The sequence below is a fragment of the Achromobacter sp. Root83 genome (assembly GCF_001428845.1).
In the GTDB taxonomy this organism is placed as follows: Bacteria; Pseudomonadota; Gammaproteobacteria; order Burkholderiales; family Burkholderiaceae_B; genus Achromobacter.
Genome location: NZ_LMIU01000024.1, coordinates 221,364 through 334,784 on the forward strand (window position 1 = coordinate 221,364; position 113,421 = coordinate 334,784).

Here is a 113,421-nt window from a genome sequence, read left to right on the forward strand (position 1 = left end):
CTCCGCTCAATGCCCTGCGCGCCTTCGATGCCGCCGCCCGCCATCAGTCCATGAAGGCGGCGGCGCAAGAGCTGTGCGTCACGCCGGGCGCGGTCAGCCAGTTGATCAAGACGCTGGAGCAGCACCTGGGCGTGCCGCTCTTCGTGCGCGTGAACCGCGGCATCCTGTTGACCGATGCCGGCAGGAACTACCTGCCGCCCATCCGCAATGCGTTTCGCCAGATACTGGACGCCTCGGCCCGCGTCGCGGCGCCGCCGGCAAGCCGCGTGCTTACCGTCGGCGCCACCGCTTTCTTCGCATCGGCCTGGCTGATTCCGCGCCTGAACGACTTTCACGCGCGCCACCCCGACATCGATCTGCAGATCGTCACCAGCAATGCCTTGACGGATTTCACGCGCGACGGCGTGGACATCGCGATCCGGCACGGGCTGGGCCGCTACCCGGGCTTGCAGAGCGAACACCTGTTGACGGTGGAAGTCGTGCCGGTCGCGTCGGCCGGCCTGGTGGACTCGCTGGGCATGCCCGGCGGCGCGTGGGACCTGCTGCGTTGGCCGCGCGTGCACGACGAAGGCCGCAAGGGCTGGAGGCTCTGGTTCGCGGCACAGGGCGTGGACGACGCGGGCATGCCCAGAGGGCCTGCCTTCGACGATGGCAATCTGCTGCTGAAGGCGGTCGCGGCCGGGCAGGGCATGGGCCTGCTGCCGGCGGCGATGGTTGAAGACGAGCTTGCGGCGGGGCGGCTGGTCAGGCTGGCCGACGATGCCTGGCTGGAGGAGTTCGGCTATTACCTGGTGTGGCCGGGACAGGGCCCGATGAAGGACAAGGCCCGGGCGTTCCGCGACTGGCTGCGGGAGCGCGGCGCCTGAACCGGCGCCTGGCGTACCGGCAGCCCTTAGCCGGCCACCATCAACGCCGCGGCCTTGCGCGCCAGTTCCGCCACCCCGAAGCTGGTCGCCAGCGCATGGCCTTCCAGTTCCGTCAACGGCACCCATCGGGCATCCCGCGCATCGTCGCCCGCCACCGGTTCGCCGGATTGCCAGCGGCACAGCACCGCGATCAGAATGAAGTGGCGTCGCAGCACGCCCGTGGCGTCGCGATCGAACACGTCGACGGCATCGAACACGTGCAGCGGTTCGGCAAGCACGGCGGTTTCTTCCCGCAGTTCCCGCGCGGTCGCGGCCAGGATGGGCTCGCCCGCATCGATCTTGCCGCCGGGAAAGGCCCAGCGGTCTTCGTCCGGCGGGTTGGCGCGGCGCACCAGCAGCACGTGGCCATCGCGGATGACGGCGGCGATGGTGGCGGCAATGGGGCGTGTCGGATCGGGATCGGTCATGGAGGCTCCGGCTTCAATCCCGCAGTGTAGAGCGCGGGCGGAAATCGCTTTCCGCCCGCGCCGTGGCGCCTACTTCTTCACCAGCGGGCAGGTGGACTTGGACAGCGGCATGAAGGCCTGGTCCCCCGGCAGCGTGGCCACCAGCTTGTAGTAGTCCCAGGGCCGCTTGGATTCGGCCGGCTTTTTCACTTCGAACAGATACATGTCGTGCACCATGCGGCCGTCCTCGCGAATGCGGCCGTTGGCGGCGAAGAAGTCGTTGATGGGCATGGACTTCATCTGCTTCATCACCGCGGCGGGCTCGTCGGTGCCGGCCGCCTGCACCGCCTTCAGGTAGTGCATCACCGACGAATACGTGCCCGCCTGGCTCATGTTGGGCATCTTCTTCAGCTTGTCGTAGTAGCGCTGGGACCAGGCCCGGGTCTGGTCGTTCATGTCCCAGTAGAAGGCTTCGGTCAGCGTCAGGCCCGCGGCGGCGTCCAGGCCGATGGCATGGATGTCGTTGATGTACAGGAGCAGGCCGGCCATCTTCTGGCCGCCCTTGGTCAGGCCGAACTCGCTGGCCGCCTTGATGGCGTTGACGGTGTCGCCGCCGGCATTCGCCAGGCCCACGATCTGCGCCTTGCTGGCCTGCGCCTGCAGCAGGTAGGACGCGAAGTCGCTGGAGCCCAGCGGGTGGCGCGATGCGCCCACCACGGTGCCGCCGTTGGCCTTCACGACATCGGTGGCCGACGCCTGCAGGGTATGGCCGAAGGCGTAGTCGGCCGTCAGGAAGTACCAGCTCTTGCCGCCTTGCTCCACGGTGGCGCGCGCGGTGGTGTTGGCCAGCGACCAGGTGTCATAGGTGTAGTGCACGGAGTACGGCGAGCACAGGTCGTTGGTGATGCGTTCCGTGCCGGGGCCGCTGAAGACCACGATCTTCTTCTTCTCGCGCGCCACCTCCAGCACGGCCAGCGCGGGCGCGGAGCCCGCCACGTCCATGATGGCGTCCACCTTCTGGGTGTCGTACCACTCGCGCGCCTTGGCGGCGGCGATGTCGGCCTTGTTCTGGTGGTCCATCACCATCAGGTCCACCTTCTTGCCCAGCACCGTGCCGCCAAAATCGGCGATCGCCATTTCGGCGGCGGTGGCGCTGCCCTTGCCGGTGACGTCGGCGTAGATGCCGCTCATGTCCAGGATCAGGCCCAGGCGGACGACGTCGTCGGAGACCGCTGCGGGCTGCGCCTGCGCGACGGCCGGTGCCGTGGCCATTGCAATGGCCATTGCCGAAGCGATGGCCGTGGCGGTGAACAAGCGGGAAAGCGTGCTGCGGCACTGCATTGAAATCCGGGGCGTGTTGGCGTAAGCCATGGTTGTCTCCTCTGGTGCCGGATCTGTGGGAACCTGCTGGCGCTTTTGTGGCGTATCGCCGCGCTCTGGGTGGGGTCTGGCCGCGATGGTCGGTGGGGCGGTGGTCGGGCTCCTGGTTCGGCGGCGGGCGGGCCGTCTGGGTTGAAGAGGGTCAGCGTTGGGTCAGCAGGTCGAATTCCATCCGGACTTTCCGGAACGGAAACTCCAGCCGCGCGAAATACACCACGCGGCCATCGATGCAGGCATAGCGGCGCAGTTCGGCCACGGGGGACGACACGGGAATCTGCAGGGATTCCGCCGACTCCTGGCCGGCTTCGATCACGTTGAGTACCTGGCGCGCCTCGGTGATGCGCGCGCCGTAGAACTGGTCCAGCACCGGCGCCACGGTGCTTTTCTGGATGCGCGCCCGGTGCTTGCGGAACAGGCCGCTGTCCAGGAAGACCTCGCTATAACAGAAGGGCCCCGCATCCGTGGTGTGGACGCGGCGCAGGTATTGGAAGCTGCCGCCGCGGTCGGCGCCGCAAGGCATGCCCAGCGTGTCGGGCAGCGGGGAGTCGGCGCTGGACTCCACCAGCGACACCGTGCCGAGCTGGTTGCTCAGTTCGACGGTTTCGGCCCAGGTCTTGGGGATGAGCAGCGTGGGCGTCTCGGGCAACGCGGCATTGACGAAGGTGCCCGACCCGCGCGAACGCCGGATCAGGCCGTCTTCTTCGAGCAGCCCGAAGGCCTGGCGTATGGTCGCCCGCGAAATGCCGTAGGTCTCCATCAGCGAGTCCAGCGGCGGGATCTGCTGCCCTGGCCGCCACGTGCGGTTCTGGATATGGCTGCGAAACAGCGCGGCCGCTTGCAGATAGAGCGGCTGGGGGCTGCGCGAAAAGAGCTTGCGGGCGGGCATGATCAGGGCGAGGGCGGGGATGAAGAATCCGAGAGCATAGCGTCAGCCATCTCGCGCAGCCGGTGCTTCTGGATCTTGACCGAGTTGGCGCTTTCCACCGAAGGAAAGGCATCGAGCACGGTGAAGCCCGCCGGCGCCTTGAAACCGGCCATGGCGGCCTTGCAGGCGCGGGTCCAGCCCGCCGGATCCGCTTGGGCGCCCTCGTGCAGCAGCACGAAGGCGTAGGGCACGATTTTGCCCTTGCTGGTTGCGCCCACCACCTGGCAGGCGCGCACGCCGGGCAGCGTTTCGACGACCTGTTCGATCTCGACGGGATTGACCAGGAAACCCGACAGCCGCAGCGAGTCTCCCATGCGGGTCTGGAACACGAACTGGCGCGGGGTCAGCGTGTAGCCCAGGTCGCCGGTCTTGAAATAGCCGTCGGCGGTGACGGCGCCTTGGGTGGCCTCGGGATTGTCCAGATAGCCCAGCATCAGGCTGGGCGACAGGATCTCGATTTCTCCGGACTGGCCGTGCGGCAGCACCTGGCCGGTTTCGGGATCCCGGGCGCGCACCCGGGCCTCGGGATAGATCAGCGTGCCGCCGGGCTGATGGCGGGCCGACACGTCGCCCTCGGCCGGATCGCGGGGCTGGCCGGCCACGAGCGCGATCAACTCGCTGGACCCGTACAGGCCGGTCAGCGGCACGCCGGCCTGGCGGGCAAGGTCCAGCATGTTGTCCAGCGCCGGCGTGAAGCTGGCGAATCCGAACAGCCGCGCCGAGGCGAAGTGCGCGGGCGGCGCGGCCTGCATCATGCCCACCAGGGCCTCGTTGTTGGCGTAGGTATGCGTCACCGCGTGGCGGGCGATGGCGTCGGCGGACTGCGCCGCATCGAACACGGGCGCGCACACCAGGGGCACACCGCCCGCCAGCGCGCCGGCCAGCGTGGCAAAGCCGAAGGCGCCGCAGAATGGCGCGCTGGCCAGCACGCAACTGTTGCCGTCGTAGCCGAACGCCCGGGCCACCGCCGCGCCGTGATGCAGCAAGGTCTGCTGGTCATGCAGCACGAATTTGGGCTTGGACGTGGTGCCGGACGTGGTGAAGCACAGCACGCCTGCGTTGCCTTGCGCGGCCGGCGCCGGGTCGGCGCAGGCCAGCAGATCGGCATAGCGGTGCACCGGTTTGCCGTGCAGGAACGGAATAGGGGCTTCGCCGGGGCCGGTCAGGGCGACTGCGCCCTGCAGACGGGCAAGCGCCGCGGGCGCTACGCCATCCAGAATGCCCTGGAAGTCGATGCCCTTGAAGCCCGGCCAGTACACCAGCCAGTCCGCCCCGCCGCGCCCCAGGATGTCTGCCACTTCCAGTGCGCGAAAGCGCGTGTTGACCGCCAGCACCAGCGCGCCCAGGTGGGCGCAGGCCAGAAAGGACTCCAGCCAGGCCGTGCAATTGGGCAGCCAGACAGCGACGCGGTGGCCGGGGCGCACGCCGATGCGGGCCAGGCCCGCCGCCAGCGCGCGGCTTTGCGCGCGCAGCTCGGCGACGCTGATCCGCCGGTCCTGGTCGAACAGCGCGGCCGCGTCCGGCTGGCGGGCGGCAAGCAGATCCAGGTGTTCGGAGAAGGTCGAATACGGCAGGCTCATGGCTTACACCGTGGCGATGGGCGTCACGGGCGACCCCACCGCGCCCGGCATGCGCAAGGGCGGGGCGGTCAGCAGGAAGCGGTTGCGTCCCTGCGCGTGCAGCCAATCGGCCAGGTCCTTCAGATACCAGAGTTCGGCAAGCGGCACGCCCAGCTTGAACAGGCAGTGATGATGCAGCGGCAGGATCGAATGGCCGGGGCCGGACGTGCGCGCGGGGTAGGACTCCACCGCGTAGTTGTCGGCGCAGATCGCCGCGATGCCGGAATCCGTGATCCAGTCCAGCAGCGCTTGGTCGGACCCGTCCAGCACGGCGCCCGTTTGTTCCAATTCGTGCGGATCCGGGTGGCCGTTCATCTCCACGACGGCTTCGGCGAAACCCGTGCGCAGGACCAGCATGTCGCCTGATTCCACCACGGCGTTCTGTTCGCGCATGGCGGCTTGCAGACGGTCGTGGCTGACCAGCGTGCGGCCCGGGCCGAACGCGCGCGCCAGGTCCACCAGCACACCGCGCCCCTGCATGCCTTTTTCGGCGTAGCGGCTGACGCTGAGCTTGCGCGCATACGAGCCGCCAGGCGGGCAGCAGGCTTCCGGGGACGTGTCCGGGTCGGCGCCGCCGAACACATCGACGCCGGCGGCGTAGCCGTTGTAATAGACGCGGCGGGCCTCGCCGTCGCCCTGGATGTCGAACATCGCGCCCACATGGGACAGGCCGTCCCACTGCGTGGAGTACTGCATGGACAGTGTTACCTGGTCATCGGACAGGACGTCGACGGCCTCGGGCTGCAATTGCGACATCGCGAAGTTCAGGTAGGGCGTGCCTTCGCGGAAGGTGGGCTTGAGCGTGGGGGCATGACGGCGCGGATTCAGCACATTGCCACCGGGCAGGTCCAGCGGCAGCGACAGGCAGAACACCTTGCCCGCGCGGACCTCGCGCACGGCCTGCAGCACCTTCTCTTCGGTCAGCAGGTTCAGGCGGCCCAGTTCGTCGTCGGGGCCGAAGTCGCCCCAGGTCGATCCTTCGGGGCGGTGCGTCCAGCGTTTCATCTGCTTGTCTCCTATCCGTTTTCTATGTTCTTATGAATATAGTACGTATTTACGTACTTTAAAAAGAAATCCGCAATCAGCGGATTCGAGAGGAGACAAAACCATGACGCAATTGCTGCATCCGCGCGCCGTATGGCGCCACCTGGCTGTTGCCGCGCTGGCTGTTCTGGCGCTGCCCGCCGCCCACGCCGCGGGCTACCCCGACCATCCCGTCACCGTCGTCGTCCCGTATCCCCCCGGCGGTGGCGCGGACCTGTTCGGCCGCGCGATCGCCAATGCGCTGCAGCCGGGCCTGAAGCAGACCGTGCTGGTGGAAAACAAGCCCGGCGCGGGCGGCAACATCGGCATGGCCTACGTGGCCCGCGCGAAGGCCGACGGCTACACCCTGGGCCTCGGCACGATCGGCACGCAGACGATCAACCAGTTCCTCTACAGCAACATGGCGTTCGACCCCGAGCGCGACCTGGTGCCGATCGCGCTGGTGTCCACCACGCCCAACGTCATCGCGGTCAGCGCCAAGTCGCCCTACAAGACGGTGGCGGACATCATCAAGGCCGCCAAGCAATCGCCGGACAAGAAGCTGACTTACGCCTCGCCCGGCATCGGGTCCTCGGTGCACCTGACCGGCGCCTATTTCGAAGCCATGGCCGGCGTGACCATGCTGCACGTGCCGTTCAAGGGCACGTCGGCCTCCTTGCCCGCCGTGGCGGGCGGCCAGGTCGATCTGCTGTTCGACAACCTGCCGGGTTCGCTGGCGCAGATCAAGGACGGCAATCTGGTGCGCGGCGTGGCCGTGACTTCCGGCGCGCGCGATCCGTCCGTGCCGGACCTGCCCACCGTCGCGGAGTCCGGCCTGCCGGGCTTCGACGTCACCGCCTGGTTCGCGCTGTACGCGCCTCGCGGCACGCCGCAGCCGGTCGTCGACCAACTGATCGCCGCCGCCCGCAGCGGCCTGCAAACCCAGGCCATCGCCACCAATTTCGCCACCATGGGCGCCAAGCCCGGTACGCTGTTCGGCGCCGACCTGGCCGCCTTCGAATCCGCGGAGCGCAAGAAGTGGGGCGGTCTCATCAAAGACAAAGGAATCTCCGCGCAATGAACACACCCATCGCTCTTGTCACCGGCGGCAGCCGGGGAATCGGCCGCGCCATCGTGGCGCGCCTGCTCGACGACGGCTATCAGGTCGTCAACTTCAGCCGCACCGCGCCGGACCAGATCCTGCGCGGCGAGACCTTCCGTTCGGTGGACCTGGGCGATGGGGCGGCCACCGTCGCGGCGGCGCGCGAGATCGCGGCCGAGCGTCCCGTGCTGAATCTGGTGAACAACGCGGGCATGATCCAGGTCGCCAACATCGAGGACGTCACGCAGGAAGACCTTGCGCGCACGATGGCCCTGAACATCACCGCGCCCATCCTGCTGATGCAGGCGCTCTTGCCCGGCATGCGGGCGGCGGGCTATGGTCGCGTCGTGAACATAGGCAGCCGCGCGGCCCTGGGCAAGGGCGGCCGGTCGGTCTATGGCGCCTCCAAGGCCGGGCTGGCCGGCATGACCCGGACCTGGGCGCTGGAGCTGGCGGGTGACGGCATCACGGTGAACACCGTGGCGCCGGGGCCGGTCGCGACCGAACTGTTCAATCAATCCAACCCGCCGGGCGAGCCCAGGACGGTGGCGCTGGAAGCCTCGATCCCGGTGGGCCGGGTCGGGCGTCCCGAAGAGGTGGCGCACACCGTGGCGATGTTCATGGACCCGCGCGCGGGCTTCATGACGGGGCAGGTGCTGTACGTGTGCGGCGGGATGTCGGTGGGGCTGGCGGGTTAGATGCTGGGCGCAGGCGTTTCCAAGGGAGCATCGTCATGCATGTGAATTTTGTCTTGTTCGAAGGGCTGACCCAGTTGGATATGACCGGGCCGTACGAGGTTCTGGCGAACGCGCCGGGCTTCACCATCGATTTTGTCGCAAAAACGCTGGAGCCGGTGCGGTGCGATCGCGGACTGCGATTCGTGCCGACGCAGACGCTGGATTCGGCCCCGCCTTGCGATCTGCTGGTGGTGCCCGGCGGCCCGGGAACGGATGACGCCATCGTCGATCCGGATTGGGTGGCGTTCACCCGCCGGCAGGGGCTGGGCGCGCAGTATCTGTTCGGCATCTGCACGGGGTCGCTGCTGCTGGGCGCGGCGGGATTGCTGCGCGGCAAGCGGGCGTCCAGCCATTGGCGGGCGCGCGAGCTGCTATCCCGCTTTGGGGCGACGCCCAGCGACGAGCGCATGTGCGTGGACGGCAATACCTATACGGCGGGAGGCGTCACGTCGGGCATCGACATGGGGCTGAAGGTGGTGGCGGCGCTGTGCGGGGAAGACGTCGCCAAGCTGATCCAGTTGCAGATCGAATACGACCCCAAGCCGCCCTTCGCGGGCGGCACGCCCAAGACGTCGGAGCCGGCCGTGGTGGAGCGCTACCTGGCGCTGTCCCAGGCCCGTTTCGAGCGCCGGGGCAAGGCCGTGGATCGCGCCGCCGCCGCCATGCCTTGATGACGCCACGCCCTTACTTGGCCAGATGGTCCAGCGGCAGCGGGCTCCGCGGCTTGACCGTCTGGATGGCGAAGTTGCTGCGGATGTCCTTGACCCCGGGCAGCTTCAGCAGGGTGCGCAGCAGGAAGTGCTCGTACCCGCGCAGGTCCGGCACCACCACCTGCAGCAGGAAGTCGGATTCGCCGGACACCAGATGGGCGGCGACGACTTCAGGCAGGGCGCTGACCTCGTGCCGGAACTGTTCGGCGTCCCGTTCGTGGTGGCGTTCGACCTTGACGCCCACGAACACGGTTAGCCCCAGGCCGACCTCATGCGGGTCGAGCCGCGCTTCATAGCCCTGGATGACCCCGGCTTCTTCCATCATCCGCACCCGCCGCAGGCAGGGCGAGGGCGACAGGCCGATCTGTTCGGCCAGCTCCACATTGGTCAGGCGCCCGTTCTTCTGCAGGGCTTCCAGAATGCGGCGGTCGTAGGCATCCAATTCGTGCTTTGGCATGAAGTCAAAAAAGTGGTCAGGTCGTTGGTGAAATATGCCAATAATGATAGATAGATTGGCATGAATAGCAAGCACATGCCAGCCCGAACTTCCTAGAATGACGCCATTGAAAGCTTGCGCGGGAGCGCGGTCATGACCGATATGGCGTTGTTTCTGGGAGCGTTGCTGATTGTCTACGTGGTGCCCGGGCCGGACATGATCCTGCTGCTGGAAACCGGCCTGCTGCGCGGCCGGGGGCAGGCGCTGGCCGTGGCAGCCGGACTCGCCATCGCGCGGGCGGCGCACGTCACCCTGGCGGCGCTGGGGCTGGCGGCGCTGTTCAAGACCCACCCGTGGGCATTCGACGCCGCGCGCACGGTGGGCGGCTGTTATCTGGTGTGGCTGGGCGTGCGCCTGTTGCGCGCGGGCCCGCTGTCCTATGCGCCGGTGGCCGGCGCTGCGCCCCGCCATGAGGGTTGGGGCCCGGCGCTGCTGACCGGCGTGCTGACCAATGTGCTCAATCCCAAGGCCTTGCTGTTCTGCTCGGTGCTGCTGCCGCAGTTCGTGTCGCCGGCGCAGGGGCCCATCGGCCGGCAGTTCGCGGTGCTGGGCGTCATCCTGGTGGGACTGGGCCTGACGTTCGACGTGCTGTGCGCGCTGGCGGGCGGGGCGGTGGGGCGCTGGATGACGGCCAGCCCCCGCGCGCAGAAGGTGCAGAGCATCGTGTTCGGCACCGCCCTGATCGCTTTTGGTCTGCGCCTGACCTTCGCCCAGCGCCCCGCCTGAGTCACTTGCCGAAGGCGTACGACGCCGCGTCTTCCTCATCGGTCTTCGCGGGCGGCGGCGTGGCGCCGTCCTCCAGCAGCTCCGCCTGGGTCAGTCCCCTGGTCAGTTCCAGGGCCTGGCGTTCGAACAGGCGGCGGTACAGTCCGCCCTTCAAGCGGATCAACGCGTCGTGGCTGCCTTCTTCGATGACGCGGCCGTGGTCCATCACCAGCAGGCGGTCCAACGCGCGCACCGTGGACAGGCGGTGCGCCACCACCAGCGTGGTGCGGCCTTCCATCAGGCGGTCCATCGCGCGCTGGATCAGCACCTCGCTTTCGCTGTCCAGGCTGGACGTGGCTTCGTCCAGGATCAGGATGGGCGCGTCCGCCAGGAACGCCCGCGCGATCGCCACGCGTTGGCGTTCGCCGCCGGACAGCTTCACGCCGCGTTCGCCCACCAGCGTCTCGTAGCCCTTGGGCAGCGACATGATGAAGTCATGCGCGCTGGCCAGCCGGGCCGCCTGCTCGATCTCGGCCTGCGTGGCGCCGGGCCGGGCGTAGGCGATGTTCTCGGCCAGGGTCCGGTGAAACAGCACGGGCTCTTGCTGCACGATGGCGATCTGGCTGCGCAGGGACGCCTGCTTCACCTGGGCGATGTCCTGCCCGTCGATGGTGATGCGGCCGCCGTTCACGTCGTACAGGCGCTGGATCAGCTTGATGAACGTGGTCTTGCCGGATCCCGAGTGGCCCACCAGCCCGACGCGTTCGCCCGGCGCGATGCGCACCGAGAACTGTTCATACAGCGCCGTGTTGTGCGAACCATAGCGGAACGTCACGTCCTCGAAGCGGATCTCGCCGGCCGTCACCGTGATGGCGCCCGCGCCGGACCTGTCTTCCACGCCCAGCGGCTGCTTTTCCAGCGACACCAGTTCTTCCATGTCGTTGACCGAGCGCTGCAGGTTGCGGATATGCATGCCCACGTCGCGCAGATAGCCTTGCAGCACGAAGAACATCGCCAGCGTGAACGTGATGTCGCCCACGCTGGCCTGGTTGCGCGACCACAGCAACAGCGATGCGCCCAGGATGGCGGCCTGCATGGCCACCAGCATCGCGCCCTGGATGCCGCCGTTGAAGGTGGCGCGGACCCAGGTGCGGCGCGTGCGGCGGCGCCATTTGTCGATCACGCGGTCCAGCCGCGCTTCTTCGCGCGTTTCGGCGCCAAAGGCCTTGACCACCGCGTTGCAGCTCACGGCGTCGGCCAGCGCGCCGCCCATGCGCGTGTCCCAGGCATTGCCCAGCCGCGCCGCGGGCGCGACATAGCCCAGCGACAGCGCCGCCGTGACGGCGATGTACAGCACCGAGCCCAGGCCCACCACCAGCCCCATCAAGGGCCAGTGCGCGCCCAGCAAGGCGGTGGCGCCCACCAGCATCACGACGGACGGGAGCAGCGCTACCAGCAGCGTGTCGTTCAACAGGTCCACCGCCCACATGCCGCGCGTGATCTTGCGCACGGTGGAGCCGGCGAAACTGTTGGCATGCCAATCCGTGGAAAAGCGCTGCACGCGGTAGAAGGCATTGGAGGCGATGCCATTCATCATCTTCAAGGTGAACGTGATGATGTTCTGGAACACGGCCTGGCGCAGCAGGGTGCCGCCCACGCCCAGCGCCACCAGCAGCCAGAAGGCCGTGATGGCGGCGTTCCAGGCGAGCTGGTCGCCCGCGGCGCCGGACGCCACGGCGTCGACCAGACGGCCGGCGTACATCGGGGTCAGCACATCCGCCACCGCCGACAGCAGCGCCAGCGCCACGATGACCACGATGCGCAGCGGTTGCCGGCCCCAATAGCGGAAGGTAAAGCCCAGGACGTCCTTGAAGGCCTGTCCTCGAAAGTCGATTTTTTTTCTAGCCATTGCGATGGCCTGGCGGCACAAGACACGCCAGGATGTCCTTGTGAGGAAAGAAGGGAAAACAAGCCGTGTGCCTGTCAGGCACCAGCGATTGCGTTCAGGGGTTCAGGCGGGCGCGGAGGACCAGTCGCCAGATAGAAAGCTGGCGATGGGTCCGCGCGGGCGACGACTTAATGGCGTCGCGGAGACACGCGCGGGATGGCGTTGAGCATGGGATACATCATCATGCGCCTCCCTATCGGTGGGTGAGGAAATGAAGCGGGGAAATGGAGCGGGGAAATGAAATGGGCACAGGCCCGAATTGCTGATTCTATAGAAGTGATGTAGCGGAATCAACGGCCGGTGCGAGGCGGACCGCGCGTCCTGTCGGTTTTTTTCAACGCGGCCCGGCCTGGCGCGGCCCGGCCTGACGCGGCCCGGCCCGATGACACGCGCACGCGGCGCGTGCGCGTCATTCTCAATGTACGCCGCCGGACAGATACGCCGCGCCGCTGGCCGCGTAGCCGCCTTGATGGCTGGCCAGGCGCGCATAGGCGCCTTGCCTGCGCAAGAGCTGATCGTGCGTGCCGGCTTCCGCCAGCGTTCCGCGGTCCAGCACCAGGATCAGGTCCGCGTCGCGGATGGTGGACAGGCGATGCGCGATGACCAGCGTGGTCCGGTGGCGCATCAGCACGTCCAGCGCGCCGCGCACCTGCATTTCAGACAAGGTGTCCAGGTGCGAGGTGGCTTCGTCCAGGATCAGCACGGGCGCATTCTTCAGGAAGGCCCGCGCAATAGAGATGCGCTGGCGCTGGCCGCCCGAAAGCTGCATGCCGCGTTCGCCCACGCGCGTCGCCAGCCCGTCGGGCAGGCTCTTCACGAAGTCCGCCAGCGCCGCCTGTTCCAGCGCGCGCGCCAGGTCCTCGCGGCTGGCCTCGGGGCGCGCGAGCCGGATGTTGCCTTCCAGCGTATCGTTGAACAGATAGGTGTCCTGTGTCACCAGCGCCACCCGTTCGCGCAATCCGTCGAGCCGGAGCTGGCGCACGTCCACGCCGTCCAGCTTCACCGCGCCCTGGCGCGGATCCCAGAAGCGCAGAAGCAGGCTGGCCACGGTGCTCTTGCCCGCGCCGGAGGCGCCCACGATCGCCACGGTGGCGCCGGCGGGGGCCGTGAAGGTGAGGTCGCGCAAGGTGTCTTCGTTCTTGCCCGGATACGCGAAGCTGACGTGCTCGAACGCCAGCGACAGGCCGTGCGCGGCGACCGGCGCGGGAAGCGGGCCGTCCGCGACGGGCTCGGGCTCGTTGGCGACGACGTGCAGGCGGCGCGTGGCGGCAATGGTGTCCGCCAGTTGCCGGCTGACCTGCGAGATCTCCGACACCGGAAGAAAGGTGGCCAGCGCGATCAGCACCAGCAGCGGCAGCATGCTGGCCGACAGTGCGCCGGCCTGGACCTGCAGGGCGCCGACGACCGCCACGGCCAGGCCGCCCAGGCCCATGGCGACCTCGAACCAGGCGGTCTGACGCGACAGGTCGCGCAGGATATCCAGGCGCCGCTCGCGGTAGCGGCTGGCCACCTTCATGAACTGGTCGCGGCGGCGGCCGGTGGCCTGGAAGGCGGTCAGGTCGGCCAGGCCCTGGATGGTGTCGGTGGTGTGGGCGCTCATTTCTCCCAGCGCCTCGCGCGCCTTGTCGCCCAGGGTGTCGATCTTGCGGCGGCCGCGCAGCGGCGACACCAGCGCGTAGGCCAGGAAGGGCAGCAGCGCCAGCGCGACCGGCCAACTGTAGAAGCCCAGGAACCCCAGCACGGACAGCGGCACCAGCACCGATACGATGGCCGGCGCGATGGTGTGCGCATAGAAGTACTCCACCATCTCCACGTCCTGCGTGGCCAGCGCGACCAGGTCGCCGGAACGCCGCTGCAGCAGGTAGGCCGGAGCCAGGCGTTCGAGCTTGTCATAGAGCTTGACGCGCATGTCGGCCAGCAACTGGTAGGCCATGGCGTGCGCCAGCCAGGACTCCAGCCAATGGAACAGCGCGGCCAGCGGCGCCGCGATCAGAAGGCCCGCGACCAGCGCCGATATGTCGCGGCCGTCGCGGATGGCGGCGACGATCAGCGCGCTGAACACACCCACGCCGATGAAGGCGGCCACGCGCGCCACACCGAGCAGGATGGTGGCGGCAAGGGTGCCGCGCCACGGGCGCACCACCGACAGCAGGGTGCCCAGCGTGGCGCGCCAGCCGACCTGGCCGGCGTCGGCGTCCAGCGGACGCAGGGTCGGACCTGGGCCGCCGCTGTCGTCCGCCGCGGCGGCCGGCGCATTCGCCGCCGCGACGGCGCCCTGGGACGGCGGCACGGCAAGCGGTGCGCCCGCCGACGGGTTCCGGTGCGCCGCGGCCTGCTCGTGCATCAGGCGGTAATACAGTCCGTGCTGGCGCATCAGTTCCGCATGAGCACCGGCTTCGGCCACGCGTCCCTGATCCAGCACCAGGATGCGATCGGCGCCGATCACGCTGGCCAGGCGGTGGGCCAGGATCAGCGTCGTGCGGCCGGCCATCAGGCGGTCCAGCGCCTGCTGGATCAGCGCCTCGTTCTCGGTGTCCACCGACGACAGCGCTTCGTCCAGGATCAGGATGGGCGCATCGCGCAACAGGGCGCGGGCGATCGCCACGCGCTGGCGCTGGCCCCCGGAAAGCTGCAGCCCGCGTTCGCCGATGCGCGTGGCGTAGCCGTCCGGCAGCGCCATGATGAAGTCGTCGATATTCGCGGCGCGGGCGGCGGCGCGCACCTGCTCGTGGGTGGCATCGGGCCGGCCCAGCCGCAGGTTGTCGTCGATGGTGCCGTGGAACAGCGTGATGTCCTGGCTGACCAGCGCGATGTGCGAGAGCAGCGTCTGCGTGTCGAGCATGTTCACGTCGCGGCCGCCGACACGGATGACGCCGGCCTGCGGCACGCATTCGCGCAGCAGCAGGCGGACGATGGTGGATTTGCCCGCGCCGCTGGGGCCGACCACGCCGACCCGTTCGCCGGCCGCGATGCTGAAGGCCAGGCCGCGATGGGCGGGGCGCTCGGGCGTGTATGAAAAGGCGACGCCGTCGAAGTCGATGGTGGGCGACAGGCGGGCCTGGGCCGCGCTGCTGTTGTCCGGGCCACCTATGCCCGTGCCGCTTGCACCTGCGTCGGGCGCGGGGGTCAGCGGCCGGGCATCCATCAGGGCATGGATGCTGGCGGCGGCCGATTGGCCCAGCATGCCCCGGTGCAGCACCGAGCGCAGGTCGCGCAGCGGCCGGAAGATCTCGGTGCCGGCCATCAGCACGATCAGCAGCGCCTCTACGCTCATGTCGCCCGCGGCCACGCGCCAGGCGCCCAGGGTCAGCGCCAGCGCCGCGCCCAGGGCTACGCCCAGGTCGCTGACGCCGCGCGTCAGCAGGCTGACCGACAGCACCCAGAAGGTGTTGTCCGACAGGCTGCGCGCGCGGGCCGCCAGCCGTTCGCCCCAGGCCTTGCCCTGGCCATAGGACTTCAGCGTGGGCAGGCCTTGCACGGCGTCCAGGAAATCTTCGCCGAAATCATTGAGCGACCGCGTGCGCGCCAGGCTGGCGCGCCGGTCCAGCATGTGTACCGCCATCGGGCCGAAGAGCGCGAACAGGGCCGCGGCCAGGAAGACCAGCGCGGTCGGCACGTCCCAGAACGCGATCACGGCGAAGATCGCGAATGGCGCGGCCGCGGCGATCGCCACTTGCGGCAGGTACTGGCCGAAAAAGGTCTGCAATTGCTCGACGCCGTCCACCACCGTCAGCATGATGCCGCCGCTGCGCTGGTTGGCGAACCACGCGGGCCCCAGCGCCACGATGCGGTCATACAGTCTGGCGCGCAGCGTGTGCTGGATCGCGGCCGACGTGCGGTTCGCCTGCACGGTGCGCCAATGGTCGAAGAACGCTCGCAGCAGCACCATCGCGGCCACGCACAGCGCGGGCACGATCCAGTCCCGCCACGGCGCGCCGTCGAACACGCGGGCCAGCAGTTGGCCCAGAAAGACATAACGGGCGATGCCGGCCGCCAGGGCCAGCAAGCCCAGGAAGATGCCGCCCGCCATGCCGCCGCGCATGCCCAGCGTCAGCCGCCAGAGCCGTGAATCGAAATACATAGCAATTACTCCATCCAGAGGCTGCATGGTCACTGATACCGCGCCCACGCGAAAGCGATACTTTTTCAATCATGGGTTGAGATAAACTCAACCCATGGCCGACCTGCCCAACCGAACTCCGCCGCTCGCCGCCTTGCGCGCCTTTGAAGCCGTTGCCCGTCTGGGCAGCCTGAGCCGTGCCGCCGTGGAATTGAACGTCACCAAGAGCGCGGTAAGCCATCAGTTGCGCGCGCTGGAGGCCGACCTGGGCGTTTCGCTGCTGCGCCGGGGCGGCACGGTTCGGCGCGCCGAAACCACCGAAGCGGGCGCCGGGCTGCTGGCGTCCGTACAACAGGCCTTGACCCTATTGGAGGCAGCGTGCCGCAATGCGCGGGCCAGTGCGCGGGGCAGGCGCCGCTACACCCTGAACGTGTCCGCCAATCCGTCGCTGGCCGCCCTGTGGCTCGCGCCGCGCATTGGCCGGTTCATCGAACTGCATCCCGACATCGACATCCAGGTCTACCTGCATGCCAGCCAGGACCCGGCCTGGAAGAGTCAGAACATCGACCTGGCCTTCCTGCACGTGCGGGCGAAGGGACCGCACAACGCGGAGCCCGGCGACATCCCGCTCATGACCGAGACCGTCGTGCCGGTGTGCAGTCCCGCGCTGGTCGATCCGGCCGACCGCAACGATCCCCGCGTCTTCCTGCGCCACCGCTGGCTCGAGGAAAAGCACATCGACAGTCCCGAGACGGATTGGCGGACCTGGAGTCCGCGCCTGGGCCTGGCCGCAGCCGATTGGCAGGATCCGCTGGTGTTGAGCGGCCTGAGCACGGTCGCGGCCGCCGCGGCGGCGGGGGTGGGCATCGCGCTGGGACGCGCGCCGCTGGTGGACGAAGAGCTGGCCAGCGGCAGGCTCGTGGCGCTGATGCCTCAATTGCGCATGCCGGGGTCCTGGGGCTATGTCATGCGCATCCAGGCCAACCGGCCCATGGACGCGTCGCTGCCCGCGCTGGTGGAGTTCCTGGCCGAAGAGGGGCGCGGCACGGGCGCGTGGCAGGCCCAGGGCGCCGCCGCCGCTGGCGGACCGGGTATCGAAGAAACCAATGGGATTTCAAGGACGCCATGAAAACATTGCCGCGCGGAACCGCGCCAGCCTTTGCGCGGGTGCTTCCGCTGTTGTTGACCGCGTTGTTCGCCGCGTTCGTCGCCCCGGCCCAGGCCCAGCCGCCGGCGCCTGCCGGCGCGCAGGCCAGCGAAGAGGCCGAGGCCCGGGCCCAGGGCGTGGCGCCGCCCGGCATGCCGTGCCAGGATTTTCTTCAGGCCCTGGGCAGGAAGCCGGACGGTGTCGAATACCTGGGATGCGAACGCCACGACGACCTGCAAGCCAGTCCCATGATCGCCCGCTACCAAGTGAGCGGCGTCCACGCGGCGGCGGCCGAAGCCTACCTGGGCAAGACCTTCGGCATGCCGCCGCTGGAATATGCCTGCTGCGGCTGGGGCTCAAGGCCGCATTCGTGGCGGGACGGGCCGGCGGGCCTGCAATACGGGCTGGGCATGGGAACCGAGGCGCGGCGCCATCCTCGCACGGATTGGGACCGGATTCCCAGCTTCGGCATCACGGTCACCCTGTACACCCAGATCATCTAGCAGGCATGCCGCCCGCCTAGTCGCTGGCCAGTTCCATGCTGCGCGTCACTTCTTCCTGCACGCGTTCCCAGATGGCCCGCTTCAATTCCACGAAGCGGGGCGACAGTTGCACGTCCGCGCTGCGCGGATGCGGCAGATCGTTCTGGATGTCCTGCACGATGCGCCCGGGCTTGGATCCCATGACCGCCATGCGGGTCGACAAGGTCAGCGCCTCGTCGATCGAGTGCGTGATGAAGACGATCGTCTTGCCGCTCTGCTCGTAGATCGACAGCAACTGTTCCTGCAGCACCTGGCGCGTCATCGCGTCCAGCGCGGCGAACGGTTCGTCGAACAGCATCACGTCCGGATCGTTGGCCAGTACGCGGGCAATCGACACGCGCTGCTTCATGCCGCCGGACAGCGCGTGGGGGTACTTGTCCGCCGCCTGCTTCAATCCCACCATGTCGATGAACTTGCGGGCGATCGGCGCGCGTTCCTGCCGCGACATGCCGCGCATCTTCAGGCCGAACTCCACGTTTTCCTGCACGGTCCGCCACGGGAACAGGGCGTACTGCTGGAACACCATGCCACAGGCGGCCGTCACGTCCGTGACCTGCCTGCCGTTGATCGAGACCGTGCCGGTGTTGGGCGTGATGAATCCCGCCATCAGATTCAGCAAGGTCGACTTGCCGCAGCCGGACGCGCCCAGCAGCACCAGGAATTCGCCGCGCCGGACCTCGAGGTTGACCTTGTCCAGCACGGGGACGTCGCCGTAAGCCTTGGAGACGTCCGCAAGCCGGATCATCGTATCGTTCATCGTTGCCATGCCAGCACCCATCGTTCAAGAAGCCGCAAACACAGATCGGTCACCAGCACGGTGAAACTGATCAGGACCATGCCCAGCACCACGGTATCGGTCTGGAAGAACTCCTTGCCGTTCATGATCATGAAGCCCAGGCCTTCCTTGGACGCCACCAGTTCGGCCGAGATCACGCAGGTCCACGACAGGCCCAGAATGATCTTCATGCCGGACAGGATCTGCGGCAGGCAGCCCGGAAACAGCACCTCGCGCATCACCTGCCAGCGGTTGGCGCCCAGGTTGCGCGCCGCGCGCACCAGCACCGGATCGATGCTGCGCGAGGCCTCCATCACGTACAGCAAGGCGGGCACGAAGGACCCCATGAACACGATGCTGTATTTCTGCGTTTCGGTGATGCCGAACCACAGCAGCGACAGCGGGATCCAGCTCATGGAGGGCAGTGGCCGCAGGAACGAGATGATGGGATCGAACACGGCGCGGGCCACCTTCGACGTGCCCAGCAGGATGCCCAGCGGAATGGCGACGATCACGGCGGCCAGAAAGCCCACCATGACCCGGCGCGTGGAAGCCAGCACGTTGTAGAACAGCGTGCCCTGATCGGACATGGACAGGGCGCGCGACAAAACCTGGGAGGGCGCGGGCAGGAAAATGGGATCGACCGCGCCGGCGCGGCACAGGCCTTCCCACAGCAGCAGAAAGCACAGAAGCGAAAACACGCTGATCCAGAGCAGGCGTGTTTCCCTTGAAGACGGACGCGTGGACATGAGCAGGCTGTCCCGGGCTTACAGGTACGAGGCCTGGACCCAGTCCTTGACGGCGGGCGCGCGGTCGATCTGCTTGAGCGACACCAGCATTTCGGCAAGTTTCTGCATGCCGTTGACGAAGTTGCCCGGGTCCACCATCAGCGCCTTCTGGTCCTCGGCCGAGTACCACTGCGTCTGCTTGATGACGGCAAGCTGGTCCGGCTTGGACAGGCCCGTCAGTTCCAGCAGCACGCCCGCGGCCTCGTCGGGCTGTCCGCTCAGCAGGGCGTTGGCCTGGAATATCGCCTGCAGGAACTTGCGCACGGCCTCCGGATTGTCCTTGCCCAGCCTGGCGTGCGTCAGCAGCACATCGGGGCCGGGCGTGATGGCGTACTGCTTGTAGAGCGAGAACGCCGTGTCGTCCAGCAGGACGCGGGTGCCGGGAACGGCCTTGATGCGGTCGAACGCCGGGGTCCAGGCCACGGCCGCGTCGACCTGGCCTCCCTGGTAGGCCGACAGCAGATTGGTGGCGGGCAGGTTGATGATGGAGACGTCGCGGTCTGGATTCATGCCCGCCTGGCGCAGCACGTCCAGCAGCAGCACGTGGGCGCTCGACGCGTAGGTCACGCCGATCTTCTTGCCCTTCAGGTCGGCCACCGACTTGACGTCGTCGCGCACCAGCACACCCTCGGCGCGGCCGAAGTTGTTGGGGGTGGCGATGACCTGGAACTGGCGCGCGCCGGCCGCCATCAGCGCCAGCGACGACACCACGCCGGTGCCGGCCAGGTCTATGTTGCCGGCCATCACCGCGCTCATGCGGTCGGAGGATGTGGCGAAGCTCTGCCACTTGATGTCCAGGCCCTGCTTGGCGAAGAGGCCCGTCTTCATGGCGATGTAGGCCGAGTAGTGGCCCAGCCAGGCCGAGCCGCCATAGGTGTACGACGCGTTGGCGGCACGGCCTATCATCGGAAAGCCCAGGGCGCTTGCGCCCGCGACGGCAGCGGTGCGCACCAGCATGGCGCGGCGATTCATGTTCATATTTTTCCCCTACTTGAATGTAGATTGACCGATAGATTCCATGTCGCCGGCACTCTGGGGTGCGGCAGACAAGACTTTCGCCCGAGCGCCTGGCGGCGGCATGAATATAAGGAGCGGCGATGGTCAACATCAGCGGCGCTTAAGAGCCGCGCTTCAGGCAGGGGGGACGGAATGGGCCGCGTCAGGGGTGCGGCCCATCCCCCGCCTGGTCTCTTCAGATGCCCTGTCCGCCGGACACTTCGATGCGCTGGGCGTTGACCCAGCGGTTGTCCTCGGACAGCAGGCTGGCGATCATCGGCCCGATGTCGTCGGCCACGCCGACGCGGCCCAGCGCGGTCATGGCCGCGAAGTGCTGGTTGAATTCCGGCGTGTCGCGCACGGCGCCGCCAAGGAAATCGGTCTCGATCGCCCCGGGCGCCACGGCGTTGACGGCGATTCTGCGGTGTCCGAGCTCTTTGGCCAGATAGACCGTCAGCACCTCGATGGCGCCCTTGGCCGCGGCATAGGCCGACCAGCCCGGCGCCGATACCCGCGTCAGGCCGGTGGACAGGTTCACGATGCGGCCGCCGTCGGCCAGCAGCGGCAACAGGCTCTGCGTCAGGAAGAACACCCCCTTGAAATGCACGTTGACCAGCTTGTCGAACGCCGCTTCCGTCATGTCGGCGATCGGCGCCACATCGCCATGCCCCGCGTTGTTGACGAGATGATCAAAGGTGCCGCGCTGCCAGGTTTGGCCAAGTGCGGCCTTCAGCCGATCGACGAAGTCCGGAAAGGCGGCGACGTCGCCCGCATCGAGTTGCAGCGCGACGGCCTTGCGGCCAAGCCGCGTGATTTCGCCGACGGCTTCCCTGGCTTGCGCTTCGCGGCTCTGGTAAGTGAGGATGACGTCATGGCCCTTGCCCGCGATGGCAAGGGCGGTATTGCGGCCCAGGCCTCGGCTCGAACCCGTGACGAGAGAAATCTTGCTCATGGAGCGGCTCCTTGATGACGGTGGATGAGGCGTCCATTCTGTGGCGTGGGCGGCGGATCGCCTTTGCCTGAACGGTGGAGTTGTTGGCCTGATCCTCCGAAGTGCTGTTCCCGCTGTTCCCGCCCGCCCGGAAGCCATTACGATTGCTCCGTGGAAAACCATCGCGATCCCTACGTATGAATGACACATTGCTGGCGGCCGTCAGCCGCTGCGCCCAGGCGCATGCCAACCCGGGCGGCGTGGCACAAACCTCCATTCCCGGCCTGGTTGTCATTCGAGCGACCCGGCCCAGCGGCCTGGATCATGCGATCTCGCGGCCGCTTGTGTGCCTTGTGCTGCAAGGGGGCAAGCGCGTGGCGCTGGGGGCGCAAACCTTCAATTTCACGGCCGGCGATTCGCTGCTGATCACGGCGGATGTGCCCACGGTCAGCCAGATCACGCGCGCCAGTTCGGCATTGCCCTATTTCTCGCTGGTCCTGGAGCTGGATCTGGCGGTGATCGCGGAACTGGCCCTGGAAATGAAGCCGGGACCGGTCGACCCCGGCCAGCCGGTGCGGATGGAACAGACCGACACCGAGGTTGCCGATGCAGCCCTTCGGCTGCTGCGCTTGACCGAACGCCCCGCGGCGCTGCCCGTGCTGCAGGCGCAGCTCGTCCGCGAAATGCACTATTGGCTGCTGGCCGGCCGGCACGGCCAGGCAATCCGCCAGCTAGGCTGGCCGGGGGGGAGGGCCGAACGGGTCGCCCGCGCCGTGGCGCTGCTGCGGGCCGATTTTGCACAATCGCTGCCGATGGAACGCCTGGCCGCGGTCGCGGGAATGAGCCCATCCTCGTTCTATCAGCACTTCCGGTCGGCGACCTCGCTGTCGCCGCTGCAGTTCCAGAAGCAATTGCGCCTGATCGAGGCCCGCCGGCTCATGACCGCGGAAGGCTCGTCGGCCAGCAGCGCCGCGTTTGCGGTGGGCTATGAAAGCGTCCAGCAATTCACCCGGGAATACCGGCGGATGTTCGGCCTGCCGCCGGGCAAGGACACCGATGCGGTAAAGAGCGCCGTCAGCGCGCTTTCCTGAATGGCGCTCGCGGCGCGCTTTTATTAAATATTCGCGCCGCTTATATTGCGGCGGCTCCGAAATGCCGGGTCCACACTCGCGGCAATTGTCCTTGGAGCCTAGTCGTGAAAAGTTATGACGTGATCGTGGTGGGTGCCGGCGTGATCGGCAGTTCGGTGGCCTTTCACCTGGCCGAGCTGGGTGCGAAGAATGTGCTGGTGCTGGACCGGGAAACCATCGGCGCGGGCACCACGTCGCAGTCTTCCGGCATCCTGCGCACGCACTATTCCGTGCGCGAGAACGTGGACCTGGCCCAGCGTTCCTGGAGCGTGTTCAACAATTTCGCCAGCTATCTGGGCGACGAGGAGGCCTCCTGCGGCCTGGTCAAATGCGGCTATCTCATCACCGCGGCCGACAACGACAAGCTGGAGCCCCTGCGCGGCGCGCTGGCGCAGCAGCAGGCCCAAGGCATCGCGCTGGAGCTGCTGGACGCCGCGCAGGCGCGCGACCTGCTGCCCATCGCGTCCTTCGACAACGCCGCCCTGATCGGCTATGAACCCGAGGCCGGCTTCGCCGACGCCTACCTGGTGGCCACCAGCTTTGCGCGCGGCGCCCGCCGCCGCGGCGTCACCATCCGCGAAAACGTCAACGTCCAGCGCCTGCTGGTGGAAAACGGCCGCGTGACCGGCGTGTCCACCTCCGAAGGCGACTACGCCAGCCCGCTGGTCATCAGCACCCAGAACATCTGGACGCGGGAACTGGCCGGCTGGACCGGCGTCGCCATGCCCGTGGTGCCCGAGCGCCACGCCGTGCTGGCGCTGGAATGCGCCGCCGCTCCCTATACCTATTCGATGCCCGTCTTCAAGGACCTGGCCTCGCCCGGCATGCTGTATTGCCGCAGCTATGGCGGCAACCAGATGCTGGTGAGCGAAGGCGTCGTCGGTGAAATGCTGCAGAAGAGCGACGCCGAGCAGGGCGATATCCCGCTGGACTACGTGGCCGAGGTCGGCGCGCAGGTCGCCGAGCGCTTCCCGGCCTACGAGACCGCGGGCCTGGCCTCGTCCTGGACCGGGGTGTACGACGTGACGCCCGACTGGAACCCCGTGCTGGGGCGCGTGGCCGGCGTCGACGGGCTGATCGTGGGATTCGGGTTCTCGGGCCACGGCTTCAAGCTGTCGCCGACCGTGGGCCGCGTGCTGGCGCAGGAGGCGCTGGGGCTGGCGACCGACGTGTCGCTCAAGCCCTATGAGCTGGGCCGTTTCCAGCGCGGCGCGCTGCTGACCGGGAAGTACGGCCTTGGCGCGGTGTCCTGATCCTGGCGCTGTGCAACGCGCAAGCTGGCTGGCGCTGCCGCCCGAGCCCTGGAAGAACGGCGGGGGCGTCACGCGGACGCTGGCGGCGGATGCCGCGGGGCGCTGGCGCGTCAGCATCGCCGACATCGACCGCGACGGGCCGTACTCCCGGTTTCCCGGCTATGACCGCGTGTCGGTCGTGCTGTCGGGCCAGGGCGTGGCGCTGCGCGGGGAGGGCGTGGCGGTGTCGTTGCGGCCCCGCGTGCCCGCGCTGTTCGCCGGCGACGAGGTGCTGCGGTCCCGCCTGGCGGGCGGGCCGGTGCGCGTGCTGAATCTTTTTGTCCAGCGCGGCCTGGCGCGGGCCCGCGTCGCTTGCCTGGGCGCGGAGGGCGATGCCCGTGTCGCCGGTTCATTGGCGGATGCGGCGGGCGAGTGTATTGCCACGCGCCTGGTCGTGGCCGTGGAGGCGTGCCGTTTTCGCGGCGCGCCGCCGGGCAACGAGTGGGAGCTGGCGGCGGGCGAATTCGCGCTGGGGCCGGGCGACGGCGATGCGTTGGACGGCCCCGAAGGCCTATCGCGGTCCGGCGCGTTCCTTGCGGCATCGATGCACGGTTTCGCGGTAAGCCTGGACATCGCCGTGCAGGCGCCGGGCTTGCGCTGATCGATCTACACCCGTCCATGCGCCGCGCAGGCGTTGGACGGCTTTGATTCCTTTTAATCAGGAGCATTTCCATGAAGGTGATCGCCGCGGTCAAGCGCGTGGTTGACTACAACGTCAAGGTGCGCGTCAAGGCCGACCAGAGCGGCGTGGACATCGGCAACGTCAAGATGTCCATGAATCCATTCGACGAGATCGCCGTCGAGGCGGCCGTGCGCTTGAAAGAGCAGGGCGCCGCCGCCGAAGTGGTGGCGGTGTCCTGCGGCACGGCGCAGTCGCAGGAGACGCTGCGCACCGCGCTGGCCATCGGCGCCGACCGTGGCGTGCTGGTGCAGACGGACGCCGCGCTGCAGCCGCTGGCGGTCGCCAAGCTGCTGCGCGCCGTGGTGCAAAAGGAGGTGCCCGCGCTGGTCATCCTGGGCAAGCAGGCCATCGACGACGACGCCTGCCAGACCGGCCAGATGCTGGCGGCCCTGCTGGGCTGGCCGCAGGCCACCAACGCCAGCGCCATCGAGATCGGCGCCGGCACGGCGCGCGTCACCCGCGAGGTGGACGGCGGCCTGGAAGTGGTGGAACTGACGCTGCCCGCCGTGGTCACGGCCGACCTGCGCCTGAACGAGCCGCGCTACGTCACCTTGCCCAACATCATGAAGGCCAAGAAGAAGCCCGTGGATATCGAGACGCCGGAAGGCCTGGGCGTGGACCCCGTGTCCCGCCTGGAGACGCTGCGGGTGGAAGAGCCGGCGGCGCGCGCGGCCGGCGTGAAGGTCGCCGACGTGGCCGCGCTGGTCGACAAACTGAAGAACGAAGCCAAGGTGATCTGATGACAGTCCTAGTTATTGCCGAACACGACAATCAGGCGCTCAACGGCGCCACGCTCAACGCCATCGCGGCCGCCGCGACGCTCGGCATGCCGGTACACGTGCTGGTGGCGGGCGGCCAGGCGCAGGCCGCGGCCGCGGCGGCGGCGCGCGTCGCGGGCGTGGAGCAGGTGCTGCTGGCGCAGGCGCCGCAGTTGGCCGACGGGCTGGCGGAGAACCTGGCGGCGCAGGCCGTGGCGGTGTCCGCCGGCTATACGCATCTGTTCGTGGCCGCCACCGCCCACGGCAAGAGCGTGGCGCCGCGCATCGCGGCGCTTCTGGATGTGGAACAGGTGTCGGACGTGATCGACGTGCTGGCGCCCGACACATTCAAGCGCCCCATCTATGCGGGCAACGCGATCGCCACCGTGAAAAGCGGCTATCCGGTGGTGGTGGCGACGATACGTCCGACGGCCTTCGATGCCGTGGCCGCCGAGGGTGGCAGCGCGCGGATCGAAACGGTCGAGGCGGTGGCGGGCGCGGGCCTGTCGCGTTTCGTCAGCCGCGAAATCGCGGTGTCCGAACGCCCCGAACTGGGCGGCGCGCGCGCGGTGGTGTCGGGCGGCCGCGGGCTGGGCAGCGCGGATAACTTCAAACTGCTGGACCCGCTGGCCGCAAAGCTGGGCGCGGCGCTCGGCGCCTCGCGCGCCGCGGTGGACGCGGGCTACGCGCCGAACGACTGGCAGGTCGGCCAGACCGGCAAGATCGTCGCGCCAGCGCTGTACGTGGCGGTCGGGATCTCGGGCGCCATCCAGCATCTGGCCGGCATGAAGGATTCGAAGGTCATCGTCGCCATCAACAAGGACGGCGACGCGCCGATCTTCGGCGTGGCGGACTACGGCCTGGTCGGCGATCTGTTCGAGGCCGTGCCGGCCTTGACGGCCGCGCTGCCCTGATACCGGCCGCTTCAGCGCCGCAGGCTGCGCCAGAGCGTGGCGGGCGGCAGCCCCAGGGCCGGGGCGAGATCCTTCTGGATCAGGCGTTCCATCGCCATCAGGATCACGTCGCGCGCCTCGGCGGGCAGCTTGCCCACTTCCTGCTGGCGCGCGGCCAGGTACAGCGTGCGCGACAGGGCGGGGTCGTCGCCGCGCGCGGCGCCCAGGTAGGGCGCCAGCGGCAGCACCCGCAATTGCTCCAGGAAATGCCGCGACTGCCAGATGCACAAGGGCGTGCTGATGCCGAACCCCAGCCCGGCCGTGACCAGGCTGAGCAACGGGTCGGTATTGTCGAACTCGTAGGTGCGTTCGATCATCACGCCATGCGATTCGACCAGCCGGTCGATCTCGGCGCCGATGAAGGAGCGCGCGCTGTAGCGGATGAACTGGTTGCGCTTGCCCAGCTCTTTCAGCGAGTCGATCCTGTCCATGCTCATGGAGCGCGGAACGATGAGTACATAGGGTTCGCTGAACAGGCTGTACTTGCGGATGGTGGGCTTGCCGGCCGACGCGCTGGTGGTGACCACCAGGTCCAGTTGCCGGTCTTCGAGCTGTTTGTCCAGCACCGGCGTGATGCCCGACCATAACCGGATCTGGCGCGACGCGCCGGACAGGCCATGGATCAGCGTCGGGCCCAGCGTGCCCGCGAACGAGTCCACGCAGCCGAACCGGACGATATTGCGCTTGGCCCGGCTAAGGTTGCGCACGCTTTCCGTCATGTCGCCGGCCTGCGCCAGCAAACGCGCGGCATGTTCGAACAGCAGTTCACCGGCGGGCGTGGGCCGCGCCGGCCGGGTGCTGCGGTCCAGCAGCTCGGTCGACATGGCGGCCTCGAGCTGCTTGATCCGCTGCGACACCGCCGCCTGCGAAAAACCCAGCAGGCGCGCCGCGCCGGATACCGACGCGGCCTCCACCACCGCCACCCAGGTCAGCAGCAGGCTCCATTCGGGATAGTTTTCCGTGGCGCTGAACGAAAAGCGGTTCATGGCGGGGCTGCGTCCTGGATCCGGCGGCGGCCGGCGATCAGCGCAGGCGCGCGGTGGCCTGGCGCAGGGCGGCGGCCACCATGCCCTCGACCTCGGGAATGACCTTGCCGGCCAGGTCGGGACGATAGGCATACGGATGCGTTTCGTCCATGTAGGTGGACTGGCACATCTCAAGCTGGATGGCGTGGATGTTGTCGGCCGGCGCGCCATAGTGGCGCGTGATGTAGCCGCCCTTGAAGCGGCCGTTGACCGCCCAGGTGTAGTCCGCGCAACCGTCCAGCCGGGCCTGCACGGCCGCCAGGATGTCGGGCGCGCACGCGGCGCCGTCGGACGTGCCGATGTTCAGGTCGGGCAGCTTGCCCTCGAACAGGCGCGGCAGCACGCTGGCGATGGAATGCGCTTCCCACAGCAGCACGGTGCCGTGTTCGGCCTTGATGCGGTCGATCTCTTCGCGCAGCTTGGCGTGATAGGGCTGCCAGTACGTCTGCAGGCGATGCGCGCGCTCGGCGTCCGTCAGCACGGCGTCGTTCGCGTAGAGCGCGTCGCCGCGGAAGGTCTGCGCCGGGCACAGGCCGGTCTTGGTCTGGCCGGGGTAGAGGCTTTCGTCGTTGGGCGGACGGTTCAGGTCGACCACGTAACGCGAGTAGCGCGCGCCGACCACGGATGCGCCCAGCGCTTCGGCAAACTTGTACAGCGTGTCCAGATGCCAGTCCGTGTCGCCGGACTGCAGGCCCAGCGGCGTCATCTGCGCGCGCTGGGCATCGGGAATCTGGCTGCCGAGATGGGGAATGGAGATCAGCAGCGGGGCGGTGCCGCGGCTGAAGTGATAGATGTCGCTCAAGGGAAAACTCCGGGTGGCAAAGGCGGTGCGCCGCGGACGGGCGGCGCGCCGTCTGTATGCTAGGCAGCGCAGCCCCTCGCGGGTATTGCATCAGTTTAGTGGATATTGATGATCCAGCAGACTGATGCTAAATCCGGCGCGCTTCGCGTCGGGGTGGCCGTCGCGCCTAGTGTTTTCCCCAGGGCGGCCAGGTATTTGCATCTCAGTACTAACCACTAGCCCGCGCGTGTCTGCCCCCGGCGCACGCCCGCCTGCGGCCCCACTCTATAACCCACAGGAATAGCGCAAGCACCCGAAGGACTTTGACGCCATGGTGTCCCGCTTCTAGTCTGCCGTCACGCTGTATCTCTGACTGCAAACTACGAATGCCGCAAGTGCGCGGCGCACAAGGGAAGTCATGAACCGTCCTGTACACCTTGCCATCGCGGCCGCGCTGCTGGCGGCCTGTAGCGCTGGTTTTTCGGCGGACGCCGCCGCGCAGGAGCGTCCCATGCTGCGCATCAGCTCGGGCGCCGCCGACAACGCCACGCTGGATCCGCACCGCGCGACGTCCACGGCCGATAAGGGCGTGGCGGCGCAGATGTTCAATGCGCTGGTGCGCTTTCCGGCAGGCAGCGCCGACCCGAAGGCGCTGGAGGCGGACCTGGCCGAGCGCTGGGAAGCCTCCGCGGACAGCAAGACATGGACCTTCCACCTGCGCCATGGCGTGCAGTTCCATGGCGGCTACGGCGAGCTGAAGGCCGAGGACGTGGTCTATTCCCTGCAGCGCGCGGGCGACCCGAACCGGTCCAGCTTCGCCGCGACATTCGCCATCATCGACAAGGTGGAAGCGGTGGACGGCTACACCGTGCGCATCGCCTTGAAGTACCCCGACGCGGCCTTCCTGGGCCGGGTGTCCAACTATCATGGCGGCAACATCGTCAGCAAGAAGGCCGCCGAGAAGCTGGGCGACAAGTTCGGCGCCGGCCCCATCGGCACCGGCCCGTTCGCCTTCGGCGAACACGTCACCCAGCAATACGTGAAACTGCTGGCCAACGACGCGTACTTCCGCGGCAAGCCCAAGCTGGGCGGCATCATGTACCGCATGATCCCGTCCGACAGCGCGCGGGAACTGGCCTTCACGTCCAGCGAGATCGACGTGATGCAGGGCAAGCGCGAGCAGCGCTGGGTGGAACGTTCGGCCAAGCGCGGCATGAAGGTCGACATTTTCGAGCCCGCCGAATTCCGCACCCTGCACATCAACCGCAACATCAAGCCGCTGGACAACCTGAAGGTGCGCCAGGCCGTGGCCGCCGCCATCAATGTCGACGAGATCGTGCGCTACGCGGGCAAGGACGTGGCCGACAAGGGCTGCTCGGTGGTGCCCAACGGCTATCTGGGGCAGGACTGCGGCGCCGGCGCCTACGCCTACGACGTGGACCGCGCCAAGAAGCTGCTGGCCGAAGCGGGCTTTCCCAACGGCGTCGAGATCAAGTCGATCGTGTCGAACATCTCGGCCCAGCAGCCCATCATGGAGATCGTGCAGGCCCAACTGGCCAAGGCCGGCATCAAGCTCAACATGGAAGTGGTGGACCACGCCACCTACCAGGCCAAGAGCCGCCAGGACCTGAGCGGGCTGGTGTTCTACGGCGCGGCGCGCTTTCCCAACGCCGATACCTATCTGACCGAGTTCTACGATTCGGCCGCCGCCATCGGCGCGCCGGCGGCGATGTCGAATTTCTCGCACTGCTCGGTGGCGGACGACACCATCCGGCAGGCGCGCGTCGAACCGGACGCGCAGAAGCAGTTGGCCCTGTGGAAGCAGGCGCAGGCCAGCATCCACGACGACGTCTGTGCCGTGCCGCTGTTCGGCCTGAAGCAGGTGTGGGCGCATGGCGACCGCGTGAACTACGGCTATGTGCTGAACGGCGCGCTGAATCTGCAGCCGCCCATCACCGAACAGACCTCGGTGTCGGCGCCCTAGGCCCCGCAGGCTGTCCGCCGGCCGTGATGCGGCCGCTCACTGGCCCTTGAGCAATTCCCGGGAGACCTGCGCGGCGACCGCGCGGGCCTCATCGACAAAGTCCTGGACCAGCGCCGCGTTGCGCGAGGCATGCACGCGGCACAACTGGAAGTGGAATTGCAGTTCCGGATCGAACCGCCGCAGCACCATGCGGCTTTGCAACCCTTCGGCGAACAACGGATGAATCAAGGAAACCCCCAGCCCCGCCGCGACGAATTCGCAGGCCGTGGGCGCCGTATTGGTATCCAGCACCACGTTCAACTGCGCGCCCGCCTGGTCGAACGCCTGCCGCACCAGTTCGTGCGTCTGGCTGTCGGCGCCGAAGGACACGAACGGCAGGCCGCTCAGGTCGCGCGGCCTCACGACGCGCTTGCGCGTGAGTTCGTGATTGAGCGGCATGGCGCAGAAGAGCGGGTAGGGGAACAGCGGCTCGCGGTCGATGTAGGGATTGTCGACGCGGCTGCCCACCAGCGCCACGTCGATGTGACGGGTGGCCAGCCAGTCCGCCAGGAACAGCGATCCGCGGCTCTGGATGGACACGCGCACATCGGGATGAAGCTTCAGGAACTGCATGGTCACGCGCCGGATGAACGGGCCGGACAGCGCCGGCAGCACGCCCACGTTCAGGGTGCGCTGCTCGTCGCGCCGGATCGATTCGACGGCCTGTTCCACCTGGCGCAGGCCGCTGAACACCCGGTCGATCTCCTCGTACAGGCGCATGCCCTGCAAGGAGGGCGCCAGCTTGCCGCGCACGCGGTCGAACAGGGACAGGCCCGTGTCGGCTTCCAGATGGGCCAGCAGCTTGCTCACCGCGGGCTGCGAAACGCCCAGCGCAATGGCCGCCTGGCTGACCGTGCCCTGCTCGACCACCGCCTTGAATGCCTCGATCTGCCGCAGATTCAATGTGTCATTCATGCCATAACCCGGGTTGTTGAAAATCAACATGCCAGTCGCGAAGGTTATAGCGCAGCCTGCGCTCGCACAAGGAGGTTCCGCCGTGGCGCAGGACTATGACGTCATCGTGGCGGGCGCCGGCATGGTGGGCGCCGCGATTGCCTACGGGCTGGCGGGGCAGGGCCGCCGGGTGCTGATGCTGGATGGCGCCGACACGGATTTCCGCGCGGCCAAGGCCAACTTCGGGCTGGTGTGGCTGCAGGGCAAGGGCCACGGCCATCCGGCCTATCAGCGCCTGTCGAATCTGGCGGTGCGGGCCTGGCCGGAATTCTCGCGGCGGTTGCAGGCCGACAGCGGCGTGGCGCTGGCCTACGAACGCCAGGGCGGCCTGCACTTCTGCATGAGCGACGCCGAGCTCTCGGCGCGCGCCGCGCGCCTGGACGCCTGGCATGCGCAGGCGCCCGAGCTGGCGCCCTGTACCCGCATGCTGGATCGCGGCGAGCTGCTACGCCGCTTCCCGGCCATGCGCCTGGGCGATGGCGTGGCGGGGGCGAGCCTGGGCGAGATGGACGGTCACGTCAATCCGCTGCGGCTGCTGGCCGCGCTGCAAACCGCGTTTCTGCGGCAAGGCGGAACGCTGCTCAACCGCCATGCCGTCACCGCCATCGACGCCTTGCCTGGCGGCGGTTTCGTGGTCGGCGCCGGGGCGTATGCGGCGCGCGCCGAACGCGTGGTCATCGCCGCCGGCCTGGGTTCCGCCGCGCTGGGCGCGATGGTCGGGCTGGAGGTGCCGCTGCGGCCCCAGCGCGGGCAGATCCTGGTCACCGAAAGGCTGGCCCCGATGCTGCCCTTGCCCGCCAGCGGCATCCGCCAGACCGGCGAGGGCACCGTCATGGTGGGCCTGACGCAGGAAGAGGTCGGCTATGACCTGGGCACGACTTCCAACGCCGCCGTGCGCATGACGCGCAACGCCTTGCGCATCCTGCCGGACCTGGCGCGCGCGCGGCTGGTGCGGCAGTGGTCCTGCCTGCGGATCATGACGCCCGACGGCTGCCCCATCTATGCAAGTTCTCCTTTGCACCCCGGCGCGGATATCGCGCTTTGCCATTCCGGCGTGACGCTGGCCTCGTACCATGCCGGGCCCTATGCCCGCGCACTGGCCGGCGGCGCGCCGCCCGACACCCTGGATGCCTTTCACCATGAGCGCTTCAATGTTCCGAAAGCTGCATGAGTCCGGCGCGCCCGCGCTGACGCTCACTATCGACGGCGAGTCCGTCCGCGCCGAAGCCGGCGAAACCGTGGCGGCCGTGCTGCTGCGCCAGCCCAAGCCGGCCAGCCGGACCACGCCGGTGCATGAAAGCCCGCGCGCGCCTTACTGCATGATGGGCGTGTGCTTCGACTGCCTGGCCATCGTGGATGGCGTGGCCTCTACCCAGACCTGCCTGACCACGGTGCGCGAAGGGATGCGCGTGGAACGCCAGATGGGCCGCCGGAGCGTGATGCCATGAAGCGCGAATTCGATGTCGTGGTGATCGGCGCGGGCCCCGCCGGCATGAGCGCGGCCATCGGCCTGCGCGGCCAGGGCCTGTCGGTGCTGGTCGTGGACGAGCAGCCCGCGCCGGGCGGCCAGATCTGGCGCGCGGTCGAGGCCGTGGCGGCCACGCCCACCGGCAAGCTGCTGGGCGCGGAGTACCGCGCGGGGGCGGAGCTGGCCGGACGCTTTCGCGAATGCGGCGCGTCTTATCAGCCGCAGACCCAGGTCTGGCAGATCGAGCCCGGCTGGCATGTCTACATGACGCGCGACGGCCAGGCCGAGGCGGTGCGCGCCAAGCACGTCGTGCTGGCGCTGGGCGCGCAGGAACGGCCCGCGCCATTCCCGGGCTGGACCCTGCCGGGCGTATTGACCGTGGGCGCGGCGCAGATCCTGCTGAAGACCTCGCGCCAGGTGCCGTCCGAACCGGTGTGGGTGGCGGGCAGCGGCCCCTTGCCGCTGCTGTACATGGCGCAGCTCTTGCGCGCGGGCGGCAAGATCGCGGGCTGGCTGGACACCTCGCCGCCGGGCGGCTGGCGCCGGGCCCTGCCTTGGGCCGGGGCGGCGCTGGCGGGATGGGGCGACGTATCCAAGGGGCTGGCGTGGCTGCGGGAGATCAAGGCCGCGGGCGTCAAACGGGTACGCGGCGTGACGAGCGTGCGCGCGCTGGGCGACGGCCGCTTGCAGGAAGTCGAATACACGGCGGGCGGCAGCACCGCGCGCGCGCCGGCCCGCGTGCTGCTGTCGCACGAAGGCGTGGTGCCGTCCATCCACATGACCCGCGCGCTGGAATGCGATCACACCTGGAACCCGCGGCAGGCCTGCCTGGCGCCGGACCTGGACGAATGGGGCCAGACCAGCCGGCAGGGCGTGTACGTGGCGGGCGACGGCGCCGGGATCGGCGGCGCGCAAGCCGCCTGCGTGCGCGGCGAGCTAGTCGCGGTCGGCATCGCCCGGCGCGCCGGGCTTCTCACGCAACATGCGGCGGCGGCGCTGGCCGCGCCGCTGCGCGAAAAACTGGCCGGGCTGCTGCGCCTGCGTCCCATGCTGGATGCCCTGTATCCGCCGCGCGAGGGCATCTTTTCGCCGCCGGACGACACCATCGTCTGCCGCTGCGAGGAACTGACGGCGGGCGACATCCGCAAGGCGGCCGCCATCGGCCAGCCCGGCCCCAACCAGATCAAATCGTATACGCGCGCCGGCATGGGGCCGTGCCAGGGCCGCCAGTGCGGCTACACGGTGGCGCATATCCTCGCCGCCGAACAAAAGCGTCCGGTGGCGGAAGTGGGCTTCTACCGCATCCGTCCGCCGCTCAAGCCCCTGACCCTGGGCGAACTGGCGTCGCTGGACATCGAGGAAGAAAAGACATGAGCGGGCGCAGTTGCGATGTGATCGTGATCGGCGGCGGACTGCATGGCCTGTCGGCGGCGTTGCAGGTGGCGCGCCAGGGCAAGCGGGTCGTGGTGATCGAACGCCATTGGGTCGGCCGGCACGCGTCGGGCGCCACGGCGGCGGGCGTGCGCACGCTGAACCGCGACCTGGGCGAACTGGACCTGTCGCTGGAAGCCATGGACATGTGGCATGACATGCGCTCGCTGGTGGGCGACGACTGCGGTTTTCATGCGAACGGGCAGATCTGCGTGGCCGAGACGCCGGCCGCGCTGGCCGCGCTGGAAGCCCGCGTGAGCGGCCTGCGCGCCAGCGGCTACACGCATGAGGAACTGATCGGCCCGGACGAGCTGCGGCGCCTGCTGCCGGAACTGAGCCACCACTGCCTGGGCGCGTCGATCGCGCGGCGCGACGGCGCGGCCGACCCCCACCGCGCCTTGCGCGCGTTCCGCCACAGCGCCGAGGCCGCGGGCGTGACCATCGTCGAGCACTGCGGCGTCAACGGGCTGGAACGCGCGGGCCAGGACTGGCGCGCGCTGACCGACGCGGGCGCCTGGACCGCGCCCTTTGTGATCAACGCGGCCGGCGCCTGGTCCGCGCGCATCGCGGCCATGGTGGGCGACGATATTCCGCTGGCGACCAAGTCATCGATGATGATGGTCAGCGAACGGTTGCGCCCGTTCATCAAGCCGGTCGTCGCCATCATGGGCCGGTCGCTGTCGTTCAAGCAATCGGACCAGGGCACGCTGGTGATCGGAGGCGGCCTGCAGGGCATCCCCGACCTGGACCGCGAGACTTCGACGGCCCGCATGCGCGTGCTGGCCAAGGGCGCGCACGCGGCCACCGACCTGTTCCCGGCCGTGCGCGACATACGCATCGTGCGGGTGTGGGCCGGCCTGGAGGCCAAGACGGACGACATGCTGCCTGTCGTCGGCCCGTCGCCCAATGCGCCGGGCGTGTTCCATGCGTTCGGGTTCTCGGGCCATGGCTTCGAACTGGTGCCCGTGGTGGGCGCGGCGCTGACGGACCTGGTGATGCGCGGAGAGACCCGCCGCGCCATCGAAAATCTGCAGGCGCGGCGGCTGATGCGGCCCGCTGGCGCGGCAACGCCCGGCGAGCCATCGTCCGCGGCGGCGTCCGCCAACGCGGCAACGGCCGCCGACCCCTCTCCACCGGAGCAATCGTCATGACGCGCTATGCCATCAAGCGCCTGCTGCTGGCCATTCCCACCTTGCTCGCCATGCTGACCGCGGTGTTCATCCTGGTGCGCCTGGTGCCGGGCGATCCCGCCGCCGTCATGCTGGGCGACCAGGCCAGCGCCGAGGCGCTGGCTGCGCTGCGCCTGCGCCTGGGGCTGGACCTGCCGACCCACGTGCAGTATCTGCGCTTTCTGGGCGACATGCTGACCGGTGACTTCGGCGTGTCCATGGCCAGCGGCCGGACCGTGCTGCAGGAAGTGGCGCTGGTGCTGCCCTGGACCCTGCAACTGACGGCCGCCGCCATCGTGATCGGCGTGGTGTTCGGGCTGCCCATGGGCATCTGGGCGGCGCTGCGGCGCAATGCCTGGCCCGACTACCTGGGCCGGCTGCTGTCCCTGACGGGCCTGTCGTTCCCGGCATTCGTGTCGGCCATCCTGATGCTGCTGGTGTTCGCGATCCAGCTCCGCTGGTTCCCGGTGATCGGCGCCACCGGATCGGGCGACTGGGCAACGCAGTTGCGCAGCCTTGCGCTGCCCGCCTTCAATCTGGGGCTGATCATGATGGCCTATGTCATGCGGGTCACGCGTTCGTCGATGCTGGGGGTGATGGGAGAAGACTACGTGCGCACGGCGCGCGCCAAGGGCGTGCGGCCGCTGCGGCTGATCCTGCGCCACGGCCTGCGCAATGCGCTGATTCCGATCGTGACCGTGGTGGGCCTGTACTTCGGCACGCTGATCGGCAACTCGGTGCTGACCGAGATCGTCTTCAACCGGCCCGGCCTGGGCAAGCTGATCCTGGGCGCGCTCAACAGCCGCGACTACACGCTGCTGCAGGGGCTGATGGTGGTGTTCGCGTCGTGTGTGATCGTCGTCAATCTGCTGACCGACCTGGCGTATGGGCTGGTCGATCCTAGGGTGAAATACAAATGAGCGCCGTCGCCGCCGTATCTTCCGTCCGCCCCAACGCCTTGTGGCAGGCCCTGTCCCGGAACCGCCTGTCCTGGATCGGCATCGGCCTGCTGATGCTGATCGTGCTGGCCGCCGTGCTGGCGCCCTGGCTGGCCCCGCACGATCCGCTGCAGCAGAACATCGCCTACCGCCTGGAGCCGCCGTCCGCGGAGTTCTGGCTGGGCACCGACAGCTATGGACGCGACGTGCTGTCGCGCCTGATCTACGGCGCCCGCGTGTCCCTGCTGGTGGGCTTCGTCGCCATCCTGATCGCCATGTGCATCGGGTCGGCGCTGGGTATCCTGGCGGGCTACGTGGGCGGACTGCTCGACCAGCTCATCATGGGCCTGGTCGACGTGCTGCTGTCCTTTCCCACGCTGCTGCTGGGGCTGATGGTGGCCGCCATGCTGGGCGCCAGCCTGGAAAACCTGATCATCGCGATCGCCATCACCGAGATCGCGCCCTTTGTGCGGGTGGCGCGCGCGCCCACCATCGCCCTGAAGCAGCGCGACTTCGTGGAAGCGGGCAGGGCGCTGGGATATGGCCCGATGCGCCTGATGGGCGTGCATATCCTGCCGAACATGGTGTCGGACGTGGTGGTGCTGGGATCGCTGTGGATGGCGTCCGCCATCCGCACCGAGGCCTCGCTGAGCTTCATCGGCCTGGGCGTGCCGCCGCCGGCCGCGACCTGGGGCAGCATGATCCGCGAAGGCTTCGAGAACATCCTGGACGCCTGGTGGCTGACGGTGTTTCCCAGCGTCGCCATCCTGCTGACGGTGCTGGCGCTGAATCTGCTGGGCGACGCCTTGCGCGACGCCATCGATCCCAAGCTGCGATCGGAGCGCTCATGAATCCCCAACCGAACTCCCAATCCCCCGTGCTGGAACTGCGCGGCCTGCGCACCGAGTTCCGTATCGGCGGCGCCTGGCACGCCGCGGTGCGCGACGTCTCGCTCCAGGTGGCGCGCAACGAGACGCTGGCCGTCGTCGGCGAATCCGGCAGCGGCAAGAGCGTGACCGCGCTATCCGTATTGCGCCTGCTGCCAGAGGCCGGCGCCCGCCACGGCGGCGGGCAGATTCTGCTGGATGGTGTCGACCTGGCGCCGCTGTCCGAAAAGCAGATGATGAAGCTGCGCGGCGAGTCCATCGCGATGATTTTCCAGGAGCCCATGACCTCGCTGAATCCCACCATGACCGTGGGCGACCAGATCGCCGAGGCCATCCGCCAGCATCGCCGGCTGTCGTGGAGCGAGGCCCGCCGGCTGGCGCTGGAGGTGCTGGAGGAGGTGAAGATCCCCGCGGCGGCCCGGCGCTTCGATGACTATCCGCATCAGTTCTCGGGCGGTATGCGCCAGCGCGTCATGATCGCGATGGCGCTGGCCTGCAAGCCCCGCGTGCTGCTGGCCGACGAGCCCACGACCGCGCTGGACGTCACCATCCAGGCGCAGATCCTCAGCCTGCTGTCGGAACTGAAGGCCGCGCATGGCATGGCGGTGCTCTTCATCACGCACAATCTGGGCGTGGTGGCGCAGATCGCGGACCGCGTGGCGGTCATGTATGCGGGCGAAGTGGTCGAAACCGCGGACGTGGAGACGCTGTTCGCGCGGCCCGCGCACCCATACACCGAGGCGCTGTTGCGCGCGATGCCACGCGTGGACGCCGACACCGCCGTGCTGGAATCCATTCCCGGCGGCGTGCCGGCCATTACCGCGATGCCCCCGGGCTGCGCCTTCGCGCCGCGCTGCGGGCTGAAAGAGGCGCGTTGCGAGACGGCGCGGCCCGCGCTGGCCAGGATAGGCGAGTCGCATCAGGTGCGCTGCGTGGTGCGCGCCGAACCCCAAGGGGACAAGGCATGAGCGACCTTCTGCAAGTCCGCAACCTGGTCAAGCGCTTTGAGAGCGGCGGCGGCTGGCTGGGCGGAGAAAAACAGATCGTGCGGGCCGTGAACGACGTGTCGTTCAGCGTGGCGCGCGGGCAATCGCTGGGGCTGGTGGGGGAATCCGGCTGCGGCAAGTCCACCGTGGCGCGGACGCTCCTGCGCCTGATCGAACCGGACGAGGGCAGCATTCTTTTCGACGGCCAGGACCTCCGGCGGGCGGGCGCCGGCGCCCTGCGCGCGCTGCGACGGCGCATCCAGATCGTGTTCCAGGATCCCTACGCGTCGCTCAACCCGCGCCGCACGGTGCGCCAGGCGCTGGCCGAGCCGCTTTTCGTGCACAAGCAGGGCGATGCGCGCCAGATCGCCGCCAAGGTGGAGCAGGCCATCACCGAGGTCGGCCTGCCGCTGTCCGCGCTGGACCGCTATCCGCATGAGTTCTCGGGCGGGCAGCGCCAGCGCATCGGCATCGCGCGCGCGCTGGTGCTGGATCCGGAACTGATCGTGGCCGATGAGCCGGTGTCGGCGCTGGACGTGTCGGTGCAGGCGCAGATCCTGCAACTGATGGACCGCCTGAAGCGCGACCGCGGCCTGTCATTCGTCTTCGTCTCCCACGACCTGGGCGTGGTGCGGCACTTCTGCGATACGGTCTGCGTCATGTACCTGGGCCGGATCATCGAACGCGGCCCGACCGCGCGGGTGCTGGACCAGCCGCTGCATCCGTACAGCCGCGTGCTGCGCGATTCATCGCCGGTGCCGGACCCGCAAGCGCGCATCCGGCTGTCGAAGATCGAAGGGGAAATCCCGGCGCCGACGCATCTGCCGCCCGGCTGCACCTTCCACCCGCGCTGCGCGCGGGCGCAAGCGGATTGCAGGGCAAGCGTGCCGCCGCTGGCGGACAGGGACGGCGGACGATCGGCGGCCTGCTTTCACCCCTTGGCCGCGGAAGCGTTGGCGCCGGCGTAGCGCCAAGCGGCCCTACGCGATGCGGCGGTTGCTGCTGTCGCGCACCACCAGGGCCGGCGCGAGGCGCTGGCCCTGCGGTTGGCCGCCAGCGATTTTCTGCAGCAGCAGTTCCAGCCCCAGCCGTCCCATCTGATGCATGGGCGAGCGGATGGTTGTCAGGCCGATGGGCAGGGCGCCCGCCAGCGGCGTGTCGTTGTAGCCCACGATGGCGACGTCGCGCCCCGCCTCCAGTCCCTGGTCGCGCGCCGCGCCCATCACGCCGACGGCCAGGAAGTCGTTGACGGCAAAGATGGCGGTAGGGCGGTCGGCGCCTTGCAGCAGCCGCGCGCCCACCGCGCGGCCGGCATCCGTGTCAAAGGGGCTTTCGATGCGCCACTGCGGCGGAACGTCCACGCCATACCGCGCGCAATAAGCGAAGAATCCTTCGGAGCGGTCGCGGCCGGTGCTGGCGAACGGCTCGCCCACCATCACGGCGATGCGCCGATGGCCCATGTCCAGCAGATGCTCTGCCGCCAGCCGGCCGCCCTCCAGGTCGTCGCACGTCACGGCGCAATGCGTGTCCGCATGCCGGCTGACCAGCACGAAAGGCACGTCGCGCCGCGCCAGTTCGGCCAACAGCGGGTTGGGCGGTGCGTCGGCCGCCCCGCTGTGGGCGTCGCCAAGGATCAGGCCATCCACGCGCCGCGCCAGCGCCATCTCGATGAGCTTGCGCTGCTTTTCGGGCACGTCCTGCGTGTTGGACACGAAGGTCAGGTAGCCGTGTTCGGCCGCGGCTTCGTCGATGCCTTCGTAGATGGTGGCCAGCACCATGTCGGACAGGCGGGGCACCAGCACGCCGATCGTGCGGCTGCGGCGCGTCTTCAGGCTGGCGGCATGAGGGTTAGTCTGATACTGCAATTCGGCGGCTAGCGCCCGGATGCGTTTCACGGTGTCCGGCGCCGCGGCGCCACGCGCATCGTCTGCGGAACCGTTGAGGACCCGGGACACGGTGGAAACGTTCAAACCGAGCTGCCGCGCCAGGCTTTGCAGGGTGACTGGGCGCGATTTATTCATGGGGCTGGAGGATACACGCGGAAATAGCGCGGCAGGGCATATCCAGGCAACCTAGGGTTTACACCGAATCGATTTTTGCGTTCGAACCCCTTAGCATTGCGCAACCCAAACGTTTGGGTAAACCGACTGGATCGAAACGCAATGACAACTGAAAGCCAGAATTCCCGGTTCCGGTACCGGATCTTCACCATGGTCGTGCTGCTGGCGCTGATCAACTACATCGACCGCGGCGCCATGTCCTATGCCGCCGCCCACATCACCGGCGAATACGGCCTGGACCGAGGCGAATGGGGTTCGGTGCTGGGTTACTTCGGCTACGGCTACATGGTCGGCGCGCTGTTCGGCGGCATGCTGTCCGACCGCTACGGTCCGCGCAAGGTCTGGATCGTGGCCGGCGTCACGTGGTCGCTGTTCGAGATCGCCACCGCCTGGGCGGGCGATTTCGGCCTGGCTTTCCTGGGCGGGTCCGCGCTGGCGGGCTTTGCCACCATCCGCATCCTGTTCGGCGCGGCCGAAGGGCCGGCATACTCCATCATCAACAAGACCATCGCCAACTGGGCCACCACCCGCGAGCGCGGTTTCGTGGTCGGGTTCGGCCTGTTGAGCACGCCGCTGGGCGCTTTGCTGACGGCGCCGGTGGCCGTGGGCCTGCTGACGCTCACCGATAGCTGGCGCGCCATGTTCTTCGTCCTGGGCGGCGCGGGCCTGGTCGTGCTGGTGTTCTTCATGCGGATCTTCACCGACCGCCCGGAGACCAACCCCCGCGTTTCTCCCCAGGAACTGGCCGAGATCCAGGCTTCGCGCGCCCTGGCGGCCACGGCGGCCGACGCACCCGGCGCGCCCGTGCTGCCCTGGTGGAGCTTTTTCCGCAGCAAGACGCTGGTGCTGAACACGCTGGGCTACTTCTCGTTCATGTACGTGAACTTCCTGCTGCTGACCTGGACGCCCAAGTACCTGCAGGACAACTTCGGCTACAGCCTGTCGTCGCTCTGGTACATGGGCATGATCCCGTGGATCGGCGCCTGCTTCACGGTGCTGCTTGGCGGCCGCATCTCGGACTTGCTGTTCAAGCGCACGGGCAGCCTGAAGATCGCCCGGAGCTGGTTCGCCGCCGCGTGCCTGCTGGCCACCACGCTGTGCTTCCTGCTGGTCTCGCAGGCGCAGTCGGTGTTCGCCGTGATCGCCCTGATGACGCTTGCCAACGCGTTGAACGCCTTGCCCAACTCGGTCTACTGGGCCGTGGTGATCGACACCGCGCCTTCCAGCCGCGTCGGCACCTTCAGCGGCCTGATGCACTTCTTTGCCAACATCGCGTCCATCCTGGCGCCCACGCTGACCGGCTACCTGACCGCGCGCCACGGCTATTCGGTGATGTTCATCGCCGCGTCGGTCGCCACCGCGGTCGGCATGTTCGCTATGCTTCAGGTGCGTCCTGGCGTCGGGCCCCGCGTGCCCGCCCGCCCGGCGCTGCAACCTGGAGCCGCCAAATGACCGAACGCAGTACGTCCGTTCCCCCGCTGGCCGTGGAGCCCGGATTCTTCCGTGGCCGCGGCATCCCAGAATTGCAGCAGGCCATGGCCGAAGGGGGCCTTACCGCGCAGGATCTGGTGCGCCACGCGGGCGCCGCCATCGAACGGCTCGACCCGCAACTCAACGCCTTCGTCCATGTCGATATCGACGCCGCGCTGGCCACGGCGCGCGAGCGCGACGCCGAACGCGCGCAAGGCAAGGTCAGAGGCCCCTTGCATGGCATTCCGGTCGCCATCAAGGACAACGTGGATACGGCCGACATGCCCACCACCATGGGCGCGGCGCACTTTCTGGGGCACCGGCCGCGGGCGGATGCGCACTGCGTGGCGTTGCTGCGTGAAGCCGGCGCCATCGTCGTCGGCAAGACTCTCACCCACGAATTCGCGTACGGCCCCACCGGCGACCGCAGCGTGCAGGGCGCGGCCCGCAACCCGTGGCGCACCAGCCAGATCACGGGCGGGTCCAGCGCGGGCAGCGCGGCCGCGGTGGCGTCGGGCATGGTGCCGGTTGCGCTGGGCACCGACACCGGCGGCTCCGTGCGCGTGCCGTCCGCGCTGTGCGGCCTGGTCGGCTTCAAGCCCACGCATGGCCGCGTGTCGGATGCGGGCGTGTTCCCGCTGTCCCCCACGCTGGAAGATCCCGGCGTGCTGGCCAATTGCGTCGAAGACGCGCAGCTGTTCATGCAGGCTCTGAGCGGGGGAGCCATCGCCATGGCCAGCGCGGGGGGCTCCACGGGCGGCACGACGGGCAACTCGACGAGCAACTCGACGAGCAACTCGACGGGCGGCTCGGAGGGCCCGCGCGTGGCCTGGGTGCCCAACGCCCCATTCGCCATCAACGACCCCGCCGTTACGGCGTGCGTGCGCGCAGCGGCGCAACGCCTGGCCGGCGGCCCGCTGCGCGAGGCGCCGGAAGTAACGCGCCACGCCCGCGCGTTGCAGACCGCGCTGGGCGCCATCCAGCGCGCCGAAGCCTACGAGGTGCACGCCGAGCGCGTCGAAGACCAGCCTGAAAAATTCGACCCGGAAGTGCTGGAACGCCTGCGGGCGTCGCGCGGCGTGCAAGGGTGGGAATATGTGCGCGCCCTGAAGGAAAGGGCGCGCCTGCAAGCCGAATTCGCGCGGCTGTTCCAGGACGTCGATGTCCTGGCCTTGCCAACCGTCGCCATCACCGCGCCCGCATTGCAGCAGCGCAGCGTGGCCGGACCGGGCAGCGCCGGTGTCCGCGAGACCCTGCTGGGCCTGACCAACCCATGGAACGTGCTGGGTCTGCCGGCGATCAGCCTGCCGGCCGGATGGGTGAACGGCCTGCCGGTGGGGCTGCAGCTCGTGGCCGCGGCGGGCGCCGACGAAGCCCTGCTGGCGCTGGCCGCCAGCCGCTGGCAGGCGCCCCGCGAATGACGGGTCTGCCGACCCGTCCACCGGCGGACAGGCGGGCCCTGGCGCGCAGGCGCTGCGGCCGGCGCGAAGGACGCGAAAGCTGGGTAAGGTAGAGTAGATTGCGCGCCCGGCCGGTACGCCGGGCGGGCACGCACCATACCCGCGCCTGCCGCAACGACTTTTAGTGAGCCGCCATGACCGACGAATTGATCCAATTCGGCAAGCTGATCAGCCTGGGGCTGGCGCTGATGCTGCCGCTGGCCAATCCTCTGACCTCCATGACGCTGCTGTTGTCGCTGGGCCAGCAGATTCCCTACAAGGAACGCCAACGCCAGGTGACGCAGGCGGCGTTTTACGTAGTCGGCATCATGGTGGTGACGTACTACGCGGGGGCGTTGCTCATGCACACCTTCGGCATATCCATTCCGGGGCTGCGCATCGCGGGCGGGCTGATCGTGGTCAGCATCGGGTTCAGCATGCTGTTTCCAACGGATCAGCCCCGCGCGCTCGAAGCGGAGGCGGCGGCCGACGCCCAGGATCGCCTGATTCCCAACATCGCCTTCGTGCCACTGGCGCTGCCCGGCACGGCGGGGCCGGGAACGATCGCGATGATCATCAGCGGCGCGGCGTCGATGGATACGGCCATCAAGCCGGACTACGCGCCCTGGGTGGTTGCCTTGACCCCGATCGTCGTGTTCTCGCTACTGGGCCTGCTGTTCTGGATCTGCCTGCATTGGGCTGGCCGCATCGTGGCGGTGATCGGCAAAAGCGGCGTCGAGGCCATCTCGCGCGTGATGGGCTTCCTGCTGGTGTGCATGGGCGTGCAGTTCGTCATCAACGGCGTGCTGGAAATCATCAGCAAGTATCCCGCTGTCTGACCGCTACGCCCCGTAGGCGTGCAGCAGCATGTCGACGCCATAGCGGCAGGTGGCCAGATGCTCGGCCGGCGGGCCGCCTGCATAGCCGCCGATCAGCCGCGCGTGGAATGCGATGCCGTTGATCAGGTTGCCCAGCGTCAACGCCGCCTGGCGCAGGTCGTCGATCTTGAGTTCGCCGCGTTCGCAGGCCTGCCGCAGGCATTGCTCCAGCGGTCCGTGCACCTGCGTGTCCACCGCCTGCTGCAGCGACGCGGCCAGCAACGGCATGCGATGGCATTCCGCCACCAGCAGGCGGTGCAGGGCGACGGATTTGGGCTGGACGGCATAGGTCAGCAGTCGCACGGCCAGGTCATGCAGGGCGGGACCGACCGGCTGCCTGGGACAGGTGCCCGCGAACACCACCGCCCGCATATTGTCCAGTTCGTGCTGCAGCACCGCGGCCAGCAGGCCTTCCTTGTTGCCGAACAATTGATAGGCGGTGGCCGCCGAACCGCCCGCTTCCCGGACGATGCGGTGGATGGAGGTTTGCGCGTAACCGCGTTCCAGCAGCGACCGCGTGGCCGCTTCGATCAGGCGCAGCCGCCGGGCCTCGCCCTTGTTCGTCAGGGCGCGCGGCGTCGATTCGATGGGATCGTTCACCTGGGCTCTCCGTTCTTGCTCTTATTGCGGGTTTTTCAATTCAGACAATGTAGCCCGCCGCAGAACTGTAATGTAGAGTACATTACATGATTGACTATTCTGTTTTTGAATACTAAGCGCCGGGCCACCCAAGCCTTGAGCCCCGCGTTTGGTTTTTGCGTAAGACGCTATGACCGACTACCGGATTCAGCCGCGCATCGGGGCGACCCCCGACTCCCCGCTGGCGCCTTCCCTGGCATATCCGCCCGCATTCCTTTGCGCCCCGCCCCGGATGTCCTTGCCATGCGGCAAGCATGTGGCCCACCGCCGCGCTGGCGCGCCGAAGAGGGCGCCATGACGTCCGGACTGCTCACGATTCTGATTTCCCTGGCGGCAGGGGGGCTGTGCATGGCCCTGGTGCGGCAGCCTGGCGTGCTGCTGTATGACTGGTTCGCAACGCGGGCCCGCAAACCGGCGCCCGCCGTCAAGGCATCGCCCGCCATCAAGGCATCGTCCGCAATCAAGGCATCTTCCGGCGGCAAACAGCACGAGCCCGCCACGCTGGCCGGCTGAATCCCGGCGCTTGACGCGCGGCATCAGCGGGCGTTCAGCGGCCCGGTCTTTCCAGCCCCAGGTGGCCGCGCAAGGTGCTGTGCTGGTATTCCGTGCGGAACAGTCCGCGCCGTTGCAGCACGGGAATCACCTGTTCCACGAAGTCGTCGATGCCGCCCGGCAGCGACGGCGGCATCAGGTTGAAGCCGTCCGCGCCTTCGTTCTTGAACCAATGCTCCATCTGATCGGCGATCTGCTCGGGCGTGCCGACCATTGTGCAATGCCCGCCGCCCGCCGCCAGCCGGCCCAGTAGCTGGCGCACCGTGGGCTGCTCGGTTTCGATGATGCGCAGAATGGTCGCGTACCGGCCCTTGGGGCCCGTGAACGCGGCCAAGGGCGGCAAGGAAGGCACGGGCGCGTCCAGCTCCCAGCCGGAGCAGTCCTGCAGCACAAAGGTGCCCAACTGGCGCAGCGATGCGTCGCTGGGCAGCAGTTCGTCCAGTTCGCGTTGCTTGGCGCGGGCTTCCGCGACCGTTGAGCCTACGTAGGTGACAAGCCCGGGCATGATGGGGACGAATGCGTCCCGCCCCGCGGCACGCACGCGCTGCTTGATGTCGCGATAGTAGGACTGCGCCGCGGGCAGGTCGTAGGCCACCGCGTAGATAGCCTCGGCGCGCCGCGCCGCCAGGTCGCGGCCCTGGTCCGAAGCGCCGGCCTGGAACAGCACGGGATGGCCTTGCGGGGGCCGCGGCACCGTCAGCGGGCCGTCCACCAGAAAGTGTTCGCCATGGTGGCCGATCTTGTGCAAGCGGTCCGGCACGCCGTAGAACCCCTTGCGGTCCACGGCCAGCGCGTTGTCTTCCCACGAGTCGAACAGCCGCAGCGCGACATCCACGAACTCCTCGGCGCGGGCGTAGCGCCATTCGTGCCCGGGCATGGCCTCGTAGCCATGGTTGCGCGCCTCGGCGTCGAACATTGACGTCACCACGTTCCAGCCCATGCGCCCGCCCGAGATATGGTCCAGCGACGCGACCATGCGCGCGGCATGAAAGGGGGTGAAGAAGGTGCTGGATACGGTGCTGATCAGGCCGATATGGGTGGTGGCGCGCGCGATCGCGGCCATGGTGGTCAGCGGTTCCAGATACCAGCGCGGCCCGTCGCCGATGTTGTCCATGGATTGGCCGTCGGCAAAGAAGATGGCGTCGAGCTTGCCGCGTTCGGCGGTGCGGGCCAGGCTTTCGTAGTAGCCGATGTCGCCCAGGCGCTCGGCGGCCGAGTCCGGATGGCGCCAGGCGGCGCGGTGGTGGCCGCAGCCGAAAATGAACAGGTTCAGGTGCATCATGGCGATCAGCGCTCCGCGCGGACGATCGGGCCGCATGAGGGGGCGAGGGGGGCTACAGGCATGTCGGGCTCGTCGGTTCCATCATCAGGCACGCCAACGGGTGCCGCAAGCGGGCGAACTTAGCATAAAACCCGGGGGCGGATCCGCGGCGGCGCTCCCGCGCGCGTTGACATTGCCGCGCCGCTCTCCTAATCTTGCGCCTATTCCTGGGGGAGCCCTGCATGGGCTGAGATTCCGCGTCGCCGCGGTAACCCTTTGAACCTGATCCGGGTAATGCCGGCGAAGGGAAGGACAACGCCTGTCTCGCGCGCCCTCCCTAGACTTTCATCCATCTTGCGGCCTCCGGCTATCGGCGGGCCGCTGCGTTGCGCGCGCGGCCGCAGGCCAGCCGCGGGAGGACCGATCTTCATGCTGACCCAATCCACCGCCCTGATGTGGCTGCTGCTGTTTTCCGGCGGTTTCGCCGTGGCCAGCGTGCTGTACACGCGGCGCAAGCGGAGCACGCTGGAGGACTACATCGTGGCGCGCAACAGCCAGGGTTCCTTCGGCACCATCCTGACCCTGATGGCGTCCACGCTCGGCGCCTGGATCCTGTTCTCGCCCGCGCAGGCGGCAACCTGGGGCGGCCTGGCCGCGGTGATCGGCTATGCGCTCGGATCGATGTCGCCGCGCCTGGTCATGATCCCGCTGGGACGGCGCATGCGCGAACTGATTCCGCATGGCCACACGCTGACGGAATTCCTGATGGCGCGCTACGGCAGGCCCATGTACGGGCTTGCGCTCTTCATCATGCTGTTTTACCTGTTCATTGCCTTGTCGGCGGAAGTGACGGCCATCTCCAAACTGGTCGCGATGCTGGCGCCCGTGCCCCTGTGGGCCACCGCGGCCATCGTGATGGGTACAACCTTGCTCTACACCACCTACGGCGGGCTGCGCTCGTCGATCTTCACCGACCAGGTGCAGATGATGGTGATCGTGCCCCTGCTGGTGGTGCTGTGCGTCGTCGGCTGGCAGTCGGCGGGGGGCGCGTTGCCCACCATCGAAGCGCTGCGGGCCAAGGCCCCGCAGCTTCTGGACGTGACCGACCCGGTGGGCGTGAAGGCAGGGCTGACGTTCTTTGTGGCGATCCTGCTGACCGGCATCTTTCACCAGGGCAACTGGCAGCGCATCTATGCCGCGCGCGACGCGCGCACGATGCGCAACGGCTTCCTGCTGGGCGGCGTGCTGGTGGCGCCGTTCATTTTCCTGATGGGCCTCTTTGGCCTGGCTTTCGTGGGCCTCGCGCCGGAAGGCGATAGTTCCATCGCGCTGTTCAGCGTCATCATGCCCCATGCGCCCGCGTGGTTCGTCATCGCCCTGATCCCGTTGGGACTGTCGCTGGTCATGAGCACGGCGGACACGGCGATCAGCGCCGTATCCAGCCTGATCGCGGTCGACCTGCGCCGTCTGATGCCCAACGCGGGGGCCTTGACCATGAAGCGGCTGGCGCGCTGGCTGGTGCTGCTGATGGCGATTCCCGTCATGATCGTGGCGTCGCAAGGCTACAGCGTGCTGTACCTGTTCCTGCTGGCGGACCTGCTTTGCTCGGCGGCGGCCTTCCCGGTGTTCTATGGCCTGTTCAGCCGCAAGCACGACGGCTTCACCGCCACCGCCTCGACGGTCGCGGGGCTGGTGGCCGGCCTGTTCTTCTTCCCCGCGCCGGGCGACAAGCCCACCTACCTGCTTGAATCGTTCCTGCTGGCGGCTTTGGTGCCGGTCGCGACAACCGTGCTGATCCGCTGCCTGAGGCGCCGCCGCAAGGAATTCGATTTCTCGACCCTGAGCGCCGCCGTGCGCAGGCTGGACCGCGAGACGGTTTGATCGCCTATCAAGGGTAGACGATGGTCACCGTCGCTTCCGCCTGCACGCGGCCTGCCGTGAGTTGGCTATTGGAAACGCCAGCCTTCATGACGTACTGCGCGGTGAACGGCGCGGTAATGCTGGCGCCTTCGATATTGCCGGCCGAAAGCTCGACGTAATTCAGGCCTGACGATGCATCGGTCGGGGCCGGGCCGAACGTCATGGGCGTGGATTGACCGTCAAAATAAAGACGGATTCCGACTTGGTTCACGCTGGGGCTAGCGGGGTTTTGACCCAATGTCTGGGTGGTGTTGCCCTGATTTGAATTGTCCGTGAAGTAAATGCGGAATTTCGCATCCTTGTCGCATTGCGTGGCGCTGATGGAAAATGGCTTTTCGCCCACCATGCCGGCTTCTCGCGGCGAATGGTCATAAGCGACCCTGCTGACGCTGACGGGATTGAGCCCGACGCTTTGATTCAATGTTGCAGTGGAAAACGTGCAGGTGGGGGCGGGAGGCGGAGGAATGACGGGAGGGGGGCCTCCCGGCAGATTGACGGCCGGATACACGATGGTTCTTAGGTTGCAGTCCCCGCCTTCAGGGTCGGAATTGAAGTAGATTCCGATGCTTGTCATGCCATCGAGGCTACCCAACGTACCGCCTTTGTAGGCCGCGGCATTGATAACGACGATTTCAAATATCAAGGCGATTCTTACAATTCGGGGCACTCGCGGCGTGGTGACTGGAATCCGCGCCAGTGTCGCCCCGCTTCCAGAGATGAATCCTCCTCCGCTTACCCCATACACCTGGCCATCATAGGACCAACGCGCAACGGTGACGCGTATCCCGGCGCCAGGAATGGATGTCAGCAATGCCGCCTTGTGTTCTTGATTGTACGAATGGTTGTTGGGAAACGAACCCTGCAAATTCAAACTGTCCGAGCTTGTGACCGTGAACGTCAGGTTAAGCGTTCCCTCTTGCCTGGCGACGGCATCGCCGTTTTTGATAGGCCCCGATGGCACTATCGGCGCCCAAGGCACGGATGAACTCCATACGGCCGGAAACGCACCCGAACAATCTCTGACCGCGGCGTTCGCGGTCACGGAAATCGCGATCGGAATCAGCGCCGCAAGACATAAAAACGCGCCGCGCAGCAGCCGGCGCCGGGCTGGGCTTTCCGGCGGCATGCGCGTTTCCGCGTGACGGTGGGGATGGGCGCTCATTTTTCCGATTCCATTCCGCACTGCAGCCCGAGGCGCAAGTAGTTTTCGTTTTCTTGCTTCGGCGGCAGCAAGTAGGCAGCGGAACACTGGCGCTCGTCCCAACGCATGGTCAAGTTTCCGCTGTCCTTGGCCAACAGCACGAGCGCCCGGCCAGTGGGATCGGAGATGCCCAACCGATCTCCGGACTCGTTCTCCAGTACCGTGCCAAAAGGCAGGGGCGCGCCCGTGTCGGTCGCCAGTTGGAATTGGACCCGTCTGCCGGTCACGCCGCGGAACACCACGAGCGGGACCGCGCCTCGTCGCGGGACCACTTGCTGCATGCCATTTTCAAGCTCGATTTCACTTCCGCGTTCGCGCGTATCCAGCCCAATCCAGTTTGTCTTGTAGGGCGTCGCATAAGGCATGACGGCATAGCCGTTGTAGCCGGTGGATGCGCCTGCATAATTGTCCAGTTTGATGCCCGGTACGGGTGGATCGATCTGGATCAACGCAAACGTCTCTCCCAGGGGCTGGCCCACGTTGACGCCGCCGGCGTGCGCCACCAGGGAGCCGTAGGCGCTGAAATTGGCAGACTGATAACCAGGGCTGAAACTGAGCCCGCCTCCCACATTCGCGACCGAAGTGTTCGCGTTGAGCGCGGCCGATCCGAAATTCCTGCCCGTGTTGTCGCGGCCTGCCTGCAGCGAATACGCCAGGTCGCGGTCGTCGCCGATATTTCCGTACAGGCCGGTTTGTGCCGTGTATCTGCCATTGCCCTGGTGGGTGGCGCTGACCATGGCGCGGGGGGCGGTGGGCGTGGTCCCTAGCGGGAACGACATATTGAACGACACGAGCGTGCTGTTCTGCCGGATGTTGCTATTGCCAAACCATGTGCCGGTATCCAGATTCCGCGCGTGAGACACGCCCAAGCTGTACGAGACCTTCCCGATATAGCCGCTATAGCCCGCCGTCACGCTCTGGGAATTACTGCCGTTCCAATATCGCTGATCGCTTCCGGTAAGGAAGAGATTTCCGTACCTTGCGTTCGCGCCCAGTTGTTGGCTAAGGGAGAGATCGACACGCGAACGCGGCTGCGAATAGGGGGGCATGCCGCTCAATTCCTGGACGTGGTCGGTCAGGCTGCGATAAGCCGGCTGCAGGGCGCGGGTGGCGCTGATGCTCACGTTGGTGGCGGACCCCTCCAGGAATTTGCCGTATCGGAGCCGCACTACTTTGCCGGAGCTGTTCGCGCCATTGACCCGGCTTGACGCATGGGTAAGATCGGCGGACAGGGCGCCCATGCTGGAATTTATACCGGCGCCCACTGTCAGCGCCGAGTAGCCGCGTGCCGACTCAAAACCGCCGACCACGGTAAGGTTATTGGTCAGCCCGTACAAGAGTGAACCGCTGGCGAACGCCGGGGTCCGAAGCCCGGCATATCCGCTTCTGAACTGCCCCATCGCCAGGCTGTGCAACAAACGGCCTTCGCGCACCATCAGCGGAGGGCTGGAAAAGGCTTGGCGGCTGACTCGGCGGCGTCCATCGGCTTCGATGATCGTGATGTCCAGGTCGCTGTTCGAGCCGGACGGAGACAGATCCGAGATTTCAAATGGGCCCGGCGCCACGTTGGCCGTATAGATCAAAAAATTGTTCTGCCGAATCTCCACGGTGGCATTGGTTTCGGCGATGCCTCGGACCACCGGTGCGTAGCCCCGCTCGCTATCCGGGCGCATTCCCTCGTCGGACACCAGTTGTATGCCGCGGAATCGAACGCTGTCGTGGATCGGCGAAAGGGTATAGGTGTCGCCTGCCCAAAATTGGCTCTTCAGCACGGTGATATCGTGTTGCGCATAAGTGTTGTTGCTGGTGAACGACGTGGCATAGCGGCTGCCGTTATTCAGGTTCGACTCATTCCGAAAGCGCCACCCGCCAATGTTCACGCCATTCCTGAGCCCCAGATTGGAATACCTGGTATTCAGGCTGGCGCCTCGGTCGTAGCGCGTGTTGAAGCTGTAGTTGACGAATCCGACCGGTATTCCAGCATCCCACGCCGACGGGTCCACATAGCCTCGCTGTCCTCGGCTCATCGACGCGTGCGGCACGCTCAAATCCAGGCGCAAGCGTTGGGGGTCATAGTTGGCCGTCGCCTGATCGATCAGCGCCGGCAGGGAATAACACGGTTGCGCGGCGGGGTGCATGTTTGGGTACACGTGGGGCGGACCGTGCAGGTTTTCCCCCGGTTTGATCTTCGCCATGTCGACGCCCGCCAGTTCCAGCAGATCCAGAGGCAAACAGGGTTCCACGTCTCCGCTGGGGTTCATTACCAACTCGACGTCGTGTCGGCCCGCGAGGTGTTGATTGACATAGATATCCGAGCGATAGGATCCCGGCATGGCGCTGTTGTCGCCTAATAGCGACTGCACATCCAGCGTTTTGCCGCCGCCCTGCAAAAGACCCAGGTTGTATCTCGTTGTTTTCGGCTTTGGTATTGCGGCGATAAGCGGGCGGGCGGATGCGGCGTCGGGTTCCCCGGCGTCGCCGTCCGCGGAAAGCGCCATGCCGCTCAATGACAGGCCGTAGCAGGCGCAAAATAAGCGGACAGGCTTGAGCTTGACGAACGTACGCATGTCATCGCCTCTGGCGCTGCATCAGGAGCTACCCCTGGTCATGGGCATGACGATGGCCTCGGCAGGAGAGTGTTTCCTCCGGCCCGTGGCTCAGGGGGTAGACTTCGCTTCACGTGTCAGCGCCTGGGCGCGCACGGCCGCGCTGGCGTTGAGTTGCGCGGCGTACCCGTCCTTGCCGCCGTAATCATTGATGCTCTCGAATCGCAACGTCGCCTGCTCCGCCGGATCGAACCTGGCGACAGGGAAATAAAGCGTTTGCCCCGGAGCAACCATCGACGAGTGCTTCACCGCCTCGGTCCTTCCCAGAATCCGCAACGTGATCCCACTGATCGAAACGTGATACACGCCGGGATTCCTGACCTGCAGCGCGGGGTTGCCGTTGTTCTTCTCCAGTTTCCATTGCAGCGCCGAAGGAGCTTGCAGCGGATCGCCGGTCAGTCCGGATGGCCGAAAGAAGACTTTGATACGTTGGCGGATCGAGATCTGCAGGGCATTGTCCAGATCGGACATCTCCGGGATTTCCTGCACGTTCAGCCAAAACACGGACTCCCTGTCGGCGGGCATGGTGTCCCCGCCGGCGTGGATTATTCTTAATAATTGTTGTTGGTTGGCCGACATTTTTGCCAAAGGCGGCGTGACGACGAACGGGACTTCGTTGGCGCCACTGGCGTCAAGCGCATCGACCCAGGACTGAACCAATATATTTCCCCCGGAATTGCGCACGGTGATATTGGCTTCTTTATATTTTCCGTCGAATACAACCCGGGTGCGATTCAAGGAAATGGCGGCATCAGCATGGGTGTGCAGCATAGCGGTTGCCGCAAACAGGGCGGCGATTGTTCTGCGCAGAGTCATGACCTCTTTCCCCCGACATATAAGTGCCTCCACCGGACGCGGGACAGCCCTTTCTGGTATCCGGTGGATTTGAGGTGTTCACTTATTCGTACATCAGCGTGTAATTCACCGTTGCATTTGCGCTTCCGGGATCCACTGCCGCAGGGGATACGCCGACTTGGGTCGTGTAATAGGCCAGGAACTGCAAACTTGTCTTGCCCGAACTGTCCAGGTTGGCGACAAAAGTCCTGTCGGTGGGCGAAGTCAGGTCCAAGGGCGTGTTCTGCCCGGGGCGCGTCAAGGTGATCTGCGCGCCCTGGGCAAGGCCATCCAGGCCGGCGCCTTTGCCGCTGGTTATGCCTGCCGTGAGCTCAAGGGTGACACTGGTGCCGGCCGCGCATTGCAGCGTCAGATCGACGGTGACCGGCCGGGTTGGAAGATTGGTTGTGCTCGTGGCCGGGGCGGCTTCACTTCCCAGTGCCATCTTCGAAACGGTGCCCATGTTGTAATTAAAGACGCCCTTGCTGGTCATGCCGGGGCCCGTCACTTCGCACGCGTCGTTGCTGATATCTCCGGTGAAATGAATGACGCCCCTCGCGCCTTCCGTCGGCGCCGCCAGCGCACCCGTCGTCAGCATCAGACCTGAAAGAAATGCGATTTTCAAAGAGATTGGTTTCATGTTTATTCGCTATTGATTGAGTATGAAACGAATAACAGAAATGACATTCCCGATTCCCGGTGCAGTGCTCCGTTATTCTCGGTATGCAATTGATACGTGCATGCAGGGGAGTTTGTGTCTATTCGTATGCGCGAAGAATAGTAAAATTCTTAAAAATGGCGCGCATGCGGGTGACGCGTTACAGGGACGCGTTGTATAGGACTGAGTGAAGGGGAAGTGGCGAGCAAGGGCGCGATGGCGATGCGTTGTAAGCGGCTAGTGCTGCTTTCCGCAAAGGTGGAGCAATCTATTTTGGTCAGTTTGTCCGATATTTGTAGTCAAATTTCGGACAGATTTGCCTCAAGTCCGAAAAAGATATACAAATATCGGACAAAGGTGCCCCATGAACGATGTCAAAACGCAGATCGTGACTTATATGGACGCGGGCGGCTCCGGCCAAGTATGCGGACCGGCCGACTTCGCCCATCTTGGCAGCCGTGACGCTGTAGACAAGGCGCTGCAACGCCTTGCCGCCGCTGGGCAGTTGCGCCGCATCGACCGCGGACTGTATGACCGCCCCAAGATCAACAGCCTGACCAAGAAGCCGGTAGCGCCGGACTATCGTGCGGTCGTGGATGCGATCGCACGCCGCGATCAATTGCGTTTGCTGGTCGATGGCATGACGGCCGCTAACGACCTCGGGCTGACCGATGCGGTGCCCGCGCACGTCACGATTCATACGGATGCGCGTCGACGCGCGATTCAGCTCGACAAGTTGGTGATCCAGTTCAAGCTGACGGCCCCGAGCCGTTTGTATTGGGCCGGCCGGCCGGCCATGCGTGTCGTACAGGCGCTGCACTGGCTCAAGGACACGTTACCCACGAATAGGCCCAACATCCTCAAGCGGTTATCTGCGTTGCTGGACGACCCAGCTCAGGGAGACGCCATCCGCCAGGACCTGTTGGCGGGTTTCAACACGTTGCCCGCATGGATGCAGGGCATAGTCCGCGAATTGCCGGGCTGCGCCCTACAAACTGGAGAGACCGAGCCATCAGTGGATGTCTCTTCTACCAAGCGCCATCCACGCGACGAGACCTTGGCATGAATCCGAATTTCCGCACGGTCATCCAGGCGAGTGATGATGAGCGCCGCGGCCTGTTCTTGACAACGACTACCCGCCTGGGGACAGCGATTCAGAATGTCGAAAAAGACTTCTGGGTGTGTTGGGTTCTGGATGCGTTGTTTAATGGTCTTCCTCCTGGTGGGCCGCGATTGTTGTTCAAAGGGGGAACGTCGCTATCCAAGTCTTTTGGATTAATTTCGCGGTTTTCCGAGGACATAGACGTTACGGTATTTCGCCAAGATATCGGCGAACCGATTGAAACCTCGGAACTTGACGCTTTGAGCGGCAAGCAGCGGCGCATTCGTCTTGATCGCATTCGTGCCGCCTGTCACAGGTACATTGCTGAGGTCATGGCGGTGCAACTGAAAGAGATCGCGGCGGGGGTCATCCCTGTCGACGGCTTCCGTGTGGAATTGGACCCTGACGATCCCGACCAGCAGACGCTACTGTTTTGGTATCCCGCTGTGGCGGCTGCACCAGGTGACTACATACGTTCCGCCGTGAAGATCGAGGCAGGTGCCAAGTCCGCGCTGGACCCGCACGAAGCGGCCACCGTCATCCCCTATGTCGCCGATGATCTATCCGATCTCGACATGGCCGTGCGCAATGTCACGACTGTTAAACCCGAGCGTACTTTCTGGGACAAGATCATCATCTTGCACGGACTGCGCCAGTGGCATGATCGACGGGGGAAACTACGCCAGGGCGGGCAGCGTGTCTCGCGGCACTATTACGACGTCTACCGTCTATTGCAGCATTCTGACGTAGCGGCTTGGTTGGCCAACCAAGGCCTGGCACAGGACTGCGCGCAACACGCTAGGTTGTTTTTCGGTAGCGCCGACCTGGGGCTGGACACGGCGGAGAGCGGTTCTTTCACCTTGGCGCCGTCGCCGCCTATGAGCGAAGCGCTCGTGCGCGATTACGTGGCGATGGGAGGAATGATCTTCGGATCGCTGCCCGAGATGAATGAGGTATTACACGCCATTGATGCGTTGGAACACCGGCTCAATGTGCTGAGAGCGTGATTTGGGTTTTGCGGGGAGTGGGGCCCACAACTTGAAGCCCCACGGGTTACCGAAAATCGCTGGTCAGATGCTGTGCTGTGGAGATAGCACTAGCCGCTATGCCAATGAATCAAGCCCATAGAAACAAAAAAGCCTTGGAACACGTTGTGTCCCAAGGCTTTTCCGTCTGGAATTTTGGTGGAGCGGAGGAGGATCGAACTCCCGACCTTCGCATTGCGAACGCGACGCTCTCCCAGCTGAGCTACCGCCCCAAATCAAGCAAGATCAAGAATATACAGGAATCGTCCTAGCCTGCGCAACACGTCCAAAAAACTAAGTTGATCAGGCGAATTCCAGGGTGGCGATGACCGGGGCGTGGTCCGAGGGCTGTTCGTTGCGGCGCGGTTCCTTGTCGATGGTGCAGGCCACGCAGCGTTTGACCAGCGGGGCCGACAAGAGCACATGGTCGATGCGCAGGCCGGCGTTGCGACGGAACGCGAACTGGCGGTAATCCCACCAGCTAAAGGATTTTTCGGGCTGCTCGAACAGGCGGAAGGAATCGGTCAGCCCCAGCTCCAGCAGATCGCGCAGCGCCTGGCGCTCGGGTTCCGACACCAGCACCTGGCCTTCCCACTTTTCGGGGTTGTGCACGTCCTCGTCGGCGGGCGCGACGTTGTAGTCGCCCAGCACGGCCAGCCGGGGGAATTGCTTGATCTCGTCGGCAAGCCAACGGCGCATGGCTTCAAACCATTCCAGCTTGTAGGCGTACTTGTCCGACCCCACGGACTGGCCGTTGGGGCAATACGCGCAGACGACGCGCACGTCGCCCTCGGGGCTGGGGAAGGTCAGCGCCAGCACGCGCTGCTGGGGATCTTCGTAGCCGGGAATGTTGCGCACCATCGACGTGCCGGGCACGCGCGAAATGATGGCTACCCCGTTATAGGTTTTCTGGCCGGCCCAGACGGCGTGATAGCCGGCTTCGGTGAAGGCGGCTTCGGGGAACTTGTCGTCGGTGAGCTTGAGCTCCTGGATGCACAGCACGTCGACAGGATTGGCGGCCAGCCAGTCCAGGACCTGCTGCAGGCGTACGTTCAGGGAGTTCACGTTCCAGGTGGCGAGTTTCATGTTCTTGATAGACCGTTTATGAATGCGGTTCTCGGGGCTGCTGCCTTCCGGCGCTCCGGCCTGGCTACGCATCTGGCGACGCATTCGGGGCGGGGTTGGCGCTGCGCCGGGAATAAGGCCAGATGATACCGTGGCCAAGAAGCGCCCGCCGCCCGCACCCAACAGCATGGCGGGCCAGGGGCTTCTCAGCCCTTGACCAGCCCGCCGTCGACGATCAGGTTCTGGCCCGTCACGGCGCGCGACCACGGGCAGGCGAAGAACAGCACCGCGTCGGCGAATTGCGCCGGCGTGGTGACTTCGCGCAGCGGGGTGCCGGCGGCGATCATGTCGAAGACGGCGTCCGGCGTGGCGGCCGACGCGTCCGTGGTGCGCAGCAGGCCGCCCGACACCATGTTGACGGTGATGCCGTCCGCGCCCAGTTCATGCGACAGGGTGCGGGTGAAGGCTAGCAGCGCGGCCTTGGCGGCGGTGTAGTCGTGGTAGGGCACCACGGGGTTCTGAACCAGGTTCGTGCCTACGTTGATGATGCGTCCGCCGCCGGCGGCGCGCATGCCGGGCAGGACGGCCTGCGTGGTGTTGAGCGCGGCGCGCACGCTGCCTTCGAGTTGCGCGTTCATGTGCGCCCAGCTCAGCGTGTCGGCGTGGGGACGCGCGTCGCCGTTGAACTGGAAGGCGGGCAGGGCGTTGTTGACGACGGTGCTGACCGGCAGCCCGAAGTGCTGGCTGGCCTGTGCGACCATCGCGGCGACGGCGGTGGCGTCGCGCACGTCGGCCTGTATGGCCAGCGCACGGTCCGGCGCCGTGGCCGCCAGAGCTTGCGCGCGGTCGGCGCTGTTCAGGTAGTTGATGACGACCTTGGCGCCTTCACGCAGGAAGGCTTGCGCGATAGCGGCGCCCAGGCCGCGGCTGGCGCCGGTGACGATGACGAGTTGCTGGTCCAGATTCAGTTGGGGGCGTTGCGATGACATGAATTGACGGCTTCCTGCTCAATGTTCCGAGCCGCTGTTGAGCATGCGGCTGCGGGCTTTTTCAATATGGGCGCGCATGACATTGCGCGCGCCCTCGGCGTCCTGATCGCGGATCAGGCCATAGATATGGCGGTGTTCGTCGATGGCGGCGCGGGTGCGCTTCCAGGGTTCGCTGTGCACCAGGTGGCGCATGACGTTCACCGCGTGGCTGACGTCGTACTCCAGCGACTTCAGCACCTGCACGAAGCGCTGGTTGCTGGTGGCGGCGGCGATGGCGCGGTGAAACCCGTAGTCGTGATGGTGCGCGATGGCGCCGGACGCGTCGGCCTCTTCGTAGCCGGTCAGCATGCGGTCCATTTCGTGCAGATCGTCGGGGGGGCGGCGCAGGGCGGCCAGGTAGGCGCATTCGGGTTCGATCACCATGCGCAGTTCCAGGCCTTCGAGGATGTGGCCGACCCGGCGCGCCGGGTCCACGGCGGGCATGCCGCCCATCAGGTCCGGCTTGGCCCGCACATAGGTGCCGGATCCGCGGATCGAATCCACCAGCTGATCTTCGCGCAACCGGTCCAGCGCCTGGCGGACCACGGGCCGCGACACTTCGAACAGCGCGGCCAGTTCCAGTTCCGTCGGCAGCTTGTTGCCGGGCGCGATCTTGCCGGTGGCGATCGCATAGAACAGGCTTTCGTAGACACGTTCGGCAAAGCGCTCGGCGCGCACATAGCCCAGGCCGGACGCCACTTCGGCCAGCACGTCCAGTTCCGGACGGGGGCGGCTGGCGGCCGCCAGCAGCGATTCAAGCTGCGGGTCACGCACATTGCTCATCGGCTGCTCCTGGTCGATGGGGACGGGCTTGTCATTCCGCATGACAAACCCGCGGGGCGGCAAGCCCCTGAATTACTAGGGATAACCCGATCATCCAGAAAAATATCCTGAAGCTTGGGATAAAAGCTGTCAATCCAATTGACAAGTTCCGGGGGGCTCCCGTACCTTGGCATCAAACCACAAAGCCCGCGCACGACGCGCTGGCGGCGCAACCGGCCCAGCCGCCGGAGGCGTCTGGAGACCCGCAAATTCCCCCCAACCGGCCGTCCGGCCGCTACTTTACTCCGCGCATCGTGACTCAGAAGAACTTTATCGCCAACCAATGGGTGGCCGCCGCCACCGGTGAAACCATTCCCGTCCTGAACCCGTCCGATGGCAAGCCGTTCGAAGCCATTGCGCGCTCGGGCCAGGCCGATGTGGACCGCGCCGTGCAGGCCGCCCGCCAGGCGTTCGAGGGCGAGTGGGGCCAGATGGCGCCCGCGGTTCGCAGCCGACTGCTCATGAAGATCGCCTTCGCCCTGCTGGACCGCCAGGAAGAGCTGGCGCAACTGGAATCGGCCGACGCGGGCAAGCCAATCAAGCAGGCCCGCGCCGACGCCGCCGCCGTGGCGCGCTATTTCGAGTTCTACGCCGGCGCGGTGGACAAGCTGCACGGCGAGACCATTCCCTATACGCCGGGCTTTACCGTGCTGACGGTGCGTGAGGCGCATGGCGTCACCGGCCACATCGTGCCCTGGAACTACCCCTTGCAGATCTTCGGCCGCAGCGTCGGCGCGGCGCTGGCGGCGGGCAATGCCTGCGTGGTCAAGCCCGCCGAAGACGCCTGCCTGTCGCTTTTGAAGCTGGCCGAGATCGCCGCCGAAGTGGGCCTGCCCGCCGGCGCCCTGAACATCGTCACGGGCTACGGCCATGAAGCGGGCGCCGCGCTGTCCGCGCATCCCGGCATCGACCATATTTCGTTCACCGGTTCGCCGCAGACGGGCAAGATGGTGGCCCACGCCGCCGCCGAAAACCACGTGCCCGTCACGCTGGAACTGGGCGGCAAGTCGCCGCAGATCGTGTTCGATGACGCCGACCTGGACGCCGCGATGCCGGTGCTGCTGGGCGCCATCATCCAGAACGCCGGCCAGACGTGCTCGGCCGGCAGCCGCGTGCTGATCCAGCGCGGCGTGTACGAGACCGTGCTCAGGCGCCTGTCCGACGCGTTCGCGGCTACGGTTACTGGCCCCGCCGCCGCCGACCTGGACGTCGGTCCCCTGATCAACGCCCGCCAGCATGACCGCGTGCGCGGCTTCCTGGCGGAAGCGGAAGCGCAAGGCATGAAAGTCGCCGCGCGCGGCAAGCTCAAGGACGGCACGCCGGATTCGGGCTTCTACCAGCCGCCCGTGCTGTTCCGCGACGTGCCGCCCGACAGCCGTCTGGCGCAGGAAGAAGTGTTTGGCCCGGTGCTGGCCGCCATGGTGTTCGACACCGAGGAAGAGGCGCTGCAAATCGCCAACGGCACGCTGTACGGCCTGGTGGCCGGCGTGTGGACGCGCGACGGCGGCCGCCAGATGCGCCTGGCCCGCAAGCTGCGCGCAGGCCAGGTGTTCGTCAACAACTACGGTGCGGGCGGCGGCGTGGAGCTGCCGTTTGGCGGTTCGCGCCAGTCGGGCTACGGCCGCGAAAAGGGCTTCGAGGCCCTGTACGGCTTCACCAGCCTGAAGACCATCGCGATCAAGCATTGAGGCGCGCCGGGGCGGCCCGGCCGCCCGGCGCGGCGCGGCGGTCCCTGGCAAAATATCGGTTAACGTTGATGTTTTGCTTTTGGGGCCTGCCGCCCCGCATTCAGGATCCGTATGTTCACCGGTATTGTTCAAGGCACCGCGACAATCGCGAAGATCGCGGATCGCGAAGGCCTGCGCACCTTCACGCTGGATTTCCCCCCTGGTTTCTGCGTTGACCTGGCCATCGGCGCCAGCGTGTCGACCGACGGCGTCTGCCTGACCGTCACCGAAATCCTGTCGGAAAATCAGGCTACCTTCGATGTCATGCAGCAAAGCCTGGCCATCACCACCCTGGGCAGCTACGCCGAAGGCGACCGCGCCAACGTGGAACGCGCGGCCAGGGACGGCGCCGAGATCGGCGGGCATCCCCTGTCGGGCCACGTGGACTTCACGTCGGAAGTGCTCATGGTGAAGTCGTCGGACACCAACCGCCTGATGCGCTTCAGCATCCCCGAGGCCTTTCGCAAGTATGTGTTCGCCAAGGGCTACATCGCCATCAACGGCGCCAGCCTGACGGTATCGGAGGTCAACCGCGCCGAGGGCTGGTTCGAGGTCTGGCTGATTCCCGAAACGCGCCGCATGACCGTCTTCGAGGACAAGCAGGCGGGCGATTCCGTCAATATCGAGATCGAACGCAGCACCCAGGTGATGGTCGATACGGTGCGCGAAACCGTCCAGGAAAGCCTGGGCAGGCTGCAGCCCCTGCTGGAGGCGATACTCAAGGAAAAGGGACTGACGCTGGAAGACTTTGTCAGTCCGCAGGGCAAGCTGAAGTAGGCATTGCCGCCGCGCTCAGCGCGCCGCGAAGGCCCGCCCCAGCGGCCGCATGCGGATCCCCGGCTGCAGACGGGTCCAGGGCAGGTCGGCGGGATCGGCCTGCATGGGCCCCGGCGCCTTGGCCACCAGCACCTCGTGCGCGATGGGCTGGAAGTCCGCGCGGAAATGCACCGAACTCTTCACCACCAGTATCGACATTTCCTCGGGCTGCACGCCGCCCACGCGGAACAGGTTGCGGTCCAGCATCTGCGCCTTGCTGGCGCTGACCACGATCCGCACGCCGCCGATCCTCAGGCCCGCGACGGCGCCCAGGTCCACATCCATGCCGTGCATCATCGGCCCATCGAAGCGCAGCTTGCCGGGCGACAGCGTTTCGACGATGAACTCGCCATCGAAGGCGGCATCGCCCGCCACGCCGGACTGCCCGCCCAGGCTCAGCCGCACCGTGGCGCCCACCCCCGCGGCCGTGGCCTGGCGCACCGCCTCGGGATCATAGAAGAGGCCCAGCGCCGCATTTTGCGCGTCGGCGGCCACCAGCGCGCGCAGCATGCCCGTGGTGTTGGCGTCGCCGCCCGCGCCGGGATTGTCCTGCGTGTCGGCGATGACCACCGGGCGCGAGGCGCCGGTTGCCAGGGCCTGCGCGCGGCGCACGGCCTCGGCGGGTTCCAGGAAGTCAGGCGACCATTCCGGCTCCAGCTCCAGCACGCGGGTATGTAGCGATTCGGTCACCCGTTCGACGGCGGCGGCGTCCGTGCCGTAGGCCCACACGACGGGTCCGCACTCCGGAAAATCCGCCGCCGGGAATCCCGGCGCGAACGAGATGGACGCGACGCCCGGCGTCTGCTCCAGGCGCGCGAGCATGTCGTAGACGCCATGCGACGGCTGCAGCATGGTGCACATGCCGTTGATCGGAATGAGAAAGGGCAGCCTGCGTTCGCGCCGGACCCATTGCCCGCCCGCCTGGATGCGGGCCAGCAGCAGGCGCGCGGCCTGCACGCCGGTGTCGGCCATGTCCACATGCGGATACGTCCGGAACGCGACCAGGCCGTCTGCTTCCCGCAGCATTTGACCGGTGACGTTGGCGTGCAGATCCAGGCTGGCGACGACCGGCACGTCCGGCCCCGCGATCTGGCGCACGCGGGCAAGCAGTTCGCCCTCGCCATCGTCCAGGTGTTCGGTGACCATCGCGCGGTGCAGGTCCAGATAGATGGCGTCGTAGCCGCCGGCCCGCGCCGCGTCGAGGATTTCGCCGGCGATGCGCTCGTAGGCGTCGCGGGTCACGTGGGCCGACGGGCTGGCGCCCGCCCAGATTACCGTGTCAACGGTATGGCCCTGTTCCATCACGGCGTTGATGAAGCCTCCGGCCGGGATGTTGACCTCGCGCAGCGCCAGCATGTCCTTGCCGCGCACCATGGCGGGAAAGCCCTCGCCGCGGACGAAGTTCTCGTAGCCCGCCTTGGACGGGGCGAAGGTGTTGGTTTCATGCTGGAAACCAGCGACCAGAATATGCATGATTTTTTCCTGTGGGGCGGAATGCGGACGCAGGGGCGCGGATCGGAGAGGCTTGGACCGTGCCGCCCAGGATACCGTGTATGCGACGCGCCGAGGCCCCCGCGCCAGCGCATGCGCACTCAGGGACAACGCGGATTGCGTCTTCCTCCCGGCATACAATGAAGCCACCTTCGGAGGTACCTATGTCGGCGATATCCGATATCAAAATTCGCCCCCTCGAGCGTGGCGATCTGCACTTCGTGCACAAGATCAACAATAACGACGTCATCATGCGTTACTGGTTCGAAGAGCCCTACGAGGCCTACGACGAACTGGTCGCCCTGTATGACCGCCACTTGCACGACCAGAACGAGCGGCGCTTCATCATCGAACACGACACCGGCCAGCCCGCCGGCCTGGTCGAGCTGGTCGAGATCGACTACATCCACCGCCGCGCCGAATTCCAGATCATCATCGCGCCCAGCTACCAGGGCCGCGGCTACGCCAAGGCGGCGACGCGGATCGCCGTGGGCTATGCGTTCCGGGTGCTGAACCTGCACAAGGTCTACCTGGTGGTCGACAAGGACAATACCGCCGCCGTGCACGTGTACGAACGCTGCGGCTTTCAGATAGAAGGGCTGCTGAAGGAAGAATTCTTTTCCAACGGCGCCTATCGCGACGCCTACCGCATGGCCCTGCTGCAACACGAGCACTTGCGCGATGTCGGGCCGGGCGCGCCGGACGCGCCCGTGCTGCGCGACTGGCCGCAGGAAGAACAGACGGGCTGAGGCCGCCCGCCGTGTCCGGCGGCGCGGGCGAGGATCAGGGCTTGAAGAACGCCGTGGGCGTCATCAGCCGGTTCTCCTGGCTGATCAGGTAGCCCGCGTCCGCGCTCTTGGCAAGGTAGCCCGCCCAGGCAGGATCCTGCTGCAGCGCGCGGCGCTTGGCGTCGCGGTCGGCGGCGCTGTCATAGACCCAGATGTGCATGTAGCTGTTGACGTTGCCCGTCTCGGTCTGCATGTAGGCCAGGGGCTTGCCCAGGTGGCGGCTTTGCACCTCATAGCCATGCTCGGCATAGAGCGCCAGGTGCTTCTTGATGGTGCCGGCGCGGCAGGTGTAGGTTCGTACGTCGTAAAGCATGGTGCATCCTTGATATGGGTGTTGCGGAAATTCGTCGGGGCCCGAACGCGGCCCCTGTCAGGGGCTCGGGCGCTAATCGGCGGTGGCGCCGGACTGCTTCACCAGCGTGCTCCAGCGCGCCACTTCCTGGTTCACGTACTGCTGGAAGGCGGCGTGGCCGTCGCCGACCGGATCGGCGCCCAGTCCCTTCAGCTTGTCCTGCACGGCGGGATCGGCCACGCCCTGGGTGATCGCCTGGGACAGCTTTTCCACCACGGGCGCCGGCGTGGCGGCGGGCACGAACAGGCCGAACCACGAACGCGCGTTCATGGCGGGGTAGGGCGTTTCGGAAAATGCCGGCACGTTGGGCAGGGACGCGTGGCGCTGCGTGCCGGTCACGGCGATGGGCGTCAAGCGGCCGGCCTGCACCTGCGACAGCACCTCGGGCAGGTTGGCGAACATGATCTGCACCTGGCCGCCCATGAGATCGTTCAAGGCTTGCGAGCCGCCCTTGTATGGCACGTGCGTCATCTCCGCGCCGGCCAGCGAATTGAACTGGGCGCCCGCCAGGTGCGATGCGGTGCCGGTGCCGCCCGATGCATAGTTCACGCGGTTGCCGTTGGCCTTCGCGTAGGCGGCCAGTTCTTCCGGCGTCTTGGCCGGCACCGACGGGTTCACCACCAGCAGCAGGGGCACGGACGCCAGGTTCGACAGGCCCGCGAAGTCGCGTGTCAGGCTGTAGTCCAGCTTGTGATAGAGCGTGGCGTTGATGGCATGGCTGGACGTGGCCATCAGCAAGGTATAGCCGTCCGGCTCGGATCGCGCCGCCATCACGGCGCCGATATTGCCATTGGCGCCTGCCTTGTTTTCCACCACCACCGGCTGGCCCAGGCGGGTGGACATGGATTGCGCCACGGTGCGCGCGATCACGTCGGTGGCACCGCCCGCGGCGAAGGGCACGATGATGCGCAGGGGCCGATCGGGGTAGTCGGCGGCGGCGGCGGACGCGGCCGCGCCCACGGATGCCACGGCCAGTGCCGCGGCCGCCGTCAGCCGTCGCAGGGGAAGCAGGGGATTGTTCATGTCTCTCTCCAGTGTTGGATATTTTTATGGGGGCGCCGGGCGCCATCCTTCGGGACGGCGCGCGGCAATCCGCTCCCGGGCTTCAGGATGCGGCAAGGCGCGCTTTGTCGCGCAGGCTTGTCAGGGTGGCCCGCGGCGTAATCACCTCGGGGTCTAGGCTGAGTTCGATCAGATAGGGCGAGCCGCTGTCCAGCGCACGCGCCAGGGCGGGCTCGAAGTCGTCGTGCCGGGCCACGCGTTCGGCGGGCACGCCGAACGATTCCGCATAGGCCACGAAGTCGGGGTTGCAGAGGTCCGTGCCGATGGTCCTGCCGGGGTAGTTCACTTCCTGGTGCATGCGGATCGTGCCGTACATGCCGTTGTTGAACACGATGAAGACGACGGCCAGGCGATGCTGTTTGACGGTGGCCAGTTCTTGCGAGGTCATCAGGAAGCAGCCGTCGCCGGCCAGGCAGACCACCTGGCGGTCGGGATGGCGCAGCTTGGCCGCGATGGCGGCAGGCACGCCGTAGCCCATGGCGCCGCTGGTGGGCGCAAGCTGGGTGCGAGGATGGCTGAATCGGTAGTAGCGATGCGCCCAGGCGCTGTAGTTGCCGGCGCCGTTGGTCAGGATGGCACGCGGATCCAGGCGCTCGCGCAAGGCGGTGATGACGCGCGCGGGGTCCATGCGCAGCTCGGTCGCGGGCGGCTCCGTGTAGCGCAGGTAGCTCTGGCGCAGCCCGTCCAGCCAGCCGCGCCAGGGGATGGCATTCAGCGGTCCGAGTCCGGCGGCCTGATCGGCAAAGGCGTTCAGGTCCGACTGTATTTTCAGCGCGGGCTGGTACACGCGGCCCAGCTCTTCGGGGCTGGCCAGCACATGGATCAAGGTCTGCCTGGGCACGGGAGACTGCAGCAGCGTATAGCCGCCGGTCACCATTTCGCCCAGGCGCGCGCCCACCGCCAGGATCACGTCGGCGCGGCGCACGGCGTCGGCCAGTTCGGGGTTCACGCCGATGCCCACTTCGCCCACGTACTGCGAATGATGGTTGTCGAACAGATCCTGGCGGCGGAACGAACACGCCACCGGCAGGCCGTTCAGGCTGGCGTAGCGGGTCAGGTTGTCCAGGCCCGCGTCGGTCCAGCCCGAGCCGCCCACGATCATCAGCGGCCGCTGCGCGCCGGCCAGCAAGGCGCGCATGCTGGCCAGCGCCTCGGGCGCGGGGTGGGCGTGTGGAACCTGTATCGTGCCGCAAGACTGCGCAAAGGCCGATTCGGTCAGCATGTCCTCGGGCAGCGCCAGCACGACGGGACCCGGCCGGCCCGACATCGCCACCGAGAAGGCGCGGTTCATGTATTCGGTGACGCGCGCCGCGCTGTCGATCTGCGCCACCCATTTGGTGAACTGCCCGAACATGCGGCGGTAGTCGATTTCCTGAAACGCTTCGCGCTCGACCATGTCGCTGCCGACCTGGCCCACCAGCACGATGAGCGGCGTGGAATCCTGAAACGCCGTCTGCACGCCGATGCTGGCATTGGTTGCGCCGGGGCCGCGCGTGACCATGCAGATGCCGGGCCGGCCCGTCAGCTTGCCGTGCGCCTCGGCCATGAAGGCGGCCGCGCCCTCGTGGCGGCAGGACACCAGGCGTATCCGGTCCTGTTCGGCGTACAGCGCGTCCAGCACATCCAGATAGCTTTCTCCGGGAACACCGAAAACGGTGTCCACGCCGTGTTCCAGCAGCGCGCGCACCACATGCTGGCCGCCCGTCATCAAGGTTGGGGTGTCGTTCATCGCAGTTTCAATCAGGCCGCAAGGCGGCGGGGGTTGAGTTCGGATGAACTTTACGCAGCCCGGCGGCGGGCGCGTTAGGACAGATCGGAGCTTGTGTTGTACTTTTTCGCGGATCTGCCCGGCGCGGCCGTCATTCGATCGGGCGGTAGTGCTTCTTGCGGAAATCGCCCGGCGTGCAGCCGGTGCGCTTCTTGAAGAAGCGCGCGAAGTAGGCCGGATCCTCGAAATTGAGCTGAAACGCGATTTCGGCGATGCCCATGGCCGTATTGCTGAGCAAGCGCTTGGCTTCGAGCGCGATGCGCTCCTGCACCAACTGGCTGGCGGTGCGCCCGACGCTGCGCTTGACCGCCTCGTTGAGCTGGCGTTCGCTTACGCACAGCGCATCGGCGTACTGGCGGACGGCCCCGAAATCCAGATAGTGTTCCTCGATCAGCATGGTGAACCGCTTGGCCAGCGAATAACTGGGGCCGGCGGCGGCTTCGCGCTCGTCGGCCGGATAGAGCCGGCGCAGCTGCGTCAGCAGAATCAGCAGATAGGAGCGCACCACGTCGAAACGCCCGGTCTGGCGGTCGCGGGTTTCGCGTTCGATTTCATCCAGCAGCGGCAGCATGCCGTCATGCTGCTCACGCGTGAGATACAGGGCGGGCGAGCCTCCCGCCACATGGAAGAAGGGAAATTTGGCGATGTCGTCCGCCCGCGGGAACATGTGGGCGAAGAAGTCCGTGCTGATGTTCAACACATAGCCGCGCGGCTTGACCGAGGATGTCCAGGCGTGGATCTGGCCGGGCGACAGAAAGAAAACCGAGTGGTCGCGCACTTCGTGTTGCTCGAAGTCCAGCATGTGCGTGCCGTGCGCTTCGCTCATCCAGAGCAGATGGTAGTAGTTGTGCCGGTGCAGAAAACCGCGCGGGATGTCGTCGCGGTCTTCCAGGCGCACAAGATCGAAGTAGAACGAACCCTCGCCCGAAAAATCCGAGGATTCAAAGGTGGGAAACGGTTCGGGGTAGGGCGAATTCGTGCCTGCGGACAAGCGGGAGTCTCCTTGACCGCGCGCGTGGCGGCTCTATTTTTCGCCATCATAAAGGCAAACGCCGCCGACCCCGCAAGCCCGGGCCGGCCGTGTCAGTGGCCAGCCGGCGCGGCCCGCAGCAGCCGCAAGCCGTTGGCCACCACCAGCAGGCTGGCCCCCACGTCGGCAAACACCGCCATCCACAGGGTCGCGTTGCCCGTCATGGCCAGGGCCAGGAACACGGCCTTGATGCCCAGGGCCAGCGCGATGTTCTGGATCAGCACGCGGTGCGTGGCGCGCGACAGGCGCAGGAAGGTGCCGATCTTGCGCAGGTCGTCGTCCATCAGGGCCACGTCGGCCGTTTCGATGGCCGTGCCCGTGCCGGCCGCGCCCATGGCAAAGCCGATGTCGGCGCGGGCAAGCGCGGGCGCGTCGTTGATGCCGTCGCCCACCATGCCGACGCGGACGTCCGGCGCCAGCTTGCTCTCGATAGCCGCCAGCTTGTCTTCCGGCAACAGGTCGCCACGGGCTTCGTCGATGCCGACCTGTTGCGCGATGGCCTGGGCAGTGTGCGTGTTGTCGCCCGTCAGCATCAGCGTGCGCACGCCCAGCGTGTGCAGGTCCGCGATGGCCGCGGCGCTGCTGGGCTTGACCGTATCGGCCACCGCGGCCAGCGCCAGCACGCGGCTGCCGTCGGTCAGGGCGATGGCGCTCTTGCCTTGGCGCTCCCATTCGTCCAGGCGGGCTTCCAGCCTGTCGCTGGCGACGCCCAGCTCGCGCATCAGGCGGCGGTTGCCGAGCTGATAGGTCACGCCGTCGACCTGCCCGCTGACGCCGCGGCCGGGCAGGGCGGTGAAGGCCTGCACGTCAAGCAGTTCGTGGCCGGCCGCGCGCGCCGCGTTGGCCACGGCGAGCGATACGGGATGGTCGGAGCGGGCCGCCAGGCTGGCCGCGATCAGCGCGGCGGGGTGGCTGAGCTGTTCCGGCGCATCCCAATCCTGCAGGTCGGTCTGGACGGGCTTGCCGTGCGTGAGCGTGCCGGTCTTGTCCAGCGCCAGCCATTTCAGGTTGCGGCCTTCTTCCAGGTAGACGCCGCCCTTGACCAGGATGCCGCGGCGCGATGCCGCGGTCAGGCCGCTGACGATGCTGACCGGCGTGGAAATCACCAGGGCGCAGGGGCAGGCGATGATCAGCAGCGCCAGCGCGCGGTAGATGGCGTCGAACCAGGGCTGGTTCCACAGCAGCGGCGGCACGACGGCCACCAGCAGCGCGACGCCCACCACGGCGGGCGTGTAGATGCGCGAGAAGCGGTCGATGAAGCGCTGGGTCGGCGCGCGCGCGCCTTGCGCCTGCTCCACGGCGTGGATGATGCGCGCCAGCGTGGTGTTGCCGGCCGCCGCGGTGACGCGGTATTCAAAGGAACCGGCCGCGTTTACGGTGGCCGCGAAAACGGGATCGTCCTGGCCCTTTTCGACGGGCAGGCTTTCGCCGGTGATGGGGGACTGGTCCACGGCGGAACTGCCGCTCACGACGATGCCGTCGGCGGCGATCCGTTCGCCGGGCCGCACGCGCACGATGTCGCCCGCCTGCAGGCTGGCGGCGGGCACTTCCATCCAGTTGCCGTCGGCCTGGCGGACGGTGGCGGTTTCCGGCGCCAGGTCCAGCAGGCCGCGCACGGCGTTGCGCGCGCGGTCCAGCGAACGGGCTTCGATCAGCTCGGCCACGTTGAACAGGAACATCACCATGGCGGCTTCGGGCCATTGGCCGATCAGCACCGCGCCCGTGACGGCGATGCTCATCAGGGCGTTGATGTTCAGGTTGCCGTTGCGTATCGCGATCCAGCCCTTGCGATAGGTGCTGACGCCGCAAGCCAGGATGGCCGCCACGGCCAGCGCGGCGGTCAAGGCCAGCGGCGCCTGCGCGAAATGCGAGATTTCGGACAGCGCGGCCAGCACGCCCGCGCCGCCGATCAGCCACCAGTTCACGGTCTTGGCCGCCGGGGCGGGCGTGCCCGGGGCGCCGTCGGCCAGCGGTTCCGGTGTCATGTCCAGCGACTTGATCGCGGCGATGATGCGGTCCAGCGCGCCCTCGGCGTGCACCACCGTCAGGACCCGCTGCATCAGGTTGAAGTCCAGCGCATGCACGCCGTCCACCCCGTCCAGCTTCTTGCGGATCAGTGTTTCTTCGGTGGGGCAGTCCATCTGGCCGATGCGCAGGCGCGCCAGCACCTGGCCGGGGCCGGCCGCCAGCGTCGCGGCGCCCGCGCCGGATACGCCGAGGTCTTGCGCGGCGTGGTCGTGGCCGCAGCAGGCCGTGCCGCCGTGGGCTACCGGTTCCTGCGCATGTCCGCCGCCGCAGCAGGCGCCGCCCTGTTCGGCGGTGCGATGTTCATGTTGTTTGACCGTAGGTAAAGACATCGTCCCACACCTTCAAATAAGCTGATGTGGCAATTGAACACCTTGGAGTTACTATAGGGTCAACCCCCCTCAATCATTCGGATTCGATCCGGGAGACAACGATGCGTATCGGCGAATTGGCGACGGCGGCCGGCACCACGGTCGAAACCGTCAGGTATTACGAAAAGGAAGGGCTGCTTCCCGCACCGGACCGGGGGCTGAACAACTACCGCAGCTACGGGCAGCCTCACCTGGAGCGGCTGCGCCTGATCCGCAATTGCAGGGCGCTGGATATGACGCAGGACGAGATCCGCGCCATCCTGTCCCTGGCGGACAATCACCAGACGGGTTGCGGCCCCATCAACGAACTGTTCGACGAACATATCGCGCACGTCGACGCCCGCATCGCGGAACTCACGCAGTTGAAGGCCCAGCTTGGAGAATTGCGCCAGCGCTGCCTGTCCGCCAGGCCCGACACGGAAGACTGCGGCATCCTGCATGGCCTGAGCGAAATGCAGGTTGAAGAGCGCCAGGAGCGGCACACGCACCTGGGCTGAAAGCCCGGCCAAGCCAGCCTACTAGGGAAACCCCGATCCGTTTACAACGGATCGGTGGATTGTTTTGCCTCATCTTGGCATGTAAGATGTCCAACATCCAACAAATGACGGAAGGCGCCGGTTTTCATCGGTCACCGTTCCGGTCAAGAAGATGCGAGGCAGACAAGCATGGAATCAAAACCTCTGAGCCGGTTCACGGTTCTGGACCTGACCCGAGTGCGTTCCGGGCCGGCCGCGGTGCGCCAGTTCGCGGATTGGGGCGCCACGGTCATCAAGATCGAGGAACCCGGCGACGAGCAGGACGACAAGCCCGGCGGTTCCGCGCAGTTCGCCGATTACCAGAACACGCACCGCAATAAGCGCAGCGTGACGCTGAACCTGAAGCATCCCCAGGGGCGGGCGCTGTTTCTGGACCTGGTGCGCCAGGCCGATGTGGTGGTTGAAAACTATCGCCCCAACGTGAAGTTCAAGCTGGGCATCGACTACGAGTCACTGCGCAAGGTCAATCCGCGCATCGTCTATGCCAGCGTATCGGGCTTCGGGCAGGATGGCCCCTACGCCACTCGTCCGGGCCTGGACCAGATCGCGCAGGGAATCGGCGGTTTGATGTCCGTGACCGGCGAGCCCGGCCGCGGCCCGATGCGGGCAGGGATTCCCATCGCCGACCTGACCTCGGGCCTGTTCTGCGCAATCGGCATCTTCATTGCGCTGCTGGAACGCGAAGTCTCGGGTCAGGGGCAGTGGGTCCAGACGTCGCTGCTGCAGTCGCAGGTTTGGATGATGGATTTCCAGGCGATGCGCTGGCTGATGAACGGCGAGGTCCCGGGTCAGAGCGGCAACGATCATCCCACCAGCAGCCCCACGGGCGTGTTTCCCACCCGGGACGGCTATATGAATATCGCCGCCATGGGCAACGACATCTATGCGCGCCTGTGCCGGGTGCTTGAGATCCCCGGTCTGATCGAAGACGAACGATTCCTGACGGTGCCGCTACGCGCGCGCAATCGCGCCGCGCTGAACGCCGCCATCGGCGAACGCACCGCGACGCGCAATACGGCTGAGTGGATTGCGCTGATGAACGAACAGGGCGTGCCTTGCGGCCCGATCCTGGGCATGGACCAGACTTTCGAGGACCCACAGGTGCGGCACCTGAATCTCAGCCGCCAGATCCAGCATCCCGGCCTGGGGCCGATTTCGGTGGTGGGGCAGCCGATGATCCTGAGCCGGACCGGGCCGGGCGAGATGGCGCCCGCGCCGGAGCGGGGCGAGCACAACGGCGACGTGTACGGCGGCATGCTCGGTCTGGCGCCGGCCGACCTGCGGCAGCTGGCCCAGGACGGCGTGATCTGACGCGAGAAGGCTAATATCGCCGCCATGGCCGCCGGAAACAGGGCGGCCCCGACGGAGCCCGCCCCATGATGAACGCCACTTCCACCGCCACCGACCAGGTTTTTTCCAGCCTGGGACGTCCTGACAATCTGCCCGACGAGATCGCGGCGCAGATTCGCCAGAAGATCGTCTCGGGCGAGTTCGAGCCGGGCCAGCGCCTGCCCACGGAATTCGAACTGGCCCAGATGTTCGCGGTCAGCCGGAATGTCGTGCGCGAAGCGATCGCCCGCCTGAAGCTGTCGGGGTACGTGGACACCCGGCGCGGCGTGGGCACCTTCGTGGCGCTGGACATGGGCACGCGCAATTTCGAGATTGCGCCCGAGGACCTGCTGCAGCCCGAGCCGCTGGCGCATATTTTCTGGCTGCGGGTCGAACTGGAGTCGGGCGCGGCCGCGCAAGCGGCGCTGCATCGCAAGCCCGAGCAGATCGAGACCCTGCGACAGGCCCTGTTGAAGGTCGACGCCGCCGGCAATGACTGGCAGGCGGGCGCCGACCATGCGCTCGACTTCCACATGGCGGTGGGCGAGGCGACCAACAATCCTTATTTTGTCCGGTTGCTCGCGCACCTGCGGCACGTGTTCCGCGGCGCCGTGCGCACGCTGCGCTACACCAGCGCCGGCACTGAACGCGTGGCTGAGATCGAGCGCGAGCACCACCTGATTTTCGATGCGATCGCCGCGGGCGACAGCGATGCGGCGCGACAGGCCATGCGCACGCACCTGACCAACGGCATTCAAAGACACCAGACAGTCATACAAGGAAAGCAACCGTGAACATCCAACGCATCCTGCAGGGCGAGATCACCGATCACATCGTGGCTGAAAAGCGCGGCGCGGCGGGTTGGCTGACATTCAACGATCCGCAGCGGCACAACGCCGTTTCGTATGCGATGTGGGAAGCCATTCCGGTCGTGCTGAAGGCGTTCGGACAGGATCCGGAGATCCGCGCGGTGGTGCTGCAGGGAGCGGGTGGCAAGGCGTTCGTCAGCGGCGCGAACATTTCGCAGTTCGATACCTTGCGTAGCGGCGAAGAGGCGGTCCAGGCCTACGAGGTCGTCGCCGAGGCGGCGCAGTTGGCGCTCTACGACTACGACAAGCCGACACTGGCGTACATCCAGGGCTATTGCATCGGTGGCGGCTTGAACATTGCCTTGTGCTGCGATATCCGGCTGGCGTCGGAAGGCAGTTCGTTCGCGATCCCCGCGGGCAAGCTGGGGCTGGGCTATCGGTTGACCGCGATCCGCAACCTGGTCACGGCGGTCGGCCCGGCCAATGCACTGGAGATCTTCCTGACGGCAGCGCGCTATACGGCGCAAGAGGCCAAGGACCTGGGCCTGCTCAGCAAGGTGGCGCCCGCCGAGGAATTGCCCGCGGTGCTGGACAAGATGCTGTCCCAGATCCAGGCCAATGCGCCGCTGACGTTGCGCGCCGGTAAACGGATGATCCGTCAGATGCAGCAGCTCGGGCCCGAGGTCGACGTGGAAGGCATGCGCCGTCTGGTCATGGAGTGTTTCGAAAGCAACGACTATCGCGAAGGCCGCAAGGCGTTCGCGGAGAAAAGAGCGCCGGTTTTCACCGGCACCTGATTCCGGCGCCAGGCCGGATTCCCCACGCAGGTTCCAGGACCGCGCTTTCCCGGCGCGGCCCGGGGACGGCTGCGTCTTGAATCCGGCTTCGTTCCGGTTCCCCCGGCATCCGCCCCGATTCCCCGGAAGGCGAAGCCACAGATCGCGCAGGCAAGCGCGGCGACGAGGAGACAGATATGAAAACGACTACCCTGAAATTGGCGCTGGCCGGACTGGCATGGGCATGCGCTACGGCGCCGGCTCATGCCCAGGGCGGCTACCCCAGCCAGCCGATCCGCATCATCGTGGGCTACTCCGCGGGCGGGACGACCGACATCCTGGCGCGGGCGCTCGGCGAACAGCTCAGCAAGGAGCTCAAGCAGCCCATCATCATCGAGAACAAGGCCGGCGCCGCTGGCAATATCGCCGCGGCCGCGGTGCAGCAGGCCGCGCCCGACGGCTACACCCTGTTCATGGCCACCGTGTCCAGCCATGGCATCAATCCGGCCGTGTACAGGAAGTCGCTGGGATACGATCCCGTGGGCGGCTTCACGCCGGTCAGCATGATCGCGTCGATTCCGCTGGTGCTGGTTGCAAATCCCAAGCTTCCCGTCAAGTCCGTGGCTGACCTGGTCGAGCTGGCGCGCGCCAAGCCGGGCGACCTGAACTACTCGTCCAGCGGCAACGGTTCTCCGGTTCACGTCGCGGGCGCCATGTTCGCCTCGGAAGCGCACGTGACGATTCAGCACGTGCCGTATCGCGGCGGCGCGCTGGCCAATTCCTCGGTCATGAGCGGCGAAACGCAGTTCAGCTTCGCGACCCTGCCGGCGGCGCTGCCTCAGGTCAAGGCCGGCAGCCTGCGTGCCCTTGCCGTCACCACGCGCGAGCGTTCGACCGAACTGCCGGATGTGCCCACCGTCGCCGAAACGACCTCGTTCAAGGGCTACGAGATCAACACGTGGAACGCGCTGATGGCACCCAAGGGCACGCCAGACGCCGTCGTTGATGTGCTGAACAAGGCAGTCGCCCGGGCCCTGGCCATGCCGGCCCTGCAAACCCGCTTCAAGGGCGAAGGCGCGACCCCCGGCGCAAGCAGCCCGGCGGAGCTGGGCCAGTTCGTCAACGCGGAACTGGCGCGGTGGGCGACGGTCATCAAGGAAGTGAACATCCAGATTGAATGACCTCTGGCCCCGCGTGGAGATGGCGCGGGCGGGGAAGGGACTTGGCGTACTATGAGAATCTGTTTCTTTCCCATTTGCGCCTGAATCAATGACCGTATCCCAGACCGCCACGCCCTTGCATGCCCTGAACACGCGCCGTTCCTTCAAATTCCTGCGGGCGCCGGCGCCCAAGCCCGACGAACTCGAACAGATCCTGCAGGCCGCCATGTCGGCCCCCGATCACGGCGCTCTGCGGCCATGGCGTTTCGTCGTGATCCAGGGCGAGGCCATCGGCAAGCTGGCGGACGTGGCGCTGGACGCCGTCAAGCGCAGCGGCGATCCGCGCATGACGCCGGAAAAGGAAAAATCGGTGCGCGAATGGATGGCCGGCGTGCCGCTGTTCATCGCCGTGGCGCAGAAGATCGCGCATGGCAACACCAAGATTCCGGAGCAGGAGCAGTTGCTGGCCACCGGCTGCGCCACCATGAACATGCTGAACGCCGTCCACATGCTGGGCTACGCCGCGTTCTGGAGCACGGGCATGGGCACCTACGCCGAAGACGTGCAGAACGCGCTGGGCCTGGACTCGCTGGATTACCGCTTCCTGGGCTTCCTGGCGGTGGGCACGCCGGCTTGCGCGGTGCCCCCGGCCAAGCGGCCGGACTACCGCGAATTCGTCACGGAGTGGACCGGGCCGGTCTGAGCCGGCTGGCGGTTGGCCATCGCGCTTGCGCGCCAGGCAATAAATGACAATAATTCTTATTGTTAATTAGCTTGGCGCCTTGTTATGTCCTCATCCGCGCAGCCCACGGAGCACGCCGCTGCCGAGCTGTATGAAACCCATCACTCCTGGCTGCAGACGTGGCTGCGGCGCAGGCTGGGGTGCCGCGAAGACGCCGCCGATCTTGCGCACGATACCTTCGTGCGGATCCTGTCGGGCCGCCAGGCCGAAGCGATCCGCGAGCCCCGGGCGTTCCTGACCACCCTGGCGCAGCGCGCGCTGTTCACCTTCTGGCGCCGGCGCGACCTGGAACGCGCCTATCTCGACAGCCTGCAGTCGCTGCCGCAGGCCAGCGCGCCCAGCGAAGAGAGCCGCGCGCTGGTGGTCGAGGCGCTGATGCATATCGACAGCGTCCTGCACCGCCTGCCGCGCAAGGCGCGCCAGGCTTTCCTGCACAGCCAGATCGATGAACTCAGCTACGCCGAGATCGCCGCCCGCATCGGCGTTTCCGCCATCACGGTGCGACGCTACATGAAGCAGGCCATCACGCTGTGCGTGGCGTCACGGCTGGCGCCATGAGGGCGCCCGTGCTGCCGGCCGAACTGGAATCGGCCGTGGACTGGATGGTGCTGCTGTCTTCGGGCAGCGTCGCCGTGGCGGACCGGGTCCGTTTTGAAAGCTGGCGCCAGTCCGATCCGCGCCATGCCGCCGCCTGGGAGACCGTGAACGCCGCCGTCACGGGATCTTTCGACGCCCTGGGCCAAGGCGGACAACGGCGCGCCGCGGGGGCGGTGCTGCAGGCGCCGCCGGCCCGGCGCCGCGCGTTGCGCAACATGCTGATGCTGGCGCTCACCGCCAGCGGCCTGGCGGCCCTTGCCGACCGCCAGACGCCGTTGCGCACGCTGACGGCCGACCTGCGCACGGGCACCGCCGAGCGCCGCATCTATACCTTGCCGGACGGCAGCGAATTGACACTGAATGCGCGATCCGCCGTGGATCTGGACTTCAGTGCCGGGGCGCGCCGGGTTCGCCTGCGCAGCGGCGGCGTGTACGCGCGCGTGGCGCCCGACGCCAGCCGGCCCTTCATGGTCGTGAGCGCCGACGGCGAGGTGCAGGCGCTTGGCACGGTCTTCAGCGTGGCCCGAGAGGGCGCCTCCAGCGTGGCCAGCGTGATCGAGCACAGCGTCGAGGTGCGCGCGGGCGGGCAGCGCAGGATCTTGCGGGCGGGCGAGGGCGTACGCTTTGGGCCGGACGGACTCGGCCAGCCGGATGCGCTGCTGGCGGATGCCGCCGCCTGGCAAAGCGGGATGCTGGTCGTCCATGACGAACCCCTGGGCGCCGTGGTGGACGCGTTGCGGCCCTATCGGCGCGGGTTCATCAGGATCACCCCTGCCGCCGCCCGGCTGCGCGTGCTGGGCGCGTTTCCGCTGGACGACACGGACCGGACGCTGGAATCGCTGCGCCAGACGCTGCCCATCGAGGTCAGTGCGCCAGGCGGCTGGATGGTCAACATCGACCTGCGCGCGGACGCCACCGAAAAAAGATGATCACTTTTTCCGGCCTCGCTGGACATACCTCCTGAAACGCCAAACTGTTTGCAGGAGATTCCATGTTCCATCGTTATCCGGCCGCGCCGCTGGCGGCCGCGCTGATCGTCGCCCTGACCGCGCCCGCGGTCCAGGCCCAAAGCGAGACCCAGACCCCGGCCCCGGCCCCGGCTTCGGCACCGACTGCCACCCGCTACGATCTACCGTCCGCGGCGCTGGGCGACACCTTGACCCGCATCGCCCGCCAGAGCGGGCGCCCGGTGTCGGTGGATCCCGCGCTGGTTGCGGGACGCACGGCGCCGGCCGTGTCGGGCGCCTACACCGCCGAGGAGGCCGTGCGCCAGGCGCTGGCGGGCAGCGGGCTGGAGCTGGCGGTGACGGCCAACGGCACCCTGAGCGCGCGGCGCGTAACCGGGAACACGACGATGCTGGAGCCCGTGCGCGTGACCGGTGCGATCGAATCGCCCACCGGCCATGTCGAGGGCTATGTCGCGCAGCGCGCGATGTCGGGCATGAAGACCGACACGGCCCTGATCGAGACGCCGCAATCGGTGTCGGTCGTCACCAGCGACCAGATGCGCGCGGTGAAGGCCGCGTCGCTGGCCGACGCACTGGGCTATACCCCCGGTGTTTCCTCGCAGTCGCCGGCGTTCAGCCGGATGGTCGACGACCTGATGCTGCGCGGATTCAACGTGGCCGCCGGCAACTCCGGGCAGTTGCGCGACGGCCTGAAGTTGCAATCCAGTGTCTACGATGGCGGGCAGGAACCGTACGGCCTGGAGCGGGTGGAAGTGCTGCGCGGCGCATCGTCCGTGCTGTATGGACAACTGAGCCCCGGCGGCGTGGTGAACACCGTGAGCAAACGGCCCACCGCCGACACGCTGCGCGAGTTGAACCTGGAAGCAGGCAGCTACAACCGCCGGCAGGTGTCGGGCGACTTCGCCGGCGCGCTGACGGAGGACGGCGCGTGGACCTACCGGTTGACGGGCCTGGCCCGCAATGCCGACAACTGGGTGGACCACGTGCCGGACGACCGGACCTATCTGGCGCCGGCGTTGACGTGGCAGCCGTCGGCGGCCACATCGCTGACGCTGCTGGCAACGTACCAGCGCATCCGCACCAAGTTCGCCGCGCCCATGCCCGCCGCCAATACGTTGAATGGCCAGATTCCGCGCGACCTGTTCATCGGTGAGCCGGATTTCGACCGCTACGACACCGACACCTACACCGTGGGCTATGCCTTCGAACACGCCTTCAATGACCGCGTGAAACTGCGCCAGAGCGCCCGCTATTTCACGGCCGACGGCACCTGGGACTACCTGTCGTTCGGCGCCCTGCAGCCCAATGGCCGCACGCTGCGCCGCGGCGTCGTCAGCCGCAGCGAGCATTCCTATGGCGTGGCGACCGACACCTCGCTGGAGCTGAAGCTTGACGGCGGCCCCTTGCAGCACACCGTGCTGGCGGGCCTTGACTACTACCGCAGCGGCTACGATTCCCACCGCCATTCCGGCACGGTGGCTCCGCTGGCCGACATCTACAACCCGGTCTACGGCGCCGTGCCGGTCCTGAACACCGCGGCCGACTACGGCATCAACACGCGGGCCAGCGCGCTGGGACTCTACGTGCAGGACCAGATCAAGATCCAGGACAAGTGGGTGGTGGTGCTGGGCGGACGCCAGGATTGGGCCGATACCGACCAGAAGAACTACGCCAACGGCGCCACCACCCGGCTGCGCGATACGGCCACGACCGGCCGCGTGGGGCTGCTCTACCTGGCCGACAACGGCCTGGCGCCTTACGTCAGCGCCAGCCAGTCATTCGCGCCCACCGTCGGCGTGGACCGCGCCGGCAATGCCTTCAAACCCACCAAGGGCACCCAGTACGAACTGGGCCTGCGCTACGAACCGCCCGGCGGCAACATGCTGTACAGCGCGGCGGTCTACGACCTGTCGCAGACCAATGCGCTGACGAGCGACCCCGCCGACGCCACGTATTCGGTGCAGACGGGCAAGGCGCGCTCACGCGGCCTGGAACTGGAGGCCAAGGCCCGCCTGGGCGCGCTGAACCTGACCGCCAGCTACGCGTACACCGATGCGCGCACCACGCGCAGCAACACGCCGGCCCTGGTGGACCAGCGCATCGCGCTGGTGCCCCTGCACAGCGCGTCGGTGTGGGCGGACTACAACCTGACGGCGGCGGGCGTGAGCGGCCTGACCGTGGGTGCGGGGGTGCGCTATGCCAGTTCGACCAATCTGCCGGGCTACCCCGCCAACGTACCGGGCCAGTTCCTCGTGGACGCCATGGCCGCCTATGACTTCGGCGCGCTGGACCCGTCCATGGCCGGACTGTCGCTGACGCTGAACGCGCGCAACCTGTTCAATCGCGGCTACCTGGCTTGCGCCGGCAGCACTGGCTGCCGTTACGGCGATCCGCGCACCTTGTACGCGACGCTGAGCTATCGCTGGTAGAACGCGGCGGCCCGGCCTGCGCAACGCAGGAAAACCCGTAGTGCAACACGGGCCCGCAAGTCTGCGGGCCCCGCTCATTCGCCCTGTCCCCTGTGCTAATCTCGTCAACGGCCCACGCACAGATATCCCCGTGCGAAGGCCGACGACGGCAGCGCCCGAGGTCACACGCCTTTGGCAACGCCCTGGTAGGAAGAAAACGCATGACACGATCAAGCGTGGAGACAATACATGAGCCAATATGGGCCGCTGAAGTTGCACGTCCCCGAGCCGACAGGGCGACCGGGATGCAAGACCGACTTTTCCTATCTGCATCTTTCGCCGCCCGGCGAGGTGCCCAAACCCCCCATTGATGTTGCCGCCGTCGATACCGGCCCGCTGGCCTACAGCCTGGTCCGGGTGATCGACGACGACGGCCGCGCGGTCGGGCCCTGGGCGCCAGAGATCAGCAACGAGCTGCTGCGGGCCGGCATGCGGGCCATGCTGAAGACGCGCATCTTCGACGGGCGCATGCTGACCGCCCAGCGCAAGAAGAAGATCTCGTTCTACATGCAGAGCCTGGGCGAAGAGGCCATCGGCACGGCGCATGCGCTGGCGCTGGAACAGGGCGACATGTGTTTCCCGACCTATCGCCAGCAGAGCCTCTTGCTGTCGCGCGACGTGTCGCTGGTGACCATGATGTGCCAGCTCATGTCCAATGAACGCGATCCGCTCAAGGGCCGCCAGCTTCCGGTCATGTACTCCGACCGGCCCAACGGCTTCTTCACCATTTCGGGCAACCTGGCCACGCAGTTCATCCAGGCAGTGGGCTGGGCCATGGCGTCGGCCATCAAGGGCGATACCCGCATCGCGTCGGCCTGGATCGGCGACGGCGCTACCGCGGAAGCGGATTTCCACACGGCGCTGACCTTCGCGCATGTGTATCGCGCGCCGGTCATCCTGAACGTGGTCAACAACCAGTGGGCCATCTCCACCTTCCAGGCGATCGCCGGCGGCGAAGGCGCGACCTTCGCGGGCCGGGGCGTGGGCTGCGGCATCGCGTCGCTGCGCGTGGACGGCAATGATTTCCTGGCGGTCTATTCGGCGTCATGCTGGGCCGCCGAGCGCGCCCGCCGCAATCTGGGGCCGACGCTGATCGAGTGGGTGACATACCGCGCCGGTCCGCATTCCACCTCGGACGATCCCTCGAAGTACCGCCCCGGCGACGACTGGAGCCACTTCCCGCTGGGCGATCCGATAGAACGCTTCAAGAAGCACCTGATCCTGTTGGGCATCTGGTCCGATGCCGAGCACGACGCCGTCCGCGCCGAGCTCGACGCCGAGATCCTGGCGGCCCAAAAGGAAGCGGAAAGCTACGGCACCCTGGTGGACGGACACGTCCCCAGCGCCGCCAGCATTTTTGAAGACGTCTACAAGGACATGCCGGAGCACCTGCGCCGGCAGCGCCAGCAGCTCGGAGTCTGACGATGGCAATCGATAACAACGCTGGTCCGGCCTCGGCGCCGATGACCATGATTCAGGCTTTGCGCTCGGCCATGGATGTAATGCTGGAGCGCGACAACAACGTGGTGGTGTTCGGACAGGACGTCGGCTACTTCGGCGGCGTCTTCCGCTGCACCGAAGGCCTGCAGGCCAAGTTCGGCAGTTCACGCGTGTTCGACACGCCGATCTCCGAGGGCGGCATCGTCGGCGTGGCGGTGGGCATGGGCGCCTACGGGTTGCGGCCCGTGTGCGAGATCCAGTTCGCCGACTATTTCTATCCCGCCTCCGACCAGATCGTGTCCGAGGCGGCGCGCCTGCGCTACCGGTCCGTGGGCGAATTCATCGCGCCCATGACAATCCGCATGCCTTGCGGCGGCGGCATCTACGGCGGGCAGACGCACAGCCAGAGCCCCGAGGCGATGTTCACGCAGGTCTGCGGGCTGCGCACGGTGATGCCGTCCAACCCCTACGACGCCAAGGGGCTGCTGATCGCCGCCATCGAAAACGACGATCCGGTGATCTTCCTGGAACCCAAGCGGCTCTACAACGGCCCGTTCGACGGCCATCACGACCGTCCGGTGACGCCCTGGACCGGGCGCCCCGGCAGCATCGTGCCCACCGGCTATTACACGGTGCCGCTGGAATCGGCCGCCATCGTGCGGCCGGGTTCCGAACTGACGGTGCTGACCTACGGCACCACGGTGCATGTGTCGCTGACCGCGGCCGAAGAGGCCGGCATCGACGCCGAGATCATCGACCTGCGCAGCCTGTGGCCGCTGGATCTGGATGCCATCGTCAATTCGGTGAAGAAGACCGGACGCTGCGTGGTGGTCCACGAGGCCACGCGCACCTGCGGCTTCGGCGCCGAACTGATTTCGCTGGTGCAGGAACACTGCTTCCATCATCTGGAGGCGCCCGTGGAGCGCGTGACCGGTTGGGATACTCCCTATCCGCACGCGCAGGAATGGGCGTACTTCCCTGGCCCGCGCAGGGTCGGCGAAGCCTTCAAACGCGCGATGGAGGTGTGAGATGGGGATTCATATCATCAAGATGCCCGACATCGGTGAAGGCATTGCGGAAGTTGAACTGGTGGGCTGGCACGTTAAGGTGGGCGATACCGTCGCCGAGGATCAGCCGCTGGCCGATGTGATGACGGACAAGGCCACGGTCGAGATCCCGTCGCCGGTGGTCGGCAAGGTGATCTCGTTGGGCGGGGACGTCGGCCAGGTGATGGCCGTGGGCGGCGAACTGATCCGCCTGGAAGTCGAGGGCGAGGGCAATGTGAAGGCGGGGGCGGCTGCACCGGCAGCCGGAGCATTGGCCGCTGGGACTTCGGCCGCGGGAGCATCGGCCGTCGCGGGGTCGCCCGCCGCGGGATCGCCCGCCGCGCAGAAGCCCGGGGCTGCCGGGGTTTCCGCGTCCGCGTCCGTCAAATCCGAGAAGGACGCGGCCGCGGGCCGGATCGCGGCTTCCGTGCCGCCGGGCGGCGCGGGGGCGCAAGCCCACGCCAAATCCCCGGCGGCGCGTGCGGCCGGCGGCGCGCCTGCCGTGGCGCGCCAGCCCGGCGAGAAGCCGCTGGCGTCGCCCGCCGTGCGCAAGCGCGCCTGGGACCTGGGGGTTGAATTGCGTTACGTGCAGGGCAGCGGTCCGGCCGGACGCGTCATGCACGAAGACCTGGACGCTTATCTGCAATCGCAAGGCTCGGGCGTGGCCGCGCGCGCGGGCGCTGCCTACGCCGAACGCAACGATGAGGACGCCGTGCCCGTCATCGGCCTGCGCAGAAAGATCGCGCAGAAAATGGCGGAATCCAAGCGCCGCATTCCGCACTTCAGCTACGTCGAGGAAATCGACGTGACCGAACTCGAAGACCTGCGCGTCCAGCTCAACGCCAGGTGGGGCGAGTCGCGCGGCAAGCTGACGCTGCTGCCGCTGCTGGCGCGCGCCATGGTGGTGGCGCTGCGCGACTTTCCGCAGATCAATGCGCGCTATGACGACGAGGCTGGCGTGGTGACACGCTATGGCGCCGTGCACATCGGCATCGCCACGCAAAGCGACGGCGGCCTGATGGTACCGGTGTTGCGTCATGCCGAGGCACGCGACCTCTGGTCCATCGCGGCCGAGATCGGGCGGCTGGCGCAGGCGGTGCGCGCGGGCAGCGCGGGGCGCGACGAGCTGTCCGGCTCCACCATCACCATCACCAGCCTGGGCCCGCTGGGCGGCGTCGTGACCACACCGGTGATCAATCATCCCGAGGTCGGCATCGTGGGCGTGAACCGCATCGTCGAGCGGCCCGCCATCCGCAATGGCGCCGTGGTGGCGCGCAAACTGATGAACCTGTCGTCGTCCTTCGACCACCGCGTGGTGGACGGCATGGACGCTGCGCGCTTCATCCAGGCGGTGCGCGCCCTGCTGGAACAACCCGCGCTGCTTTTCGTGGAGTAAGCATGAGCCAGATCACAAAGACTACGACCTTGCTGGTGATCGGCGGCGGCCCCGGCGGCTACGTGGCCGCCATCCGCGCTGGGCAACTGGGCGTGCCGGCCATCCTGGTCGAAGGCGCCCAACTGGGCGGCACCTGCCTGAACATCGGCTGCATTCCGTCCAAGGCCCTGATCCACGCGGCCGAGGAGTTCGACAAGGCGCGGCACTACGCGGACAAGTCCGCGCTGGGCATTGCCGTGGACGCGCCCCGCATCGATATCGCCCAAACCGTGGCCTGGAAGGACGGCATCGTCGGCAAGCTGACGGGCGGCGTGGGCGCGCTGCTCAAGAAGAACGGCGTGGAGGTGGTGCAGGGCTGGGCCACGCTGCTGGACGGCAAGACCGTCGAAGTGGAAACCACCGACGCGGGCCGGGTCCGCATCCAGTGCGAGCACCTGCTGCTGGCGGCCGGCTCCGAGCCCACGCCGCTTGTGTCCATGCCCTTTGGCGGGATGGTGGTGTCGTCCACCGAAGCGCTGTCGCCCGCCAGCATCCCGAAGCAGCTCGTGGTGGTCGGCGGCGGGTACATCGGCCTGGAGCTGGGCACCGTGTACCGCAAGCTGGGCGCGGAAGTGGCCGTGGTGGAAGCGCAGGACCGCATTCTGCCCACCTACGACGCCGAACTCACCAAGCCCGTGGCCGCCGCCCTGGCCAGAATGGGCGTGGCGCTGCACCTGGGCCGCAAGGTGCTGGGCCTGAACGGCGCGGGCGATGCCGTACGGGTGCAGGATGCCAGCGGCGCCGAGACCCTGCTGCCGGCCGACCGCGTGCTGATCTCTGTGGGGCGCCGTCCGCGCACGCAGGGCTGGGGGCTGGAAAGCCTGCAGCTCGATCGCCAGGGCAACGCGCTGCGCATCGACGACCAGTGCCGCACGTCCATGCGCGATGTCTGGGCCATCGGCGACATCGCCGGGGAACCCATGCTGGCGCATCGCGCGATGGCGCAGGGCGAGATGGTGGCCGAACTGGTGGCGGGCAAGCGCCGCCATTTCCAGCCGGCCTCCATTCCCGCCGTGTGCTTCACCGACCCCGAGGTCGTGGTGGCGGGGCTGTCGCCCGTCGACGCCGAAAGCGCGGGACTGGATTGCCTGACGGCGTCCTTCCCCTTCGCCGCGAACGGCCGCGCCATGACGCTGGAATCCACCGACGGGTTCGTGCGCGTCGTGGCCCGCCGCGACAACCATCTGATCGTCGGCTGGCAGGCGGTGGGGCGGGGCGTCTCGGAGCTGTCCACGGCGTTCGGCCAGTCGCTGGAGATGGGCGCCACGCTGGAAGACGTGGCCGGCACCATCCACGCGCATCCCACCTTGGGCGAGGCCGTGCAGGAAGCGGCGCTCAAGGCGCTGGGGCACGCGCTGCATATCTGATCCGGCCGGGATCGCTTCCAGCCGCTAGAGCGCCGCGCCTCCGGTTCGCCGGGGCGCGGCGCGATGTCGTTCAGGCAGGGCGTTTGCGCAACAGGTACTTTTGCTCGCCGTCCATCACCAGCACGTCTTGCTGGTTGCGCACTTCGCTGCCCATGACGAGGACGCCCGTGCTGCGCCCAGGTGTCAGCGCCGTCACGCGCAGCGACGCATACAAGGTATCGCCCACATAAACCGGCTTCAGAAACCGGCTGCTCTGCTCCAGGAAGGCCTTGAGCGAATCTTCCACCATGTGCGGGAACAGGCCGGCGCCGGCCGCGGTCTGGATGGCGACCTGAAATCCGTGCGCCAGCATGTGCGGCATGCCATGGGCGCGGCAATATTCCACGTCGTAGTGCACCGGGTGGTTGTCGCCGCTGGCCAGTTGAAAGGCGGCGAACAACGCATCGGTCATGGTGCGGGACGGCAGATTGAAAATCTCGCCAATCTGGAAGTCTTCGAAATAGCGCTGCGCGCACAGTTGATGCTTGATCATGCAAGGGTCCTGTTGTTGATGGGGTGGCGATGGGTCAAATCCGGTCCGCGTGGCCAGACTTCAGTTCGCGCTCATGTTGGTGGCCTTGGCGACTTTGCTCCACTTCGCCAGTTCACTGTCCAGGAAGCTGGCCAGCGCCGCGGGCGAGGGGGCCGTTTCCAGTACCAGCCCCATGTCATAGGCTCGGCGTTTCAGCCCGTCGTCCTGAAGCGCGGCCCGCAGGGATGACGTGAGCTTCTCGATCACCGGGGCAGGCGTGCCGGCCGGCGCGAACACGGCGTTCCAGGTGTAGGCCTCGTAGCCCGGAATGGCTTCGGCGATGGCGGGGGCGTCCGGGGTCTGCGGCAAGCGCTGCCCCATCGACGTCGCCAGCAAGCGGACCGTGCCGGCATGCACCTGGGCCAGGCCGGTGGGTGCGCTGTCGATCATGAAATCCAGATGCCCGCCGATCACGTCGGCCATCGCGGGAGCGCTGCCGCGATACGGCACGTGCATGGCTCGTGTCCCGGCCAGATAGTTGACCAGCTCGGCGGCCAGGTGCGGCGCGCTGCCGATGCCGGCCGAACCATAGTTGACCTTGCCCGGATGCGATTTCAGGTAGGCCAGGAATTCCGGCAAGGTCTTTGCCGCAATGGACTTGTTGACGACGAGCACCAATGGCGCCTTGGCGGCCAGGCCTACGGGCGCGAAATCTTCGACGGTGCGATAGGGCAGGGTCGCGTGAATGCTGGGATTGACCGCATGCGCCACCGTGGTGAGCAGCAGCGTATAGCCGTCGGCCGGCGCCTTGGCGACCACTTCCGTACCCACCATCGTGCCCGCGCCGGTACGGTTTTCCACGATGAACGTGGCGCCAGTCTGGCGGGCCCAGCTTTCGGCCAGCGCGCGCGCGAAGGTGTCCGTGGGACCGCCGGCCGCATACGGCACGACCAATTTCACCGGCCGTTCCGGGTAGGCTGGCTGGGCCCCGGCCAACGGCGCGGCGGCCAGCAGGCCCAGCGCGGCGGTCAGCTTGCGGGCCAGCGCGGCCCAGGAAAATCGTGGGTTCATGTGTTGTCTCCGTTCCTTGTTTTTTCCCGCCGGATGCCGTCAGGCTGTGTCGGCGCGTTGCGGGCGGCTTGGGGTTTGTTCCCTGGCATCGGCAAAATATAAAGACGATGATCCGGGGCGAACAGTCGAATGTTTCTTGCCCGACTTAGAACCTTTCTAACAATGGCTTGCCCTGGCCGTATGGCGGGGTCTGCGAGGTGATTGCATTGCGCTACGAATTGACCGACCTGCGTGTTTTCATGGCCATCGCCGAGGCCAAGAGTCTGACGGGCGGCGCGTCCGACCTGCATCTGACCGCGCCATCCGCCAGCTACCGCCTGAAGAATCTGGAGCAGGCGATGGGCGTTCCGCTGTTCGTGCGCACGCAGAAGGGCATGTCGCTGACACCGGCGGGCATGACCGTGCTGCGCTACGCCCAGACCATTCTTGGCAATGTCGAGCGCCTGCAGGGCGAGATGCGGCGCCATACCGACGGCATCGAGGGGCACATCCGCGTTTTCGCCAACAGCAGCACCATGAGCAGCCTGCCGGCCGCGTTGAGCCGGTTTCTGGCGGCCTATCCCAACGTCAACGTCGATCTTGAGGAACGCCTCAGCGCCGAAACGGTCAAGGCGGTGCTGGACGGGCATGCGGACGTGGGATTGGTGGCAGGGGCCATCGAGATGCGCGGACTGGAGTTCATCACCTATGGCAAGGACGAACTGTTGTTCATCATTCCGCCGCGCCACCCGCTGGGCCTGCATCGGCGCGTATCGCTGGAGGCCGCGCTGGCGCACGATGTCGTGGCGATCGGCCGCAAGAGCAGCAATTTTCTGTATCTGCAGCAGATGGCCGAGCAACTGGGTATCAAGCCGCGCGTTCGCGTGCATGCACCCAATTTCGACGCGGTATTGCGTTGCGTCCAGGAGGGCGCGGGCATATCCCTGGTGCCGCGCTCGGTGGCCGCTGTCGCCCTTGCCCAGGGCAAGGTCGAGTGCGTGGAAATCGAGGAAGCCTGGGCGGTGCGTGAGCAGCGCGTGGTGATGCGCGGCATGGAAGCGCTGCCGGTGTATGCGCGCGACTTCGTCGGCTACGTTACGCAGCTGACGCCGGTGGAACACAGCGATTAGAGAATCTTGAAGCGCGATTAAAAATTATCGACTGGCCGTGCCGGGCTGGCATTCCTATAATTTTTTTCCATGGCCGGCCGCCTGATTGGCCCGCCGCCACCTCCGACTGACAGGACGATATGACCGCAGCATTGAAACCCCTGGACGGCATCACCGTCGTCGCGCTTGAACATGCCGTTGCCGCGCCCTTCGCCAGCCGCCAGTTGGCGGATCTGGGCGCTCGCGTGATCAAGATCGAGCGTCCTGGCGTGGGCGACTTCGCGCGGGGCTACGACGGCACGGTGCATGGCTTGTCTTCATTTTTCGTGTGGGCCAACCGGGGCAAGGAAAGCCTGTGCCTGGATCTGGAACGTCCCGACGAGCGCGCCGCGTTACAGCGGCTGCTGGGGCAGGCCGACGTCTTCATCCAGAACCTGGCCCCTGGAGCGGCGCAGCGCAAGGGGCTGGACTTCTCCACCTTGCATGCGCAGTTCCCCAAACTGATCGTGTGCGATATCTCGGGCTATGGCGACAGCGGCCCATTTCATCGGAAGAAGGCCTACGACCTGCTGATCCAGGCCGCGGCCGGCTTGATCTCGGTGACCGGCACGCCTGACGCGCCGGCGCGTACCGGCATATCCATTGCCGATATCTCGGCTGGCATGTATGCGTATTCGGGCATTCTGACGGCGCTGCTGCAGCGCGGGCGCACGGGCGCCGGCTTGCGCGTTGAGGTCACCATGCTGGAGGCGCTGACCGAATGGATGGCCTATCCATTGAACTTTGCGCACTATGGCGGTTCGCCGCCAGCCCGCAACGGGGTGGCGCATCCGGCCATCGCGCCTTACGGCCAGTATCAGGCAGGGGATGGCAAAGACGTCATTTTCGGGCTGCAGAACGAACGCGAATGGGTGCGCTTCTGCGTCGACGTGTTGCGGGATCCGGCCGTCGCGAACGACGAGCGGTTTTCATCCAACGTCCTGCGCGTCACCAATCGTCAGGCGCTAGATGCGCGAATAGCGGCGTGCTTTGCGTCGCTCACGCGGGAAGAGGTCCTGTGCAGGCTGGACGAAGGTGGCATCGCCAATTCCGCGCTGAATTCCATGCACGACGTCTGGGAACATCCCCAACTGGCCGCGCGCGGCCGCTGGCGCGATGTGACTACGCCTGCGGGACCGATCCGGGCGCTGCTGCCGCCCGCCACGCTATCGGGTACGGAAGCGGCAATGGGCGATGTGCCGGCGCTGGGCCAGCACACCGGGGCGATCCTGGCCGAATTGGGCTTCGATTTGCCCGTGTGAGGCCTGGCTACTGGCTCCCGTCGATATACGGCCGTGCCTGCAGGATCAGGATGCTGTCTCCCTGCACGGCCCATTCAATGTCCTGGTCCACATTCCCCAGGCGCTGCTTGACCTGCCGCCCCACGGCGGCCAGGCGCGCGACCAGCGCGTCGTTCAGCACCTGCCGCGCGCCTTCGATGGGCACTTCCCGCACGCCGCCGGCGGCGTCCGCCACCAGTTGCGTGTCCTCGGCGGAGCGGCTCAGCACCTGCACGGCCTTGGACCAGCTTGAGTACATGAGCTGCTCGGCCTGCCGCTTGCCTTCCACCACCTTGATGCCCAGGCCGCGCTTGGCCGATAGGTACGTCACGTAGCGGCGGGAGGCGTCGAAGGGATCGCGCGTGATCATGACGCCCGAACTGTCCGACGCGGCGGCAAGCTGCACCAGCACGCCCATGACGACGCCTTCCTGACCGATGCCGGCGGCGCGGCGCGCTTCATAGGCTTCGAAGTTGTAGACCGAGGCCCATACCGTCCGCACGGCCCGCGCCAGCGCATCGGCCTGCGTCACGTTGGGCACGGTGGTGTACAGCCCCGCGCCGCTGAAGCCCGGCAGGTCTTCGGAATTGGACGAACTGCGCACGAAGACGCCGCGGCTACCTAGCTGCTTTTGCCAGCGATCGGTCCACGCGCTTGCCTGGGCCGGGCCGGCGGGCGCCTGGATGATGGCCTGGCGCAGCGCGGCCAGTTCGGCGCGGCGCACGTTGGCGTCGCCGGCGAAGTCGGGCCGCTGCTCCAGCGCCGCCACACGCTCTGGCACCCGCAGTTGCCGCATGAACGCCGCGTAATGAGCAAACGGAATGCAAAAGCCATCCGGCACGCTGGCCGTTGGGGGAAGCACGGCTTTCAGGGCGCCCAGGTTGGCCGCCTTCACGCCGCAATGGCGGCTGTCGCGCGCCGTCATGCCGGACAACGGTTTGATGTCGCGTACGCTCAAGTCGGGCTTGGGCAGCGCCGCATTGGCCGGCTTGACGGCGGGCGCGGCGGGTTGGGCGATGCGTTGCACCTGATACCCGTTGCTGGACACCGTCAGCTCGACCCATTGGCCGTCGTGCTCACGCAGCGCCTCGACGGCGTCGCGCACGTAGGCGTTGGGAATGCGCCAGCCCTTGGCCAGCAGGTTCACATGCGACAGCAGGGTGGACGGCCGCTGCGTGATCAGCCCGGCCACGGGCGGCAGCGCCACGGGCACTTCGTCCAGCACCAGGATGTCGGTGGGCGACAGGTCGGGCGTGTCGTCCACCGATTTGACGATGCGCAGCCGCCCCTGCGCGCGCCCGGTGTTCAGCGGAAGAAAGGTCTGCTCGCGCAGCAGCGCCTCTTGCGTCACGAAGCTCAGCCCCACGCCTTGCGCGGTCTGCTCCTGCCGGGTGGAATTGCTTTTGAAGCGCACGGGGGAGTAGAAGGTGGCGCCGAGTCTTTCCCCGGTCAAGGCCAGCAGTTCCGGCGTCAGCAGGTCGCCCTCCCAGAATTCATAGGTGTAGCCGGGCAGGTCGCGCTGCCAGCTCAGCGTGCCGAACAACAGGCGCCGGTTGGGGTCCTTGTATTGCGCGATGAGCGCGGCCTTGTCCCCGGACAGCAGGCGCCGCTCGCGCGCAAAGGTCTCGTGCAGCGCGTAGCGGGGCGTGTGCACGAAATAGATGCGGTTGGCGCGCTGCCGGTCGATCACGAACAGCACATGCGGGATCTCCAGCGGCGTACCAGCGTTGTAGAAGCGCGCGAGTTGCCGGAATTCGTCCTCGGTGCGGACCTGGTTCAGGAAGGCCGGACCGCCCCAGCGCGCGTCTTCTTCCTTGCGCGCTTCCCGTTCATCGGGCCGCAGCGGGCGGGCGTTTTCATAGGGAGACGGCTTGCGGGCAGTTTGCGCCTGGACGGCGGGGCTGACCACGGCGCTCAGCAGGCAGATCGTGCCCAGGACGGCCAGGAACACGCGAGGCGGAGCGGACGGCTTGAGCGGCGCGCACGAGGGATGCATGGGACCGGGAAGGCTGCGGGAAAGCCGCAATCATATCGGACGTTATTGGGGACTGGCCCCGGAACGCCGGATGTGCGGCGGGCGGCTCGCGCCTCGGCCTGGGCGTTTTGGCGTAAGCGGCCCGTCATGCCGATGGCACGAACCTTGCCGCCGGATGCAACAAGGCCCCCGGGGAGGGGGCCTTGCGCGGACATCTTCAATCCAGCCGGAATCAGCCTTCGGCCGTTTCCGCCAGGACGCGGCGGGCCTCTTCGGCCACGCGCTCGGGGGCGGTGCCGCCCACGTGCTTGCGCGCGGCGACCGAGCCTTCCAGGGTCAGGACCTGGTGCACGTCTTCACCGATGCTGGCGTGATAGGCCTTCAGGTCGCTGGTGGACAGGTCAGCCAGGTCGCAGCCGCGCTGTTCGCAGTCGCGCACGGCGTGGGCCACCACTTCGTGGGCGTCGCGGAAGGGCACGCCCTTCTTGACCAGGTAGTCGGCCAGGTCGGTGGCGGTGGCGAAGCCCTGCAGGGCGGCGGCGCGCATGTTGTCCGCCTTCACCTTGATGCCGCCGGCCATGTCCGCGAAGATCGTCAGCGTGTCGCGCACCGTGTCCACGGTGTCGAACAGGCCTTCCTTGTCTTCCTGGTTGTCCTTGTTGTAGGCCAGGGGCTGGCCTTTCATCAGGGTCAGCAGGGCGACCAGGTTGCCGTTGACGCGGCCGGTCTTGCCGCGGGCAAGCTCGGGCACGTCGGGGTTCTTCTTTTGCGGCATGATCGAGCTGCCGGTGCAGAAGCGGTCGGCCAGGTCGATGAATCCCACGCGCGGGCTCATCCAGAGCACCAGCTCTTCGGACAGGCGCGAGACGTGCGTCATGATCAGTGCGCCGGCGGCGCAGAATTCGATGGCGAAGTCGCGGTCGGACACGGCGTCCAGCGAGTTGCGGCACACGCCGTCAAAGCCCAGCGTCTTGGCCACGCGTTCGCGGTCGATCGGGAAGGACGTGCCGGCCAGCGCGGCGGCGCCCAGCGGCAGGCGGTTCACGCGGCGGCGGCAATCGGCCAGGCGCTCGGCGTCGCGGCCGAACATTTCGGCGTAGGCCAGCAGATGATGGCCGAAGGTGACGGGCTGGGCCACCTGCAGGTGCGTGAAGCCCGGCATGATGGTGGCGGCGTTTTCCAGCGCGACCGTGGCCAGCGCGTGGCGCAGCGCGCGCAGCAGGTCTTGCAGGTTGTCGATTTCATCGCGCAGCCACAGGCGGATGTCGGTGGCGACCTGGTCGTTGCGCGAACGGCCGGTGTGCAGGCGCTTGCCCGCGTCGCCCACCAGTTCCACCAGGCGCTTTTCGATATTCAGGTGGACGTCTTCCAGATCCAGCAGCCACTGGAAGCTGCCGGCATCGATTTCGGACAGGATTTGCGTCATGCCGCGCTGGATGTCGGCCAGATCCTGGGCGCCGATGATGCCCTGGGCGGCCAGCATGTCCGCGTGCGCGAGCGAACCCTGGATGTCGTGGCGCGCCAGGCGCTTGTCGAAATCCACGGACGCCGTGTAGCGTTTGACGAGTTCGGAAACCGGCTCGGAGAACCGGGCGGACCAGGCCTGCGCCTTGTTGGCGAACTGGTTTTGATCGGGGGAGGGAGTGTTTGCCATGATGGGCGGAATTATAGGGCCTCGCGCCACGGGGGCGACGCCGGCCCCGGTTTTCCGGGGGCGGAACCTCCCGCGGGCGCGGCTCTTGTCGGATAATCCACGGTTAGTTTCAAGAACTTAGAGAAAGCAGAGACCTTATGCCCCTGGAATGGGAAGAGCTAGTCACCCAACTTGATACCCACCTGCCGCGGGAAGCCTGGGCGCAGACACTCATCGGAATCGGCGTCCTGATCCTGACGGCGCTGTTCGTGCAGTGGGTGGTCGCGCGGGTCGTGCTGCTTGTGGCGCACCGGCTGCTGGTGGTGAGCGGGCACGGGGACTGGGACAAGGCCCTGCAGCGCCGCCGGGCGTACCAGAACCTCTGGTACGCGGTGCCGTTCGCGGTGGTGTCGATCGGCATTGACCTTGTGCCCCACGCCGAGCGGGCCGTCACGATCGTGGGCCGGTTGGCGCACGCGGGCGCATGGATCTGCGTGTTCGTGGCGTTTTCGGGGGTGCTGAGCGCCTGGCAGGACACCTATTCGGCCACCACGCGGGCGCAGACCCGCTCCATCAAGGGCTATATCCAGATCGGCAAGCTGATCCTGATGGCGGTATGCACCGTCCTGGTGCTGTCCATCCTGATCGACCGGTCGCCGCTGTGGATGATCTCCGGCCTGGGCGCGCTGTCGGCGGTGCTGCTGCTGGTGTTCAAAGACACCCTGCTGTCGCTGGTGGCCAGCACCCAGCTCACCAGCAACGACATGCTGCGCATCGGCGACTGGATCGAAATGCCGCAGTCCAACGCCGACGGGTTCGTCAAGGACATCGCGCTGCATACGGTCAAGGTGCAGAACTGGGACAACACGGTCACCACGGTGCCCACGTACAAGCTGTTTTCGGAAAGCTACCGCAACTACCGCCACATGTTCGAGTCTGGCGGCCGCCGCATCAAGCGCACTCTGCGCATCGACGCGGCCAGCGTGCGCTTTTTGACCGACGAGGAAGCCCAGCGGCTGATGCGCTTCCGGCTGCTGCACGATTATCTGCAGGCCAAGACCCACGACATCGCCCAGGCCAACCAGACCATGGGCGAACTGGCCAGTGTGCCGGCCAACCGCCGCCGCCTGACCAACATCGGCACCTTGCGCGCCTATGCGCTGGCCTTCCTGAAGCAGAACCCGGAAATCCGCCAGGACATGGCGATGATGGTGCGCATGATGGAGCCCACCTCCGAGGGCATCCCGGTCGAGGTCTATTGCTTTACCGCCGTGACAGCCTGGGTGGAATACGAACGGATCCAGGGCGACGTCTTCGACCATCTGCTGGCCATCCTGCCGGAACTGGGCCTGCGCCTGTACCAGCAGCCGTCCGGCGCCGACTTCGGCGCCATGGGCGGGTCCCTGCGCGAAAACGCCTTCCAGGCCGCCCTGGCCGGGGAGCGCGACCGGCAGGGGGGCATCCTGGATGCCGACCCGGCCGCGCCGTTCCAGCGTGGCCTGACCGACGGCAAGATGCCCCGCTAGGCCAGCGCGGACCTGCTTTTGGCCGGTGCCCGCCCAAGGCGCGGCGGGCCGGAGGCCGTGAGATAATCCGGCGGTTGCTTCCTAGGCGATAGACCCGATGTCGAACCCGTTCTTCAACCTGTATTCCCACGGCTTCGCCCGGGTCGCGGTCGGCGTGCCCGAATGCCGGGTCGCCGACCCCGCCTTCAATGCGGCGCAGACCATCGCGCTGGCCCAGCAGGCCGCCCAGGGCGGCGCGGTGCTCGCGGCGTTTCCCGAGCTGGGCCTGTCGGCCTACACCTGCGACGATCTCTTTCACCAGAAGGCCCTGCTGGACGCCTGCGAAGCGGCGCTGGCCCAGGTGGTCCAAGCCACGGCCGATCTGGATATCGCCATCATCGCGGGCGCGCCGCTGCGCGTGGACCACCAGCTATTCAATTGCGCCGTGGTGGCGGCCGGCGGCCGCGTGTTGGGCGTGGTGCCCAAGAGCTACCTGCCCAACTACGGCGAATTCTACGAAGCCCGCCAGTTCAGCGCCGCCGATTGCGCGGCCGCGGCCGACATCCGCCTGCTGGGCCAGACCGTGCCGTTCGGGTCCGAGCTGCTGTTCCGGATGGAAAAGCTGCCGCTGTTCCAGTTCCACGTCGAAATCTGCGAAGACGTCTGGGTGCCTATCCCGCCGTCGTCCTACGCCGCGCTGGCCGGCGCCACGGTGCTGGTCAACCTGTCCGCCTCCAATATCGTCGTCGGCAAGGCCGAATACCGCCACCAGCTTGTTTCGCAGCAGTCGGCGCGCTGCCTGTCGGCCTATATGTACACCTCGGCCGGCCGGGGCGAGTCCTCGACGGACATGGCCTGGGACGGCCAGGCGCTCATCTACGAAAACGGCGAACTGCTGGCCGAGTCCGAGCGCTTCCTGAGCCATTCGCACCTGCTGTTTTCGGACGTGGACCTGGAACGCCTGTCGCGCGAACGCATGCGCCAGAGCACCTTTGGCCAGTCCGTCCGCCGCCACCAGGACGAGGTCCGCAAGTTCCGCCAGGTGGCGGTCCCCGTGAATCCGCCGCTGGAAGACGCCGAACTGCCGCTGGACCGGCGCGTGGCGCGCTTTCCCTATGTGCCGGCCGACCCGCAGCGCCGCGACGCCCGCTGCAAAGAGGTCTACAACATCCAGGTGCAGGCGCTGGCCCAGCGGCTGTCGGCCAGCGGCATGTCCAAGGTCGTCATCGGCATTTCGGGCGGGCTGGACTCCACCCACGCGCTGCTGGTCTGCGCCAAGGCCATGGATACGCTGGACCTGCCGCGCTCGAACATCCTGGCCGTCACCATGCCGGGCTTCGCCACCAGCACCCGCACGCTGCAGCAGGCGCGCCGGCTGATGGCCGTCGTGGGCTGCACGGCGTCCGAGATCGACATCCGGCCCAGTTGCCTGCAGATGCTCAAGGACCTGGGCCATCCCTACGCGGACGGCCAGCCGGTATACGACATCACCTTCGAGAACGTGCAGGCCGGCGAGCGCACCAACCACCTGTTCCGCATCGCCAACTTCAACAACGCCTTCGTGATCGGCACGGGCGACCTGAGCGAGCTTGCACTGGGATGGTGCACGTACGGCGTGGGCGACCACATGTCGCACTACAGCGTCAATGCCAGCGTGCCCAAGACGCTCATCACGCACCTGGTGCGCTGGGTGGCCGAATCCGGCCGCCTGGGCGAGGACGGCGCGCAGGTGCTGCTGGACGTGCTGGGGACGGATGTCAGTCCCGAACTGGTGCCGGGCGGCGCGGACGACAAGCCGGTCCAGAAAAGCGAAGCGTCGATCGGCCCCTACGAACTGCAGGACTTCAACCTGTATTACACGCTGCGCTACGGCTTCGCGCCGACCAAGGTCGCCTTCCTGGCGCTGGCGGCCTGGCGCGACCGCGAGGCCGGCGCCTGGCCCGAGGCCGGGCATGTCGCGCGCAACCAGTACGACCTGCCCGCCATCAAGCGCAACCTGAAGCTGTTCCTGGACCGGTTCTTCCGCCTGAGCCAGTTCAAGCGCACCTGCGTCCCCAACGCCCCGAAGGTCGGTTCCGGCGGCTCGCTGTCCCCGCGTGGCGACTGGCGCGCGCCCAGCGACTCGGAGTCGGTGGTGTGGATGCGCGACGCCGACCGGATTCCGGACGAAACGCCGGGGGGCTAAGGAAGACCCGCGCCTTGCCGTGGGGCCTGCACGCCCTCCGGTGGTATTCTCCTATTCATCGCGCCCCGCGCCCGCACAGGCGGCGCGGCAGGGCGCCGCACAGATCAAAAACCCAGGACGACCAACGTGAAACAAGTCACCGCCATCATCAAACCCTTCAAGCTCGACGAGGTCCGCGAAGCGCTGGCGGAAGTCGGCGTCAGCGGCCTGACGGTCACTGAAGTCAAGGGTTTTGGCCGCCAGAAAGGCCATACCGAACTCTATCGCGGCGCCGAGTACGTGGTGGACTTCCTGCCCAAGATCCGCGTTGAAGTGGTGCTGCCGGACGAACAGGTCGAAGCCGCCATCGAAGCCGTGGTCAAGGCCGCCCGCACCGGCAAGATCGGCGACGGCAAGATCTTCGTGACGCCGGTCGAGCAAGCCATCCGCATCCGCACCGGCGAGAGCGACGAAGAGGCGCTCTGATCACGCGCCCTCGGGGCTCTTGAACCATTGATCTCCCGAGGTCCCGAGCGCTCGATCTCTCAAGCTTCCGATGCTTCCCGGGCCGCGTTCTGACGTGGCCCGATTCATTGTGGCCCGATTCATTCGCGCCACCGCCATCTTCCCTACCTGATCAACTGGTTCATCTCCAGGATCGGCATCATCACCGCCAGCACGATCAGCAGGACGAATCCCCCCATCAGCAGTATCAGCGCCGGCTCCAGCAGGGCCGTCATCGCCATCGCGCGCCGCTCCAGGTCGCGCGACAGGTTCTGCGCGCCCCGGTCCAGCAGTTCGGGCAAGCGGCCCGTTTTCTCGCCGCTGGCGATCAGGTGCACCAGCAGGGAAGGGAACGCCTTTTGCGCGCCCAGCGACGCGGATAGCGATGCGCCTTCACGCACGCGCGCCGAGGCCTCGTCCACCGCCAGTCGCAGCACGTCGTTGCCCAGCGTGCGGCGGGCCGCCTCCAGCGCCGTGAGCAACGCCACGCCGCTGCCGCACAAAATGGCCAGCGTCGATGCGAACCGCGCCGCGTTGACGCCCAGAACAAAGCGCCCGGCCAGCGGCAGGCGCAACACGCGTGCATGCCACGCGCGCCGCGCCGCCGGCGCGCGCAGCGTGTAGCGCCACAGCACGATCGCCAGCGCGATCGCAACCCCGGTCACGGCGCCCCATTCGCGGACGTAGTCCGATAGCGCCAGCATCATGCGGGTCAGCAGCGGAAGCTGCTGCTTGGCCTGGCTGAAGGCGGACACCACCTGCGGCACCACATAGCCCAGCAGGAAAATCACGATGATCACCGACACGCAGGCCACCACCGCCGGATAGATGAACGCCGTCATGACTTTGCTGCGCAAGGCGTTGCGTTCCTCGATGTAATCCGCCAGCTTCTCCATCACCTGCGCCAGGTCTCCGGACTCTTCGCCCGCGCCGATCAGGGCGCGATAGATTTCGGGGAAATCGCGCGGCCGCGCGGCCAGCGAGGCCGACAGGCGATGGCCGGCGCGCACATCGTCGCGCACGCCGCCCAAGGTGGCGGCGATGTGTTTCTTCTCGGCCTGTTCGAGCGTGGCGCTCAGGGCGGCGTCCAGCGGCAGGCGCGCCGCCAGCAGGCTGGCAAGCTGACGCGTCAGCCACGCGAGGTCGGCATCCGACAGGCGCGTGCGCAACGCCGCGCCCAGGCCTTCGGCGCGCGCTGCCAGCGAGGTCGACAGCGGCAGCAGGCCGCGCCCGCGCAACTGGTTGCGGGCGCCCCGTTCCGTGTCGGCATCGATCGTGCCGCGCACGATTTTTCCGAGCGCGTCTGTGGCTTCGTAGCGGAAGGAAGGCATGGTTGTAATAAAGAGGCGCGCGCCGGTTTGAACCGCCAAGAGCCCCGAATTTAAAGGGTTTCCAGCCCGTCACCTTGCCTTCCGAATATGACCGTAGTGTTGCAGTCACACCCCGTATACTCCGACGCGCTTTCACGATTTTTCACACGACTTCACGTCTTGGGCTCCTATCTCGTCATGCGTCACATCGCGCAATTCAGCCTTGCGGTCTTGCTTGCGGCAAGCCAACTCGGACCGGTCGCCAGCACGGCCCACGCTCAACAGGCGGACAATCGCGTCAGCCTGAATTTCGTCGACACCGACATCCCCGCCGTGTTGCGTGCGCTGTCCTTGTTCACGCACCGCAACTTCCTGGTGGACCCGCGGGTCAAGGGCAAGCTCACGCTGGTATCGGACCGTCCGGTGGATAGCGGGCAGGCGCTGGCCATGCTGACGGGCGCCTTGCGCCTGCAAGGCTTCGCCATTGTCGACGTGGACGGCGTGACGCGTGTGGTGCCGGAGGCCGATGCCAAGCTGCAAGGCAGCGCGGTGGTGGGCGGCCCCAAGCCCGCGTCCGGCGCGCCGGCGGGCGGCGGCAGAGGGCCCGTTCCCGTGGCCGCCTTCGCGAAGGGGGCGGGCGGCAGCAGCGGCGAAATGCTGACGCGCGTGTTCCCGCTGAAGTACGAGAATGCCGCGAATCTTGTGCCGGTGCTGCGCCCCATGGTGCCTCCGAACAATCCGATCAACGCGTACCCGGGCAACAACACGCTGGTCGTCACCGACTATGCCGACAACCTCGAACGGATCGCGGCCGTCATCGCCCGCATCGACGTACCCAGCTCGATCGACACGGATGTGGTGCCGGTGCGGTCTGGCATTGCGACCGACATCGCCATCCTGGCCTCGCAATTGCTCGACACGCAAAGCAGCGATCCGACCCAGCGCATCGCGATCGTGGCCGACCCGCGCAGCAACAGCGTGCTGGTGCGTTCGGGCAGCCCGGCGCGCACGCGCCTGGCCCGCGACCTGATCCTGAAGCTGGATGCGCAGCAGAACCGCGCGGGCAACCTGCACGTGGTCTACATGCGCAACGCGCAAGCCACGCGCATCGCCGAGGTTCTGGGCGGGCTGCTGACGGGCCAGGCCAATTCCGCGCCCGGCGCGGCCCCGGGCGCAAGCAGCAGCAGCGGCGGCGCGGCGCAGGGCGGCGCGCGCGCGCAGAACACCTCCAGCAACACGTCGAGCCAGGCCGGGCAGGGCATGTCCAGCCAGTCGGGCTCCGCCAAGGGCGGCCTGTCGGGCGAGCAGGAACGCATCGCGCGCGAAGACAATTCTTCGCAGGCGGTGTCGTATTCGGCGGGCGGGGCCACCATCCAGGCGGATCCGGCGACCAATTCGCTGATCATCTCGGCGCCCGAACCGCTGTATCGCAGCCTGCGGGAGGTGATCGACCAGCTAGACCAGCGCCGCGCGCAGGTGCTGGTGGAAAGCCTGATCGTGGAGGTGAGCGAGGAAAAGGCCGCCGAGTTCGGCATCCAGTGGATGACCGGCGCAGGCAACATCAACAGCAACGGCACCAGCTTCGTCGGCGGCACGAACCTGGGCGGCAGCGGCATCACCGGCAATGGCCCGACCTCGATCGACGCGCTGGGCGGCGGCCTGAGCCTGGGCGTGGTCAAGGGCACTGTCGACGTACTGGGCAACCAGGTCATCAATCTGGGGGTGCTGGCCCGCGCCATGCAGAACACGGGCGAAGCCAACATCCTGTCCACGCCCAACCTGCTGACCTTGGATAACCAGTCTGCCAGCATCCTGGTGGGCAAGACGGTGCCGTTTGTGACGGGGCAGTACGTGACTTCCGGCAGCGACAGCAGCTCCAATCCGTTCCAGACGATCGAACGCGAAGACGTCGGCCTGAAGCTGAACATCCGTCCGCAGATCTCGGAGGGCGGCGCGGTGAAGCTGGACATCTATCAAGAGGTCAGCAGCATCGACGAAAGCCGCTCCAATTCCACCACCGGCATCGTCACCAACAAGCGCGCCATCGACACCAGCGTGCTGATCGACGACGGACAGATCATCGTGCTGGGCGGCCTGCTGGAAGAAAACGTGACGCTTACGTCCAATAGCGTGCCCGGCCTGGGGTCGCTGCCGGTGATCGGATCGCTGTTCCGCTACGACACGCGCAAACGCACCAAGACGAACCTGATGGTGTTCCTGCGCCCCTACGTGGTGCGCGACGCGAACCGCAGCGCCAGCGTCACCATGGACCGCTACGACTATATGCGCCGCGCGCAGGGCACGGTGCAGCCGCGCCACCATTGGGCATTGCCTGACATGGAGGCGCCGATGCTGCCGCTGCCGGGGTCGGCGCCGTCGGTGTCGAACAATGCCTATGACCTGCGGCCGGATGAACAAGCGGCGACCATGCGCCGCCCGGCCCCGGTGACGGTGGAAAGCTTCGCCGTGCGCCAGTATCCCGGCATGCCGCCCGCACCTGCCGCGTCGCCGATCCGGGTAAGCCGGCCGCTCATGATGACCGTGGCGGTGGACCCCGAGACGCTCCTATGAGCGGGCATCCCTTGCCCTATGCCTGGGCTCGCGCGCAACGCGCGGTCCTGTCGCTGCGCGGGGGGCAGGCGCAATTGACCGTCAGCCCGCGCACGCCCGATTGGGCCGTGCGCGAGATCCGCCGCTGCCATGGCGACATCGCGCTCGCGCAAGTCGATGACGAGGCTTTGGAGACGCTGCTGACGGCGGCCTACAGTCATTCGGAGGACGCCGCGTCCGTCATGGGCGTGGCGGAAAACGAGATCGACCTGGACCGCCTGTTGCAGGACATGCCCGAGGTGGCGGACTTGCTGGAGGCGCAGGACGACGCGCCCGTCATCCGCATGATCAATGCGCTGTTCGCGCAGGCCGCGCGCGACGGCGCCAGCGATATCCACATCGAACCGTTCGAAACCCACTCCGTGGTGCGCTACCGCGTGGACGGCACCTTGCGCGATGTGGTGTCGCCGCGCAAGGCCCTGCATGCCGCGCTGATCTCGCGCATCAAGATCATGGCGCACCTGGACATCGCCGAAAAGCGCCTGCCGCAGGACGGCCGCATCGCGCTGCGCGTGGGCGGGCGGCCTATCGACGTGCGGGTGTCCACCTTGCCGACCGGCCATGGCGAGCGCGCGGTGCTGCGCCTGCTGGACAAGGAAGCCGGCCGCCTGCAACTGGAGCGGCTGGGCATGAGCCCGGGCGTGCTCGGGCAGCTCGACCGCTTGATCCGGCAGCCGCACGGCATCGTCCTGGTGACCGGGCCCACCGGCAGCGGCAAGACCACCACGCTGTACGCCGCGCTGAGCCGGCTGGACGCCTCCACCAGCAACATCCTGACGGTGGAAGACCCCATCGAATACGACCTTGCCGGCATCAGCCAGACGCAGGTCAACGCCAAGATCGACATGAGCTTCGCGCTGGCGCTGCGCGCGATCCTGCGCCAGGACCCGGACGTCATCATGATCGGCGAGATCCGGGACCTGGAAACCGCCCAGATCGCCGTGCAGGCCTCCCTGACCGGCCACCTGGTGCTCGCCACGCTGCACACCAACGATTCCGTGTCCGCCGTGACGCGGCTGACGGACATGGGGGTAGAACCCTTTTTGCTGGCCTCGTCCCTGCTGGGCGTGTTGGCGCAGCGCCTGGTGCGCAAGCTGTGCCCGGCCTGCAAGGCGCCGTCGATGCTGGACGGCGCGCAGGTGTTTCATCCGGTCGGGTGCGAGGCGTGCAATCACACGGGCTACAGCGGACGTTCAGGCATCCACGAACTGTTCACGGTCGACGACGAGGCCCGCAGGCTGATCCATGAAGGCAGCGGAGAACGCGAACTGCGGCGCGCGGCGGCCGCGTCGGGCATGCGGACCATGCGCGAAGACGGGCAGCGCTGGGTCGACGGCGGGCAGACATCGCCCGAGGAAATCCTGCGCGTGACGCGGGACGCCTAGGGCGCGTTCATTCCGGACGGCCTGGCGCTTCCGGCGCGTCATCGACGCCGATCCAGGCGCTCGCGGCGCTCGGATCGGCCTTGGCTTCAGGTCCCGAATGTCGTGATGTCGTCCGACCGGCGGCCCAGCGTGGACAGCAGGCCGTCCAGCGCGGCGCGGTCCGCCTCGCTGGCCGACGGGGCAAAGGTCGCCTGGCCCTGGAAGCGCACGCCGCGGCCGGTCGCGCTGCCCTGGCCCGTGACGCTCAGCAGGCCGCTTTCCGTGGTCAGGGCCAGCGTGGCGCCGTTCTTGGCGCCTTGCACGCGCAGCAGATAGGTGCCGATGGGTGTCAGCGGCGTCAGCGCGGTGGCGGCATTGCGCCAGCGCAGGTCTGCGATGGTGCCCGGCGGCAACGGCGCGCCCAGGCGCAGCGGCTGCCAATCGATTTCCAGCATGCCTTGCGGGGCAAGCGTATTCCACGGGGCGCCCAGCGCGGGCAGCACGGACGCGGGCACGCGCAAGGACTGCGCCGGCACCGACACGCCATTCCAGCCCACGCGCGCCCGCAGCGGGCCTTGCAGCCAGGGGTGCACGATCTCCAGGCTGATCGGATCCCAGCGCCATTGCCATTGGACGGGCTGCGGCAGCACGCGCCGCGCGCCGGGGGCGCCGAGTGCGACCCAGGCGCTGCCGCGCCACAGCGTTCCGCTGGCGTCGGCCAGCGTGACGGGCGTATCGGCCGGCAGTATGGCCAGCAGCCAGCGAGCCGGAAGGACGGCGGCGCCCGCGGCCGCGGCGCAGGCCGCGCCAGCCAGCAGCAACGCGGCGGCGCGGCCGGAAGGAAGGCGCGCGCGCATCAGCGGCGGCCCCCGGATTGTGGAAGTGCAAGCGTGACCTTGCCGTTGACCAGGCCCGGCAGAGGCCGGCCGTTGGCATTGGCGGCCCGGGTCAGATCCACTTGCGTGACCGCAAGGCCCCAGTCGCGGCCGGCCCCGTCCAGCCAGCGCAGCAGCGCGGATGAAGGCGCCTGGCTCAGCGTCAATTCGACGCCTTCGCCCGACTCCGGCTTGCCCAGGGCCCATAGGCCACTGGGCAGCCCCGCGCGTTCCAGGCTGCCCGACAGCTCGTCCGCGCCGGGCAGGGCGCCGGCGGGCGTGGCGGACCGCTGCCGCAACGCGGCCGCCCGGGCCGTCAGGTCGGCCACGGCGGCGGCCTGGGCGCGTAGCGCGGGCAATTCGGCCTGCGCCTTGCGCAAGGCGTTCAGCGGCGGCTCGATCAGGCCGACGTAGACCGTCGCCGCGCCCAGCAGCAGGGCGGCGCCGGCGACCAGACGCCGTTCGCGCGGGGCCAGCGCCTGGTAGCGCCGATGGGCCCGCGCCAGCGCGGGCTCCAGGGATTTGCGGACGGACAGCCACACGGTTTGCAGGCGAAGCGGGAAAGTCATGGTTGATTGCGCACGATGCGCCAGGTGTTGTCGGTGTCGGCGCGTTCCAGCTTGAGGCCCAGGGCGGCCGCCTGCTGGATCAGCGCGGGCGTTTCGGCGACGCGCTGGGACGGTTCGCCCGCGTCGGCAAGCTGAAGCGTCAGGGCCTGGTCCGCATAGCTCAGGCGGGCCACCTTGTCGGCGGCGAACGGCAGCGCCTGGGCGGCGGCGCGGGCCAGCGGCAGGAAGTCGCCGGCGCTGGCGGCGCCGCGATTGGCCTGCAGCGCATCCAGGCCCTGCTGCGCCTGGCGGGCTGGGTCCAGCACGACGGGCAGGTCGGGAAACGCGGCCAGCACCTGCTCGCGCATGCCATTGCGCAGGGCGTCCGCTTCGTCTTGCAGGCGCGCCGCATGGATGTTCAGCCCGGCAATCCATACGACGGCCGCGGCGGCGCTCCAGCGCCATGCGGGACGCCAGCGCGACACGCGCGCCGGCGCCAACTGGGGCATGGCCAGCGACCATGACGGCGAGGGCGCAAGCCAGCGCGGATCGGCGGGGTCGCGCAGGGGCGCGGACGTTTCCGGCGCCAGCGTTTGCGGCGCGATGAGGGCGCGGGCGCGCAATCCATGCGCGTTGAGCAGGCCCCAGGCGCGCCGGACGGGCTCGCGCGGCGACCATGCCAGCGGCACGGAGCCGTCCGCGGCGCGCGGGCCATGGCCGATGGCCAGCGCGTCCAGGTCGCTCAGCACCAGCGGTTCCAGCGCGCTGTAAACGGCGGCGGCAAAGCGTGCGCGCGCCACCCCCGGAATCTGCACGGTGGTGGCGATGACGTCCGACGGATGCAGGACCGCCTCGCAGGCCGCGTGCGGGTAGGCATGGCCCATGGCCTGCAGAGCCAGTTCGCCTTGCCGCGCGCAGCGCCCGCGCCCGTCGAACCAGGCGTAGCGCAGGGGCGAGTCGGCGCTGAATTCGGCCAGGGCGGGCAGCGCGATGCGCAGTGTGTTTTTCAAGGAATCTCTCTTGTCCAGATCGTGTCGGGCGCGGCCGGCGGCGCGCTGCGCAGCAGGGCTTGCATGGAGACGCGGGCCCGTTCGTAGACCACGGTGCCGCTGGCCAGGAACCAGCCGCTGGAGGTGGCCACGGCGGGCGCCGCCGTCTTGACGCCCGTGCCCGCCAGGCGGTTGGCGAAATCGCCGCTATTGTTGAACCAGTTGCCGCGGTCGCGCTCGCCGGCCATGGCGCGCGCCTGCCCCAGAGACAGGCCTGGCACCAGCGCGGCCAGGACCTCGGCGGGCGCGGTGTTGACATTGACGCTGGTGGCCGCGGGCAGCACCGTCATCGTGCGGCGCAGGGCGTCGCGCGCGGGCGGCTCCAAACCCAGCAGCGCGGCCACTTCGTCGACGCCGCGCGGCAGCGGCGCCCGCGCATCGGGCGTGGCGCGGGGCTGGCCGGGGGGCTCGGAAGACGGGGCGGCAACGGCCACCGGAGGCTGGGCGGCGGCCATGATGTCGATGAGGCGGGGCGCCACGGTGTCAGGCAACTGCAGCGTGTTGAGCAGCCGGCGCAACACGGCTTCCTGTTCCGGCAGCGGCACGCCGTTGCGCGCCAGGTTGTACAGGTTGTACTTGCCTTGTTCGTCCTGCACTCGTCCGGAAAACACGGCGACCCGGTCATCGTCCGGACGTTCGATGCGGGTATCGAGCACGGGCGTGGCCCAGATCTGGTCGCCGCGGGTGGTGGGTTCGCGCCGCGCGTGGTCGCGCACCACCAGCCGCGCCCAGTCCATGCCGCCCGCCAGCATGGCGCGCGCCTGCACGCGGGACATTTCGTTTTCCACCCGGCGGGTGCTGGCGGTCTGGCGCTGGAACAGGCTGGTGGTCAGCGCCGCCACGATGGCGACGACGATCAGCGCGCTCACGACGGCCGCGCCGCGTTCGCGCGACGTGTTGCGGGGCTGGCCGGCGCGGTTCATGGCAGTTCCAGGACGCGGGTATAGCGCTGCCCGCTGTCGGCGGGGCCGCGTTCCAGCGTGATTTCCAGGCCCGTCGGCGCGGCGGCGAAGGATGTGTCCGTGTTGGCCCAGCCCACGCCGGGAACCCATGCGCGCAGCGTCAGCGTGCGCACGTCCGGCAGCAGCAGAACACCGCTATCCACGCTGGGCAGAGGGCTGCGCGGCGCGGACGGACCGCCGGCGCGCCATAATCCGTCCGGCCGGATCTGCCATTGCACACGCTGCCACAGCCCATTGCCGTCCGGGTCGGGGCGCAGGACTTCCAGGGTCTGGCCGCCGGCCGCCCGGCGCAGCAGGCGCAGGCCGCTGGTCAAGGCCAGGGCATCCTGGCCGGCGGAGTCGAATGGAGGGCCCGAATAGGAAAGTTCGACGTCGCGCGCCATCTGCCCCAGCGTGCGGACGATGGCGTCGGTGTCTTCGGCCTGCGCCTCGATCCGGTCGCGCGCGCCGGACACACCGGCCAGGCCGCGCCACGCCATCAGGCTGACCAGCGCCATCAGCGCCAGCGCCACGAGCACTTCGATCAGGGTGAAGCCGGCTTGGGCCCGCGGCCGGGGAAGGCGGCGCATCGTCATCGCAGGCTGGACAGCAGGCCGTCCAGTTGCAGCAGGATGGCGCCGCGCGGGGCGGCGCCGTCGTGGACCTTGACGGAGACCTGCCGGAAGCTGCGGTTCATGGAATTGGTGAAGACCAGTTCGCACTCCAGCGCCAGGCCTCCTTGCGGACAGGGCACGCTGCGCGACCCCGCGCGTGGCAGCGTTGGCTCAAGGCGGAGCTGCGTCAACGCATTCTGCGCGGCCAGCAAGGCCAGCGCCTTGTCCTGCAGGGCGCGGTTGTTTGCCGCCATCACGCCGGTGGCGCGCAGGGCGGCGCCCATCGCCACTGCGATGATGGCCAGTGCCACCAGCACTTCGATCAGCGTGAAGCCGCGTTCGCGGCCCTTGCGGCGCGGCGGTTCAGCGTATTTCATAGCGTCCGGACGCGTCGCGCTCAAGAACGACGCGGGTGTCCCCCGCGCGCAGGGTGAGCGTGAGCGGCGCCGCGACCCATTCCGTATTGAAGATCAGGGGGCGGTCCGGATTCAGCCGCAGTTCGACCGGGCCGTCCGACCAGGTTTGCGGACGCAGCACGTCGTCGCGCTCCAGGCGGTCGGCGGGCACCGGCACATCTTCTTCTGCACTGGGGCCCGGCGGGCGTCCGCGGCGTTCGAACGACCAGCCCTGGGCGCCGGCAAGCCAGCGTATCGGCCGGCCGTCGCTGCGGGCCTCGCTTTGCGCCACGGTGAACGCGTCGGCCAGACGCTGGGCATCGCCGCGCAGGCGGTTTTCGCCGCGGCCGACGGACAGGCTCACCATGCTGGCCGCGATGGCCACGATCACCAGCACCACCAGGACTTCGACCAGCGTGAAGCCGCGTTCAGAGTTCCCACGAACCGATGTCGGCATCGCCGTTTTCTCCACCGGGCTTGTTGTCCGCGCCGAATGAGAAGACATCGACGTCACCTTTGACGCCGGGGCTCAGGTATTGGTAGGGATGGCCCCAGGGGTCGTTCGGCAGCTTGTCCAGGTAGCCGCGCCAGTTGGCCGCGCCATCGGGCTTTTGCGCCAGCGCGCGCAGGCCCTGCGCTGTGCTGGGATAGCGGCCGTTGTCCAGGCGGTACAGCTTGAGCGCCTGCATGATGCCGGCGATGTCCTGGCGCGCGGCGACCTGGCGGGCCTGGTCGGGACGGTCCAGCACGCGCGGCACGATCAGCGCGGCCAGAATCCCCATGATCACAATCACCACCATGATCTCGATCAGGGTGAAGCCTTGCTGGCGGGCGAGTCCCCGCGGTAACTGGCGCACTTTACAACTCCGGTCTTTCAGTAGAAGCCCGGGATTGTGGACATGAAATATGACAGTAATGCACACGCGCGGACAAACGCGGCAAGCCTGTCCGCCGGCCGGAACGCGCGCCGCGCGGGGAGAATGGCCGCTCCTGCTACCATGGGCCTTCTACAAGGAGCGGTAATGGCTACAAAAGAGAAGTCTTCGACGGGGATGGCCGCATTGGTGGAAAAGGCGCTCCAGCAAAAGAAGCTGGCTGCCGCCAACAAGAAGCCGGTGGGCGCGGCGTTGGGCAACGCGGCTGGCCGCAAGCAGATGGGCCGCCCCGCGGGACGCAAGCGCTGATCCCAGGCGCTTGAACAAGACGGGCGCCGCCGGCATTGCAACCGCCGGCGCCTGCCCGGCGAAAGGGCGCGGCGCCACACCCATCAGGCTTGCCGCGCGCCGCCTCACTTCGCTAGCGATATCCCCGGGGGCGCGGCTTGCGACGCCGGCGTTGCCAGGCGGCTCACCCGCCCCGACTGCTCGACCGTAACCCCATCCGCGGCGATATCCCGCAACACGATGCCCGGCGCCACTTCGGCGCCGGCGCGCCACGCCAGCGGCGGTCCGCCGTCCACGCTCAGCACCGCCGCGCCATCGGGGCCGGCGGCAATCACGCCCAGCACGCTGATCTGCGTGCGCATCACCTCGTCCTTCCCGAACCACAACGCCACCGGCGTGTTGTCGGCCGCGCGCGGCGCGCCGGCCGAGACGGCGGGGGGCAGGGGGCCGGGGCGGGGGGCAAGCAGGATCGACGCCCACACGCCCAGGCCCGCGGCAAGCGCCAGCACGGCAAGGGCGCGCAGCGCGGCGGGCGCCGAAAGCAGGGTGAAACGCAAGGACAGGGGCATGGGCGCAAACCGTAGTGGAACAGGACGACGCGCCCGACTATAGCGGCCTTTCATGACAGGCCTGCATTTCGCTTACCCCAGAAAAAAATGCACCCCCGCTCGGGACGGAAAGCACGCGCAGCGCGCGGGGCTCGGGGCCTTTGCCCCTTTCATTCGCCGAATCGTGCGCAAAAGAATCCTGATCCGTCGATCAAGGTTTCTCTTCTTTGCTTCACGGGTCTTTCACCTTGGGCGGCCACCATGTCGGCCAGCGTAAGACCCTGTACATGACAAGAGAAGAGAAGCAATGCAAACACTGAACTGGAGAAGGTGGTGCGCCATGTTGCTCGCTGCCAGCGCATTGGCCGGCTGTGGAGGCAGCGACGATGACGACGCGGACGCCGGCCCGCCGTCGCCCCCGGTGACCGAACCCGGCCAGGCCGCCGTCGGCAAGGTGTTGTTCGTGGGCGTCGACGGCCTGACCTATGACGCGCTGCGCCGTGGCGTGGCTGACAAGTCGCTGCCGAACATCGCGCAGTTGACCGCCACCCGCGCCTGGACGGGCGGCGTGACCGGCGAAGCCACGCAGCAGCCCACGCTGATCGTGCCGGGATGGGCCACCTTGCTGACGGGCCAGTGGGCCGATACGCATGGCGTGCGGTCCAACGCGCCGGGCCAGGCGATGAAGGCGCCCAGCATGTTCCAGCGCATCAAGGCCGCGCAGCCCCAGGCCCGCAGCGCCGGCGCCTTCAGCTCGACCTTGCTGGCCAGCCTGGCCGGCAGCGACCGCGACGCGGGCTATCTGCAATCCCTGACGGACTGCGCCGGGGTGGACGATTGCGTCGCGGCGCAGGCTCGCGACCGCATCACGGAAGGCTACGACATGGTGGTGGCGCAGTTTGGCGCGCCGCAGCGCGCCGCCGCCGAAAGCGGCTTCGGCTCGACCTATGACGCCGTCATCCACCAGACCGACGCCGCCATCGGCGAGCTGGCCCGGCAGATCGCCGACCGCCGCGCCGCCCATCCCGGCGAGAACTGGCTGATCCTGGTGGCGTCCAGCCACGGCCTGGGCAAGACAGGCGCCAGCGACGGCCTGCCGTTTTCTTCCAACAAGACCATCCTGCTGGCCGCCAACCAGCCGGCGCTGCTGGGCGGCAGCGCGGACGACGCCTCGTTCGACGGCCTGTGGGACAACAACTGGTACGCGCTGCCCGGCGCCGCCGACGTGGCGCCGACGCTGCTGGCGCACCTGAAGGCGCTGCCCGGTCCGGCCGCCTACGACATGGCGGGCACGTCGTTGACGCAGGCGCTGGCCCTGCGCCGCGTCGCCACCCGCACGTCCATGGATAACAAGAGCGTGACGGTGAGCTGGGTGCGCGTCGGAGAGCCCGACGGCGAAATCGTGGTCAGCCGCGACGGCGTGGAAGTCGCGCGCCTGCCGGGCACCGCCACGGAGTATGTCGACACGGGCTTTACGTTCGACACCGAGGGCGTGCATGCGCTGAACTACAGCGTATCGGCGGGCCGGGCGCTCAGCGCCGCGCGCGCCAGCGTGGTCTATGCCAAGCCCGTGGTGCTGCTGCCCTCGCTGCGCACCGGCCTGACGATGTTCTTCCCCTTCGACGGCAACGTGACCGACGTGGCCGCGGGCGGCGGCGCGATCACGCCTTATGACGGCACGCAGGCGCCGGCCTACGCCGACCCGGGCGTGTATGGCAAGAGCTTCAGGAACGAGCGCGGCTCGGCCGCGCTGGGCGCCTTCAAGCTCGATTACCCGGCCGGCCTTCTGGACAGCGTGCAGGCGTTCACCATCGGCTTCTGGTATCAGTCCGACGGCACCGCCAACGACCGTTCGATCCTGGGCAACAAGGACTACAACTCCGGCGCCAATCCCGGCATCACCATCGCCCAGTGGGCGGGGCCCGAGCTGCGCTTCAACCTGGCGGGCGGTTCGCGGGTGGACATCGAAGGCGTGAAGTTCACGCCCAACAAGCCGGTGTACATCGCCATGACCGTGGATAAGACGGCCAAGAGCATGGTGGCCTACCGGTACGACAGCGAGCTGGGGTTCACGCGCCTGTTCAAAGGCACCGCCACGGTCAACCTGGCGCAGATCGCCGGCCTGTTCGGTCCGCATATCGGCCTGAACGAAGACGGCAAGGGCACCTACGGCATCTGCTGCGCCGGCACCAAGGGCCCGTACACGATGATTTTCGACGACCTGGCCTTCTGGTCGCGGGCCTTGACCGAGGACGAAGTGAAGTCCCTGGCGATGTCCGGCAGGTCCGTCTCCGAACTATTTCCCTGATGTCCCAAGGATAGACAAACCATGAGTAAGTCGATGATCTTGCGCGGTCTTCTGCGCGCCGGCGCGGTGCTGATGCTGACCGCCACCCTGGCCGCCTGCGGCGGCGACGACGGCGATTCCTCCGGCGACGGCGAACAGCCCGGCACGCCGACGCCCGCGCCGCCCGCGCCCGCCAAGCCCGAACTGCGCTGCGCGCCCTGAGCCGCGTTTCCTTCAGATTCCTAGGAAAAGAACCCGTGAAGTCCGAAAAAGATCCGATCCACGCCGGCAAGCGCCGCTTCCTGCGCAACGCCGCCGCCTCCACCGCCGGCCTGACCGCGCTGTCGATGTTCCCGCCGGCGATCCGCCGCGCGCTGGCGATTCCCGCCAACAACCGCACCGGCACCATCAACGACGTCGAGCACGTGGTCATCCTGATGCAGGAGAACCGCTCGTTCGACATGTACTTCGGCACGTTCAAGGGGGTGCGCGGCTACGGTGACCGCATCACCATTCCGCTGCCGCAGAACCGCTCGGTCTGGGAACAGACCAACGGCACGCGCGTCGTGATGCCGTACCACCTGGACAGCACGCAGGGCAACGCCCAGCGCGTGGCCGGCACGCCGCACGACTACGTGGACGCGCAGATGGCCTGGGACGGCGGCCGCATGTACCAATGGCCGCGCTACAAGCAGAACCAGTCCATGGGCTACTACCGCAAGAAAGAGGTGGAGTTCCAGTTCGCGCTGGCCGACGCCTTCACGCTGTGCGATGCCTACCACTGTTCCACGAACGGCGGCACCAATACCAACCGCCTGTTCCTCTGGACCGGCACCAACGACCCGCTGGCCCAGGGCAATGGCCCGTCCACCCGCAATCAATGGGACGGCCTTGGCGCGTCAACCACGGGATGGACCTGGAAGACCTATCCCGAGCGCCTGCAGGAAAACGGCGTCACCTGGAAGGTCTATCAGAACCTGCCGGAGAACTTCGGCGACAACTCGCTTGCCGGCTTCCAGCAATACCGGCGCGCCAACGAACTGGCGGGCAACGCCGCCAACGGTTCGCCATACCCGGCCTGGACGCCGAGCATGGACGCCGCCAACCCGCTGTACAAGGGCACGGCCAATACCATGCCGGACGGCGGCTTCCTGCAGGCGCTGCGCGACGACGCCGCCAATGGCACCTTGCCGCAAGTGTCGTGGATCGTGGCCCCCGCGACCTATTCGGAGCATCCCGGCCCGTCCAGCCCGGTGCAGGGCGCCTGGTACATCCAGGAAACCCTGGACGCGTTGACGGCCAACCCGGACGTCTGGAGCAAGACCGTCCTGCTGATCAATTTCGACGAGAACGACGGGTACTTCGACCATGTGCCGTCTCCCGCCGCGCCATCGCTGAACGACGATGGCTCGATGGCCGGCGCCTCCACGGTCAACACCGACCTGGAGCGCCATACGCACAACTCCGCCCAGGACATCGCCGACAACCGGGTCTACGGCCCGGGCCCGCGCGTGCCCATGTACGTGGTGTCGCCGTGGAGCCGGGGCGGCTGGGTCAACTCCCAGGCGTTCGACCACACGTCGGTGCTGCGCTTCCTGGAAGCCCGCTTCGGCGTGAAGGAAGAGAACATCAGCCCGTGGCGCCGCGCCGTGCTGGGCGACCTGACCTCGGCGTTCAACTTCGCCACGCCCAACGACGGGACGCTGCCCGACCTGAATCTGCTGACCCGCACGGAGTCGGACCTGGAACGCACCGCCCAGGAAGCGCTGACCGCCGTGCCCTTGCCGGATCCGTCCACCCAGGCCAGACCGGTGCAGGAAAAGGGGGTGCGTCCTTCGCGCGCCTTGCCCTACGAGCTGCACACCAGCGGCCGCGGCCAGTCCAGCACCGGCAACATGTGGCTGGTGTTTTCCAATACCGGCAAGCAGGCTGCCGTGTTCCACGTCTATGACCGCCTGCATCTGGACCGCCGGCCGCGCCGCTATACCGTCGAGCCCGACAAGCAGCTCGAAGGAAGCTGGGACACGGCGGCCGACGGCGGCAAGTACGACCTGTGGGTGCTGGGCCCCAACGGCTATCACCGCCATTTCACGGGCGACCTGGCGCTGGCGCGCACTGCCGAACTGGATCCCGAAATCCGCGTCTGCTACGACATCGCCAACGGCGACGTCTATGTCAGCTTCATCAATGGCGGCAAGGCGCCGTGCACCTTCGAAGTCACGCCCAACGCCTACTACAGCAACCACGAGCGCTGGTCATTCACCGTGCCGCCCGGAAGCCGGGTCGAACAGCATTGGGCGCTGGAAGGCAGCGGCCATTGGTATGACTTCACGGCGCGCCTGGCCGAGGATCCGGCCTGGCAGCGCCGCTTTGCCGGCCGCGTGGAAACCGGCAGCGCGTCGGTGACGGACCCGGCGATGGGCGGGTAAACGCCACGGTCCGCGCGTGGCCGGTTGCGGCGCGCGCGGGCGGTAGGGCGTTGCGCGGCGCGCGGGGGCGCCACACGCGGCGCCTGGCGGCGCCAGGCAACGCTAGGTGGCGCGCTCGGCAACGCTCGGTAGCGCTAGGGACGCTAGATCGCGCTATGCGGCTCGCGAGGCCGGAAGGCCGCCGCGCAGGCTTCGCAGATCGCCGCCGTGATGCCCTGGCGGGCGTGTTCCCGGCGTTCCAGCATGCCGATGGCGCGCGATAGCGGACCCAGGTCGTCCGGCAGATAGAGAATCCGCAGCTCGGGGCTGTGCTGCCAGTTGGAGCCGTTGATCAGCGGCAGCAGCGTCACGCCGACTTCCTGGCGGACCAGTTCCACCAGCGTCTCGATGGCGTTGAGTTCCAGGAATTCATTGAGCGGCACCGCCAGCCGCCGCAGCAGCCGGTCGATCTGCAGCCCGGTGCGCTGGGTGCGGTCAAAGCGGAGAAAGGGATTGCCCGCCAGCACCTGGCGCGCATTCTCGCCCGTCGCCGAGCGCGGCGCGATCACCACCATCGGTTCTTCATATAGCGGGGTCCAGCGGGTGCTGGCCATCTTGCGGCCGGCTTCGACCAGGAACGCCGCGTCCAGCTCCCCGTCTTCCACCTTGCCCGCCAGCTCGCTGGCCTTGCCGGACAGGATGCGCACGTCCAGCTTGGGGTGCGCCTTCTTCAGGCCCGAGATCACCTTGGACAGGGTGCCCATGCAGGACACGATGCTGCCCACCGACACGGATCCGGCCAGTTCGCCCGGCACCGTGCTGGGCAGCCTCATCTTGTCGTATAAATCCAGCAAGTGTTTGATTTCCGGCAGCAATTCCCGCCCGGCCGCGTTCAGGATGGCCAGGCGGCCGCTGCGGTCGAACAGTTCGCGGCCCAGCTCGGCCTCCAGCGAGCGCATCTGGAAGCTGACGGCGGCCTGGGTCAGGGCTACCTGCTCGGCGGCTTCCGAAAAGGAACCGTGGTGGGCGACGGCCAGAAACGTGCGCAGAAATCGGATCGTACTCATAAAATTTTCTTTTATGACGGAACAAAAAATCAAATTGATTTAATTAGAGCACGAGAGTAACTTCGCCCGCTTAACCTTATGAGACAAGCCACATGAAATCCTTCGACTGGGGCAACCCGTATCCTTCCGTTCGCAT

General features: G+C 67.4%; 102 protein-coding genes, 1 tRNA gene and 1 riboswitch (2 of these 104 running past the window's edge). Of the genes, 56 read left to right on the forward strand and 47 right to left on the reverse strand.

Going from position 1 to position 113,421, the window contains the following annotated elements; genetic code table 11:
- Positions 1 to 866, forward strand: partial view of a transcriptional regulator GcvA gene (gene gcvA, locus ASE30_RS22600; protein WP_057286511.1) — the 3' portion only. It extends 19 nt beyond the left edge of the window; 866 of the gene's 885 nt are visible here — the last part of the coding sequence; its start codon lies off the left edge, out of view; it ends in the stop codon at positions 864 to 866.
- 26 nt (positions 867 to 892) lie between these two features.
- Here gcvA and ASE30_RS22605 read toward each other — a convergent pair whose 3' ends face one another.
- The 5 genes from ASE30_RS22605 to ASE30_RS22625 all read right to left on the reverse strand — a co-directional run bounded on the left by ASE30_RS22605 (position 893) and on the right by ASE30_RS22625 (position 6,241).
- On the reverse strand, positions 893 to 1,333 hold the full coding sequence (locus ASE30_RS22605) for an NUDIX hydrolase (RefSeq protein WP_057286512.1): 441 nt from the start codon (positions 1,331 to 1,333) through the stop codon (positions 893 to 895).
- A 69-nt stretch (positions 1,334 to 1,402) separates the two neighbouring features.
- Positions 1,403 to 2,683: an ABC transporter substrate-binding protein gene (locus ASE30_RS22610; RefSeq protein WP_082601687.1), complete on the reverse strand. Its 1,281-nt coding sequence runs from the start codon at positions 2,681 to 2,683 to the stop codon at positions 1,403 to 1,405.
- Between the two features lie 151 nt (positions 2,684 to 2,834).
- On the reverse strand, positions 2,835 to 3,578 hold the full coding sequence (locus ASE30_RS22615) for a GntR family transcriptional regulator (protein ID WP_057286513.1): 744 nt from the start codon (positions 3,576 to 3,578) through the stop codon (positions 2,835 to 2,837).
- 2 nt (positions 3,579 to 3,580) lie between these two features.
- The gene (locus ASE30_RS22620; RefSeq protein ID WP_057286514.1) at positions 3,581 to 5,197 is read right to left on the reverse strand and encodes an AMP-binding protein; all 1,617 of its coding nucleotides are present in this window, start codon (positions 5,195 to 5,197) and stop codon (positions 3,581 to 3,583) included.
- 3 nt (positions 5,198 to 5,200) lie between these two features.
- The gene (locus ASE30_RS22625) at positions 5,201 to 6,241 is read right to left on the reverse strand and encodes a cyclase family protein (RefSeq protein ID WP_057286515.1); all 1,041 of its coding nucleotides are present in this window, start codon (positions 6,239 to 6,241) and stop codon (positions 5,201 to 5,203) included.
- Between the two features lie 103 nt (positions 6,242 to 6,344).
- Here ASE30_RS22625 and ASE30_RS22630 point away from each other — a divergent pair, with 103 nt between their 5' ends.
- From ASE30_RS22630 to ASE30_RS22640, 3 genes are read left to right on the forward strand one after another with little or no spacing between them, the layout of a single operon-like run.
- A complete protein-coding gene (locus ASE30_RS22630; RefSeq protein WP_057286516.1) occupies positions 6,345 to 7,340 on the forward strand; it encodes a tripartite tricarboxylate transporter substrate binding protein in 996 nt (331 codons plus the stop codon).
- A complete protein-coding gene (locus ASE30_RS22635) occupies positions 7,337 to 8,059 on the forward strand; it encodes an SDR family NAD(P)-dependent oxidoreductase (protein WP_057286517.1) in 723 nt (240 codons plus the stop codon). The genes ASE30_RS22630 and ASE30_RS22635 overlap by 4 nt, the downstream gene beginning before the upstream one ends.
- 35 nt (positions 8,060 to 8,094) lie before the next feature.
- Positions 8,095 to 8,769, forward strand: a complete 675-nt coding sequence (locus ASE30_RS22640; protein ID WP_057286518.1) for a DJ-1/PfpI family protein — start codon at positions 8,095 to 8,097, stop codon at positions 8,767 to 8,769.
- 13 nt (positions 8,770 to 8,782) lie between these two features.
- Here the strand turns inward: ASE30_RS22640 and ASE30_RS22645 are convergent, their stop codons facing one another.
- Positions 8,783 to 9,265, reverse strand: a complete 483-nt coding sequence (locus tag ASE30_RS22645; protein ID WP_057286519.1) for an Lrp/AsnC family transcriptional regulator — start codon at positions 9,263 to 9,265, stop codon at positions 8,783 to 8,785.
- Positions 9,266 to 9,397: 132 nt separating this feature from the next.
- Between ASE30_RS22645 and ASE30_RS22650 the strand changes: the two genes are divergently transcribed.
- A complete protein-coding gene (locus ASE30_RS22650) occupies positions 9,398 to 10,030 on the forward strand; it encodes a LysE family translocator (protein WP_057286520.1) in 633 nt (210 codons plus the stop codon).
- A 1-nt stretch (position 10,031) separates the two neighbouring features.
- On the opposite strand, the gene ASE30_RS22655 is transcribed toward ASE30_RS22650, so the two are convergent.
- Positions 10,032 to 11,918, reverse strand: a complete 1,887-nt coding sequence (locus ASE30_RS22655) for an ABC transporter ATP-binding protein (protein ID WP_057286521.1) — start codon at positions 11,916 to 11,918, stop codon at positions 10,032 to 10,034.
- A 454-nt stretch (positions 11,919 to 12,372) separates the two neighbouring features.
- Entirely contained in the window at positions 12,373 to 16,038 is a 3,666-nt protein-coding gene (gene cydC / locus ASE30_RS22660) for a thiol reductant ABC exporter subunit CydC (RefSeq protein WP_057286522.1), read from the reverse strand.
- 94 nt (positions 16,039 to 16,132) lie between these two features.
- Here cydC and ASE30_RS22665 point away from each other — a divergent pair, with 94 nt between their 5' ends.
- Positions 16,133 to 17,146, forward strand: coding sequence for a LysR substrate-binding domain-containing protein (locus tag ASE30_RS22665; RefSeq protein WP_057286523.1), 1,014 nt, complete (start codon positions 16,133 to 16,135; stop codon positions 17,144 to 17,146).
- Positions 17,143 to 17,667: a DUF4952 domain-containing protein gene (locus ASE30_RS22670; protein WP_082601688.1), complete on the forward strand. Its 525-nt coding sequence runs from the start codon at positions 17,143 to 17,145 to the stop codon at positions 17,665 to 17,667. The genes ASE30_RS22665 and ASE30_RS22670 overlap by 4 nt, the downstream gene beginning before the upstream one ends.
- Positions 17,668 to 17,683: 16 nt before the next feature.
- Here ASE30_RS22670 and ASE30_RS22675 read toward each other — a convergent pair whose 3' ends face one another.
- From ASE30_RS22675 to ASE30_RS22690, 4 genes are all read right to left on the reverse strand, one after another.
- Positions 17,684 to 18,472 (reverse strand): ABC transporter ATP-binding protein, encoded by a 789-nt coding sequence (locus ASE30_RS22675; protein WP_057286525.1) that lies wholly within the window; start codon positions 18,470 to 18,472, stop codon positions 17,684 to 17,686.
- The gene (locus ASE30_RS22680; RefSeq protein ID WP_057286526.1) at positions 18,460 to 19,230 is read right to left on the reverse strand and encodes an ABC transporter permease; all 771 of its coding nucleotides are present in this window, start codon (positions 19,228 to 19,230) and stop codon (positions 18,460 to 18,462) included. Before ASE30_RS22680 ends, ASE30_RS22675 begins: the two co-directional genes overlap by 13 nt.
- Before the next feature lie 18 nt (positions 19,231 to 19,248).
- The gene (locus tag ASE30_RS22685) at positions 19,249 to 20,247 is read right to left on the reverse strand and encodes an aliphatic sulfonate ABC transporter substrate-binding protein (protein ID WP_057286527.1); all 999 of its coding nucleotides are present in this window, start codon (positions 20,245 to 20,247) and stop codon (positions 19,249 to 19,251) included.
- Positions 20,248 to 20,461: 214 nt separating this feature from the next.
- Positions 20,462 to 21,217 carry an SDR family NAD(P)-dependent oxidoreductase gene (locus tag ASE30_RS22690; protein WP_057286528.1) on the reverse strand — a complete coding sequence of 252 codons (756 nt, stop codon included), beginning with the start codon at positions 21,215 to 21,217 and terminating at the stop codon, positions 20,462 to 20,464.
- 176 nt (positions 21,218 to 21,393) lie between these two features.
- Between ASE30_RS22690 and ASE30_RS22695 the strand changes: the two genes are divergently transcribed.
- From ASE30_RS22695 to ASE30_RS22715, 5 genes are all read left to right on the forward strand, one after another.
- Positions 21,394 to 22,287 (forward strand): AraC family transcriptional regulator, encoded by an 894-nt coding sequence (locus ASE30_RS22695; RefSeq protein ID WP_057286529.1) that lies wholly within the window; start codon positions 21,394 to 21,396, stop codon positions 22,285 to 22,287.
- A 104-nt stretch (positions 22,288 to 22,391) separates the two neighbouring features.
- On the forward strand, positions 22,392 to 23,579 hold the full coding sequence (locus ASE30_RS22700; RefSeq protein WP_057286530.1) for an FAD-binding oxidoreductase: 1,188 nt from the start codon (positions 22,392 to 22,394) through the stop codon (positions 23,577 to 23,579).
- Positions 23,580 to 23,589: 10 nt separating this feature from the next.
- Complete coding sequence (locus ASE30_RS22705; RefSeq protein ID WP_156407736.1) at positions 23,590 to 24,219, forward strand: HutD family protein; 630 nt, start codon at positions 23,590 to 23,592, stop codon at positions 24,217 to 24,219.
- 71 nt (positions 24,220 to 24,290) lie between these two features.
- A complete protein-coding gene (locus ASE30_RS22710; protein WP_057286532.1) occupies positions 24,291 to 25,040 on the forward strand; it encodes an electron transfer flavoprotein subunit beta/FixA family protein in 750 nt (249 codons plus the stop codon).
- Positions 25,040 to 25,972 (forward strand): FAD-binding protein, encoded by a 933-nt coding sequence (locus tag ASE30_RS22715; protein WP_057286533.1) that lies wholly within the window; start codon positions 25,040 to 25,042, stop codon positions 25,970 to 25,972. Before ASE30_RS22710 ends, ASE30_RS22715 begins: the two co-directional genes overlap by 1 nt.
- Before the next feature lie 11 nt (positions 25,973 to 25,983).
- Here ASE30_RS22715 and ASE30_RS22720 read toward each other — a convergent pair whose 3' ends face one another.
- The gene (locus tag ASE30_RS22720; RefSeq protein ID WP_057286534.1) at positions 25,984 to 26,997 is read right to left on the reverse strand and encodes a LysR family transcriptional regulator; all 1,014 of its coding nucleotides are present in this window, start codon (positions 26,995 to 26,997) and stop codon (positions 25,984 to 25,986) included.
- 37 nt (positions 26,998 to 27,034) lie between these two features.
- A complete protein-coding gene (hutG, locus tag ASE30_RS22725; protein WP_057286535.1) occupies positions 27,035 to 27,838 on the reverse strand; it encodes an N-formylglutamate deformylase in 804 nt (267 codons plus the stop codon).
- Between the two features lie 397 nt (positions 27,839 to 28,235).
- On the opposite strand from hutG, the gene ASE30_RS22730 reads away from it, so the two are divergent.
- Positions 28,236 to 29,801 (forward strand): ABC transporter substrate-binding protein, encoded by a 1,566-nt coding sequence (locus ASE30_RS22730; protein ID WP_057286536.1) that lies wholly within the window; start codon positions 28,236 to 28,238, stop codon positions 29,799 to 29,801.
- A gap of 36 nt (positions 29,802 to 29,837) precedes the next feature.
- On the opposite strand, the gene ASE30_RS22735 is transcribed toward ASE30_RS22730, so the two are convergent.
- Positions 29,838 to 30,755: a LysR substrate-binding domain-containing protein gene (locus ASE30_RS22735; protein ID WP_057286631.1), complete on the reverse strand. Its 918-nt coding sequence runs from the start codon at positions 30,753 to 30,755 to the stop codon at positions 29,838 to 29,840.
- Positions 30,756 to 30,837: 82 nt separating this feature from the next.
- Here ASE30_RS22735 and ASE30_RS22740 point away from each other — a divergent pair, with 82 nt between their 5' ends.
- Genes ASE30_RS22740 through ASE30_RS22775 form a run of 8 tightly spaced genes read left to right on the forward strand, consistent with a single transcriptional unit; the run spans position 30,838 to position 38,641 of the window.
- A complete protein-coding gene (locus ASE30_RS22740) occupies positions 30,838 to 31,965 on the forward strand; it encodes an FAD-binding oxidoreductase (protein WP_200964465.1) in 1,128 nt (375 codons plus the stop codon).
- Complete coding sequence (locus ASE30_RS22745; protein WP_057286537.1) at positions 31,946 to 32,242, forward strand: (2Fe-2S)-binding protein; 297 nt, start codon at positions 31,946 to 31,948, stop codon at positions 32,240 to 32,242. The genes ASE30_RS22740 and ASE30_RS22745 overlap by 20 nt, the downstream gene beginning before the upstream one ends.
- Positions 32,239 to 33,636: an NAD(P)/FAD-dependent oxidoreductase gene (locus ASE30_RS22750; RefSeq protein WP_057286538.1), complete on the forward strand. Its 1,398-nt coding sequence runs from the start codon at positions 32,239 to 32,241 to the stop codon at positions 33,634 to 33,636. The genes ASE30_RS22745 and ASE30_RS22750 overlap by 4 nt, the downstream gene beginning before the upstream one ends.
- The gene (locus tag ASE30_RS22755; RefSeq protein WP_082601689.1) at positions 33,633 to 34,844 is read left to right on the forward strand and encodes an FAD-binding oxidoreductase; all 1,212 of its coding nucleotides are present in this window, start codon (positions 33,633 to 33,635) and stop codon (positions 34,842 to 34,844) included. Before ASE30_RS22750 ends, ASE30_RS22755 begins: the two co-directional genes overlap by 4 nt.
- Positions 34,841 to 35,782: an ABC transporter permease gene (locus ASE30_RS22760; protein WP_057286539.1), complete on the forward strand. Its 942-nt coding sequence runs from the start codon at positions 34,841 to 34,843 to the stop codon at positions 35,780 to 35,782. The genes ASE30_RS22755 and ASE30_RS22760 overlap by 4 nt, the downstream gene beginning before the upstream one ends.
- Positions 35,779 to 36,651 (forward strand): ABC transporter permease, encoded by an 873-nt coding sequence (locus ASE30_RS22765; protein ID WP_057286540.1) that lies wholly within the window; start codon positions 35,779 to 35,781, stop codon positions 36,649 to 36,651. The genes ASE30_RS22760 and ASE30_RS22765 overlap by 4 nt, the downstream gene beginning before the upstream one ends.
- Entirely contained in the window at positions 36,648 to 37,655 is a 1,008-nt protein-coding gene (locus ASE30_RS22770) for an ABC transporter ATP-binding protein (protein WP_057286541.1), read from the forward strand. The genes ASE30_RS22765 and ASE30_RS22770 overlap by 4 nt, the downstream gene beginning before the upstream one ends.
- Positions 37,652 to 38,641, forward strand: a complete 990-nt coding sequence (locus tag ASE30_RS22775) for an ABC transporter ATP-binding protein (RefSeq protein ID WP_057286542.1) — start codon at positions 37,652 to 37,654, stop codon at positions 38,639 to 38,641. Before ASE30_RS22770 ends, ASE30_RS22775 begins: the two co-directional genes overlap by 4 nt.
- Positions 38,642 to 38,653: 12 nt before the next feature.
- Here the strand turns inward: ASE30_RS22775 and ASE30_RS22780 are convergent, their stop codons facing one another.
- Positions 38,654 to 39,694: a LacI family DNA-binding transcriptional regulator gene (locus ASE30_RS22780; protein WP_057286543.1), complete on the reverse strand. Its 1,041-nt coding sequence runs from the start codon at positions 39,692 to 39,694 to the stop codon at positions 38,654 to 38,656.
- Positions 39,695 to 39,835: 141 nt separating this feature from the next.
- Here ASE30_RS22780 and ASE30_RS22785 point away from each other — a divergent pair, with 141 nt between their 5' ends.
- The 3 genes from ASE30_RS22785 (at position 39,836) to ASE30_RS22795 (ending at position 43,481) form a co-directional block, all read left to right on the forward strand.
- Positions 39,836 to 41,185: an MFS transporter gene (locus ASE30_RS22785; protein WP_057286544.1), complete on the forward strand. Its 1,350-nt coding sequence runs from the start codon at positions 39,836 to 39,838 to the stop codon at positions 41,183 to 41,185.
- Positions 41,182 to 42,624: an amidase gene (locus ASE30_RS22790; protein WP_057286545.1), complete on the forward strand. Its 1,443-nt coding sequence runs from the start codon at positions 41,182 to 41,184 to the stop codon at positions 42,622 to 42,624. Before ASE30_RS22785 ends, ASE30_RS22790 begins: the two co-directional genes overlap by 4 nt.
- Before the next feature lie 173 nt (positions 42,625 to 42,797).
- Complete coding sequence (locus tag ASE30_RS22795) at positions 42,798 to 43,481, forward strand: MarC family NAAT transporter (RefSeq protein WP_057286546.1); 684 nt, start codon at positions 42,798 to 42,800, stop codon at positions 43,479 to 43,481.
- Positions 43,482 to 43,484: 3 nt separating this feature from the next.
- Here the strand turns inward: ASE30_RS22795 and ASE30_RS22800 are convergent, their stop codons facing one another.
- Entirely contained in the window at positions 43,485 to 44,120 is a 636-nt protein-coding gene (locus tag ASE30_RS22800) for a TetR/AcrR family transcriptional regulator (RefSeq protein WP_057286547.1), read from the reverse strand.
- 333 nt (positions 44,121 to 44,453) lie between these two features.
- Between ASE30_RS22800 and ASE30_RS22805 the strand changes: the two genes are divergently transcribed.
- On the forward strand, positions 44,454 to 44,672 hold the full coding sequence (locus ASE30_RS22805; protein ID WP_057286548.1) for a hypothetical protein: 219 nt from the start codon (positions 44,454 to 44,456) through the stop codon (positions 44,670 to 44,672).
- 34 nt (positions 44,673 to 44,706) lie between these two features.
- On the opposite strand, the gene ASE30_RS22810 is transcribed toward ASE30_RS22805, so the two are convergent.
- Positions 44,707 to 45,993 carry an LLM class flavin-dependent oxidoreductase gene (locus ASE30_RS22810; RefSeq protein WP_057286633.1) on the reverse strand — a complete coding sequence of 429 codons (1,287 nt, stop codon included), beginning with the start codon at positions 45,991 to 45,993 and terminating at the stop codon, positions 44,707 to 44,709.
- Positions 45,994 to 46,191: 198 nt separating this feature from the next.
- Positions 46,192 to 46,298: riboswitch (TPP riboswitch) on the forward strand.
- A gap of 103 nt (positions 46,299 to 46,401) precedes the next feature.
- Between ASE30_RS22810 and ASE30_RS22815 the strand changes: the two genes are divergently transcribed.
- Positions 46,402 to 47,853 carry a sodium:solute symporter family protein gene (locus tag ASE30_RS22815; protein WP_057286549.1) on the forward strand — a complete coding sequence of 484 codons (1,452 nt, stop codon included), beginning with the start codon at positions 46,402 to 46,404 and terminating at the stop codon, positions 47,851 to 47,853.
- A gap of 7 nt (positions 47,854 to 47,860) precedes the next feature.
- On the opposite strand, the gene ASE30_RS28655 is transcribed toward ASE30_RS22815, so the two are convergent.
- The 4 genes from ASE30_RS28655 to ASE30_RS22840 form a co-directional block, all read right to left on the reverse strand.
- Positions 47,861 to 49,054: a fimbrial protein gene (locus tag ASE30_RS28655; protein ID WP_082601690.1), complete on the reverse strand. Its 1,194-nt coding sequence runs from the start codon at positions 49,052 to 49,054 to the stop codon at positions 47,861 to 47,863.
- Positions 49,051 to 51,660: a fimbria/pilus outer membrane usher protein gene (locus tag ASE30_RS22830; protein WP_057286552.1), complete on the reverse strand. Its 2,610-nt coding sequence runs from the start codon at positions 51,658 to 51,660 to the stop codon at positions 49,051 to 49,053. Before ASE30_RS22830 ends, ASE30_RS28655 begins: the two co-directional genes overlap by 4 nt.
- A 90-nt stretch (positions 51,661 to 51,750) precedes the next feature.
- Positions 51,751 to 52,515: a molecular chaperone gene (locus ASE30_RS22835; RefSeq protein ID WP_057286553.1), complete on the reverse strand. Its 765-nt coding sequence runs from the start codon at positions 52,513 to 52,515 to the stop codon at positions 51,751 to 51,753.
- Positions 52,516 to 52,597: 82 nt separating this feature from the next.
- Positions 52,598 to 53,173, reverse strand: a complete 576-nt coding sequence (locus ASE30_RS22840; RefSeq protein ID WP_156407737.1) for a fimbrial protein — start codon at positions 53,171 to 53,173, stop codon at positions 52,598 to 52,600.
- A gap of 382 nt (positions 53,174 to 53,555) precedes the next feature.
- On the opposite strand from ASE30_RS22840, the gene ASE30_RS22845 reads away from it, so the two are divergent.
- Both ASE30_RS22845 and ASE30_RS22850 read left to right on the forward strand, forming a co-directional pair.
- On the forward strand, positions 53,556 to 54,257 hold the full coding sequence (locus ASE30_RS22845) for a DUF6088 family protein (protein ID WP_057286555.1): 702 nt from the start codon (positions 53,556 to 53,558) through the stop codon (positions 54,255 to 54,257).
- A complete protein-coding gene (locus ASE30_RS22850; protein WP_057286556.1) occupies positions 54,254 to 55,300 on the forward strand; it encodes a nucleotidyl transferase AbiEii/AbiGii toxin family protein in 1,047 nt (348 codons plus the stop codon). Before ASE30_RS22845 ends, ASE30_RS22850 begins: the two co-directional genes overlap by 4 nt.
- Positions 55,301 to 55,475: 175 nt before the next feature.
- Here the strand turns inward: ASE30_RS22850 and ASE30_RS22855 are convergent.
- The 4 genes from ASE30_RS22855 to ASE30_RS22870 form a co-directional block, all read right to left on the reverse strand.
- Positions 55,476 to 55,551 (reverse strand) — tRNA-Ala (locus ASE30_RS22855).
- Between the two features lie 70 nt (positions 55,552 to 55,621).
- On the reverse strand, positions 55,622 to 56,404 hold the full coding sequence (gene xth, locus ASE30_RS22860; RefSeq protein ID WP_057286634.1) for an exodeoxyribonuclease III: 783 nt from the start codon (positions 56,402 to 56,404) through the stop codon (positions 55,622 to 55,624).
- A 185-nt stretch (positions 56,405 to 56,589) separates the two neighbouring features.
- The gene (locus tag ASE30_RS22865; protein WP_057286557.1) at positions 56,590 to 57,372 is read right to left on the reverse strand and encodes a 3-oxoacyl-ACP reductase; all 783 of its coding nucleotides are present in this window, start codon (positions 57,370 to 57,372) and stop codon (positions 56,590 to 56,592) included.
- An 18-nt stretch (positions 57,373 to 57,390) separates the two neighbouring features.
- Positions 57,391 to 58,194 (reverse strand): FadR/GntR family transcriptional regulator, encoded by an 804-nt coding sequence (locus ASE30_RS22870; RefSeq protein ID WP_057286558.1) that lies wholly within the window; start codon positions 58,192 to 58,194, stop codon positions 57,391 to 57,393.
- Between the two features lie 290 nt (positions 58,195 to 58,484).
- On the opposite strand from ASE30_RS22870, the gene ASE30_RS22875 reads away from it, so the two are divergent.
- Complete coding sequence (locus ASE30_RS22875) at positions 58,485 to 59,921, forward strand: aldehyde dehydrogenase family protein (protein WP_200964468.1); 1,437 nt, start codon at positions 58,485 to 58,487, stop codon at positions 59,919 to 59,921.
- Between the two features lie 111 nt (positions 59,922 to 60,032).
- Positions 60,033 to 60,737 carry a riboflavin synthase gene (locus ASE30_RS22880; protein ID WP_057286560.1) on the forward strand — a complete coding sequence of 235 codons (705 nt, stop codon included), beginning with the start codon at positions 60,033 to 60,035 and terminating at the stop codon, positions 60,735 to 60,737.
- A gap of 15 nt (positions 60,738 to 60,752) precedes the next feature.
- Here ASE30_RS22880 and ASE30_RS22885 read toward each other — a convergent pair whose 3' ends face one another.
- Positions 60,753 to 62,249 (reverse strand): M81 family metallopeptidase, encoded by a 1,497-nt coding sequence (locus ASE30_RS22885; RefSeq protein WP_057286561.1) that lies wholly within the window; start codon positions 62,247 to 62,249, stop codon positions 60,753 to 60,755.
- 182 nt (positions 62,250 to 62,431) lie between these two features.
- Between ASE30_RS22885 and speG the strand changes: the two genes are divergently transcribed.
- Positions 62,432 to 63,016, forward strand: a complete 585-nt coding sequence (gene speG / locus ASE30_RS22890; protein WP_057286562.1) for a spermidine N1-acetyltransferase — start codon at positions 62,432 to 62,434, stop codon at positions 63,014 to 63,016.
- Positions 63,017 to 63,050: 34 nt separating this feature from the next.
- Here speG and ASE30_RS22895 read toward each other — a convergent pair whose 3' ends face one another.
- From ASE30_RS22895 to ASE30_RS22915, 5 genes are all read right to left on the reverse strand, one after another.
- Complete coding sequence (locus ASE30_RS22895; protein ID WP_057286563.1) at positions 63,051 to 63,368, reverse strand: NIPSNAP family protein; 318 nt, start codon at positions 63,366 to 63,368, stop codon at positions 63,051 to 63,053.
- 72 nt (positions 63,369 to 63,440) lie between these two features.
- Positions 63,441 to 64,430 carry a tripartite tricarboxylate transporter substrate binding protein gene (locus ASE30_RS22900; protein WP_057286564.1) on the reverse strand — a complete coding sequence of 330 codons (990 nt, stop codon included), beginning with the start codon at positions 64,428 to 64,430 and terminating at the stop codon, positions 63,441 to 63,443.
- 82 nt (positions 64,431 to 64,512) lie between these two features.
- A complete protein-coding gene (locus ASE30_RS22905) occupies positions 64,513 to 66,198 on the reverse strand; it encodes a thiamine pyrophosphate-binding protein (RefSeq protein WP_057286565.1) in 1,686 nt (561 codons plus the stop codon).
- A 130-nt stretch (positions 66,199 to 66,328) separates the two neighbouring features.
- A complete protein-coding gene (locus tag ASE30_RS22910; RefSeq protein ID WP_057286566.1) occupies positions 66,329 to 67,228 on the reverse strand; it encodes a helix-turn-helix domain-containing protein in 900 nt (299 codons plus the stop codon).
- A 92-nt stretch (positions 67,229 to 67,320) separates the two neighbouring features.
- Positions 67,321 to 69,624, reverse strand: coding sequence for a cation-translocating P-type ATPase (locus tag ASE30_RS22915; RefSeq protein WP_057286567.1), 2,304 nt, complete (start codon positions 69,622 to 69,624; stop codon positions 67,321 to 67,323).
- Between the two features lie 101 nt (positions 69,625 to 69,725).
- Between ASE30_RS22915 and cadR the strand changes: the two genes are divergently transcribed.
- From cadR to lpdA, 13 genes are all read left to right on the forward strand, one after another.
- Entirely contained in the window at positions 69,726 to 70,160 is a 435-nt protein-coding gene (cadR, locus tag ASE30_RS22920; protein ID WP_057286568.1) for a Cd(II)/Pb(II)-responsive transcriptional regulator, read from the forward strand.
- Between the two features lie 168 nt (positions 70,161 to 70,328).
- Positions 70,329 to 71,510: a CaiB/BaiF CoA-transferase family protein gene (locus ASE30_RS22925; RefSeq protein ID WP_057286569.1), complete on the forward strand. Its 1,182-nt coding sequence runs from the start codon at positions 70,329 to 70,331 to the stop codon at positions 71,508 to 71,510.
- Between the two features lie 68 nt (positions 71,511 to 71,578).
- A complete protein-coding gene (locus ASE30_RS22930; protein ID WP_057286635.1) occupies positions 71,579 to 72,322 on the forward strand; it encodes a FadR/GntR family transcriptional regulator in 744 nt (247 codons plus the stop codon).
- Positions 72,319 to 73,134 carry an enoyl-CoA hydratase gene (locus ASE30_RS22935; RefSeq protein WP_057286570.1) on the forward strand — a complete coding sequence of 272 codons (816 nt, stop codon included), beginning with the start codon at positions 72,319 to 72,321 and terminating at the stop codon, positions 73,132 to 73,134. The genes ASE30_RS22930 and ASE30_RS22935 overlap by 4 nt, the downstream gene beginning before the upstream one ends.
- A gap of 176 nt (positions 73,135 to 73,310) precedes the next feature.
- Positions 73,311 to 74,294, forward strand: coding sequence for a tripartite tricarboxylate transporter substrate binding protein (locus ASE30_RS22940; protein ID WP_082601691.1), 984 nt, complete (start codon positions 73,311 to 73,313; stop codon positions 74,292 to 74,294).
- A gap of 88 nt (positions 74,295 to 74,382) precedes the next feature.
- Positions 74,383 to 74,976: a nitroreductase gene (locus tag ASE30_RS22945; RefSeq protein WP_057286571.1), complete on the forward strand. Its 594-nt coding sequence runs from the start codon at positions 74,383 to 74,385 to the stop codon at positions 74,974 to 74,976.
- Positions 74,977 to 75,060: 84 nt separating this feature from the next.
- Entirely contained in the window at positions 75,061 to 75,573 is a 513-nt protein-coding gene (locus tag ASE30_RS22950; RefSeq protein WP_057286572.1) for a sigma-70 family RNA polymerase sigma factor, read from the forward strand.
- A complete protein-coding gene (locus ASE30_RS22955; protein ID WP_057286573.1) occupies positions 75,570 to 76,541 on the forward strand; it encodes a FecR family protein in 972 nt (323 codons plus the stop codon). Before ASE30_RS22950 ends, ASE30_RS22955 begins: the two co-directional genes overlap by 4 nt.
- 62 nt (positions 76,542 to 76,603) lie before the next feature.
- Positions 76,604 to 79,009: a TonB-dependent siderophore receptor gene (locus ASE30_RS22960; protein WP_057286574.1), complete on the forward strand. Its 2,406-nt coding sequence runs from the start codon at positions 76,604 to 76,606 to the stop codon at positions 79,007 to 79,009.
- A 228-nt stretch (positions 79,010 to 79,237) separates the two neighbouring features.
- Positions 79,238 to 80,470: a 3-methyl-2-oxobutanoate dehydrogenase (2-methylpropanoyl-transferring) subunit alpha gene (locus ASE30_RS22965; RefSeq protein ID WP_057286575.1), complete on the forward strand. Its 1,233-nt coding sequence runs from the start codon at positions 79,238 to 79,240 to the stop codon at positions 80,468 to 80,470.
- 2 nt (positions 80,471 to 80,472) lie between these two features.
- On the forward strand, positions 80,473 to 81,516 hold the full coding sequence (locus ASE30_RS22970) for an alpha-ketoacid dehydrogenase subunit beta (RefSeq protein ID WP_057286576.1): 1,044 nt from the start codon (positions 80,473 to 80,475) through the stop codon (positions 81,514 to 81,516).
- A gap of 1 nt (position 81,517) precedes the next feature.
- The gene (locus ASE30_RS22975; RefSeq protein WP_057286577.1) at positions 81,518 to 82,930 is read left to right on the forward strand and encodes a dihydrolipoamide acetyltransferase family protein; all 1,413 of its coding nucleotides are present in this window, start codon (positions 81,518 to 81,520) and stop codon (positions 82,928 to 82,930) included.
- 2 nt (positions 82,931 to 82,932) lie between these two features.
- The gene (gene lpdA / locus ASE30_RS22980; RefSeq protein WP_057286578.1) at positions 82,933 to 84,336 is read left to right on the forward strand and encodes a dihydrolipoyl dehydrogenase; all 1,404 of its coding nucleotides are present in this window, start codon (positions 82,933 to 82,935) and stop codon (positions 84,334 to 84,336) included.
- Between the two features lie 70 nt (positions 84,337 to 84,406).
- Here the strand turns inward: lpdA and ASE30_RS22985 are convergent, their stop codons facing one another.
- Together ASE30_RS22985 and ASE30_RS22990 are read right to left on the reverse strand one after the other, a co-directional pair.
- The gene (locus ASE30_RS22985; RefSeq protein WP_057286579.1) at positions 84,407 to 84,868 is read right to left on the reverse strand and encodes a MaoC family dehydratase; all 462 of its coding nucleotides are present in this window, start codon (positions 84,866 to 84,868) and stop codon (positions 84,407 to 84,409) included.
- A gap of 60 nt (positions 84,869 to 84,928) precedes the next feature.
- A complete protein-coding gene (locus ASE30_RS22990; RefSeq protein WP_057286580.1) occupies positions 84,929 to 85,918 on the reverse strand; it encodes a tripartite tricarboxylate transporter substrate binding protein in 990 nt (329 codons plus the stop codon).
- Between the two features lie 206 nt (positions 85,919 to 86,124).
- On the opposite strand from ASE30_RS22990, the gene ASE30_RS22995 reads away from it, so the two are divergent.
- Together ASE30_RS22995 and ASE30_RS23000 are read left to right on the forward strand one after the other, a co-directional pair.
- On the forward strand, positions 86,125 to 87,027 hold the full coding sequence (locus tag ASE30_RS22995; RefSeq protein ID WP_057286581.1) for a LysR family transcriptional regulator: 903 nt from the start codon (positions 86,125 to 86,127) through the stop codon (positions 87,025 to 87,027).
- Between the two features lie 119 nt (positions 87,028 to 87,146).
- Entirely contained in the window at positions 87,147 to 88,307 is a 1,161-nt protein-coding gene (locus tag ASE30_RS23000; RefSeq protein WP_057286582.1) for a CaiB/BaiF CoA-transferase family protein, read from the forward strand.
- Positions 88,308 to 88,314: 7 nt separating this feature from the next.
- Here the strand turns inward: ASE30_RS23000 and ASE30_RS23005 are convergent, their stop codons facing one another.
- On the reverse strand, positions 88,315 to 90,321 hold the full coding sequence (locus tag ASE30_RS23005; RefSeq protein WP_057286583.1) for a PEP/pyruvate-binding domain-containing protein: 2,007 nt from the start codon (positions 90,319 to 90,321) through the stop codon (positions 88,315 to 88,317).
- A gap of 211 nt (positions 90,322 to 90,532) precedes the next feature.
- Entirely contained in the window at positions 90,533 to 91,954 is a 1,422-nt protein-coding gene (gene argH, locus ASE30_RS23010) for an argininosuccinate lyase (protein ID WP_057286584.1), read from the reverse strand.
- A 137-nt stretch (positions 91,955 to 92,091) separates the two neighbouring features.
- Here argH and ASE30_RS23015 point away from each other — a divergent pair, with 137 nt between their 5' ends.
- From ASE30_RS23015 to ASE30_RS23025, 3 genes are all read left to right on the forward strand, one after another.
- Positions 92,092 to 93,459 carry a mechanosensitive ion channel family protein gene (locus ASE30_RS23015; RefSeq protein ID WP_057286585.1) on the forward strand — a complete coding sequence of 456 codons (1,368 nt, stop codon included), beginning with the start codon at positions 92,092 to 92,094 and terminating at the stop codon, positions 93,457 to 93,459.
- Between the two features lie 97 nt (positions 93,460 to 93,556).
- Positions 93,557 to 95,623, forward strand: a complete 2,067-nt coding sequence (locus ASE30_RS23020) for an NAD(+) synthase (RefSeq protein WP_057286586.1) — start codon at positions 93,557 to 93,559, stop codon at positions 95,621 to 95,623.
- Positions 95,624 to 95,749: 126 nt separating this feature from the next.
- Positions 95,750 to 96,088, forward strand: coding sequence for a P-II family nitrogen regulator (locus tag ASE30_RS23025; RefSeq protein ID WP_057286587.1), 339 nt, complete (start codon positions 95,750 to 95,752; stop codon positions 96,086 to 96,088).
- 143 nt (positions 96,089 to 96,231) lie between these two features.
- Here ASE30_RS23025 and gspF read toward each other — a convergent pair whose 3' ends face one another.
- On the reverse strand, positions 96,232 to 97,437 hold the full coding sequence (gene gspF, locus ASE30_RS23030; RefSeq protein ID WP_057286588.1) for a type II secretion system inner membrane protein GspF: 1,206 nt from the start codon (positions 97,435 to 97,437) through the stop codon (positions 96,232 to 96,234).
- Positions 97,438 to 97,614: 177 nt separating this feature from the next.
- Between gspF and gspD the strand changes: the two genes are divergently transcribed.
- Together gspD and gspE are read left to right on the forward strand one after the other, a co-directional pair.
- Positions 97,615 to 99,987 (forward strand): type II secretion system secretin GspD, encoded by a 2,373-nt coding sequence (gspD, locus tag ASE30_RS23035; RefSeq protein WP_057286589.1) that lies wholly within the window; start codon positions 97,615 to 97,617, stop codon positions 99,985 to 99,987.
- On the forward strand, positions 99,984 to 101,411 hold the full coding sequence (gene gspE / locus ASE30_RS23040; RefSeq protein WP_057286590.1) for a type II secretion system ATPase GspE: 1,428 nt from the start codon (positions 99,984 to 99,986) through the stop codon (positions 101,409 to 101,411). The genes gspD and gspE overlap by 4 nt, the downstream gene beginning before the upstream one ends.
- Positions 101,412 to 101,497: 86 nt before the next feature.
- Here gspE and gspN read toward each other — a convergent pair whose 3' ends face one another.
- The 8 genes from gspN to gspG are packed head-to-tail and all read right to left on the reverse strand — an operon-like array spanning position 101,498 to position 106,669.
- Complete coding sequence (gene gspN, locus ASE30_RS23045) at positions 101,498 to 102,247, reverse strand: type II secretion system protein N (protein ID WP_057286591.1); 750 nt, start codon at positions 102,245 to 102,247, stop codon at positions 101,498 to 101,500.
- On the reverse strand, positions 102,247 to 102,834 hold the full coding sequence (gspM, locus tag ASE30_RS23050) for a type II secretion system protein GspM (RefSeq protein WP_057286592.1): 588 nt from the start codon (positions 102,832 to 102,834) through the stop codon (positions 102,247 to 102,249). The genes gspN and gspM overlap by 1 nt, the downstream gene beginning before the upstream one ends.
- Entirely contained in the window at positions 102,831 to 103,823 is a 993-nt protein-coding gene (gspL, locus tag ASE30_RS23055; RefSeq protein WP_057286593.1) for a type II secretion system protein GspL, read from the reverse strand. The genes gspM and gspL overlap by 4 nt, the downstream gene beginning before the upstream one ends.
- Positions 103,820 to 104,785 carry a type II secretion system minor pseudopilin GspK gene (gspK, locus tag ASE30_RS23060; protein WP_057286594.1) on the reverse strand — a complete coding sequence of 322 codons (966 nt, stop codon included), beginning with the start codon at positions 104,783 to 104,785 and terminating at the stop codon, positions 103,820 to 103,822. The genes gspL and gspK overlap by 4 nt, the downstream gene beginning before the upstream one ends.
- Entirely contained in the window at positions 104,782 to 105,399 is a 618-nt protein-coding gene (locus tag ASE30_RS23065) for a type II secretion system protein J (RefSeq protein WP_057286595.1), read from the reverse strand. Before ASE30_RS23065 ends, gspK begins: the two co-directional genes overlap by 4 nt.
- On the reverse strand, positions 105,396 to 105,794 hold the full coding sequence (gspI, locus tag ASE30_RS23070) for a type II secretion system minor pseudopilin GspI (RefSeq protein WP_057286596.1): 399 nt from the start codon (positions 105,792 to 105,794) through the stop codon (positions 105,396 to 105,398). Before gspI ends, ASE30_RS23065 begins: the two co-directional genes overlap by 4 nt.
- Positions 105,781 to 106,269 (reverse strand): type II secretion system minor pseudopilin GspH, encoded by a 489-nt coding sequence (gspH, locus tag ASE30_RS23075; protein ID WP_057286597.1) that lies wholly within the window; start codon positions 106,267 to 106,269, stop codon positions 105,781 to 105,783. The genes gspI and gspH overlap by 14 nt, the downstream gene beginning before the upstream one ends.
- Positions 106,241 to 106,669 (reverse strand): type II secretion system major pseudopilin GspG, encoded by a 429-nt coding sequence (gspG, locus tag ASE30_RS23080; protein WP_057286598.1) that lies wholly within the window; start codon positions 106,667 to 106,669, stop codon positions 106,241 to 106,243. Before gspG ends, gspH begins: the two co-directional genes overlap by 29 nt.
- Positions 106,670 to 106,834: 165 nt before the next feature.
- On the opposite strand from gspG, the gene ASE30_RS29055 reads away from it, so the two are divergent.
- Positions 106,835 to 106,996 carry a hypothetical protein gene (locus ASE30_RS29055; RefSeq protein WP_156407739.1) on the forward strand — a complete coding sequence of 54 codons (162 nt, stop codon included), beginning with the start codon at positions 106,835 to 106,837 and terminating at the stop codon, positions 106,994 to 106,996.
- Between the two features lie 104 nt (positions 106,997 to 107,100).
- Here ASE30_RS29055 and ASE30_RS23085 read toward each other — a convergent pair whose 3' ends face one another.
- On the reverse strand, positions 107,101 to 107,544 hold the full coding sequence (locus ASE30_RS23085) for a hypothetical protein (RefSeq protein WP_057286599.1): 444 nt from the start codon (positions 107,542 to 107,544) through the stop codon (positions 107,101 to 107,103).
- 319 nt (positions 107,545 to 107,863) lie between these two features.
- Here ASE30_RS23085 and ASE30_RS28660 point away from each other — a divergent pair, with 319 nt between their 5' ends.
- From ASE30_RS28660 to ASE30_RS23100, 3 genes are read left to right on the forward strand one after another with little or no spacing between them, the layout of a single operon-like run.
- Complete coding sequence (locus ASE30_RS28660; protein ID WP_082601693.1) at positions 107,864 to 109,831, forward strand: alkaline phosphatase family protein; 1,968 nt, start codon at positions 107,864 to 107,866, stop codon at positions 109,829 to 109,831.
- A 21-nt stretch (positions 109,832 to 109,852) separates the two neighbouring features.
- Positions 109,853 to 110,032 (forward strand): hypothetical protein, encoded by a 180-nt coding sequence (locus tag ASE30_RS23095; protein ID WP_057286600.1) that lies wholly within the window; start codon positions 109,853 to 109,855, stop codon positions 110,030 to 110,032.
- Positions 110,033 to 110,067: 35 nt separating this feature from the next.
- Entirely contained in the window at positions 110,068 to 112,239 is a 2,172-nt protein-coding gene (locus ASE30_RS23100; RefSeq protein ID WP_057286601.1) for a phosphocholine-specific phospholipase C, read from the forward strand.
- Positions 112,240 to 112,382: 143 nt separating this feature from the next.
- Here ASE30_RS23100 and ASE30_RS23105 read toward each other — a convergent pair whose 3' ends face one another.
- The gene (locus tag ASE30_RS23105) at positions 112,383 to 113,285 is read right to left on the reverse strand and encodes a LysR family transcriptional regulator (protein WP_057286602.1); all 903 of its coding nucleotides are present in this window, start codon (positions 113,283 to 113,285) and stop codon (positions 112,383 to 112,385) included.
- A gap of 92 nt (positions 113,286 to 113,377) precedes the next feature.
- Between ASE30_RS23105 and ggt the strand changes: the two genes are divergently transcribed.
- Positions 113,378 to 113,421 carry the beginning of a gamma-glutamyltransferase gene (gene ggt / locus ASE30_RS23110; protein WP_057286603.1) on the forward strand. It continues 1,585 nt past the right edge of the window, so 44 of the gene's 1,629 nt are visible here — the first part of the coding sequence; the start codon lies at positions 113,378 to 113,380; its stop codon lies off the right edge, out of view.

Coding starts and splice junctions, on each gene's coding strand:
- ASE30_RS22605 (WP_057286512.1), bottom strand. CDS start 1,333: ATGACCGATCCCGATCCGACACGCCCCATTGCCGCCACCATCGCCGCC.
- ASE30_RS22610 (WP_082601687.1), bottom strand. CDS start 2,683: ATGGCTTACGCCAACACGCCCCGGATTTCAATGCAGTGCCGCAGCACG.
- ASE30_RS22615 (WP_057286513.1), bottom strand. CDS start 3,578: ATGCCCGCCCGCAAGCTCTTTTCGCGCAGCCCCCAGCCGCTCTATCTG.
- ASE30_RS22620 (WP_057286514.1), bottom strand. CDS start 5,197: ATGAGCCTGCCGTATTCGACCTTCTCCGAACACCTGGATCTGCTTGCC.
- ASE30_RS22625 (WP_057286515.1), bottom strand. CDS start 6,241: ATGAAACGCTGGACGCACCGCCCCGAAGGATCGACCTGGGGCGACTTC.
- ASE30_RS22630 (WP_057286516.1), top strand. CDS start 6,345: ATGACGCAATTGCTGCATCCGCGCGCCGTATGGCGCCACCTGGCTGTT.
- ASE30_RS22635 (WP_057286517.1), top strand. CDS start 7,337: ATGAACACACCCATCGCTCTTGTCACCGGCGGCAGCCGGGGAATCGGC.
- ASE30_RS22640 (WP_057286518.1), top strand. CDS start 8,095: ATGCATGTGAATTTTGTCTTGTTCGAAGGGCTGACCCAGTTGGATATG.
- ASE30_RS22645 (WP_057286519.1), bottom strand. CDS start 9,265: ATGCCAAAGCACGAATTGGATGCCTACGACCGCCGCATTCTGGAAGCC.
- ASE30_RS22650 (WP_057286520.1), top strand. CDS start 9,398: ATGACCGATATGGCGTTGTTTCTGGGAGCGTTGCTGATTGTCTACGTG.
- ASE30_RS22655 (WP_057286521.1), bottom strand. CDS start 11,918: ATGGCTAGAAAAAAAATCGACTTTCGAGGACAGGCCTTCAAGGACGTC.
- cydC (WP_057286522.1), bottom strand. CDS start 16,038: ATGTATTTCGATTCACGGCTCTGGCGGCTGACGCTGGGCATGCGCGGC.
- ASE30_RS22665 (WP_057286523.1), top strand. CDS start 16,133: ATGGCCGACCTGCCCAACCGAACTCCGCCGCTCGCCGCCTTGCGCGCC.
- ASE30_RS22670 (WP_082601688.1), top strand. CDS start 17,143: ATGAAAACATTGCCGCGCGGAACCGCGCCAGCCTTTGCGCGGGTGCTT.
- ASE30_RS22675 (WP_057286525.1), bottom strand. CDS start 18,472: ATGGCAACGATGAACGATACGATGATCCGGCTTGCGGACGTCTCCAAG.
- ASE30_RS22680 (WP_057286526.1), bottom strand. CDS start 19,230: ATGTCCACGCGTCCGTCTTCAAGGGAAACACGCCTGCTCTGGATCAGC.
- ASE30_RS22685 (WP_057286527.1), bottom strand. CDS start 20,247: ATGAACATGAATCGCCGCGCCATGCTGGTGCGCACCGCTGCCGTCGCG.
- ASE30_RS22690 (WP_057286528.1), bottom strand. CDS start 21,217: ATGAGCAAGATTTCTCTCGTCACGGGTTCGAGCCGAGGCCTGGGCCGC.
- ASE30_RS22695 (WP_057286529.1), top strand. CDS start 21,394: ATGAATGACACATTGCTGGCGGCCGTCAGCCGCTGCGCCCAGGCGCAT.
- ASE30_RS22710 (WP_057286532.1), top strand. CDS start 24,291: ATGAAGGTGATCGCCGCGGTCAAGCGCGTGGTTGACTACAACGTCAAG.
- ASE30_RS22715 (WP_057286533.1), top strand. CDS start 25,040: ATGACAGTCCTAGTTATTGCCGAACACGACAATCAGGCGCTCAACGGC.
- ASE30_RS22720 (WP_057286534.1), bottom strand. CDS start 26,997: ATGAACCGCTTTTCGTTCAGCGCCACGGAAAACTATCCCGAATGGAGC.
- ASE30_RS22730 (WP_057286536.1), top strand. CDS start 28,236: ATGAACCGTCCTGTACACCTTGCCATCGCGGCCGCGCTGCTGGCGGCC.
- ASE30_RS22735 (WP_057286631.1), bottom strand. CDS start 30,755: ATGAATGACACATTGAATCTGCGGCAGATCGAGGCATTCAAGGCGGTG.
- ASE30_RS22745 (WP_057286537.1), top strand. CDS start 31,946: ATGTTCCGAAAGCTGCATGAGTCCGGCGCGCCCGCGCTGACGCTCACT.
- ASE30_RS22750 (WP_057286538.1), top strand. CDS start 32,239: ATGAAGCGCGAATTCGATGTCGTGGTGATCGGCGCGGGCCCCGCCGGC.
- ASE30_RS22755 (WP_082601689.1), top strand. CDS start 33,633: ATGAGCGGGCGCAGTTGCGATGTGATCGTGATCGGCGGCGGACTGCAT.
- ASE30_RS22760 (WP_057286539.1), top strand. CDS start 34,841: ATGACGCGCTATGCCATCAAGCGCCTGCTGCTGGCCATTCCCACCTTG.
- ASE30_RS22765 (WP_057286540.1), top strand. CDS start 35,779: ATGAGCGCCGTCGCCGCCGTATCTTCCGTCCGCCCCAACGCCTTGTGG.
- ASE30_RS22770 (WP_057286541.1), top strand. CDS start 36,648: ATGAATCCCCAACCGAACTCCCAATCCCCCGTGCTGGAACTGCGCGGC.
- ASE30_RS22775 (WP_057286542.1), top strand. CDS start 37,652: ATGAGCGACCTTCTGCAAGTCCGCAACCTGGTCAAGCGCTTTGAGAGC.
- ASE30_RS22780 (WP_057286543.1), bottom strand. CDS start 39,694: ATGAATAAATCGCGCCCAGTCACCCTGCAAAGCCTGGCGCGGCAGCTC.
- ASE30_RS22785 (WP_057286544.1), top strand. CDS start 39,836: ATGACAACTGAAAGCCAGAATTCCCGGTTCCGGTACCGGATCTTCACC.
- ASE30_RS22790 (WP_057286545.1), top strand. CDS start 41,182: ATGACCGAACGCAGTACGTCCGTTCCCCCGCTGGCCGTGGAGCCCGGA.
- ASE30_RS22795 (WP_057286546.1), top strand. CDS start 42,798: ATGACCGACGAATTGATCCAATTCGGCAAGCTGATCAGCCTGGGGCTG.
- ASE30_RS22805 (WP_057286548.1), top strand. CDS start 44,454: ATGACGTCCGGACTGCTCACGATTCTGATTTCCCTGGCGGCAGGGGGG.
- ASE30_RS22810 (WP_057286633.1), bottom strand. CDS start 45,993: ATGATGCACCTGAACCTGTTCATTTTCGGCTGCGGCCACCACCGCGCC.
- ASE30_RS22815 (WP_057286549.1), top strand. CDS start 46,402: ATGCTGACCCAATCCACCGCCCTGATGTGGCTGCTGCTGTTTTCCGGC.
- ASE30_RS28655 (WP_082601690.1), bottom strand. CDS start 49,054: ATGAGCGCCCATCCCCACCGTCACGCGGAAACGCGCATGCCGCCGGAA.
- ASE30_RS22830 (WP_057286552.1), bottom strand. CDS start 51,660: ATGCGTACGTTCGTCAAGCTCAAGCCTGTCCGCTTATTTTGCGCCTGC.
- ASE30_RS22835 (WP_057286553.1), bottom strand. CDS start 52,515: ATGACTCTGCGCAGAACAATCGCCGCCCTGTTTGCGGCAACCGCTATG.
- ASE30_RS22840 (WP_156407737.1), bottom strand. CDS start 53,173: ATGAAACCAATCTCTTTGAAAATCGCATTTCTTTCAGGTCTGATGCTG.
- ASE30_RS22845 (WP_057286555.1), top strand. CDS start 53,556: ATGAACGATGTCAAAACGCAGATCGTGACTTATATGGACGCGGGCGGC.
- ASE30_RS22850 (WP_057286556.1), top strand. CDS start 54,254: ATGAATCCGAATTTCCGCACGGTCATCCAGGCGAGTGATGATGAGCGC.
- xth (WP_057286634.1), bottom strand. CDS start 56,404: ATGAAACTCGCCACCTGGAACGTGAACTCCCTGAACGTACGCCTGCAG.
- ASE30_RS22865 (WP_057286557.1), bottom strand. CDS start 57,372: ATGTCATCGCAACGCCCCCAACTGAATCTGGACCAGCAACTCGTCATC.
- ASE30_RS22870 (WP_057286558.1), bottom strand. CDS start 58,194: ATGAGCAATGTGCGTGACCCGCAGCTTGAATCGCTGCTGGCGGCCGCC.
- ASE30_RS22880 (WP_057286560.1), top strand. CDS start 60,033: ATGTTCACCGGTATTGTTCAAGGCACCGCGACAATCGCGAAGATCGCG.
- ASE30_RS22885 (WP_057286561.1), bottom strand. CDS start 62,249: ATGCATATTCTGGTCGCTGGTTTCCAGCATGAAACCAACACCTTCGCC.
- speG (WP_057286562.1), top strand. CDS start 62,432: ATGTCGGCGATATCCGATATCAAAATTCGCCCCCTCGAGCGTGGCGAT.
- ASE30_RS22895 (WP_057286563.1), bottom strand. CDS start 63,368: ATGCTTTACGACGTACGAACCTACACCTGCCGCGCCGGCACCATCAAG.
- ASE30_RS22900 (WP_057286564.1), bottom strand. CDS start 64,430: ATGAACAATCCCCTGCTTCCCCTGCGACGGCTGACGGCGGCCGCGGCA.
- ASE30_RS22905 (WP_057286565.1), bottom strand. CDS start 66,198: ATGAACGACACCCCAACCTTGATGACGGGCGGCCAGCATGTGGTGCGC.
- ASE30_RS22915 (WP_057286567.1), bottom strand. CDS start 69,624: ATGTCTTTACCTACGGTCAAACAACATGAACATCGCACCGCCGAACAG.
- cadR (WP_057286568.1), top strand. CDS start 69,726: ATGCGTATCGGCGAATTGGCGACGGCGGCCGGCACCACGGTCGAAACC.
- ASE30_RS22925 (WP_057286569.1), top strand. CDS start 70,329: ATGGAATCAAAACCTCTGAGCCGGTTCACGGTTCTGGACCTGACCCGA.
- ASE30_RS22930 (WP_057286635.1), top strand. CDS start 71,579: ATGAACGCCACTTCCACCGCCACCGACCAGGTTTTTTCCAGCCTGGGA.
- ASE30_RS22940 (WP_082601691.1), top strand. CDS start 73,311: ATGAAAACGACTACCCTGAAATTGGCGCTGGCCGGACTGGCATGGGCA.
- ASE30_RS22945 (WP_057286571.1), top strand. CDS start 74,383: ATGACCGTATCCCAGACCGCCACGCCCTTGCATGCCCTGAACACGCGC.
- ASE30_RS22950 (WP_057286572.1), top strand. CDS start 75,061: ATGTCCTCATCCGCGCAGCCCACGGAGCACGCCGCTGCCGAGCTGTAT.
- ASE30_RS22955 (WP_057286573.1), top strand. CDS start 75,570: ATGAGGGCGCCCGTGCTGCCGGCCGAACTGGAATCGGCCGTGGACTGG.
- ASE30_RS22960 (WP_057286574.1), top strand. CDS start 76,604: ATGTTCCATCGTTATCCGGCCGCGCCGCTGGCGGCCGCGCTGATCGTC.
- ASE30_RS22965 (WP_057286575.1), top strand. CDS start 79,238: ATGAGCCAATATGGGCCGCTGAAGTTGCACGTCCCCGAGCCGACAGGG.
- ASE30_RS22970 (WP_057286576.1), top strand. CDS start 80,473: ATGGCAATCGATAACAACGCTGGTCCGGCCTCGGCGCCGATGACCATG.
- ASE30_RS22975 (WP_057286577.1), top strand. CDS start 81,518: ATGGGGATTCATATCATCAAGATGCCCGACATCGGTGAAGGCATTGCG.
- lpdA (WP_057286578.1), top strand. CDS start 82,933: ATGAGCCAGATCACAAAGACTACGACCTTGCTGGTGATCGGCGGCGGC.
- ASE30_RS22985 (WP_057286579.1), bottom strand. CDS start 84,868: ATGATCAAGCATCAACTGTGCGCGCAGCGCTATTTCGAAGACTTCCAG.
- ASE30_RS22990 (WP_057286580.1), bottom strand. CDS start 85,918: ATGAACCCACGATTTTCCTGGGCCGCGCTGGCCCGCAAGCTGACCGCC.
- ASE30_RS23000 (WP_057286582.1), top strand. CDS start 87,147: ATGACCGCAGCATTGAAACCCCTGGACGGCATCACCGTCGTCGCGCTT.
- ASE30_RS23005 (WP_057286583.1), bottom strand. CDS start 90,321: ATGCATCCCTCGTGCGCGCCGCTCAAGCCGTCCGCTCCGCCTCGCGTG.
- argH (WP_057286584.1), bottom strand. CDS start 91,954: ATGGCAAACACTCCCTCCCCCGATCAAAACCAGTTCGCCAACAAGGCG.
- ASE30_RS23015 (WP_057286585.1), top strand. CDS start 92,092: ATGCCCCTGGAATGGGAAGAGCTAGTCACCCAACTTGATACCCACCTG.
- ASE30_RS23020 (WP_057286586.1), top strand. CDS start 93,557: ATGTCGAACCCGTTCTTCAACCTGTATTCCCACGGCTTCGCCCGGGTC.
- gspF (WP_057286588.1), bottom strand. CDS start 97,437: ATGCCTTCCTTCCGCTACGAAGCCACAGACGCGCTCGGAAAAATCGTG.
- gspD (WP_057286589.1), top strand. CDS start 97,615: ATGCGTCACATCGCGCAATTCAGCCTTGCGGTCTTGCTTGCGGCAAGC.
- gspE (WP_057286590.1), top strand. CDS start 99,984: ATGAGCGGGCATCCCTTGCCCTATGCCTGGGCTCGCGCGCAACGCGCG.
- gspN (WP_057286591.1), bottom strand. CDS start 102,247: ATGCGCGCGCGCCTTCCTTCCGGCCGCGCCGCCGCGTTGCTGCTGGCT.
- gspM (WP_057286592.1), bottom strand. CDS start 102,834: ATGACTTTCCCGCTTCGCCTGCAAACCGTGTGGCTGTCCGTCCGCAAA.
- gspK (WP_057286594.1), bottom strand. CDS start 104,785: ATGAACCGCGCCGGCCAGCCCCGCAACACGTCGCGCGAACGCGGCGCG.
- ASE30_RS23065 (WP_057286595.1), bottom strand. CDS start 105,399: ATGACGATGCGCCGCCTTCCCCGGCCGCGGGCCCAAGCCGGCTTCACC.
- gspI (WP_057286596.1), bottom strand. CDS start 105,794: ATGAAATACGCTGAACCGCCGCGCCGCAAGGGCCGCGAACGCGGCTTC.
- gspH (WP_057286597.1), bottom strand. CDS start 106,269: ATGCCGACATCGGTTCGTGGGAACTCTGAACGCGGCTTCACGCTGGTC.
- ASE30_RS29055 (WP_156407739.1), top strand. CDS start 106,835: ATGGCTACAAAAGAGAAGTCTTCGACGGGGATGGCCGCATTGGTGGAA.
- ASE30_RS23085 (WP_057286599.1), bottom strand. CDS start 107,544: ATGCCCCTGTCCTTGCGTTTCACCCTGCTTTCGGCGCCCGCCGCGCTG.
- ASE30_RS28660 (WP_082601693.1), top strand. CDS start 107,864: ATGTTGCTCGCTGCCAGCGCATTGGCCGGCTGTGGAGGCAGCGACGAT.
- ASE30_RS23095 (WP_057286600.1), top strand. CDS start 109,853: ATGAGTAAGTCGATGATCTTGCGCGGTCTTCTGCGCGCCGGCGCGGTG.
- ASE30_RS23105 (WP_057286602.1), bottom strand. CDS start 113,285: ATGAGTACGATCCGATTTCTGCGCACGTTTCTGGCCGTCGCCCACCAC.